Origin of the sequence: Wenyingzhuangia sp. 2_MG-2023 (assembly GCF_030548295.1) — a bacterium.
In the GTDB taxonomy this organism is placed as follows: Bacteria; Bacteroidota; Bacteroidia; order Flavobacteriales; family Flavobacteriaceae; genus Wenyingzhuangia.
The window spans coordinates 1-115,343 of sequence record NZ_JAUOSB010000006.1; the positions used below are offsets into that span (position 1 = coordinate 1).

The 115,343-nt window shown below is 33.1% G+C and carries 105 protein-coding genes and 1 riboswitch (1 of these 106 running past the window's edge); of the genes, 48 read left to right on the plus strand and 57 right to left on the minus strand.

Annotated features, from left to right (window positions below; all coding sequences use genetic code 11):
• Positions 1 to 895: 895 nt before the first annotated feature.
• The 8 genes from Q4548_RS08490 (at position 896) to Q4548_RS08525 (ending at position 9,205) form a co-directional block, all read left to right on the plus strand.
• Positions 896 to 1,711 (plus strand): prephenate dehydratase, encoded by an 816-nt coding sequence (locus Q4548_RS08490; protein WP_303453713.1) that lies wholly within the window; start codon positions 896 to 898, stop codon positions 1,709 to 1,711.
• Between the two features lie 2 nt (positions 1,712 to 1,713).
• The gene (locus Q4548_RS08495; protein ID WP_303454109.1) at positions 1,714 to 2,862 is read left to right on the plus strand and encodes a pyridoxal phosphate-dependent aminotransferase; all 1,149 of its coding nucleotides are present in this window, start codon (positions 1,714 to 1,716) and stop codon (positions 2,860 to 2,862) included.
• 38 nt (positions 2,863 to 2,900) lie between these two features.
• The gene (locus Q4548_RS08500) at positions 2,901 to 3,749 is read left to right on the plus strand and encodes a prephenate dehydrogenase (RefSeq protein WP_303453715.1); all 849 of its coding nucleotides are present in this window, start codon (positions 2,901 to 2,903) and stop codon (positions 3,747 to 3,749) included.
• A gap of 18 nt (positions 3,750 to 3,767) precedes the next feature.
• Complete coding sequence (locus tag Q4548_RS08505) at positions 3,768 to 4,850, plus strand: bifunctional 3-deoxy-7-phosphoheptulonate synthase/chorismate mutase type II (protein ID WP_303453717.1); 1,083 nt, start codon at positions 3,768 to 3,770, stop codon at positions 4,848 to 4,850.
• A gap of 137 nt (positions 4,851 to 4,987) precedes the next feature.
• The gene (locus Q4548_RS08510; protein ID WP_303453719.1) at positions 4,988 to 6,130 is read left to right on the plus strand and encodes an adenylyltransferase/cytidyltransferase family protein; all 1,143 of its coding nucleotides are present in this window, start codon (positions 4,988 to 4,990) and stop codon (positions 6,128 to 6,130) included.
• 149 nt (positions 6,131 to 6,279) lie between these two features.
• On the plus strand, positions 6,280 to 7,221 hold the full coding sequence (gene rsgA, locus Q4548_RS08515; RefSeq protein ID WP_303453722.1) for a ribosome small subunit-dependent GTPase A: 942 nt from the start codon (positions 6,280 to 6,282) through the stop codon (positions 7,219 to 7,221).
• A complete protein-coding gene (gene dtd, locus Q4548_RS08520) occupies positions 7,218 to 7,670 on the plus strand; it encodes a D-aminoacyl-tRNA deacylase (protein WP_303453724.1) in 453 nt (150 codons plus the stop codon). Before rsgA ends, dtd begins: the two co-directional genes overlap by 4 nt.
• 2 nt (positions 7,671 to 7,672) lie before the next feature.
• Entirely contained in the window at positions 7,673 to 9,205 is a 1,533-nt protein-coding gene (locus Q4548_RS08525; protein WP_303453727.1) for a hypothetical protein, read from the plus strand.
• Here Q4548_RS08525 and Q4548_RS08530 read toward each other — a convergent pair.
• A complete protein-coding gene (locus Q4548_RS08530; RefSeq protein WP_303453729.1) occupies positions 9,202 to 11,271 on the minus strand; it encodes a putative porin in 2,070 nt (689 codons plus the stop codon). The two genes, Q4548_RS08525 and Q4548_RS08530, sit on opposite strands and share 4 nt — an antisense overlap.
• A 77-nt stretch (positions 11,272 to 11,348) precedes the next feature.
• Between Q4548_RS08530 and Q4548_RS08535 the strand changes: the two genes are divergently transcribed.
• From Q4548_RS08535 to Q4548_RS08545, 3 genes are all read left to right on the plus strand, one after another.
• Positions 11,349 to 11,951: a ribonuclease HII gene (locus tag Q4548_RS08535; RefSeq protein ID WP_303453731.1), complete on the plus strand. Its 603-nt coding sequence runs from the start codon at positions 11,349 to 11,351 to the stop codon at positions 11,949 to 11,951.
• Between the two features lie 53 nt (positions 11,952 to 12,004).
• Positions 12,005 to 12,718, plus strand: a complete 714-nt coding sequence (locus Q4548_RS08540) for an ABC transporter permease (protein WP_303453734.1) — start codon at positions 12,005 to 12,007, stop codon at positions 12,716 to 12,718.
• 188 nt (positions 12,719 to 12,906) lie between these two features.
• Positions 12,907 to 13,584, plus strand: a complete 678-nt coding sequence (locus Q4548_RS08545) for an ATP-binding cassette domain-containing protein (protein WP_303453736.1) — start codon at positions 12,907 to 12,909, stop codon at positions 13,582 to 13,584.
• On the opposite strand, the gene lipB is transcribed toward Q4548_RS08545, so the two are convergent.
• Together lipB and Q4548_RS08555 are read right to left on the minus strand one after the other, a co-directional pair.
• Positions 13,581 to 14,288 carry a lipoyl(octanoyl) transferase LipB gene (gene lipB / locus Q4548_RS08550; protein WP_303453739.1) on the minus strand — a complete coding sequence of 236 codons (708 nt, stop codon included), beginning with the start codon at positions 14,286 to 14,288 and terminating at the stop codon, positions 13,581 to 13,583. The genes Q4548_RS08545 and lipB overlap by 4 nt on opposite strands.
• Entirely contained in the window at positions 14,269 to 15,003 is a 735-nt protein-coding gene (locus Q4548_RS08555; protein WP_303453742.1) for a hypothetical protein, read from the minus strand. The genes lipB and Q4548_RS08555 overlap by 20 nt, the downstream gene beginning before the upstream one ends.
• 67 nt (positions 15,004 to 15,070) lie before the next feature.
• On the opposite strand from Q4548_RS08555, the gene gldA reads away from it, so the two are divergent.
• Entirely contained in the window at positions 15,071 to 15,964 is an 894-nt protein-coding gene (gldA, locus tag Q4548_RS08560) for a gliding motility-associated ABC transporter ATP-binding subunit GldA (RefSeq protein ID WP_303453744.1), read from the plus strand.
• On the opposite strand, the gene Q4548_RS08565 is transcribed toward gldA, so the two are convergent.
• Positions 15,965 to 16,321: a DUF4870 domain-containing protein gene (locus Q4548_RS08565; RefSeq protein WP_303453746.1), complete on the minus strand. Its 357-nt coding sequence runs from the start codon at positions 16,319 to 16,321 to the stop codon at positions 15,965 to 15,967.
• Between the two features lie 51 nt (positions 16,322 to 16,372).
• Between Q4548_RS08565 and Q4548_RS08570 the strand changes: the two genes are divergently transcribed.
• A complete protein-coding gene (locus tag Q4548_RS08570; protein ID WP_303453748.1) occupies positions 16,373 to 16,828 on the plus strand; it encodes a DUF4442 domain-containing protein in 456 nt (151 codons plus the stop codon).
• Here Q4548_RS08570 and Q4548_RS08575 read toward each other — a convergent pair.
• The 3 genes from Q4548_RS08575 to Q4548_RS08585 form a co-directional block, all read right to left on the minus strand.
• Entirely contained in the window at positions 16,821 to 17,507 is a 687-nt protein-coding gene (locus Q4548_RS08575) for a DUF4369 domain-containing protein (protein WP_303453750.1), read from the minus strand. The genes Q4548_RS08570 and Q4548_RS08575 overlap by 8 nt on opposite strands.
• A 75-nt stretch (positions 17,508 to 17,582) precedes the next feature.
• The gene (locus tag Q4548_RS08580) at positions 17,583 to 19,280 is read right to left on the minus strand and encodes a solute:sodium symporter family transporter (RefSeq protein ID WP_303453752.1); all 1,698 of its coding nucleotides are present in this window, start codon (positions 19,278 to 19,280) and stop codon (positions 17,583 to 17,585) included.
• 153 nt (positions 19,281 to 19,433) lie between these two features.
• The gene (locus Q4548_RS08585; protein ID WP_303453754.1) at positions 19,434 to 20,243 is read right to left on the minus strand and encodes an HAD family hydrolase; all 810 of its coding nucleotides are present in this window, start codon (positions 20,241 to 20,243) and stop codon (positions 19,434 to 19,436) included.
• A 243-nt stretch (positions 20,244 to 20,486) separates the two neighbouring features.
• Between Q4548_RS08585 and Q4548_RS08590 the strand changes: the two genes are divergently transcribed.
• The gene (locus tag Q4548_RS08590; RefSeq protein WP_303453757.1) at positions 20,487 to 22,103 is read left to right on the plus strand and encodes an aspartate:alanine exchanger family transporter; all 1,617 of its coding nucleotides are present in this window, start codon (positions 20,487 to 20,489) and stop codon (positions 22,101 to 22,103) included.
• 74 nt (positions 22,104 to 22,177) lie between these two features.
• Here Q4548_RS08590 and htpG read toward each other — a convergent pair whose 3' ends face one another.
• From htpG to Q4548_RS08625, 7 genes are all read right to left on the minus strand, one after another.
• Complete coding sequence (htpG, locus tag Q4548_RS08595) at positions 22,178 to 24,088, minus strand: molecular chaperone HtpG (RefSeq protein WP_303453760.1); 1,911 nt, start codon at positions 24,086 to 24,088, stop codon at positions 22,178 to 22,180.
• 157 nt (positions 24,089 to 24,245) lie between these two features.
• Positions 24,246 to 24,728: a dihydrofolate reductase gene (locus Q4548_RS08600; protein ID WP_303453763.1), complete on the minus strand. Its 483-nt coding sequence runs from the start codon at positions 24,726 to 24,728 to the stop codon at positions 24,246 to 24,248.
• Between the two features lie 72 nt (positions 24,729 to 24,800).
• Complete coding sequence (locus tag Q4548_RS08605) at positions 24,801 to 25,829, minus strand: hypothetical protein (protein WP_303453765.1); 1,029 nt, start codon at positions 25,827 to 25,829, stop codon at positions 24,801 to 24,803.
• 86 nt (positions 25,830 to 25,915) lie between these two features.
• Entirely contained in the window at positions 25,916 to 26,740 is an 825-nt protein-coding gene (locus Q4548_RS08610; RefSeq protein WP_303453767.1) for a thymidylate synthase, read from the minus strand.
• A 93-nt stretch (positions 26,741 to 26,833) separates the two neighbouring features.
• The gene (locus tag Q4548_RS08615; protein ID WP_303453769.1) at positions 26,834 to 27,463 is read right to left on the minus strand and encodes a bifunctional nuclease family protein; all 630 of its coding nucleotides are present in this window, start codon (positions 27,461 to 27,463) and stop codon (positions 26,834 to 26,836) included.
• Positions 27,464 to 27,480: 17 nt separating this feature from the next.
• The gene (locus tag Q4548_RS08620) at positions 27,481 to 28,443 is read right to left on the minus strand and encodes an electron transfer flavoprotein subunit alpha/FixB family protein (protein WP_303453771.1); all 963 of its coding nucleotides are present in this window, start codon (positions 28,441 to 28,443) and stop codon (positions 27,481 to 27,483) included.
• Positions 28,444 to 28,490: 47 nt separating this feature from the next.
• The gene (locus Q4548_RS08625) at positions 28,491 to 29,237 is read right to left on the minus strand and encodes an electron transfer flavoprotein subunit beta/FixA family protein (RefSeq protein ID WP_303453772.1); all 747 of its coding nucleotides are present in this window, start codon (positions 29,235 to 29,237) and stop codon (positions 28,491 to 28,493) included.
• A 143-nt stretch (positions 29,238 to 29,380) separates the two neighbouring features.
• Here Q4548_RS08625 and Q4548_RS08630 point away from each other — a divergent pair, with 143 nt between their 5' ends.
• The 3 genes from Q4548_RS08630 to Q4548_RS08640 all read left to right on the plus strand — a co-directional run bounded on the left by Q4548_RS08630 (position 29,381) and on the right by Q4548_RS08640 (position 33,894).
• Positions 29,381 to 30,361 carry a pyruvate dehydrogenase complex E1 component subunit beta gene (locus tag Q4548_RS08630; RefSeq protein ID WP_303453774.1) on the plus strand — a complete coding sequence of 327 codons (981 nt, stop codon included), beginning with the start codon at positions 29,381 to 29,383 and terminating at the stop codon, positions 30,359 to 30,361.
• Between the two features lie 70 nt (positions 30,362 to 30,431).
• Positions 30,432 to 32,942: a DUF5686 family protein gene (locus tag Q4548_RS08635; protein WP_303453778.1), complete on the plus strand. Its 2,511-nt coding sequence runs from the start codon at positions 30,432 to 30,434 to the stop codon at positions 32,940 to 32,942.
• Positions 32,943 to 32,979: 37 nt separating this feature from the next.
• Complete coding sequence (locus Q4548_RS08640) at positions 32,980 to 33,894, plus strand: manganese-dependent inorganic pyrophosphatase (protein WP_303453780.1); 915 nt, start codon at positions 32,980 to 32,982, stop codon at positions 33,892 to 33,894.
• 70 nt (positions 33,895 to 33,964) lie between these two features.
• On the opposite strand, the gene Q4548_RS08645 is transcribed toward Q4548_RS08640, so the two are convergent.
• Positions 33,965 to 35,020 (minus strand): LacI family DNA-binding transcriptional regulator, encoded by a 1,056-nt coding sequence (locus Q4548_RS08645; protein ID WP_303453782.1) that lies wholly within the window; start codon positions 35,018 to 35,020, stop codon positions 33,965 to 33,967.
• Between the two features lie 335 nt (positions 35,021 to 35,355).
• On the opposite strand from Q4548_RS08645, the gene Q4548_RS08650 reads away from it, so the two are divergent.
• From Q4548_RS08650 to nagB, 3 genes are all read left to right on the plus strand, one after another.
• Positions 35,356 to 36,054: a hypothetical protein gene (locus Q4548_RS08650; RefSeq protein WP_303453784.1), complete on the plus strand. Its 699-nt coding sequence runs from the start codon at positions 35,356 to 35,358 to the stop codon at positions 36,052 to 36,054.
• 95 nt (positions 36,055 to 36,149) lie between these two features.
• Positions 36,150 to 37,472, plus strand: coding sequence for a sugar MFS transporter (locus Q4548_RS08655; protein ID WP_303453786.1), 1,323 nt, complete (start codon positions 36,150 to 36,152; stop codon positions 37,470 to 37,472).
• Between the two features lie 26 nt (positions 37,473 to 37,498).
• Positions 37,499 to 39,427: a glucosamine-6-phosphate deaminase gene (gene nagB / locus Q4548_RS08660; RefSeq protein ID WP_303453788.1), complete on the plus strand. Its 1,929-nt coding sequence runs from the start codon at positions 37,499 to 37,501 to the stop codon at positions 39,425 to 39,427.
• Positions 39,428 to 39,637: 210 nt separating this feature from the next.
• Here nagB and Q4548_RS08665 read toward each other — a convergent pair whose 3' ends face one another.
• The 4 genes from Q4548_RS08665 to metK all read right to left on the minus strand — a co-directional run bounded on the left by Q4548_RS08665 (position 39,638) and on the right by metK (position 45,680).
• Complete coding sequence (locus Q4548_RS08665) at positions 39,638 to 40,252, minus strand: deoxynucleoside kinase (RefSeq protein WP_303453789.1); 615 nt, start codon at positions 40,250 to 40,252, stop codon at positions 39,638 to 39,640.
• Between the two features lie 28 nt (positions 40,253 to 40,280).
• On the minus strand, positions 40,281 to 40,994 hold the full coding sequence (locus tag Q4548_RS08670; RefSeq protein WP_303453791.1) for a hypothetical protein: 714 nt from the start codon (positions 40,992 to 40,994) through the stop codon (positions 40,281 to 40,283).
• Between the two features lie 13 nt (positions 40,995 to 41,007).
• Positions 41,008 to 44,328, minus strand: a complete 3,321-nt coding sequence (locus Q4548_RS08675; RefSeq protein WP_303453793.1) for a bifunctional proline dehydrogenase/L-glutamate gamma-semialdehyde dehydrogenase — start codon at positions 44,326 to 44,328, stop codon at positions 41,008 to 41,010.
• Between the two features lie 95 nt (positions 44,329 to 44,423).
• A complete protein-coding gene (gene metK / locus Q4548_RS08680; protein WP_303453795.1) occupies positions 44,424 to 45,680 on the minus strand; it encodes a methionine adenosyltransferase in 1,257 nt (418 codons plus the stop codon).
• A 338-nt stretch (positions 45,681 to 46,018) separates the two neighbouring features.
• On the opposite strand from metK, the gene Q4548_RS08685 reads away from it, so the two are divergent.
• Positions 46,019 to 47,293, plus strand: coding sequence for an O-acetylhomoserine aminocarboxypropyltransferase/cysteine synthase family protein (locus Q4548_RS08685; protein ID WP_303453797.1), 1,275 nt, complete (start codon positions 46,019 to 46,021; stop codon positions 47,291 to 47,293).
• An 82-nt stretch (positions 47,294 to 47,375) separates the two neighbouring features.
• On the opposite strand, the gene Q4548_RS08690 is transcribed toward Q4548_RS08685, so the two are convergent.
• Positions 47,376 to 48,155, minus strand: a complete 780-nt coding sequence (locus tag Q4548_RS08690; protein ID WP_303453799.1) for a DUF6503 family protein — start codon at positions 48,153 to 48,155, stop codon at positions 47,376 to 47,378.
• A gap of 184 nt (positions 48,156 to 48,339) precedes the next feature.
• A riboswitch (SAM riboswitch) is annotated at positions 48,340 to 48,463 on the plus strand.
• 103 nt (positions 48,464 to 48,566) lie between these two features.
• On the opposite strand from Q4548_RS08690, the gene Q4548_RS08695 reads away from it, so the two are divergent.
• The 4 genes from Q4548_RS08695 (at position 48,567) to Q4548_RS08710 (ending at position 54,325) form a co-directional block, all read left to right on the plus strand.
• Entirely contained in the window at positions 48,567 to 49,541 is a 975-nt protein-coding gene (locus Q4548_RS08695) for an alpha/beta fold hydrolase (RefSeq protein WP_303453801.1), read from the plus strand.
• A gap of 217 nt (positions 49,542 to 49,758) precedes the next feature.
• Positions 49,759 to 52,185, plus strand: a complete 2,427-nt coding sequence (gene thrA, locus Q4548_RS08700) for a bifunctional aspartate kinase/homoserine dehydrogenase I (protein WP_303453803.1) — start codon at positions 49,759 to 49,761, stop codon at positions 52,183 to 52,185.
• A 101-nt stretch (positions 52,186 to 52,286) separates the two neighbouring features.
• Entirely contained in the window at positions 52,287 to 53,459 is a 1,173-nt protein-coding gene (locus tag Q4548_RS08705; protein WP_303453804.1) for a PLP-dependent aspartate aminotransferase family protein, read from the plus strand.
• 152 nt (positions 53,460 to 53,611) lie between these two features.
• Positions 53,612 to 54,325: a 3-ketoacyl-ACP reductase gene (locus Q4548_RS08710; protein WP_303453807.1), complete on the plus strand. Its 714-nt coding sequence runs from the start codon at positions 53,612 to 53,614 to the stop codon at positions 54,323 to 54,325.
• 310 nt (positions 54,326 to 54,635) lie between these two features.
• On the opposite strand, the gene Q4548_RS08715 is transcribed toward Q4548_RS08710, so the two are convergent.
• From Q4548_RS08715 to Q4548_RS08815, 21 genes are all read right to left on the minus strand, one after another.
• Positions 54,636 to 54,839 (minus strand): hypothetical protein, encoded by a 204-nt coding sequence (locus tag Q4548_RS08715; RefSeq protein WP_303453809.1) that lies wholly within the window; start codon positions 54,837 to 54,839, stop codon positions 54,636 to 54,638.
• 297 nt (positions 54,840 to 55,136) lie between these two features.
• Entirely contained in the window at positions 55,137 to 56,465 is a 1,329-nt protein-coding gene (locus Q4548_RS08720; RefSeq protein ID WP_303453810.1) for a Gfo/Idh/MocA family protein, read from the minus strand.
• 18 nt (positions 56,466 to 56,483) lie between these two features.
• On the minus strand, positions 56,484 to 57,833 hold the full coding sequence (locus Q4548_RS08725; RefSeq protein WP_303453812.1) for a DUF1080 domain-containing protein: 1,350 nt from the start codon (positions 57,831 to 57,833) through the stop codon (positions 56,484 to 56,486).
• Positions 57,834 to 58,004: 171 nt separating this feature from the next.
• Positions 58,005 to 58,589: a DUF975 family protein gene (locus Q4548_RS08730; protein WP_303453814.1), complete on the minus strand. Its 585-nt coding sequence runs from the start codon at positions 58,587 to 58,589 to the stop codon at positions 58,005 to 58,007.
• A 94-nt stretch (positions 58,590 to 58,683) separates the two neighbouring features.
• On the minus strand, positions 58,684 to 59,664 hold the full coding sequence (locus Q4548_RS08735) for a CorA family divalent cation transporter (RefSeq protein ID WP_303453816.1): 981 nt from the start codon (positions 59,662 to 59,664) through the stop codon (positions 58,684 to 58,686).
• The gene (locus Q4548_RS08740; RefSeq protein WP_303453818.1) at positions 59,661 to 60,494 is read right to left on the minus strand and encodes a mechanosensitive ion channel family protein; all 834 of its coding nucleotides are present in this window, start codon (positions 60,492 to 60,494) and stop codon (positions 59,661 to 59,663) included. Before Q4548_RS08740 ends, Q4548_RS08735 begins: the two co-directional genes overlap by 4 nt.
• A gap of 63 nt (positions 60,495 to 60,557) precedes the next feature.
• A complete protein-coding gene (gene moaA, locus Q4548_RS08745) occupies positions 60,558 to 61,568 on the minus strand; it encodes a GTP 3',8-cyclase MoaA (protein WP_408068631.1) in 1,011 nt (336 codons plus the stop codon).
• 74 nt (positions 61,569 to 61,642) lie between these two features.
• Positions 61,643 to 62,551 (minus strand): bifunctional molybdenum cofactor biosynthesis protein MoaC/MoaB, encoded by a 909-nt coding sequence (moaCB, locus tag Q4548_RS08750; protein ID WP_303453820.1) that lies wholly within the window; start codon positions 62,549 to 62,551, stop codon positions 61,643 to 61,645.
• Between the two features lie 67 nt (positions 62,552 to 62,618).
• A complete protein-coding gene (locus Q4548_RS08755; RefSeq protein WP_303453822.1) occupies positions 62,619 to 63,053 on the minus strand; it encodes a molybdenum cofactor biosynthesis protein MoaE in 435 nt (144 codons plus the stop codon).
• Positions 63,054 to 63,092: 39 nt separating this feature from the next.
• Entirely contained in the window at positions 63,093 to 63,335 is a 243-nt protein-coding gene (locus tag Q4548_RS08760) for a MoaD/ThiS family protein (protein ID WP_303453824.1), read from the minus strand.
• A complete protein-coding gene (locus Q4548_RS08765; RefSeq protein WP_303453826.1) occupies positions 63,329 to 63,922 on the minus strand; it encodes a molybdenum cofactor guanylyltransferase in 594 nt (197 codons plus the stop codon). Before Q4548_RS08765 ends, Q4548_RS08760 begins: the two co-directional genes overlap by 7 nt.
• On the minus strand, positions 63,915 to 65,108 hold the full coding sequence (glp, locus tag Q4548_RS08770) for a gephyrin-like molybdotransferase Glp (protein WP_303453828.1): 1,194 nt from the start codon (positions 65,106 to 65,108) through the stop codon (positions 63,915 to 63,917). Before glp ends, Q4548_RS08765 begins: the two co-directional genes overlap by 8 nt.
• Positions 65,109 to 65,144: 36 nt before the next feature.
• Positions 65,145 to 66,587 carry a rubredoxin gene (locus Q4548_RS08775; protein WP_303453830.1) on the minus strand — a complete coding sequence of 481 codons (1,443 nt, stop codon included), beginning with the start codon at positions 66,585 to 66,587 and terminating at the stop codon, positions 65,145 to 65,147.
• Between the two features lie 4 nt (positions 66,588 to 66,591).
• Positions 66,592 to 70,122 (minus strand): nitrate reductase, encoded by a 3,531-nt coding sequence (locus tag Q4548_RS08780; protein ID WP_303453832.1) that lies wholly within the window; start codon positions 70,120 to 70,122, stop codon positions 66,592 to 66,594.
• A gap of 408 nt (positions 70,123 to 70,530) precedes the next feature.
• A complete protein-coding gene (locus Q4548_RS08785; RefSeq protein WP_303453835.1) occupies positions 70,531 to 71,007 on the minus strand; it encodes a globin family protein in 477 nt (158 codons plus the stop codon).
• A gap of 217 nt (positions 71,008 to 71,224) precedes the next feature.
• Positions 71,225 to 72,475, minus strand: coding sequence for a hypothetical protein (locus Q4548_RS08790; protein WP_303453837.1), 1,251 nt, complete (start codon positions 72,473 to 72,475; stop codon positions 71,225 to 71,227).
• A gap of 77 nt (positions 72,476 to 72,552) precedes the next feature.
• Entirely contained in the window at positions 72,553 to 73,362 is an 810-nt protein-coding gene (locus Q4548_RS08795) for an ABC transporter ATP-binding protein (protein ID WP_303453839.1), read from the minus strand.
• A 14-nt stretch (positions 73,363 to 73,376) separates the two neighbouring features.
• Positions 73,377 to 74,228, minus strand: a complete 852-nt coding sequence (locus Q4548_RS08800; protein ID WP_303453841.1) for an ABC transporter ATP-binding protein — start codon at positions 74,226 to 74,228, stop codon at positions 73,377 to 73,379.
• A gap of 21 nt (positions 74,229 to 74,249) precedes the next feature.
• Positions 74,250 to 75,347: an ABC transporter permease gene (locus tag Q4548_RS08805; RefSeq protein ID WP_303453843.1), complete on the minus strand. Its 1,098-nt coding sequence runs from the start codon at positions 75,345 to 75,347 to the stop codon at positions 74,250 to 74,252.
• Between the two features lie 115 nt (positions 75,348 to 75,462).
• Complete coding sequence (locus tag Q4548_RS08810) at positions 75,463 to 76,836, minus strand: CmpA/NrtA family ABC transporter substrate-binding protein (protein WP_303453846.1); 1,374 nt, start codon at positions 76,834 to 76,836, stop codon at positions 75,463 to 75,465.
• Positions 76,837 to 77,003: 167 nt separating this feature from the next.
• Positions 77,004 to 77,717, minus strand: coding sequence for a Crp/Fnr family transcriptional regulator (locus Q4548_RS08815; protein WP_303453849.1), 714 nt, complete (start codon positions 77,715 to 77,717; stop codon positions 77,004 to 77,006).
• 103 nt (positions 77,718 to 77,820) lie between these two features.
• Here Q4548_RS08815 and nirB point away from each other — a divergent pair, with 103 nt between their 5' ends.
• Entirely contained in the window at positions 77,821 to 80,340 is a 2,520-nt protein-coding gene (gene nirB / locus Q4548_RS08820; RefSeq protein WP_303453851.1) for a nitrite reductase large subunit NirB, read from the plus strand.
• Positions 80,341 to 80,365: 25 nt separating this feature from the next.
• Positions 80,366 to 80,740, plus strand: a complete 375-nt coding sequence (gene nirD / locus Q4548_RS08825) for a nitrite reductase small subunit NirD (RefSeq protein ID WP_303453853.1) — start codon at positions 80,366 to 80,368, stop codon at positions 80,738 to 80,740.
• A 241-nt stretch (positions 80,741 to 80,981) separates the two neighbouring features.
• Here nirD and Q4548_RS08830 read toward each other — a convergent pair whose 3' ends face one another.
• A complete protein-coding gene (locus tag Q4548_RS08830; protein WP_303453855.1) occupies positions 80,982 to 81,140 on the minus strand; it encodes a hypothetical protein in 159 nt (52 codons plus the stop codon).
• Positions 81,141 to 81,363: 223 nt separating this feature from the next.
• Between Q4548_RS08830 and Q4548_RS08835 the strand changes: the two genes are divergently transcribed.
• From Q4548_RS08835 to Q4548_RS08885, 11 genes are all read left to right on the plus strand, one after another.
• Entirely contained in the window at positions 81,364 to 81,777 is a 414-nt protein-coding gene (locus Q4548_RS08835; protein WP_303453858.1) for an Rrf2 family transcriptional regulator, read from the plus strand.
• A 126-nt stretch (positions 81,778 to 81,903) separates the two neighbouring features.
• The gene (locus tag Q4548_RS08840) at positions 81,904 to 82,113 is read left to right on the plus strand and encodes a DUF2007 domain-containing protein (protein WP_303453861.1); all 210 of its coding nucleotides are present in this window, start codon (positions 81,904 to 81,906) and stop codon (positions 82,111 to 82,113) included.
• A 183-nt stretch (positions 82,114 to 82,296) separates the two neighbouring features.
• Positions 82,297 to 82,560, plus strand: a complete 264-nt coding sequence (locus Q4548_RS08845; protein ID WP_303453864.1) for a DUF2061 domain-containing protein — start codon at positions 82,297 to 82,299, stop codon at positions 82,558 to 82,560.
• On the plus strand, positions 82,553 to 83,182 hold the full coding sequence (locus Q4548_RS08850) for a phosphoadenosine phosphosulfate reductase family protein (RefSeq protein ID WP_303453867.1): 630 nt from the start codon (positions 82,553 to 82,555) through the stop codon (positions 83,180 to 83,182). Before Q4548_RS08845 ends, Q4548_RS08850 begins: the two co-directional genes overlap by 8 nt.
• Before the next feature lie 102 nt (positions 83,183 to 83,284).
• The gene (cysD, locus tag Q4548_RS08855; protein WP_303453869.1) at positions 83,285 to 84,184 is read left to right on the plus strand and encodes a sulfate adenylyltransferase subunit CysD; all 900 of its coding nucleotides are present in this window, start codon (positions 83,285 to 83,287) and stop codon (positions 84,182 to 84,184) included.
• Between the two features lie 115 nt (positions 84,185 to 84,299).
• Positions 84,300 to 85,544, plus strand: coding sequence for a sulfate adenylyltransferase subunit 1 (locus tag Q4548_RS08860; RefSeq protein WP_303453871.1), 1,245 nt, complete (start codon positions 84,300 to 84,302; stop codon positions 85,542 to 85,544).
• 150 nt (positions 85,545 to 85,694) lie between these two features.
• Positions 85,695 to 87,797 carry a HEPN domain-containing protein gene (locus Q4548_RS08865; RefSeq protein WP_303453874.1) on the plus strand — a complete coding sequence of 701 codons (2,103 nt, stop codon included), beginning with the start codon at positions 85,695 to 85,697 and terminating at the stop codon, positions 87,795 to 87,797.
• A 71-nt stretch (positions 87,798 to 87,868) separates the two neighbouring features.
• Positions 87,869 to 88,624 carry a uroporphyrinogen-III C-methyltransferase gene (gene cobA, locus Q4548_RS08870; protein WP_303453877.1) on the plus strand — a complete coding sequence of 252 codons (756 nt, stop codon included), beginning with the start codon at positions 87,869 to 87,871 and terminating at the stop codon, positions 88,622 to 88,624.
• Positions 88,624 to 89,220 carry a bifunctional precorrin-2 dehydrogenase/sirohydrochlorin ferrochelatase gene (locus Q4548_RS08875; protein ID WP_303453881.1) on the plus strand — a complete coding sequence of 199 codons (597 nt, stop codon included), beginning with the start codon at positions 88,624 to 88,626 and terminating at the stop codon, positions 89,218 to 89,220. Before cobA ends, Q4548_RS08875 begins: the two co-directional genes overlap by 1 nt.
• A 78-nt stretch (positions 89,221 to 89,298) precedes the next feature.
• Complete coding sequence (locus tag Q4548_RS08880) at positions 89,299 to 90,351, plus strand: NAD(P)/FAD-dependent oxidoreductase (RefSeq protein ID WP_303453883.1); 1,053 nt, start codon at positions 89,299 to 89,301, stop codon at positions 90,349 to 90,351.
• 101 nt (positions 90,352 to 90,452) lie between these two features.
• Positions 90,453 to 91,517: a CNNM domain-containing protein gene (locus Q4548_RS08885; protein ID WP_303453885.1), complete on the plus strand. Its 1,065-nt coding sequence runs from the start codon at positions 90,453 to 90,455 to the stop codon at positions 91,515 to 91,517.
• Between the two features lie 36 nt (positions 91,518 to 91,553).
• Here the strand turns inward: Q4548_RS08885 and Q4548_RS08890 are convergent, their stop codons facing one another.
• Together Q4548_RS08890 and Q4548_RS08895 are read right to left on the minus strand one after the other, a co-directional pair.
• Positions 91,554 to 92,477 carry a DMT family transporter gene (locus Q4548_RS08890; protein WP_303453888.1) on the minus strand — a complete coding sequence of 308 codons (924 nt, stop codon included), beginning with the start codon at positions 92,475 to 92,477 and terminating at the stop codon, positions 91,554 to 91,556.
• A gap of 13 nt (positions 92,478 to 92,490) precedes the next feature.
• Entirely contained in the window at positions 92,491 to 93,801 is a 1,311-nt protein-coding gene (locus tag Q4548_RS08895; RefSeq protein ID WP_303453890.1) for a DEAD/DEAH box helicase, read from the minus strand.
• A gap of 341 nt (positions 93,802 to 94,142) precedes the next feature.
• On the opposite strand from Q4548_RS08895, the gene Q4548_RS08900 reads away from it, so the two are divergent.
• A complete protein-coding gene (locus Q4548_RS08900) occupies positions 94,143 to 95,132 on the plus strand; it encodes an AraC family transcriptional regulator (protein WP_303453892.1) in 990 nt (329 codons plus the stop codon).
• Between the two features lie 14 nt (positions 95,133 to 95,146).
• Here Q4548_RS08900 and Q4548_RS08905 read toward each other — a convergent pair whose 3' ends face one another.
• The 5 genes from Q4548_RS08905 to Q4548_RS08925 form a co-directional block, all read right to left on the minus strand.
• The gene (locus Q4548_RS08905) at positions 95,147 to 96,709 is read right to left on the minus strand and encodes an NAD(P)/FAD-dependent oxidoreductase (RefSeq protein WP_303453894.1); all 1,563 of its coding nucleotides are present in this window, start codon (positions 96,707 to 96,709) and stop codon (positions 95,147 to 95,149) included.
• Positions 96,710 to 96,808: 99 nt separating this feature from the next.
• Positions 96,809 to 97,078, minus strand: a complete 270-nt coding sequence (locus Q4548_RS08910; protein ID WP_303453895.1) for a hypothetical protein — start codon at positions 97,076 to 97,078, stop codon at positions 96,809 to 96,811.
• 211 nt (positions 97,079 to 97,289) lie between these two features.
• Positions 97,290 to 97,544: a GlsB/YeaQ/YmgE family stress response membrane protein gene (locus tag Q4548_RS08915; RefSeq protein ID WP_303453898.1), complete on the minus strand. Its 255-nt coding sequence runs from the start codon at positions 97,542 to 97,544 to the stop codon at positions 97,290 to 97,292.
• A gap of 160 nt (positions 97,545 to 97,704) precedes the next feature.
• On the minus strand, positions 97,705 to 98,865 hold the full coding sequence (locus Q4548_RS08920) for a tetrahydrodipicolinate N-succinyltransferase N-terminal domain-containing protein (protein ID WP_303453900.1): 1,161 nt from the start codon (positions 98,863 to 98,865) through the stop codon (positions 97,705 to 97,707).
• A gap of 78 nt (positions 98,866 to 98,943) precedes the next feature.
• Positions 98,944 to 99,984 (minus strand): substrate-binding domain-containing protein, encoded by a 1,041-nt coding sequence (locus Q4548_RS08925; RefSeq protein ID WP_303453902.1) that lies wholly within the window; start codon positions 99,982 to 99,984, stop codon positions 98,944 to 98,946.
• A 113-nt stretch (positions 99,985 to 100,097) separates the two neighbouring features.
• Here Q4548_RS08925 and Q4548_RS08930 point away from each other — a divergent pair, with 113 nt between their 5' ends.
• Genes Q4548_RS08930 through Q4548_RS08960 form a run of 7 tightly spaced genes read left to right on the plus strand, consistent with a single transcriptional unit; the run spans position 100,098 to position 107,773 of the window.
• The gene (locus Q4548_RS08930; RefSeq protein ID WP_303453904.1) at positions 100,098 to 100,913 is read left to right on the plus strand and encodes an SDR family oxidoreductase; all 816 of its coding nucleotides are present in this window, start codon (positions 100,098 to 100,100) and stop codon (positions 100,911 to 100,913) included.
• A gap of 15 nt (positions 100,914 to 100,928) precedes the next feature.
• The gene (locus Q4548_RS08935) at positions 100,929 to 102,347 is read left to right on the plus strand and encodes a sulfatase (RefSeq protein ID WP_303453906.1); all 1,419 of its coding nucleotides are present in this window, start codon (positions 100,929 to 100,931) and stop codon (positions 102,345 to 102,347) included.
• Between the two features lie 10 nt (positions 102,348 to 102,357).
• On the plus strand, positions 102,358 to 103,536 hold the full coding sequence (uxuA, locus tag Q4548_RS08940; RefSeq protein WP_303453908.1) for a mannonate dehydratase: 1,179 nt from the start codon (positions 102,358 to 102,360) through the stop codon (positions 103,534 to 103,536).
• A gap of 29 nt (positions 103,537 to 103,565) precedes the next feature.
• The gene (gene uxaC, locus Q4548_RS08945; RefSeq protein ID WP_303453910.1) at positions 103,566 to 104,948 is read left to right on the plus strand and encodes a glucuronate isomerase; all 1,383 of its coding nucleotides are present in this window, start codon (positions 103,566 to 103,568) and stop codon (positions 104,946 to 104,948) included.
• Between the two features lie 50 nt (positions 104,949 to 104,998).
• Complete coding sequence (locus tag Q4548_RS08950; RefSeq protein WP_303453912.1) at positions 104,999 to 105,964, plus strand: TRAP transporter substrate-binding protein; 966 nt, start codon at positions 104,999 to 105,001, stop codon at positions 105,962 to 105,964.
• Position 105,965: 1 nt separating this feature from the next.
• Positions 105,966 to 106,466: a TRAP transporter small permease gene (locus tag Q4548_RS08955; RefSeq protein WP_303453915.1), complete on the plus strand. Its 501-nt coding sequence runs from the start codon at positions 105,966 to 105,968 to the stop codon at positions 106,464 to 106,466.
• 2 nt (positions 106,467 to 106,468) lie between these two features.
• Positions 106,469 to 107,773 (plus strand): TRAP transporter large permease, encoded by a 1,305-nt coding sequence (locus Q4548_RS08960; protein WP_303453917.1) that lies wholly within the window; start codon positions 106,469 to 106,471, stop codon positions 107,771 to 107,773.
• Between the two features lie 4 nt (positions 107,774 to 107,777).
• Here the strand turns inward: Q4548_RS08960 and Q4548_RS08965 are convergent, their stop codons facing one another.
• Entirely contained in the window at positions 107,778 to 109,016 is a 1,239-nt protein-coding gene (locus tag Q4548_RS08965; protein WP_303453920.1) for a hypothetical protein, read from the minus strand.
• A gap of 150 nt (positions 109,017 to 109,166) precedes the next feature.
• Positions 109,167 to 109,556 (minus strand): DUF2721 domain-containing protein, encoded by a 390-nt coding sequence (locus Q4548_RS08970; protein ID WP_303453922.1) that lies wholly within the window; start codon positions 109,554 to 109,556, stop codon positions 109,167 to 109,169.
• Between the two features lie 143 nt (positions 109,557 to 109,699).
• On the opposite strand from Q4548_RS08970, the gene ychF reads away from it, so the two are divergent.
• Together ychF and Q4548_RS08980 are read left to right on the plus strand one after the other, a co-directional pair.
• Positions 109,700 to 110,791: a redox-regulated ATPase YchF gene (ychF, locus tag Q4548_RS08975; protein WP_303453923.1), complete on the plus strand. Its 1,092-nt coding sequence runs from the start codon at positions 109,700 to 109,702 to the stop codon at positions 110,789 to 110,791.
• Between the two features lie 212 nt (positions 110,792 to 111,003).
• Positions 111,004 to 111,456: a DUF1569 domain-containing protein gene (locus tag Q4548_RS08980; RefSeq protein WP_303453925.1), complete on the plus strand. Its 453-nt coding sequence runs from the start codon at positions 111,004 to 111,006 to the stop codon at positions 111,454 to 111,456.
• A 63-nt stretch (positions 111,457 to 111,519) separates the two neighbouring features.
• Here the strand turns inward: Q4548_RS08980 and Q4548_RS08985 are convergent, their stop codons facing one another.
• The 6 genes from Q4548_RS08985 to Q4548_RS09010 all read right to left on the minus strand — a co-directional run.
• Positions 111,520 to 112,470 carry a tRNA-dihydrouridine synthase gene (locus tag Q4548_RS08985; RefSeq protein ID WP_303453927.1) on the minus strand — a complete coding sequence of 317 codons (951 nt, stop codon included), beginning with the start codon at positions 112,468 to 112,470 and terminating at the stop codon, positions 111,520 to 111,522.
• Between the two features lie 205 nt (positions 112,471 to 112,675).
• The gene (locus Q4548_RS08990; protein ID WP_303453929.1) at positions 112,676 to 113,059 is read right to left on the minus strand and encodes a hypothetical protein; all 384 of its coding nucleotides are present in this window, start codon (positions 113,057 to 113,059) and stop codon (positions 112,676 to 112,678) included.
• Positions 113,060 to 113,335: 276 nt separating this feature from the next.
• Positions 113,336 to 113,686, minus strand: a complete 351-nt coding sequence (locus Q4548_RS08995) for a hypothetical protein (protein WP_303453931.1) — start codon at positions 113,684 to 113,686, stop codon at positions 113,336 to 113,338.
• 420 nt (positions 113,687 to 114,106) lie between these two features.
• Positions 114,107 to 114,442, minus strand: coding sequence for a hypothetical protein (locus Q4548_RS09000; protein ID WP_303453933.1), 336 nt, complete (start codon positions 114,440 to 114,442; stop codon positions 114,107 to 114,109).
• 161 nt (positions 114,443 to 114,603) lie between these two features.
• The gene (locus tag Q4548_RS09005; RefSeq protein WP_303453936.1) at positions 114,604 to 114,957 is read right to left on the minus strand and encodes a hypothetical protein; all 354 of its coding nucleotides are present in this window, start codon (positions 114,955 to 114,957) and stop codon (positions 114,604 to 114,606) included.
• A gap of 359 nt (positions 114,958 to 115,316) precedes the next feature.
• Positions 115,317 to 115,343 carry the 3' end of a hypothetical protein gene (locus Q4548_RS09010; protein ID WP_303453940.1) on the minus strand. Its footprint extends 306 nt past the window's final position, so only the last 27 of its 333 coding nucleotides appear in the window; the start codon falls outside the window, past its right edge — the gene reads right to left on this strand; its stop codon occupies positions 115,317 to 115,319.

Genomic DNA, 115,343 nt, shown 5'->3' on the forward strand with positions numbered 1-115,343 from the left:
AGAAGTTCTATCTCACCCATATCTCTCAAATGAGAACCATTGATTTTTTATAATAAGTTTAAGAATACGATACAAAAAGAATACTACTAACAGGGTCATCGATCGCAGTCGAGATGTTAAAAAAGAAAGGGTCATCGATGGGTGTTGAGAAGTTCTATCTCACCCATATCTCTCAAATGAGAACCATTGATTTTTTATAATAAGTTTAAGAATACGATACAAAAGGAATAGCACTAACAGGGTCATCGATCGCTGTCGAGATGTTAAAAAAGAAAGGGTTATCGATGGGAGTCTAGAAGTTCTATCTCACTCATACTTCTCAAATGAGAAGCCATTGATTTTTTATAATAAGATGAAGAATACAATACAAAGGAATACCTCTAAGGTTCATCGAGCGCAGTCGAGATGTTAAAAAAGAAAGGGTCATCGATGGGAGTCTAGAAGTTCTATCTCAGCCATACTTCACAAATGAGAAACCATTGAGTATTTTATAAGAGGATGAAGAATATGATACAAAGGAACACCTCTAACAGGGTCATCGAGCGCAGTCGAGATGTGTCCACCAGCTCCATAACAAAGACAAAAAACACATAAAAATGTCCGTGTGAGTAAAACTCAAGCAATAAAATAAATTACGTATAGAAAATAGATTGGTCCCAAGAACAATAGCTGTTGTATTCAATCACCAACTTTTTTTAAATAATACTTGCAATTATAGATTTAATTAATACATTTGTCTCAGATATTACAATTTATGAAATTATTCAACACTAACGGATTTTATTATTTTTTCTTCTTTAACAAGAAGGAGAGACTTTTCGTGTGTTAACATTATATATAGCATAACTGAAAGTCTCGATTTTATCGAGGCTTTTTTTTTGCCAAAAAAAGTAGAATGAAAATAGCAATACAAGGAATAAAAGGTTCATACCATCACATCGTAGCTGAGAATTATTTTGGAGCTGAAATTGAATTGGTAGAGTGTATGACTTTTGTAGAAATGCCAGACATTGTCTTGAGAAATGAAGTGGATTATGCTGTAATGGCTATTGAAAATTCTATTGCAGGGGCAATTTTGCCAAACTATGCATTGATTGACGAATCGGATTTGACCATTGTTGGAGAATATTACTTGGGAATCAATCACAATTTAATGGCATTACCAGGACAAAAAATAGAAGACATCAAAAAAGTACATTCTCATCCCATGGCTTTGTTACAGTGTAGAAGTTTTTTTAAGGATTATCCACACATCAAACTAATTGAAGATGTAGATACAGCAGATGTAGCCAAAAGGATACAAGAAAACAAATTGTCTAAAATAGGGGCAATTGCCAGTAGCAAAGCGGCAGAAATTTATGAATTGAATATTGTTGCTGAAGAAATACAGACGATTAAGAAAAATTACACAAGGTTTGTCATCGTTCAAAAAAAGGAAGTGTTAAGAGAAGTAACTGCAACAAAAGCTTCTTTAAAATTTGTGTTGAAACACGAAAGTGGTTCTTTGGGAGAAGTATTGATGTTGTTGGCAAACCATAAGGTGAATTTGTCAAAAATTCAATCGTTACCCATCATTGATTGTCCTTGGGAATATGCTTTTTTTGCAGATTTGGTTTTTGAAGATTACCAGGAGTATAAAAATGCAATCAGTGACATTAGATCAAAAGTGTCGAGTTTAAAAATTTTAGGAGAATATAAAGACAATAAGTAATGATTGTTTCTACAGCAAATAGGTTAGGAGATGTAAAAGAATATTATTTCTCTAAAAAATTAAGAGAAGTAGCAAGTCTTAGAGCCGCAGGTAAGCAGATTATCAGTCTGGGAATTGGAAGTCCAGATTTAACACCAGACAAAAGTGTATTGTTGGCTTTGAACAATGCTTCCAAAGAAGTGACAGCTCACGGATACCAATCGTACCAAGGGTTGCCAGCTTTGAGACAAGCGATGTCTTCTTTTTATGAAAATAATTTTAAGGTGGCTTTAGATCCTGAAAAAGAGGTATTGCCATTGATGGGGTCTAAAGAGGGAATCATGCACGTTTCGATGGCTTTTTTAAATCCTGGAGATCAAGTATTAGTACCAAACCCGGGATACCCAACGTATACATCAGTAACAAAGTTGGTGGGAGCAGAGCCTGTTTTTTACGATTTGGTAGCAGAAAATAAATGGTTGCCAGATTTTGAAGCTTTGGAAAAATTAGATTTGTCTAAAGTGAAAATCATGTGGATCAATTATCCACACATGCCAACGGGAGCAACAGCCAAAAATAAAGTATATGATAAGTTGATTGCTTTTGCCAAAAAACACAAAATATTATTGGTTAATGACAATCCGTACAGTTTTGTATTGAACGACAATCCTGAGAGTATTTTAAAGTACGAAGGTGCAAAAGAAGTTGCTTTGGAACTAAATTCGTTGAGTAAGAGTTTCAATATGGCGGGTTGGAGAGTTGGAATGTTTGTAGGAGCTAGTACGTATTTAGCGCAAATATTAAAGGTAAAAAGCAACATGGATTCTGGAATGTTTTACGGAATTCAAAAAGGAGCGATTGAAGCGTTACACTTGTCAAAAGATTGGTTCAAAAGTATCAATGAACACTACCACAGACGTAGGGAAATAGTATATCAAATTTTAGACGAGTTGAACTGTGTGTACGACACTTCTCATGTGGGAATGTTTGTTTGGGCAAAATTACCAGAGGGAATCACATCCGAGCAAATGACAGACAAAATGCTGTACGAAAAAGATGTATTCATCACACCAGGTACCGTTTTTGGAAGCAATGGTGAGGGATATGTAAGATTGTCTTTGTGTGTGTCAGAAGAAAATTTAAAAGAAGTCTTAGCTAGGGTAAAAGCATAGATCAAGTAGGGATAGAGTATAGATAGAGTAGTAAAAATATGTTGGTAACAGTTATAGGTTTAGGGTTGATAGGAGGTTCTTTAGCGTTGGAATTGAAAAAACGACTAGGGTATACTGTTCAAGGAATTGATGCAAATTCTGTAAATGCTCAAAAGGCATTAGAGTTAGGGATTGTAGAGAGCGTTGTGAGTCTTGAAGATATTACTACGAGTGATGTGGTTGTCTTAGCCGTGCCAGTAAATTATTTACCCAGTTTGACACTTCAAGTGTTAGACCTCATAAAAAAGGATGCTGTTGTCTTTGATATGGGTTCTACGAAAGAGAAATTGTGTAAAACTGTTGAAAATCATGAAAAAAGGAGTAATTTTGTGGCCGTTCATCCTATTGCAGGTACAGAATATTCAGGTCCAGAAGCCGCAATATACAATCTGTTTGATGGTAAAGTAAATATTATTTGCGATAAAGAGTTAAGTAGTAGTGCTGCAGTAACTAAGGTTTTAGAAGTATTTGAGACTTTAAATATGAGAACTACTTTTATGAATAGTATAGCACATGACAAGCATATTGCATACGTTTCACATTTGTCACATATCAGTTCTTTTATGTTAGGGAAAACGGTGTTAGAGAAAGAGAAAAACGAAAAGAATATTTTTGATATGGCAGGTTCTGGTTTTGAATCTACGGTTCGTTTGGCAAAAAGTTCACCAAATATGTGGAGCCCTATATTTATTGAAAATAAAGAGAATATATTAGATTCTTTAAATGAATACATTGATAATTTGATAACATTTAAGAATTTGATTATAGAGGAAAATAGTGAAGGTTTGCAGAAAACGATGAAAGAAACAAACCATATTAAAGAAGTATTAAACGGAATTCAAAAATAAAAGTAGATAATTACTAAGATGGAAAACAAAAAAGAATTAAGAGCGTGGTTGGATGACATGAAATTAGATCATCCTCTAGTAATTGCAGGACCTTGTAGTGCTGAAACAGAAGAGCAAGTATTAAAAATTGCTCACGAATTGAAAAATACAGACGCTACTGTATTTAGAGCAGGTGTATGGAAACCAAGAACTAGACCAGGTGGTTTTGAAGGTGTTGGTGCTGTTGCATTACCATGGTTGAAAAAAGTAAAAGAGCAAACAGGATTGTTAACTGCTGTTGAAGTTGCTAATGTTGCACATGTAAAATTAGCCTTAGAAGCAGATGTTGATATTTTATGGTTAGGAGCTCGTACTACAGTAAACCCTTTTGCAGTACAAGAAGTTGCTGATGCATTAGAAGGTACTGATAAAATTGTTTTGATTAAAAACCCAATCAACCCAGATTTAGCTTTATGGTTAGGTGGTGTTGAGCGTTTGTACAAAGCAAATATCAAAAACTTAGGAGTAATTCACAGAGGTTTTTCTTCTTACAAAAAAACAAAATATAGAAACGTGCCTCAATGGCAATTGCCAATTGAATTGAAACGTAAATTCCCAGATTTACCAATTATCAACGATCCATCTCACATTTGTGGAAACAGAACTGGAATTCAAGAAATTTCTCAAATTGCTTTAGATTTGAACTTTGAAGGATTGATGATTGAAACTCACATTACTCCAGATGAAGCTTGGTCAGATGCTGCACAGCAAATTACACCTGCTCGTTTGGTGGAAATAATGAATGATTTAAAAGTTCGTAAACCAAAAGCAGAAGGAGAAGCTTTGGATCAATTGAAAGAATTACGTTCTGAAATTGATGTAATTGACAATCACCTTATCCAAACTTTGGCAGAAAGAATGTCTGTAGCAGAACAAATTGGAAAAGTTAAAAAAGCTCAAAATGTTTCTGTATTACAAGATGCTCGTTGGGGAGAGATTTTAGATAACATGGCTAAAATTGGAGAAGAAGCAGGATTGAGTGAAGATTTTATCAAAACTGTTTATAAGGCAATTCACCAAGAATCTATCAATAAACAAGAAGAAATAGTTACTTCTAAGTAATATTTAGATAGCATTATTAAAGCGTCAAAAAAAGCGGAAACATTCTTTGTTTTCGCTTTTTTATATTTTGTAATAAAATGTTTTGTAAATAATTATAACATAGTATATTTGATTATACTAACTAAAAAAAAATTGTAATGAAAGTCTTTGTTTCCGGTTGTTTTGATATGTTACATAGTGGTCATGTTGCCTTTTTTAAGGAAGCCGCTACTTATGGTGATGTGTATGTAGGTATAGGTTCTGATAATACAGTAATGGAGTTAAAAGCAAGACACACCATTAATTCAGAACAAGAAAGATTGTACATGGTCAAATCAATAAAACATGTTACAGATGCTTTTGTGAATAGAGGTGGTGGGATTTTAGATTTTGAAGAAGATCTGAGAGAATTAATGCCAGAAAAGTGCCTTGTAAATGAGGACGGACATTCTTATGCAAAAGAAAAGTTGTGTAAAGAATTGGGAATCGAATATATAGTGCTTGAGAGAATACCAGAAGCAGGTTTGCCTGAAAGATCTACGACTCAAATTAGAGGTGGAGTTGGTAGTCAATTACCATATCGTGTGGATTTAGCAGGTACTTGGATTGATCAACCAGATGTGTCTAAAATAGCACCAGGTTGGGCTATTACTGTTTCTGTTGAGCCAATTATTGAATATAATGAACGTAGCGGTATGTCTACTTCTACTAGAAATGCAGCTAAAGTCATTTGGCCGTATAATTTGCCTTTAGAAAAACCAGAAAAATTAGCTGAGATTTTGTTCAGATATGAGAATAGACCTGGAAATACTATTATTTCTGGAGCTCAAGATGCCATAGGTATTTGTGTTCCTGGTTTGACAAGACATTACTACAATGGAGATTACTGGCCAGAAAAAATCGAGAAAAAATACGATGAAGAACTTTTACAATGGATAGAAGATCATGTGTCTATGATGACATTATGGCCTCGTCCTGCAGGAACTGATTTATTATCTAATACAAATGTTACTAAAGAAACTGTTTCTAAATTGACAGCAGCTGCTGAGAAGTGTTGGGATGGGATTATTAACAAAGATTTAGAAAAATTTAGTGCTGCTTTCTTAGAGTCTTTCCAAGCACAAATTGCCATGTATCCAAATATGGTAACTCCAGAAATCCAAGATGTAATAGATCAAGTTAAAGATGATGCTTTAGCTTGGAAATTGTCCGGAGCAGGTGGTGGAGGGTATTTGATTTTAGTATCTGACAAACCTATCAAAAACACCATGAAAATTAAGGTTCGTAGATGGAATTTGTAAATTAAATAGTCAGTTTTAAATGATCAAGAATTGATATTAGCTTTAAAAAAGACTAAAATTGTTGTTAAAGAATAAAAAATGGGAATAGATTTAAATCTATTCCCATTTTTTGTTTGCGACTATCTATTGAAAACAACTATTTTTGCTATATGAATGGAATTGTAACAAAGTCTACAGGAAGTTGGTATTCGGTGAGAACCGAAGAGGGAGTGATTTATCAGTGTAGGATTCCTGGGAAGTTTCGAATGAAAGGGATTAAGAGTACAAATCCTATCGCAGTAGGAGATGAAGTGATTTTTGAACTAGAACCTAAAAAGGAAACTGGAGTGGTTAAAGAGATCAAAGACAGAAAAAATGTCATTGTTCGTAAATCAGTAAATCTTTCTAAGCAAACACACATCATTGCCTCAAATATTGACATCGCTTTTTTGGTGGTAACACTTCACAACCCAGAAACTACTACTACTTTTATCGATCGTTTTTTAGCAACAGCTGAGGCCTATAGTATCAAAGCTATTTTGTTATTTAATAAAATTGATACACATGATACTGAGATGGACGAGTACAGAGAAGCATTTCAGTACATATACACCAGTATTGGTTATGAATGTATAGATGTATCTGCTATAGAAAAAATTAATTTAGATGTTGTGAAAAACATCATGAAAGATAAAGTGAGTTTGTTTGCGGGTCATTCAGGTGTTGGCAAATCTACTTTGGTGAATGCTATTGAGCCAACATTGAATTTAAAAACCAAAGAAATTTCAGAGCAACATCAACAAGGGCAACATACAACTACTTTTGCAGAAATGTATCCATTGTCTTTTGGTGGTTATATTATCGATACTCCAGGGATTAGAGGTTTTGGAGTTGTGGACTTCGGAAAATATGAGGTTACAGATTATTTTCCAGAGTTATTTGCTTTAAAAGGATTGTGCAAATTTAACAATTGTACCCATGTAGAAGAACCAAAATGTGCTGTGAAAAAAGCTTTAGAAGAAGGGTTAGTGTCTGAAACTAGATACGAAAGCTATTTGCAATTGCTAAAAGAAGAAGAAGAACATTATAGGCAAGACATTTTTAAATCATGAGAGTAGTTGTTCAAAGAGTTTCAGAAGGAGCTGTTACTATTGACAAAGAAACAGTAGCTAGTATAGCTAGTGGATTGGTGGTTCTAGTTGGAATTGTACCAGAAGATACTCAAGAAGATGTGGAATGGTTGTGTCATAAAATTGTAAAATTACGAATTTTTGGTGATGAAAATAACCAGATGAACTTATCTGTTAAAGAAGTAGATGGAGATATTATTGTAGTCAGTCAATTTACACTTCACGCATTGACAAAAAAAGGAAATAGGCCTAGTTATATAAAAGCAGCAAAGCCTGAAATAGCAGTTCCTATATATGAAAGTTTTAAAAAACGTTTGTCAGAATTGTTAGAAAAAGAAGTGCAAAGCGGTCAGTTTGGTGCTGACATGAAAGTTGCATTGGTCAATGATGGTCCGGTAACCTTATTAATAGATTCTCATCAAAAAGAATAAATATGAAACAGTTTTTTTGGATTACAATTTTAAGTATTCAATTGGGTTTTTCTCAAAATTATTTAGTAGAAAAATTACCTTCTAGAGTTCGTTTGTCTGGGGAATCTATCCATATGGATGGTGAACCTGATATGGGTTTTTTAGGAATTGGATACGAAGTATTTGGTTTGGCTCAAAAATTTCCAAACTGGTATTTTGGAGTGAATACCTATTCAGCATTAACAGGAATGAGGTCTGGTTTTTTTGTGTTCGGAGTCTCTACAGGAATTCACAAACCGTTGTATAAAAACAAATTGTTTTACGATGCAGGATTGTTTTTAGGAGGAGGAGGAGGAAGTGCTGCTCCGGATGGAGGAGGTTTTATGGTAAGACCTCATTTGGATTTAGAAGCAAAAATTTCTAAGATAATGGCTATAAGATTAGGAATTACTGGAGTTGATTTTTCTGACGGAGGTGCCATTACAAGTTTGCATGCCAACCTAGGCTTGACAATGGATGTTGATACCTATTTTTCTAGAAACACAAATTTTATAAATGATAAAATTGTTCAAAAACCAAGTGGTTTTTACAAGTTAAACGCATCTATGTTGTCAACCACTTTGTTCAACTTTAGCAAAGGACCATTAAAAACTACTGGGGCTAATTCAGCTGACTTTCCAGCTATTTCTTTAATTGGTTTTGAGTTGAATCGCTTTTTAACAGAACATTTGTATGCTACTGTAGAATTAGGAGGAGCTTACAAAGGTGGAGTTGATGGATTTATGATGTATTTGTCAGGATTGGGATACGAGCTTCCTTTTTTGAAAAATCATTTTGTTTTAGACTTTAGAGCATTGATTGGTGGTGCTGGTGGTGGTGCTGTTGAGTTTGGTGGTGGTTTGGCTACTCAGTTTGAGGTTGGTTTAGGTGTTCATATTAAAGATTATTTGTTAAAAGTAAATTTAGGAAAAACTTATGCTCCTAATGGAGAGTTTGAATCCAATCAAGTAGATATTTCCTTAGGAAGATCTTTTAAATTGTATAAAAACCAAAGCGATTTAAGAGAGGGTGTCGTTGCTGAAGAAGATGTCACTTTGGAAGAATTCAACTTTTCTACCTATAATAGAGCTTATGTTTCGGGATCTAAAAGAGACAAGTCAGGAAGGTTGTATGACAAGGTTTTTAATTTGATAGGTTTTGAAGTGGAAAAGAAATTCAACCAAAATTTAGGTTTGGTTGCAGCAACAGTATGGGCTTACCAAGGAAATTATGGAGCGTATGCAGAAGGATGGTTGGGAATGCAATATTATATTCCGTTACACAAAACATGGAGTCTTAGCACCAAAGGGATGATTGGAGCAGGTGGAGGTGGAGATATTAATCTGGGTAATGGTTTGGCTTTTCAATACGGTTTAGGTATTGAAAAGAAAGTCAACAAACGTTGTGGTATATTTTTAAATGTAGGTCAAGTTAGACCTGTTCAAAATGGAAATTTCACACCCGTATTGGTAGATCTTGGATTGAAATTAAACATCAATCAATTGGTGAAAAATTAATTCCAAAAATTCCAAACAATTCCTAGTCTAATAGATAGATCTTTTGCAGGTTGGTTGCTTGTTGCAAAGTAATTTCTACCTGTGATAGCAGCAGTTACATTTTCTACTTTAAAATAAATACGCGTACGTCTTACTTCTCCGTTTACAAAAACATCAAACGTAGGGTAATCTCCTATTTGAGTATTGTTTTGTATGTAAAATTCGTTCAAAGCAGGATTGTAGTCGTTTGCGTAATATTTGCTAAAGTATTTAAATGTGAGTCCTATTTGAGCCAATAAAGGGTCTCCTTTAAAGAAATAACTTTGATAGTATAACGTATTTCTGGTCACAAATTCAGGCACTCTAAAAGCTTCTTCTCCTTGAGTTGTTTTCTGGTAAAGAATACTGTTGTTGAATGCAAATTTCCCGAATTTTAGTTCACTGCTTAATTTTAGTTTTAAATAATCAATGGTTTGTGAGTATTGACTCGCCACACTATTGCTATTAAAATAAGCGTAATTTTTTATTTGATGTAAAAACAAATCAGCTCCTAACCATTTGGTTTTAATACTTCCGTAAAGTGTTCTGTATATTTCGTTGTCAAAATTCTGTTCCCAGTTTAAATTGCTAAAATTGGATTGATAAAAAGTAGTGTTGTTGTTGGGTGCTATAGATTTTAATTGAAAACCTGCTTTGGCAGAAACGTTGTTTTTTAGTTGAAAACCAGCATTTATATGCAAATTGCTTCCTAAATCTCCACCACTGATAATTTGTTGTGCGTAGGCATTTAAAAACACTCCTTTAAAGCGACTGTTCCAAGAACCTCCAAAAGAAGTATAATTGATGTTTTTCTCTTTAGATATTGCTTCAGTTTCATTTACAACTTTTGATGTTTCATAGACTTGAGCAATTGAGTTGAAAGCAGTAAAAATTTTAAAATTTCCTAAAATATATGGTGAGTTAAATTTTAGATAAATCTGATTTTCTGTAGTGTTGTATTCTGTTTTGTCTTTGGTGTCATCACTTTCTCTAGTTCCAAAAATACTAGAGTTATCATCAAAATATTCTGTGTCAGATGAGGTAAATTGATATTTCAATTTTTCGGTGCTGATAAAGTGACCTAGTTTTAAATTGGTCATGTTCAGATTCAAACTGTCTTTGGAGTTTAAAATTCGAAGTTCGTGTTCGTAATAAAAACGAGTAGATTTTAAATAACTTTCAGAATCACTTAAGTTGACATCCACTCTACCTCTGGCACTAAAATCTGGATTGTCATTTTTAAATTCGGTAACAGAGCTTTCTGTAAGTCCTCCATTTTCTAAATTGTCAATTTTTTGAGAAATGATATGAGTTCTAAATTGATATCTTTTGGCTGTATTGTAGTAAGTGTAGGTTGTTCGGAAGTTTATATGACTGGCTCTAGCTCTTTGGTAGTCTCCTACAGATCTTAGTCCTTTGTATGCAATGGAGAAATTTTGATGTTTTCCAAAGTTCGTTGTGAAAATACTATTCAACAACTGACCATCAAACCCAGACCTGTAAAACAGAATGGTTGTTGGCGTAGGAACATGGTAATATTCCATGTCTTCTAAGGCATAATAGTTATAAAGTTTGGCATTAACTCCTAAAGTTGGAGTCAGCTTGTTGTTGATGAAATCGTAGGCTAGTTTGTTATAACCTTGTCCTTGATTGGCAAATTCTAGCCATTCAAAATCGTCTTTTTGAGTATAATTGTGTCTAAAATAATTGTCAATGTTTAAGGTTGTGTCTATCTGAATAGTATCATATGCTTGTGTAATGATTTTATAATCCACATACCTACCTCCATACATATTCCGAACACTGTCTAATGGAATTAGAGTTTTCTTTTTAGAGTTTTTAGGAATAATTGTGTCTTTTTGTATTACAATCCCTTTATTTACTAAAAACAAGTTGTCTATCTCAGTGTTTTTTTCTGGAGAACTAGGAACTTTTTTTGTTGATTCTTTTAAAATTAGACTGTCTTGTTGTATTGAGGCAGCGTCCACTTGCGAAAACAAACTGTTGATCGACATAAAAAATATCCAAAGAAATAAAGGTTTTTTCATATTTTAAAATTGCTTAGCAAAGGTAATTTTTTTAAACAAATAAGAATGATTAATATTGGTTACTCGAAACAATAAATATGCCTTTATTACATAATTTTTCAGGAAAATTGCTTGAAGCAGGTACAGATGAAGCCGGAAGAGGTTGTTTGGCAGGACCTGTTGTAGCTGCAGCTGTTATTTTACCTAAGGATTTTAAAAATCCTTTGTTAAATGATTCTAAGAAGTTAACGGAAAAACAACGTAAACTATTGTTACCTATCATAGAAAGAGAGGCAATAAGTTTTGGGGTGTCATTTGTTTATCAGCAAGAAATTGATGAAATCAACATTTTACAAGCTTCCATCACAGCCATGCATAGAGCCATCGACGATTTAGAGACAATACCTGAATTTATTATTGTGGATGGAAACAAATTTAGGCCTTATCAAGAAATTCAAAGCGAAACAATTGTCAAAGGAGATGGGAAATATTTGTCTATTGCAGCTGCATCTGTATTGGCAAAAACCTATCGTGATTTGTACATGGAGAAAATCCATCTTGAATTTCCTCAATACAATTGGAAAAAAAACAAAGGTTATCCAACCAAAGAACACAGACAGGCCATTAGAGAAATAGGGAGTTGCAATCACCATAGGCATACTTTTAAATTGTTGCCAGATGAGCAATTGAACTTGTTTTAGATTTACTGTTTTGTTTGGTATGAAGATTGACTATACTGATTAAATTTATTTTTGTGAAAGAGTATTTGAAACTTCAATTTAAATTGATAAACAGAAAGTTTAAAGATGCAGGCCTAGAACCATGGATGGCTTATGCTTTGCTACTCCTTATTTTTATAGGAGCTTCTAATTTTTTGTTCTCCAAATTGCCTTATCCTAATTGGTCTTATTTAGTTATCGGTGGTTTATTTGTGTTAAAACTATCAGAAAAACATAGAAATGATTTTTTAAAACAAGTATTTAAGGATTATAGAAGCATAAGAGTTGTAGAAAATATTGGTTTGTCCATTCCTTTTGTTTCTTTTTTAGTTTATAAGACCTACTTTTTTACAGCCTTGTTTTTCTGCTTGTTATGTGTTTTATTCGCTTTTTATAAAGTTGAAAAAAAACATAGTTTCACTCTTGTTGCTCCTTTCACAAAAAGATTATATGAGTTTCAGGTTGGGGTTAGAAGATGGTTTTATCTCTATCCTATTTTGTATTATTTAACTTATATTTCTACAACTGTAGCAAATCCCAATTTAGCTATGGGTGCTCTATTAGCATTGTTTGGAGTAAGTATTATGTATTATTTAAAACCTGAAAATGAATATTTTGTTTGGAATTATAATTTAAGTCCTAAAGCTTTCTTAAGATATAAAATAATAACAGCCATTACTTATACCACCATTTTATGTCTGCCAATGTTTTTCATTTTTATATTCTTCAGAACTTTTTCTGTTTGCTAATTTTTATGTGATTGGATGTCTTTACCTAGCTACAGCAATTTTAATGAAATACAGTGGTTCTTTTTCTTTAGAAATATCAATTCCTCAGTTTATTATATACGCTTTGATGTTTTGGTTTCCGCCGTTTATTCTATTTGTAGCTCCTTATTTTTATATCAAATCCCTAAAACAACTAAAAACAATATTGCATGTTGAAAATTGAAAAGCTAAGTAAGTCTTATGGTAAAAAACAAGTATTGAATTCCGTTAACTTGAATTTAGAAACAGGAAAAGTTTATGGAATTGTTGGTCAAAACGGAGCGGGTAAAACAACTTTGTTTAGATGTATTTCGGGATTAGAAAATTATGAAGGAGAGATAAAGTCAGAGTTACATCCCCTAAAAGATCATTTAGGACTATTGTTTACAGACCCTTATTTCTTTTCTAAAATTACAGGAAAAGAATACATTCAGTTGTTGTTACAAGGAAGAAAAGTAAAATGTAATGATATAGAGCAAAATAATATTTTTGACTTGCCATTGAACCAATATGCAGAGAGTTACTCTACAGGAATGAAAAAGAAACTAGCTTTAACAGCCATTTTATTACAAGAAAATGATTTTTTTATTTTAGATGAACCTTTTAATGGAGTTGATATTCAGAGTAATTTTATGATTGTTGAAGTGATTAAAAAAATTAAAAATTCAGGGAAAACGATATTGATGTCCTCGCATATTTTCTCAACATTAAAAGAAGTATGTGATGAAATTCATGTTTTGGAAAAGGGAACGTTTGTTAAATCTTATGAAAAAAATGAGTTTTCGTTATTGGAAAAAGAAATGAATAGTTTTGTGTTTGGAAACAAATTAGATTCGTTAAAGTTTTAAATCAATTCCCACTCAAAAAGTGTTGTCAAGTGTTTTAACAATTTAGTTTGAACTTCTTCAAAATCTAATTTTTTACCCAATTCAGCTTCCATAGAAGTCACGGCTTTGCCTTTAATTCCACAAGGAATGATATTGTCAAAATAACCTAAATCTACATTTACGTTCAATGCAAAACCATGCATGGTAACCCAGCGACTGCTACGAACGCCCAAAGCACATATTTTACGAGCAAATGGAGTTCCAACATCCAACCAAACACCAGTTTCTCCTTTACTTCTCTCAGATTTAATTCCGTAATCTTCCAAAGTTAAAATAACAGCTTCTTCTAAAAAACGAAGGTACTTGTGAATGTCTGTAAAAAAATTATCCAAATCTAAAATAGGATAGCCTACAATCTGACCTGGACCGTGATACGTAATATCTCCACCTCTGTTACTTTTGTAAAAGGTAGCTCCTTTTTCAGTCAGTTGTTTTTCACTTAACAATAAGTTAGACAAGTCTCCACTTTTACCCAATGTGTAAACGTGCGGGTGTTCTACAAACAACAAATGGTTCTGTGTAGGGGTTTGGGTATCATTTTTACGATTGTCCATTTTTGTCTGAATAATCGCCTGAAACAATTGATCTTGATAATCCCAAGTTTCTTTGTAATGCTTGGTTCCTATATTTTGATAAAGGACCTTTTTATTTAAATGTGACTTCAAATTCTAATAAATATGGGTTTGAAACAAGAGTGTCCATTGGATATTTAATTTCCAATGTTTTTTTGTCTTCGGATATAAATGCGTTTGTAAGAGTACTATTTTTGATTTTATTTTCAAAATGATATACAAGTCGGTAATTAGATTGAATGTAAATCATTTTCCCTTGTTCTATGGATTTTTGATAGAGGGACTCATCTTCTTTAGACAATTTTTTTTCAATCACAAATCTCCTGATTTTTTTCTTATTCAACTCATATCCTATTTGATATTTTATGGGTGTTTTAGGTTTTGAACTGTTTTTGTATAAAGAACCTGCTGTTTGAAACAAGTTTTGTAGATCTTGCACCTGATTGATATTTTCAAAACTATTGTTTAGTGAGAAAAGACTATTGTTTTCCGAAGGGTCTACATATATCTTTAGGGTGAAGTTTTTTAGTGCATTGATGATTTTTTGGTCATCAGGATCTAACTTTTTGATACTGTCTTTTGCTTTGTTGATGATGTCTTTGAAATAGATAAGCGTATCTACTTTTTTTTCAACAGCATTGCTAGTGTTTTTATGGTCTCCAATATTCCCCATTGCAGCTAACATTTTACCACTATCTACCTCAAAAAGAAGGGTTCCTTTTCCATTTTTTTTAAGATATAATTCTTCTTTAAATTCACATCCTGTAAGGAAAAAAGAAAAGCTAAGTACTAGTAAAATTTTCCTCATCAAAGTATCTTTTTTGTAGGATTAAAAGTAGTAAAAGAATGTTTAAATTAGCCTAAAATTTTCTTGGATGTCTATCAAAGTAGTGAATGTTTCAAAGACGTATAAAAATCAAACAGCAGTAAATGCATTGAGTTTTGAAATTAACAAAGGTGAGATTGTAGGTTTTTTAGGCCCGAATGGTGCTGGAAAATCTACAACCATGAAAATGTTAATGGGTTACATTTGCCCTACAGAAGGAGAGTTGTTCATCTGTGGAACAAAAGTATTGTCAGATAAAAATACAACGAATAAGAATATTGGTTATTTGCCAGAACACAATCCGTTGTACAAAGAAATGTTTGTAAAAGAATACTTAGGTTTTGTAGCTCAAATACATGGTGTAGACAAACATCAGGTAGAACTAGTTATAAAACAGACAGGTTTGACACCAGAAGCTTCTAAAAAAATACATCAACTGTCAAAGGGATATCAACAGAGAGTTGGTTTGGCAGCTGCCTTAATCCACAATCCAGAAGTGTTGATTTTAGACGAGCCCACCACAGGATTGGATCCAAATCAATTGATTGAAATACGAGAACTAATCAAAGAAATTGGAAAGAAAAAAACAGTCTTATTTTCTACACATATTATGCAAGAGGTAGAAGCAGTTTGCGATAGGGTAATTATTATCAATAACGGAGATTTAAAAGTAGATGCAAAGTTGTCTGAGTTGAAAGCTGGTCAGCTACAAACAATTCAGGTTACATTTGATTTTAAGATAGAAGAACAGTTTGTCAGCAGGATAAAAGAGTTGAAGTCCTACAACAATTATCACGATAATGATTGGGAATTTGTGTTTGATACAGAAGAAGACAAACGTTCAGATATTTTTGATTTTGCACAAGAACAAGGCTTGAAAATCTTACAAATGAACACCAAAAACAAAACTTTAGAAGCTTTGTTTAAGGAAGTAACTCAATAACTATTTGATAATTTCCAAGCTAAATGGATATCGATACAATTGTCCGTTGTAAGCTGCAAGTGTTGCAATTACAATAAAGTAAATGTATAAAAAGCCAAAGATTATAGCTAGCGGAATTACAACAATTGCTCCAAGACCAATGGTTAGAAAAACAAATAATGCGGCTACTGCACCTAAAATTAAAATAGAGAGTTGAAAATTTAAAGCAGCTTTGCCATGTTCTCGTATAAAATAACTTTCATCTTTTTTTAACAACCATATAATAAGAGGGATAATGATTGGAAAAGTTCCGTTTAAAAATCCTGAGAGATGTAAAATCATGGCTAGAATTTTTTCTGTTTTGGTGTCTATGTACATGGTTAAAGTATTGAATTTTTATGTATCTTATTGAGTGCAAATAAAATTACAATGAAACTTACTGCTAAACAACTAAATAGATTTTTAATCGTAAAACTTCCTTCTGCTTATTTATGTGGAGTTAGGGTTGATTTGTTAGATCAAGATACATGCAAAACAGTGGTCAAATACAAATGGATGAATCAGAATCCTTTCAAATCTATTTATTTTGCTGTTTTGGCAATGGCTGCAGAACTTTCTACAGGGGCGTTAGTGCTGAAAAAAACATCTGAAACGGATGTGAAATTTTCAACATTAGTAATAGGGATGAATGCAAATTTTTATAAAAAAGCTGTGGGAAGAATAACTTTTACTTGTGAAAATGAAAGATTAGATGAATATGTAGGTACTGCCATTCAGACCCAAGAAGGAACTGCCTTTAGCATGTCTACAACAGGTGTAGATGAATTGGGAGATGCTGTAGCTGTGTTTGAATTTCAATGGAGTATCAAAATCAAAACTACTTAGTTTCAAGTGTGCTTTTTAACAAGATTCCATACTTGCTTTTTTTCATACTTTCACTTAATTCATTGTAGATTTTTTGTTTCAATTGAGGTGCTGCCTGATCCATTTTCGCATAAGCTATGTAAGGACCAATTTCATTGTCTTTGTTAATAATTGCGTAATTTGCAGAGAATAAATACATTCTTTTCAAGTTTCTAAGACGTTTGTTTTCTATCTCTTCTACAGCAGCAAAATCATTGTGTTTTTGAGATTCAAACTTATTTTTAATCAAATCAAGATTTTCATCTTGGAATCTTTTGATGTAATCTTGATAATTTTCTAACAATTCTTGAAGTTTAGATCCTGAAATTTTAGCATTGGCATAAAATGCATCTATATTGGTTTGAATATTTATGATACCATGTTCTCCAAAAAAATAAAGTTGTTTGGTTCTAGATTTGTTAACAGAAAGTATAAACATTTCTGGTTCTTTAATGTTTTTAGCAAACTGAAAAGTTTCTGTACCGTTATCTAGATGAATAGAATCAACTACAATTAATTTAAGACTGTCTATTTTTTCTAAATAAATAGTTCCTTTTTTCAATCCTGTTATTTTTCCATTCACAATAAAGTTTTTATCGGAGTTGGAATTAGAACAGTTAAAAAGAGTAATGACTAGAATTAAAGAAATAAATTGTTTCATGTTGTTTTTGTAAAAAATAAACCCACTACAAAAGTAGTGGGTTTGCAAATATATATATATTATTTAATGATATTTTTAATTAAAGTAAATATATGTTGCTACTACAATAATAGTAATGATAGCTCCTACTGGTTTTAAGTATTTCCAAGGAGTAATGTCCACTTGTTCTGTATACTGTTGAACAAAATCTTCTTCTCTTGGCTTTAACTTACCAATAATCAACATTACAATAATATTCAACACGAATAAAATAGCAACAACGTGTAAGAAGTGAGGGTAAGTTCCTCCATCAGCAATTACCATTGGTTTTAAAACAAATTGACTAATCATATACAAAATAACTCCAGACAATAATCCAATTTTAGCAGCAATAGCAGGTACACGTTTTGTTAAGTAACCTACTACAATAATTGTGAAAATAGGAATAGAGTAACATCCGTTTACTTCTTGTAAATATGCAAACAAACCTCCTTTAGCATAAATTAAGAAAGGAGCGATACATGCACCACCAATAGCTAAGAACACACCAAAAGTTTGTCCCATTTTGACAACCTTAGCTTCAGAAGCTTCTTTGTTTATGTGAGCTTTGTATATATCCAATCCAAAAATAGTTACTGATGAATTTAAAGCTCCGTTAAAAGAACTTAAGATTGCTCCAAACAATACAGCAGCAAAGAAACCAACCATTCCAGCAGGTAATACTTGTTTTACCAATAATGGATAAGCTTGATCTTTTAAAGTTCCGTCTCCAGAAGAAAAGAATTCAAAAGATTCAGGGTGTTGAGACATGTGAAAAGCAATGATTCCTGGTAAAACCAACATCAAAGGTCCTAATATTTTTAAGAAAGCAGCATATAACAATCCTTTTTGCCCTTCTACTAAGTTTTTAGCACCTAAAGCTCTTTGGATAATTGCTTGGTTGGTTCCCCAATAGAACAATTGCACCAACATTAATCCAGTAAAAATAGTAGCAAAAGGAACTGAAGCATTGGCATCACCAATGGCATTAAATTTATCAGCATGTTCAGTAAATAAAGTGCTCAAGCCATCCAAAGCGGAGTCACCACCGTTAGCCTCACTAATAGCATACAAACCAAAAAGAGGAATAGCCAAACCACCAATTAACAAACCAATTGCGTTGATAGAATCTGAAACAGCTACCGCTTTTAGACCTCCAAATACAGCATAAATAATACCGATAAAAGCAATTGTAAATACTGTTGGCCATAAAGCCATAAAGTCGTATTCTCTTTGCAATTCTAACAGTTCTTGCGGAGCTAATGTACTAGCAATGTCAGCGGGGATGGTTAATCCTAATGCAGCAGGAACATCAAACATTGTGTTTACTGCCAATGCACCAGAATACAGTACAATAGGTAGTAAAATAACAACATATCCAGATAAGAACAAACCAGAAACTAAAGTTTTGGTCATTTTATCAAACCTGTTTTCTAAGAATTGAGGAACAGTTGTAATTCCTCCTTTTAAATATCTAGGTAAAAAGAACATGGCTGTAATTACCATTGCAATGGCGGCTAAAGTTTCCCAAGCCATTACTACTACACCTTCTTCAAATGCAGCACCATTTAAACCAACAATTTGTTCTGTAGATAGGTTTGTTAATAATAGAGACCCTGCAATAACAGGTCCTGTTAAACTTCTACCTCCTAAAAAGTATCCGTCAGAAGAGTTTACATTTTTTCTAGTTGCTAGCCAAGCGATCAAAGCTACCAAGAGAGTAAAGCCAAGAAATGAAGCTATTGATAAAATCATATATACAAGTGTTTAATTAAGTTAAATTTTAATGAGCGACAAAATAGTAATTTTAGGACTACTTTGTTACGATAAATTTAGTTTTTTACGATTACGATTAAATTATTGACCAATGGAAACTTTTAGATTACTTACAAGTACAAAGTACTGAGGTTACATAAATTTTAAAATAGCTTTTGCAACTCCATCTTTTTTGTTTGTGTCGGATACTGCATCAGCAATAAGCAAAACTTCTTGTTTTGCATTTGCTACTGCAACTCCTATTTTTACTGCTTCTAACATTTCAATATCATTGTAGTTGTCTCCAAAAGCAATACAGTTTTCCAGTGTTAAATGAGGATACTTACATGCTAATAATTCATTGATTCCTGTAAGTTTTGAAATTTCTTTATTGGCTATTTCAATATAAGTATCTTTAGAGCGGTATAAGTGTAATTTATCCCCGTGTAGTTTCCCTAATTCTGCATATACATAATCCATGTGCTCTTTTTCTCCCATGCACATTACTTTGTGAGCTCCTTTTTTTTCTTCAATCCATAAATTAATGACATCTTTTGTAGGTTTTACAATAGGTGTAACTTTGGTATTATTTTCTTCTCTTTTTGCCCAAAAATCCATATCGGGTACATACCAGTCATTGTTATTGTACAGACTAATGTGAAATTTTCCAGCTGTGTTAAGTTCTGCAATGTCTTCTAGAATGGTTGGAGCAATAGAAATATCATCTACAATTTTTCCATCTACCAAAATCAACCCACCATTGTAGCAAATAATAGGCAATCCTTCTATGTTTAGGTCTTTTTGCAAATGTGTCATTGCACCAGGCATTCTAGATGAAATTAAGATAAAAGGGATTTTTTGATCTGTAATCCTTGCTACTTGTTCTTTTAACATTTCAGAGACTTCACGTTCTGAGTTTAGTAAAGTTCCATCTATGTCAGTAAAAGCTATTTTGATATCCATATTTTATGCAAATTGAGTTAAAACAAAAATAAAGGATGAAGGTATATAATTACAATTAATTGATGAATTATTTACGATTATCTTGTAACATATTTCTTGTTTGCTAGCAATTAAATAACGAATTTTCTTCTTTTTAATAAGAATCATATAAATGCGTATAGAGGATTAAATAGTCTTAAATACTGCAGTTTTTAAGACATAGAAATTTAACTTTGTAGTATGATTTGATAAAAAATGAAAACTATGGAAATACTATTAGATCTTTTAGTTAAAGATTATTTTGTGCTCTTTTTAGTGATTGGTTTAGGAATCGCTATAGGGAAAATTCAAGTAAAGGGAATTTGTTTTGATTTGTCGGCAGTTATATTTGTTGCCATTTTTTTTGGTTACCTATACAACCTGTACGGAGTCAAATTCAATTTACCCCCAATTATACAGAGTGTTGGTTTGGTACTGTTTATATACACAATAGGTATGCAGGCAGGACCATCATTTTTTAATGCGTTTAAAGAACAAGGGGTTAAGCTGATTGTACTTGCTGGGATTACAGTTGTTTCAGGCGGACTTACTGCGGTTGCTATTTCCTATATGTACGGAGTAGACATGTCTATGATGAGTGGTTTGTTAACAGGAGCATTGACTTCTACCCCTGGGTTGGCGGCAGCTATTGAAGCTTCTAAATCTCCTTTGGCATCTATTGGTTATGGTATTGCATATCCTTTTGGAGTATTGGGTGTTATTTTGTTTGTAAAATTGAGTCCCACCATTTTTAAGGTAGATATTAAAAAAGAAGAGGATGATTTTAAGATAAAATCTACTTCATCTACTCCAAAAGTTATTCATAGAAATTTGGTTATCTCTAATGAAAATGTACAGGGTAAATCTATCAAAGATTTGAATATTAGGTTTATGACAAAAGCAAATATTTCTCGTATTATGAAACCAAATCAAGAGTCTATTTCTCCAACTCCTAATACCGTTTTAGAATTGGGAGATGTAGTGAAGGCTGTAGGTACAGAAAATGCAATAAAACGTATACAATTGTTGTTGGGGAATTTTACTGATCAACAAATTCCGAGAAGTGATTCATATGAGGTCAAATGGTATATTGTTAGTGACAAACATTTGGTGAACAAAACACTAGATGAGATTGATTTGTTTGGCAATTATACAGCTACAATCACAAGAATAAGAAGGTCTAGTATAGATTTGGCTCCACATCCAACAACTAGATTAAGATACGGTGATAAAGTTCTAATTTCGTGTCGTAAAGGAAATATAGTAGTCTTAGAAGATTTGTTTGGGAACAGTATAAAACAAGTGAATGATACTAGTTTTCTACCTGTTGCTTTTGGTATTGCAATAGGAATTTTAATTGGTTTTATATCAATACCTTTCGGGAGCTTTAATTTTAAGTTAGGGTTGACAGGTGGTGTTTTGTTGGCTTCATTGTTTTTAAGTTGGAAAGGGAAATTAGCAGGGATTATTTGGAATTTTTCAGGGCCTGCAAATCAAGTGCTAAGGCAATTTGGACTATTATTGTTTTTAACTCCGGTTGGAATTAATGCAGGACAAAGTTTGGTATCTGCTATCAATACTCATGGGCCTATTTTGTTTCTTTATGGGGCTATTATTACGTTAGTTCCTATGATAGCCACAGTAGTAGTGGGAAGGTTTGTGTTGAAGTTGAATTTTTTATCAATTTTGGGAGCTTTAACCGGAGGAATGACTTCTACTCCTGGTTTGAGTGCATCAGATTCTATGACAGAATGTGATGCTCCACAGATTGCTTACGCAGCAGTTTATCCTTTTGCATTAGTATTAATCATTGTAGTTGCCGAAATAATGGGGATGTTATAAAACTAAAATTTTTTTATATATAAAAAAAGGGTGTCTAAAAATTTAGACACCCTTTTGTATTTGGTAAGTTTGATTTATTTAATCAATTCATAACTACGTTTGATGAAATTGGTCAAATCTTCACCGTGTAATAAGTTTTGTGATAATTTTGCCAAATCAAAAGCTTGAGAAATTAAGGCTTTCTGTTTGTCTTCAGGAGCATTTAAAATTTCAGAAACCAATTGGTTATTGGTATTTACTACTAAGTTGTACATTTCTGGCATGTTTTCCATTCCAAACATTCCACCACCACCTGTAGCACTCATTTCTTTCATTCTACGCATAAATTCTGGAACCGTAATAATAAAAGGAGATGAAGAAGAGTCCATCGCTTCTAATTGAACGGTGTAGTTTTCTTTTGGTACAGCACCTTCAATAATTGGCTTTAATTTGTCTTTTTCTTCGTCTGATAATTTAGAAATTACGTTGTCGTCTTTCTTAATTAAATTATCAACATGATCTGCATCTACACGTACAAACGTTACGTTTTCGTTGGTTTGCTCTAGTTTTTGAATTAAGTGAGAAACAATAGGAGAATCTAACAACAATACTTTGTATCCTTTGTCATTTGCAGATTGAATAAAGCTGTGTTGTGCTTGTTTGTTAGCAGCATACAATACAACTAATTTACCATCTTTGTCAGTCTGAGCATCTTTTAATTGCTCTTTAATTTCGTCAATAGTTAAGTAACCACCGTCTGTAGTTGGGTACAATGCAAATTTGTTGGCTTTGTCAAAGAACTTCTCATCAGACAACATTCCGTACTCAATAATTACCTTGATATCATCCCAGTAACCTTCAAAAGCTTCTCTGTCTTTTTTGTAGATAGAACTTAATTTATCTGCAATTTTTTTAGTGATGTAACCAGAAATCTTTTTAACAGCACCATCTGCTTGTAAGTAAGAACGAGATACGTTTAATGGAATGTCTGGAGAATCAATTACCCCTTTCAACATCTGTAAGAAATCTGGAACAATTCCTTCTACATTGTCTGTTACAAAAACTTGGTTTTGATACAATTGGATTTTATCCTTTTGCATGTCCATGTTTTTAGACAACTTAGGGAAATATAAAATACCTGTTAAGTTAAAAGGATAGTCAACATTTAAGTGAATGTTAAACAAAGGCTCTTCAAACTGAGCTGGGTATAACTCACGGTAAAATTTTTTGTAATCATCACCTTCTAAATCCGATGGCTTTTTAGTCCAAGCCGGAGCAGTGTTGTTAATGATATTGTCTACATCAATTTGTTGATGAGGCTCTTTTTCCTCAGTACCATCTTCTTTTTTGATGACTTTTGGCTCAAAGTCAGGATCGTTTATTTTTTTAGTTCCAAATTTAATTGGTACTTGGTTAAAACGATTGTATTTGGTTAACAATTCAGAAATTTTAGATTCTTCTAAAAAGTCGGTTGAATCATCTGCAATGTGTAAAATAATTTCGGTTCCTCTTTCTGCCTTTTCTACTTGTTCTAATTCGTAGTTTGGAGAACCATCACAAGACCATTTCACAGCTGGAGCATCTTTGTAAGATTTGGTAATCAATTCTACTTTGCTAGCTACCATAAAAGCAGAATAAAATCCTAATCCAAAGTGACCAATAATTCCTGAATCTTCTACTTTGTCTTTGTATTTTTCAATAAATTCTTCGGCACCAGAAAAAGCAATTTGGTTGATGTATTTTTCAACCTCATCTTCTGTCATTCCCAAACCTTGATCAATAATATGAAGTTTCTTTCCTTCTTTATCAATCTTTACTTCTAATTTTGCATCACCTAATTCTACACCTTCTGCTTCTCCAATAGTAATTAAGTGTTGTAACTTTAACGTTGCATCAGTTCCATTAGAAATTAACTCACGTAAAAAGATTTCGTGGTCAGAGTATAAAAACTTTTTAATTAATGGAAAGATATTCTCTACCGATACATTAATGTTTCCTTTAGCCATAATAATATGTTTTGGTTATTTGTTTAAATATTGTGATTAACTATTAAACAAATAGAGTACCAAACCAAATGTGGTGACAAGATGACAGAGGTAATGGAAGTTAGAGTTTAGAAAAGTTGAAATTTAAGACATTTTAACTTTTCTATTAAGTGTGTGTTTATCTTCTTTTGTATTTTACAAAACTAAAATCGTATTCGTTTTCTTTGTCAGCAGAAAAGCTTTCTCTTTTAATTTCTTTCCAAATAGTTTTGTCAATTTCAGGAAAAAAAGTGTCTGCGTTAAAAGTTCTATGAATTTCGCACAAGTCCAAAACATCTACCAATTCAATGGCTTCTTTGTAAATTTGTGCACCTCCAATTACATAAGCATTGTCATCAGTTTTGGAAATTTCTAAAGCTTTTTCTAAAGAATCTGTAATGATGCATCCATCTGCTTTGTAGTTGTTGTTGCGAGAAATAATAATAGTAGTTCTATTTGGTAAAGGTTTACCAATAGATTCGTATGTGTTACGTCCCATGATAATATGGTGACCTGTAGTAACTTTTTTAAACCTTTTTAAATCGGCAGGTAAGTGCCAAATTAAATCATTGTCTTTTCCTAGTTCGTTGTTTTCTCCTACAGCAGCAATTATTGTTGTCATTCTTAAATTTTAATCGGACGCAATATACTACGTTTTTTAAGAAATTTAACGAATAAATAAGTTGAGTATTGTTTAGAAACCAACTTTACGAATTTGTTTGTCTTTTTTGACTTTGTCCAAAAGAATGATATAGTCTTTCATTAGTTCTTTGATAGGTTTTCCTGTGTGTTTTTTGAACCTATAAAATTGATTGAATCCACCATTGTTGCGAATCAAGTTTACAATACTGGTTGGGAAATTGTATCCATAGTAAAAATTTTCACCATTCAGTTTGGCAGGAACATCAGCTTTAGGCAAGTCTAAAATAGTTTGATAATAAGATTCTAAAAGTTGTTTGTTTTCAGATTCAATTTTTGCTGCAATCACTTTTCCTTCTTTGTCAACTATGAATTTTGGATAAATTCTATGAAAGTCATCAATATCTTGAGCAGTAACCAGACTAAGGTCTACATTGTTGTATAGGTATTCAGAAATGAATAAATAATTACATGCGTTTAAGTTGTAATAATTAAACTCTTCTTCACATTTTTTATACATAGGAGGTGCGTAACCAATAGCTGTTACATTACATTTTACAATAGGCCTTTTGTTTTGTTGTTGAATTACAATTAATGTGTATTTGCACAAAGGATTAAAGTCTACAATTGTTACGTTGTTGAAATCAAGTTTTGCAAATGTCTTTTTTAATTTTTTGTCTAATTTTTCATCAGAAGCATTGGTCATTACATTGATTGGTTCTTTATTACGATTTAATGTAAATTCAATGTAAATGTTTTTTTTAGGATCTAAAAATTCAATATTCTCTAATTTTTTTGGCGTAATGTATTTTTTAAAATGGGCTGTAATGTTGTTGCTTAAACTTGTAAAGTTTTCGTTGGTTTTTAAGATCAAAGATTCGTATTTGTAATACTTGGCAATACTATCATTGGTGAATACAGGTGCTGATAACACTGCTTTTGAAATGCTGTCATTTATATAATCTGAAGTCTCAGTTTCTTCTGTAGTAGTTGTTTCTTGAGTAGAAGCAACCATCTCTTGTTTTCCTTTACAGGAAGCAATAAGCAGAACTAGAATAATTATTTTGAAACTACTTTTTATCACGGTGCTGTATTTGTAAAAAGAATCTATAATGATAAATTTATTAGAAAAGCAATGCTTTTATGGTTGTTGTTGGTTGATGATTATTTCTAAACAGAAACTTGTCCTTTGATAAGAGGATGAGGTTCATAGTTTGTCAAAGTAAAATCTTCGAATTTGAAGTCAAAAATACTTTTTATTTCTGGATTCAATACCATTTTTGGTAAAGGTTTTGGGTTTCTACTTAGTTGTAAATCAATTTGTTCAAAATGATTGTTGTAAATATGTGCATCTCCAAAAGTATGTACAAAATCACCAGGTTTTAAGTTGGTAACTTGGGCAATCATTAACACCAATAAAGCATAAGAAGCAATGTTAAAAGGAACTCCTAAAAAAGCATCTGCACTACGCTGGTATAATTGGCAAGATAATTTTCCATCGGCAACATAAAACTGAAAAAAAGCATGACAAGGAGGCAAAGCTGCTTTGTTGTTGGCTACATTTTCTGAAAATGAGACAGAAGTGTCTGGCAAAACGCAAGGATTCCACGCAGAAATCAGCATGCGTCTGCTATTAGGGTTGGTTTTTATGGTTTCAATAACTTCTTGAATTTGATCAATTCCTTCGTCGTTATAATTTCTCCATTGTTGCCCATAAACAGGACCTAAATTTCCATTTTCATCGGCCCATGCATCCCATATTTTTACTCCATTCTCTTTTAGATAATTGATGTTGGTGTCACCTTTTAGGAACCAGAGTAATTCATGAATGATAGATTTTAAATGTAATTTTTTGGTAGTAACCATTGGAAAACCTTCGGACAAATCAAATCTCATCTGATAACCAAAAACACTCTTGGTACCCGTTCCTGTACGGTCTCCTTTTTGAATTCCGTTCTCTTTTATGTGTTTGATAAAATCTAAATATTGCTTCATATTCTAAGGGTAAATAGCTTTTGTAAAAATAGAAAAAAAGTCAAGATTTAGGGTCTCGACTTTTTTCTATTTTTATAAAGAGTTGTTGGAAGATTATCTTTTGTTGAGTTCATCTCTAATGTGAGCTGCGGTTTCGTAATCTTCTTTTTCAATAGCACTCGTTAATTTTTGCTCTAATTCTACAGTAGAGTATTTCTGATACTTATTTGTTACATTCTCAGAAGAGTTAGAGGACTCAAACAATTCTGAAAGCTCACTTTCTTTTTCTTCAATATCATCGTCATCTTCTAGGTCGTCTATAAAATCTTCTTGCTTTAAAATGATTCCTGCTTTTTCTAAGATATTTTGATATGTATAAATGGGAGCATTGAAACGAATTGCAAGTGCAATGGCATCAGAAGTTCGGGCATCAAATACTTTTTCTTCACCTTCTTTTTCGCAAACCATGCTAGAGTAAAAAACACCGTCAATCAACTTGTGAATAATCACTTGTTTGATATTTACACTATAAGATTCTGCAAATGTTTTGAATAAATCATGAGTTAGCGGTCTTGGAGGAATGATTTCACTTTCTAAGGCTATCGCAATGGATTGTGCTTCAAAAGCTCCAATGACTATAGGAAGTGTTCTGTCCCCGTCAATTTCATTCAGAACCAATGCGTAAGCTCCTGTTTGTGTTTGGCTATAGGAAATGCCACGAATGTCTAATTGTACTAAACTCATTCTTTCAATTTTCGGGTTTAAGCATTCTCAGCTTTAAATGCCTTTAATTTTTCTATCAATTCAGGAACTACTTCAAAAGCATCTCCTACAATACCATAATCTGCTGCCTTAAAAAAAGGTGCTTCTGGATCTGTATTGATGACCACTTTGGTTTTAGAAGCATTTACACCCGCTAGGTGTTGTATAGCTCCAGAAATAGCAACAGCAATGTACAAGTTAGCAGCAACTGGTTTTCCTGTTTGCCCAACATGTTCTGCATGAGGTCTCCATCCCATATCAGATACAGGTTTAGAACAAGCTGTAGCTGCACCTAAAACATCTGCTAAGTCTTCAATCATTTTAAAGTTGCTAGCTTCTTTCAATCCTCTACCTCCAGATACCACGATGTCTGCATCTGCAATGGCAATTTTTCCTGAGTTTTTTTCAATGGATTCCGAAACTATAGTTGAAGAACTACCTGTAGGGATAAATTCTTCTATTGTTGCTTCTGTATTGTTTTCAACAAGGCCAAAAGAATTCTTAGCCAATCCTATTATTTTTGTTTCAGAAGTAATTTCGGTGTTTCCAAAAGCTTTACCAGAAAAAGTTTTTCTTTTTACGGTAAAAGGTTGCGTGCTGCTAGGAGTACTTACAACGTTAGATGCATATCCTGCTTTTAACTGTGCTGCAACTAGCGGTGCTACATAATTTCCGTTAGAATTGTTACTGATGATAATCACAGTGCTGTTGTTGGCTTGTGCAACTTCAACAATACTATGAGTATAAAATTTAGCGTTGAAAGATTTTAAATCTTTATTTTTAATAGCAACTATTTTGTTAGCACCATACGTTTTCAACTCTTCTGGTTGATTTGCGTTTACGGTTACGGCAACCAATTCACTATCAATTTGATCAGCAACTGCTTTGGCATAAGATACCGCTTCTAAAGCTGCTTTTTTATAAATTCCATCACTTGCGTCGGCGAATACTAATACTGACATAGAAATACGTTTTTAATAGCTCTTAAATTTATAAAGAGCATAAGTTTTTAAATTACTTTCGCTTCGTTGTGTAATAAGTTGATCAACTCATCTACATTATTAGCGTCAATCATTTTACAAGCTCCTTTTTCAGCAGGTTTTTCAAAACTGTTGATGTTGGTTGTTGCTATGGCATCTGTTGCAGAAACTACATTTAATGGTTTTTTACGAGCCATCATAATTCCTCTCATGTTAGGAATTTTTAAATCCTTTTCTTCAACCAGTCCTTTCTGACCCGCAACCACTAAAGGTAATGTTGCTTTCAGTTGTTCTGTTCCTCCGTCAATTTCTCTGTACAATGTAGCGTTATTTGCTTCAACTTCTATACCTACGCAAGCATTAATGTAGTCAATATCTAAAAAAGAAGCTAGTAAACCCGGTACCATTCCTCCGTTATAATCAATAGATTCTTTTCCGGTAAGGATCAAATCATAAGCTCCATTTTTACAGATTTCAGCCAATTGTTGAGCTACGAAAAAGCCATCTTTTGGAGTTGCATCTATTCTTATTGCTTCATCGGCACCAATAGCCAAAGCTTTTCTTAGGGTAGGTTCTGTTGTGGCATCTCCCACATTTACGACAGTTACTTTTGCACCTTGTTTTTCTTGAAACCAAATAGCTCTTGTCAAAGCAAACTCATCATACGGATTGATGACGAATTGCACCCCGTTGGTGTCAAATTCCGTCGAATCGTTGTTGAAATTGATTTTAGAAGTGGTGTCAGGTACGTGACTTATACAAACTAATATTTTCATATTGAGAAGTTTATCTGTTTCTGTGTGTTTATAAAATAAGTAGAAGCTAAAGTAAATTAAATTTTGTGAATATTTTATTTTAATATTGGAAAAAATGGAGGGGTTTTTGTTATTTTTGTGAAGGTTTAGTTAAAATAAAACACATGAAAACGATACAATTTAGAGAAGCAATTTGCGAAGCAATGAGCGAAGAAATGCGTTTGGATGAAAGCATTTATTTAATTGGAGAAGAAGTTGCTGAATACAATGGTGCTTACAAAGCTTCAAAAGGAATGTTAGATGAATTCGGTGAAAAACGTATCATTGATGCTCCAATTGCGGAATTAGGTTTTGGAGGAATTGCTGTAGGATCTACCATGACAGGAAACAGACCAATTGTAGAGTACATGACATTTAACTTTGCGTTAGTTGGAATTGATCAAATTATCAACAATGCAGCTAAGATCAGACAAATGTCAGGAGGACAATTTCCTTGTCCAATTGTATTTAGAGGGCCTACTGCTTCTGCAGGACAATTAGGGGCTACACACTCACAAGCTTTTGAAAACTGGTTTGCAAACACTCCAGGTTTAAAAGTTGTAGTACCATCTAATCCTTATGATGCAAAAGGATTGTTAAAAGCAGCAATTAGAGATAACGATCCTGTTATTTTTATGGAATCTGAGCAAATGTATGGTGATAAAGGTGAAGTACCAGAAGGTGAATACATCATTCCATTAGGAGTTGCAGATATCAAAAGAAAAGGTACAGATGTAACTGTTGTTTCTTTTGGGAAAATCATCAAAGAAGCTTATAAAGCTGCAGATGCTTTGGAAAAAGAAGGAATTTCAGTTGAAGTTATAGATTTACGTACAGTTCGTCCAATGGATACTGATGCTATTTTGGAGTCTGTTAAGAAAACAAATCGTTTGGTAATTTTAGAAGAAGCATGGCCATTTGGTTCTGTAGCTACTGAAATTGCATATAGAGTACAAGAGCAAGCATTTGATTACTTAGATGCTCCAATACAAAGAATCAATACTGCAGATACACCAGCAGCATATTCCCCAGTTTTAATGGAAGAATGGTTGCCAAATGCACAAGATGTAATTGATGCTGTTAAGGCAACATTATACGTGAAGTAATCTGCTAAAGAACATAAAGTTTTATAAATTCCTTTCTTACTTTTGAGAAGGGAATTTTTTTATACTAACTATGCTTAAACACTATCTATTTATAATTAATCTGTTACTCTCATTTGTTGTTTTAGGACAAACAAAAGTAAAGGGAATTGTAGTAGATGTAGAGGGAGAACCTTTACCATTTGCTAGTGTTGTTTTTGAACAATCTACAGAAGGTACTATCACTGATGAAAACGGAGATTTTTACTTATATTCTCCAAAAACATACAGAAAAATACAGGTCAGTTTTGTAGGATTTGATAAGGTAACTTTGCCTATTGAGAAACAAGATCAAACATTTAAAGTTGTACTAAAAGAAAGTGCAAACCAATTACAGACTGTTGTAATTTATAAAGGTCGTGTAGAAAAAAAAGGAAACCCAGCCATTGCGTTGCTAAAAAAAGTATGGGCAAAAAAACGGAGTAACGGACTTCGGATGTTTGATTCTTACGAATATCAGAAGTATGAAAAAATACAGTTTGATCTGAATAATATAGATTCCACTTTTACAGAACAAAAGGTTTTTAAAGGATTGGAATTTGTTTTTAATGAAATAGATACTTCTAGAGTTACAGGAAAAAATTTCTTACCAGTATACATAAACGAATCGATATATAATGTGTACGGAAAAAACAAAGACAAAAGTGAACTTGTTCGACAAGATTTAGAAGCAAATAAGAATTCAGGAATTGGTGCGGGTGCAGGGGTCACAACTTACATTAAAGATCTCTATGTAGATTATGATGTTTATGACGATTACATTCGCTTATTTGGAAAAAGTTTTGCTAGTCCTGTAGGGAAAGCAGGAGTAAATACTTATAATTATGTGTTAGCAGATAGTGCCAATGTTGGAGGAAAATGGTGTTACAATATAGTGTATTATCCAATCCGTAAAAATGAATTGACCTTTAAAGGAGATATGTGGATTGCAGATACCACATTTGCTGTTAAAGATATCAACATGCAAGTGTCTAAAAGTGCCAATCTTAACTGGGTAAAAGAGGTGTATTTAGAGCAGAAATTTAGTGTGTTGAATGATTCTACCATTTTGCCAGAACGAGACTATATGTTGGCTGACTTTAGTTTGCGTAAGAAAAAATCTTCTATGGGCGTTTTTGGAAAAAGAACTACTTTCTACGACAATTATACTTTTAATAAAACCAAAAAAGAAGAATTCTACAAAACCAAAACAGATGTTTTTGCCGATAGTATTTACAATGCCGAGGATGCGTATTGGAACGCTCATCGATTGGAGAAATTGGACAAAAATGAAAAAGGAATTTATAGCATGTTAGACACGCTAAAAACCGTTCCTAAATTCAAAAGAATTTACAATTTAGGAGTAATTTTAGCAACGGGTTATGTAGAAATGAACAACTTTGATTATGGTCCTGTATTTTCTACATTTGATTTTAATGATGTTGAAGGAGTACGAGTACGAGTAGGAGGTAGAACTTATTTTGGAATAAATGATATTTGGAGATTACAAGGGTATACCGCCTATGGTTTTAAAGACCATAGAGTAAAATATGGAGTTTCTTACAAATATATGTTTGACAAACAAAAAAGGTTGATTTTTGGAATAGGAAGAAGAGATGATGTAGAGCAGACAGCAGCAGGTTTAACTGTTAGTAATGATGTGTTGGGAAGAAGTTTTGCTACTTCAGGATTGTTCTCTAGTGGCTCTTCAAATCTATTGACAGATATTCAACTAACCAATATGTATGTTAGCGCAGAACCAGTTGATAATATCAATTTTCAATTGAGTTTTGTCCATCGAAACTTAAAATCTGCATCTCAAGCTTTTAGCATGGCTTATTTAGATGATTTGGGTAATATACAATCAGACACCAAACAAATAGAAGTAGGAGTATCAATAAAATACACTCCCAAAAGAAAATTGTTCGGAAACGGGGTAGAGCGTAAAGAAGTAAATGATAATTTTCCTGTTGTTTATTTTAGTTATGGTCATGGTGTGGGCGATTTCTTAGAAAGTGATTTCAACTATCATAAATTTCAATTGTATTACAAACAGCCATTTTATTTAGGTCTGTTAGGGAGAACAACATCTGTTATAGAGGTTGGTAAAACATTTGGAGATGTGTCTATAGGCTTGTTAAATGTAGTTCCTGGTAACCAATCTTTTTTCAATATTCAGAATACTTTTGGATTGTTAAATTATTATGAGTTTATTACAGATTCTTATGCATCTATGCACTTTGAACACAATTTTAATGGACGTTTGTTTGGAAAAATACCTTTTTTAAGAAAATTGAATTTACGAGAAGTTATTGGGGTAAAAGGAGTATACGGAACCATTTCTCAATCTAATATAGATACCAATTTACCAGCGTTTGAGTCTTTAGCCTTTGATGATTACAGAGGAGAAACCATTGCACCTAGTAATGTTTATTATGAGTACAATGCGGGAATAGATAATATTTTTAAAGTTTTTAGGTTAGACCTTTTTTGGAGAGGAAATTATTTAGACCACCAAGGAGCAAATAACTTTGGGGTTAAAGGTTCTTTTGGGTTTAGCTTTTAATTTATTAAGTTAAAAAGTAATATATAATTAAGAAAATATGGCGTTAAAAATTTTTGGACACAGATCTCCGGATACGGATGCAACAGCATCAGCGATTGTATGGGCTTGGTATTTAAGTCAGCAAGGAATAGAGTCAACACCTTACGTGTTAGGAACTCCTAATACAGAAGCTTTGTATGTATTAAAGCATTGGGGTTTTGATGTTCCTGAAGTGTTGGTTAGTGTGTCTGCTGAAGATGAAGTAGTAATTGTGGATACAAACAATCCAGAAGAATTGTTTGAGAATATCAACGAAACCGGAATTGTTCAAATTATTGATCATCATAAGTTGGTAGGCGGTTTAGAAACAGCAGGTCCTATAGATATTACCATCAAACCATTGGCTTCTACAGCATCTGTTATGTATTTGATGATGGGGGTAGATGAGGTTTCTGATTTGCCAAATGAAATTGCAGGACTAATGCTGTCTTGTATTATTTCAGACACCTTGGAATTCCGTAGTCCTACAACAACAGAAGATGATAAAGCAATGGCTCAGCATTTAGCTCACAAATTGGAAATAGATATCAATGAATATGCTACCAAAATGTTTGAGGCTAAATCTGATATTTCTGCTTTTTCTGATGAAGAATTGATCAAAATGGATAGTAAAAAATACGAAGCTAGCGGAAATAAATACCGTGTTTCTGTATTAGAAACTACAGCTCCAAACATTGTTTTAGATAGAAAAGATTCTATTTTATCTAAGATAGAAGATGTGAAAATAAAAGAAGGATTAGATGCAGTTTTGTTATTTGTAGTAGATATTCTAAAAGAAGAAGCTACTTTGTTTGTCTCTAATGATATGGTTAAACAAGTGGCAGAGTCTAAGTTCAATGCAACTGTTACTTCTGATTTGGTTGTGTTGCCAGGAATTGTTTCTAGAAAAAAACAAATTATACCTGTGTTGTAACTAGATTTATTAAAGAATTGAAAAATCTCAACTTAAATTTAAGTTGAGATTTTTTGTTTTATACAACGGTTTATGAATAACTAATTTCTTTTTGAGTATAAGAACTTAAGTTTTCTGAATTTATAATGTTGATAGGTAACAAATTGTTTTTAGGTGTGGTTTTACTAAACATAAAGTGTTCTATAAGATTTGTCAATCCTAAATAGATTTGATGTTTTGCATTTTGATGAATTAAAAATTGAATCGTATTGTTCTTTAAGTGAGTTATGTTCTTATCTAACAAATCATAACCAATCAATTTTAGGTTTTTTATATGGTGTTTTTCAAGTAACTCTGCAACCATATATGTTTTTGAATTTGTTACAAATAACCCTTTTATGTCTGGATTGTTCTTTAAAAAAGATAGAAATTCTGATTCTAAATTTTCTGTTGAAAAAGTTAAAGTTGTCGAGCTTATTTTTGTTTGAGTACTTTTGATATAGGCTCTAAATCCTTTTTCTTTTTCATGAAAATAGGTTGCATTTTTATAATTGGCACCTATATATAGAACAGCTATTTTTCCCTCTCCTAAAATCAAATCAAATAATTTAGCTGCAATTCTTCCACTCTTGATAAGATCTTGTCCTACAAAATTAAATATTTTATCATTTGTAATGTTGTTGTTAAAGATGCTCACCACAATATTCTGATTGGCAAATAGATTGATTATAGTATCGGATTCCTTTTGAAAAGACGGTACCATTAACACACCATCTGGCTTTAGATCTAGTACTTCGTTACTTTTTTGTAAAAAAGAATCTACATCTTTGGAGTGATATAATAATGTTTTGATAACAATATCAAAAGAAGCGTATTCTTGTTTTACTGACTTGATTCCTTCTTTACAAGAGAGCCAATATTGATCAAGATTGTAGTCAGGAATTAACACACATAAAGTATATATCTTGTTGTTTTTTAGGTTTCTAGCAATTAAGTTAGGTTTGTAGTCAATCTCAGCAAGTATTCTACTTACATCAGCAAAAGCTTTTTCTGAAACTTTACCTCTTTTGTGAATAACACGATCAACTGTTCCTTTAGAAACCCCAGCAAGTTCTGCAATATCCTTTATGGTATATTTTTTTTTCATTCTGTAAATATAGCAAAAAAACATTTTTTTAACATTTACTTGTTCTCGATAACAATTTTAATTAGTGTTCGAGCACATTATATTGTGTGCTCGACAACACTGAGGTATGTGTTCGAGCACATTTTTTGTGTTTTTTCTTTTTTATATCATTTTCATTCTATATTTTAGCCATATGAAAAATACACTTTGTTTTTTAGTGCATTGATTTGCAGATTTTTATTGTGTTTTTTGAGTTGAGTGTTCGTTTTTTACATACTATTATTTGTTTTATTTAAAACGAAAAAATGTAGTGGAGAGATGAAAAACGTAAAATATAAAAATAGAACTATAGCCCCATGGTACTAGATAAGACATCACATGTTGTAAAAATATTTAAAAAGTACAAACGTAAACCTGAGCAAGAACCCCAAGATGGTTTGTCAAACGTAACAAGTGCTTTTGATGTTTCGAAACCAACGAATGTTATTCCAAATTTTTATGATGTATCTAAATATTACGATGAATTTACTAAAGTGATAGATACGGCCAAGGAAAAAAAAATTGTCAAAGCAAAAGCCTGCATTGCTAAAATAGCGGAGTTAAAAGATGAAATGCACGTTCTTCAAGACATGAAAGAGAAAGGAGATTTACCCTTGAATTTTATTTACACAGATAAATTACTGTCGGGTATTGTTTATAATGATTTTGGAAATGCTGTGAGGACTATTTGTAATACTGCGGCAGAAGATGAAAAAGATTTGTCTAAGGTTGAGTTTGATATGAAAGCATACAAAACATATAAAGAAAATTTTCTGAAGCAGTTGAGAGGTTATTTAACATCACTAGAAATTAAATATTTGCCTTTGTCTGCCAAAACAATCATGTTTATAACTGGATTAAGGTTCTTAACAGATTATTTAAATAATGATGTTTGTTACAAGGTAGCTTATAGAGAACATAATTTGATAAGAGCTAAAAATCAATTCAAATTGATTGATTCTTTTTCTAGTCAGATACATGAGAATTTTCTAATAGAAAATAAATGTTTTGTATAGCAACTGAAAAATGAGATTTATTTAAACCTGTTCTGTTGGTAAGCCTAAGAACATTTTATAAAATTATTATATAAACCCAAAACACTAAAAAAAATATGTCATCAACAGAAAGTAAACAAAAAAATAACCTTGTGCCTATTGCAATTATAGCAGGGTTGTTTTCCATTTTTGGTTTTGTGACTTGGATTAATGGAGCATTGATCCCTTTTATGAAAACAATCAATGAATTGTCAGAATCGGAATCTTATTTGGTTGCCACAGCATCTTATATTTCATTTGTAGTAATGGCTTTGCCTTCGTCTTACGTATTGGGTAAAATAGGTTATAAAAAAGGAATTTCTTTGGGTTTGTTTATTATGGCTATTGGAGCTTTGGTTTTTATACCAGCAGCTGAGGCAAGAACTTACTGGGTCTTTTTATTGGCTATTTTTTTACAAGGAGCAGGAATGACATTGTTGCAAACAGCTGCAAATCCATATATTACCATTTTAGGGCCTATTGAAAGTGCTGCAAAACGTATTGCTATTATGGGAATATGTAACAAAGTTGCAGGAGCTGTAGGATCTATTGTTTTTGGAGCTTTATTGTTGTCTGGAATTGATGATGTAAATGAAAAATTAGCATCTGTATCCGCATCAGAAAAAGAAACTTTATTATCTACCATGGCGGGTAGCGTAGTAGTACCTTATATAGTAATGGCTGTGGTGTTGGTAATTTTTGCTGTTTTAATTAGAAAGGCACCTTTACCAAATGTAGAAGCACCATCAGAAGAAGAAAATAGTTCAGAAAAAACAACCAAAACAAGTATTTTTCAGTTTCCACATTTATGGTTAGGAGTCTTGGCATTGTTTGTATATGTAGGGGCAGAGGTAATAGCAGGAGATACCATTATTGCTTATGGAATTTCTCTAGGGTTTTCCGCAGCCAAAGCAAAATTCTTTACCACATTAACTCTGCTTTTTATGGTATTAACATATGGATTAGGAGCTGTCTTAATTCCAAAATACATCAGTCAGAATACGGCTTTAAAAACAAGTGCAGGTTTAGGAATTGTTTTTAGTTTGTTAATCTTAAATACAACAGGTTTTACTTCAGTTCTGTTTGTAGCTGCTTTAGGAATATCAAATGCATTGGTATGGCCAGCTATATGGCCTTTAACACTTAAGGGCTTAGGTAAGTTTACCAAAACAGCATCGGCATTATTAGTTATGGCCATTTCGGGAGGAGCTATTATTCCACCATTGTACGGAAGAATGGTAGACGCAAATAAACTGACCTTGATAAATGAAGGAATGAATCAAGTAGAGGCCACAGCCAAAGCTGCAACAAGTAGTTATTGGATTCTGATTCCTTGTTATGTAGTTATATTGTTTTTTGCCCTGTGGGGTCACAAATGTAAAAATTGGTTAAAAAAATAGATTTGAAAATTAAAAAAAATAGTAAAATGATAAAAAGTAGTATAGATAAAGCAACTGATTTTGAACGTAGGTTTGAAAATATCAATACAAATATTTTTGAAAACGCAAAAAAAGGTTCTATAGCTGTTGCACAAAGAATAGCTGATTTAATTAAGGAGAAACAAGCTAAAGGAGAAACATGTGTTTTAGGATTAGCAACGGGCTCTTCACCAAAAGGGGTGTATGCAGAGTTGGTTAAAATGCATCAGGACGATGGGTTGAGCTTTAAGAATGTGGTTAGTTTTAATTTAGATGAATATTATCCTATGGATGAGAACGCTGTTAACAGTTACAGACGTTTTATGAAAGAGGCATTATTTAATCATATAGATATTGATGTAAACAATTGTCACATACCTGATGGTTCTTTAGATAAAGATAAATTACAAGAATATTGTACTGCATACGAAGCTGAAATTGAAAAATTAGGTGGAATTGATTTGCAATTGTTGGGTATTGGTGTAAATGGTCATATTGGTTTTAATGAATCAGGATCTTTACAGAACTCAAAAACTAGATTGGTGGCTTTAGATCATTCTACTCGTACAGCAGCAAGTAAAGATTTTGGAGGATTGAGCAACACACCCAAAACTGCTATTACCTTAGGTATTAAAAAAATAATGGAAGCAAAAGAAGTGATTCTTTTAGCTTGGGGTGAAGGAAAATCAGATATTATTAGCAAGGCTGTTGAAGGGATGGAAACAACTCAAGTTCCAGCTTCATATTTACAAGAACATAATAATGTCAGTTTTGTAGTTGATAGAGAGGCTTCTTCTAAATTGACTCGGGTTAAAACTCCATGGTTGGTAGAAAAAGTAGAGTGGAACGAGCAATTGACTAAGAAAGCTATTGTTGGTTTGGCTTTAGAATTGGAGAAACCGATTTTAATGTTAACAGATGCTGATTACATAGAAAATGGAATGAGCGATTTGTTAGCTGAGTATGGAAACTCATACGATATCAATATTAAAATATTCAACAATTTACAGAATACAATTACAGGATGGCCAGGAGGAAAACCGAATGCAGATGATAGCAGAAGGCCAGAAAGAGCAGAGCCTGCAAGAAAAAGAGTGTTGATTTTTAGCCCTCACCCAGATGATGATATCATTAGTATGGGAGGTACTTTTAAGAGGTTGGTAGAACAAGGACATGATGTGCATGTGGCTTACCAAACATCTGGAAATATTGCAGTAGCTGATGATGAGGCTTTGCGTTTTGCAAATTTTGTAACAGATTATAACGATCAATTTGGAATTGAAAACAAAGAAGCAGATGCTATTTATAGAAAAGCAAAATTGTTTCTAAAAGATAAAAAGAATAGCGAAGTGGATATTCCTGAGGTTAGATATATCAAAGGAATTATTAGAAAAGGAGAGGCTCGTGCTACAAGTCACTTTGTAGGATTGGAAAATCACCAAATTCATTTTATGAATTTACCTTTTTACGAAACAGGAACCATTCAAAAAAATCCAATTGGAGAAGCGGATATTCAGCTAACCATGAACTTGATAGAAGAAATAAAACCTCATCAGGTCTATGCAGCAGGTGATTTGGCAGATCCACACGGAACGCATAAAGTTTGTTTGGATGCTATTTTTGAATCGATGAAAAGATTAAAATCAAAAGATTTTATGGATGATTGTTGGTTGTGGTTGTACAGAGGAGCTTGGCAAGAGTGGGGAGTGGATGAAATTGAAATGGCAGTACCAATGAGTCCTAATCAGGTATTAGAAAAGAGATATGGAATTTTTAAACATCAATCTCAAAAAGATGGAGTGGTTTTTCAAGGAACAGATAGTAGAGAATTCTGGCAAAGAGCTGAAGATAGAAATAGTGAAACAGCCAAGTTGTATCAAAAATTAGGTTTGGCTACTTATGCGGCTATGGAAGCTTTTGTTAGATGGAAATACTAATCAAAAAATATGTTTTTTAATTTTATGTAGAATTGAGTTTTATTAGTTTTTCTTACATGGGCTGCTAGATAATTTGGTGGCCCATTAAGATTTTACAATGTCTTGTTTCTTTTTTAGAAAACAAATAGTATTTAACTTTTTACCCCTAAACTAAAAAATCCATCTATCATTTATTTAATAGATGGATTTTTATCTCTTATAAAGACTTTTTTAAAATAAACCGTGAATTTGTGCATCAATTTTATCAATCACTTTTCCCAAATCTTCAGGGTTGCTCACGTAATCTAGGTCGTCAACTTCTATGATAAGTTTTTTTCCGTTGTCGTAGTTGGTAATCCATGCTTCGTAACGCTCGTTCAACCTACTTAAATAATCAATGTTAATGGTACTTTCGTACTCTCTACCTCGTTTGTGAATTTGTCCTACCAAAGTTTTGATATCGGCTCTTAAATAAATTAACAAATCGGGAGGGGTAACTAAGTTTTCCATCAACTCAAACAATTTGTTATAATTGGTAAAGTCTCTGTTGGTTAAGAGTCCCATGGCATGTAAGTTGGGAGCAAATATTTTAGCATCTTCGTAAATGGTTCTATCCTGAATGATATTTTTACCACTTTGTTGAATCTTTAAAATTTGTTCAAAACGACTGTTTAAAAAATAAACTTGTAGGTTGAAAGACCAACGTTCCATTTCATTGTAAAAATCATCTAGATATGGGTTGTCTTCTACACTTTCAAAATGAGCATCCCACTTGTAGTGTTTTGCCAAAAGCTTGGTTAAGGTGGTTTTTCCTGCTCCAATATTACCCGCAATAGCTATGTGCATAAGTGCTGTATTTAGAGCGTAAAAATAGTCAATTTTTAGGAATAGAAAGGCGATAGATTTGTTTCCCGTTAAAATAATAACATTGTTTATTAACAACTTCAAAAGAGTGTATAGATTGTGGTATTTTAAGAATTGGATTTTCTTGTTTCCAAAGTTGTGAGTCTTGAATATGATAAGCAGAAGACAGTGAAATAGGCAACAATGTATTTACTGTGTTTTTTCGATGTGTATTTCTAGCCAAATAATTGTAAGTGCTTAAAATTCCATTTTGATCTAAAATCCAAGCTTGATTTAAATTTCCTTTGAGTTGTTGTACATCTTTTACTGTAGGTAGTGAGCTAACTTCCATTTTTTGGGTTCTGTAATTATAAATAGTCAAAGATGTATTTGTATTGTTATACAGCCAAATTTTATCTTTTCCAGCATTGGCAATACAATTGGTGCCAAATGGAGTTTTAAAACTGTAAATAGAATTAAGTCGGTTGTCTAAAACAATAACTCTGTTAAATAGTTTGTAAAAAACTAAGATTTGTAATGGATTGCTAATATCAACGCCATCGGGAATTCCGTATTCTATATTTTGATATTGATTTTCTAAGTTGCTTTTGTGTAAAACACCATTTTGTATGTAATAATAATTTTCAAAAAAATCGACACCAATAAAATTGTCGGCATTTTTGACCAATGTTGTTTGACAAAAGCAACTTAAATAACCAAATAAGAACAATACCCATAGTTTCATGTTCAAATATAACTTAATAAAATTTAGGTTTTTCTGTAGCATTGTATTCCACCCCCATTAAATTTCCGTATCGATGGTAATTGTGTGAGTAACTTTGCTCTATCAAGTAATTTAGCAACTCAATACGTCCACTATTTCTAGGTTCTTGATTGTATACCGGAATTGCGTGTTGGTGACATCTAATTAAAAAGTGATCAGACAAAACTCCCAAAGCTCTCACACAGGTAAAATCTTTTGGATGGTGTTTTAAAGCATTTCCACAAGTATCTTTTATCAATGGAATGTTTAAAAACTCAGCAATGTACTCTACTTTGTCAATGTGTTTCTGTGGCGTATGTACATCGTATAACAAAAGAATTTCTTTGTACGTGTTGTAGCTACAAATATTATATTGTCCACGTAAGTTTACGTAATCTATTTTTTTGCTAAATAAAAGATCGTACCATTTTTGATAATCTTCTTTCCAATCTGTAGTTTTAGATTTGATATTGGTAAATTGAAGTACATAATTAATTCCTCCAGCTTTCATTCCAAAACCAAAACAAGAAGCTTTAATTCCTCCAAACGGTTGTCTTTGTACAATAGCTCCTGTAGTAGATCGGTTTACATATTTATTTCCTGCTTCAATATGTTCGTTCCAATATTCAATTTCATTCTCATCCAAAGATTCTAAACCAGCCGTTAATCCATAAGCAACATTGTTGGCTATTTCTACAGCATTTTCTAAATTATCTGCTTTTAAAACAGATACAATAGGGCCAAACAATTCGTTCTGATAGGAGTAATCTTCTGTGGTAACATCCCAAATAATTCCAGGAGACAGCATGTGGTTTCCGTTCAACCTAGGTTTTACCAGCCATTGATTGTCAGGAGTATTTTGAATAACATGTTTTAGCTTTTCGGAAATAGGCACAGCAAGTGGGCCAATTTCTGTAGAAAAGTCCCAAGGATTTCCAAACAATTTACTAAGAGTGGCATCTTTTAATAATGCTTTGAATTCTTTGTCATTGTAAACATCTTCAGTTAAAATTAATAAAGAAGTAGCAGAACATTTTTGACCTGCATTTCCAAAAGCTGACTGTACAATGTTAACAGCCGCTTGTTCTTTGTCTGCCAAACTAGTTACAATTGTGTTGTTTTTTCCACCTGTTTCAGCGTACAAGTTCAATTGTGGATTTCTTTCTAGTAAAAAATGAGCCGTTTCAGTTCCTCCAGTTAGAATTACGGCATCAAAAACATTTCCAGTACTTAAAAAATCATCTAGAATACTTTCTTCACAGGGTAAAAAGTACAATGCGCTTTTCGGAATACCTGCTTCCCATAGACACTTACATGTCAAATAAGCACAGGCAGATGCATTGGTAGAAGGTTTTAAAATCACTTTTTTACCAGCAGCTAACGATGCCAATACTCCACCAATGGGAATGGCAATAGGGAAATTCCATGGAGATAAAATCAAATTTATTCCTGTATCTATAGAGGTAAATTCTTTTGCAATTTCCAGACTGCTCTCTGCGTAAAAGTTTGCAAAATCAATAGCTTCAGAAACTTCTACATCAACTTCTTTTATGTTTTTTCCTAATTCAGCTACTGCAACTCCAATCAAATCAGCCCTGTTTTTTTCAATTTCAATAGCTGCTTTTTTTAGGAGATGTGCTCTTTTTTCTGTATCAAACTCTTGCCATTCGCTAACAGTGTCAATAGCTTTTTGATAATCTTCCTTGATAGACATTTCATAACTCCATGGTGGTGTTCCAGACCAGTTGTTGATTTTTATAGTGTATCTCTCATTGTCATCCAAATCACCCACGACAGGAATGGTAGTTCCTATAATATTTTCAGGATTTTCCCAGTTAGATTTTATTTGTTGAGCCCAAGTAATATTCTGAGGTAAATTCCAATCCGTATTGGGTACGTTATGAAAACCTTTCATAAGTTCAGGAATCTCAGTGTTTCTATCTTGAATTCTATTAGGAGTTGTTTTTAATGTTTCCATCAAATTGATAGATCTTAAAAATTCTTCTTTCAAATGATCCCATTTCTGAGAGCCAAAAGTCAAATCATAACCTTCTTTTAAAAAGTTTCCTTTTTGAGTTCCTTCGTCCAATCTTCTTACCAAATAAGCAATAGCGGCATTGTATTGATTTTCTTTTACGGTAGGTGTGTAAAGCAATAAGCGTACTTTTTCAGCAAGTAAATTGTCTACCAATTGATTAGCCATTCCCTCTAACATTTCAAAATCTACACAGTCCTCTAGTTGATTCTCTTTGACCAAATGGAGTGCGAAAGAAATATCAAAAATATTGTGTGATGCAACACCTACATTTACTACTCTTGCTGATTGTGGTGTTAACATTTCTGAGAGTATTTTTTTGTAATTGGCATCCGTTTCCTTTTTAGAACCGTAGGTTGCCAACGACCAATCTTCTATCGATGCCTCGGTCATTTCCATTTCCATGTTAGCACCCTTTACCAGTCGTACTTTTACAGCAGAACCACCATTGTTTATACGTTGGCTAGCCCAGGTAAAAAGTTTACGGTAATAATGAATCATTTCGGGAATGTAGGCTTGTAGTACAATACCCGCTCTAATGTTTTTGTATTCTGGTAAGGACAATGTTTTTACAAAAACATCGTAGGTGATTTCCAAATCTTTGTATTCTTCCATATCCAGATTTACAAATTTCTGCACCCCTGTTTCTTTTTCAATTTTTAATATTTCATCGTAAAACATACACAATCTGTGCGATAGTTTTTCAACGGTATCTTCATGAGCTAAGGATGAAATTTGAGAAAAAATTGTAGATATTTTGATGGAAATATAATTCACATCTTTGCGATTTAACAAAGCTAAGTAACCTAGAATTCTTTTTTGAGCTTCGTCTTCACCAATCAAAGCTTCTCCAATAAGGTTGATGTTTAGTGTGATATTTTGTTCTTTTCTTTTTTGAGTATGTTTTTTAAATTTTTGACTGTTGATGAAAAAGACCACATCACTAGAGGTTGCTTGTATTTTTTTTAGCATGATGGCAACACTAAAAGAAGGAGCTAACTTTCCTGCAACGGTAAATGTTTGCAACAAGAAATTTTCTAAAGGAGTAAATAAAGCTTGGTAATTCTTGTGTGTTTTGAGTAAGTGGATAACATGGTCTGCTACTTTTTTATAATTTTTAGAACGAAAGGCAACGTCCATCATCTGTATTAAAAAATGTTTAGACTCTGGAACTTCAATAATGGTTTTCAATCTGTCCGAAAATGGATTGTTTTCAATGTTTTTTGATTTTTTTTGTAGTTTTTCTGCTAATCTTAGGGTGTTTTGTATCTGTTTCTCCATTTTTTTAAGTTAGCTAAATAAGCTTGGAAAACCAAAAAGCCTTAACAATAATTATTGTTAAGGCTTTTTTTAAAAGTATTTTTAAACGAACTTTTTTACAAGTTAAAAGCAGTTTTTACTTTGTCTACATAATCTAATTTTTCCCAAGTAAAAGTTTCTACTTCTAGTTCTTTAATTCCTTCGTAAGGAGATTCAAAACGAACAGTTTTAACTTCAGGAGTACGACCCATGTGTCCGTAAGCAGCAGTTTCCGTATAAATAGGGTTGCGTAACTTTAACCTTGATTCAATAGCAAAAGGTCTCATGTCAAAAATAGAAGTTACTATTTCTGCAATTTGTCCATCTGTGAAATCTACCTTACTAGTTCCGTAAGTATTTACAAAAATACCCATAGGTTCTACCACACCAATAGCGTAAGAAACTTGCACTAAAATTTCAGTTGCAACACCTGCGGCTACTAAGTTTTTAGCAATATGACGAGTTGCATAAGCTGCGGAACGGTCTACTTTACTAGGGTCTTTTCCGGAGAAAGCACCACCACCGTGAGCACCTTTACCTCCGTAGGTGTCTACAATAATTTTACGACCTGTTAAACCAGCATCTCCATGAGGTCCACCAATCACAAACTTCCCTGTTGGGTTGATGTGAAACTTGATGTCATCTCCAAACAGTGCTTGAACTTCTTTACTAAAAGTTGCTTTTACACGTGGGATTAATATATTGATAATATCAGCCTTAATTTTAGCTAACATACTTTCATCATCGGGTCCAAAATCGTCATGTTGCGTTGAAACTACAATCGCTTCAATTCGTTCTGGTTTGTTATCGTCAGAATATTGTAAAGTTACTTGTGCTTTTGCGTCAGGGCGTAAGTAAGTAATGTCCTTCATTTCTCTACGCAAAGCAGCCAATTCTTTTAACAAACGATGTGAGATTTCCAATGCCAAAGGCATAAAGTTTTCTGTTTCGTTGGTTGCATAACCAAACATCATTCCTTGGTCACCTGCACCTTGTTCTTCTTTACTAGCTCTGTCAACACCTTGATTGATGTCTTGAGATTGTTCGTGAATAGCAGATAATATTCCACAAGAATTACCATCAAATTGATAAGCTCCTTTGGTATATCCAATTTTGTTGATGGTATCACGAGCAATTTGCTGTACATCTAAATAAGCTTTAGATTTTACTTCTCCTGCCAATACTACTTGTCCTGTAGTTACCAATGTTTCACAAGCTACCTTAGAATCAGGATCGTAAGCTAAAAAGTGATCGATCAATGCATCAGAAATTTGATCTGCAATTTTATCTGGATGTCCTTCTGAAACAGACTCCGATGTAAATAAATATGACATATCTATTTTTTTGTTTTTGATTAAAAATTCAGTACGCTGAATGCCATAGTCGGCTAAAGAAGTAGAAGTTTACTGCTTTAGCACTTTATTTTATACAACTAAGAACTATACTTTTAGAAACAATAAAATGTTTATTGTATAATATAAGTTCTTCATTGTAAAAGAGGTGGCAATCAGTTCAAATCTTTCCCCTTAAGTGGGGGCAAAATTATAAAAAAGAAATGAAATAAAGCGTTTAATTTAAAACTATTCTTATTTAAGTACTTGTAGCTAGCAATCTCTTTCTAGGTTTTATATATTTGTCGGTTAGTGACTAGAAACCATTAAAAATTAAAATAATGAGCAATCAAAAATTTGAAACAGCTGCGTTGCATGCTGGACACGATGTGGCTAATACACAAGGAACTAGAGCAGTACCTATTTACCAAACTTCATCGTACGTGTTTAACAATACCGATCATGCAGCCAATTTATTTGGTTTGAAAGAATTAGGGTTTATTTATACACGATTGAACAATCCAACCAACCAAGTTTTACAAGAGCGTTTGGCGGCTGTAGAAGGTGGGGTTGGAGCAGTGGTTTTTGCATCAGGAACATCAGCAATTGCAACAGGATTGATGACTTTGTTGAAAGCTGGAGATCATATTGTGGCTTCTAGTAGTTTGTACGGAGGAACATTTACATTGCTAAATGTTACATTGCCAAGGTTAGGAATAACAACTACTTTTGTAGATGCCACCAATCCAGAAGAATTTAAAGCTGCAGTACAAGAAAATACACGTGCTTTTTTTGTAGAATCTTTAGGGAATCCAAAATTAGATGTATTGGACTTAGAAGCTATTGCTGAACAAGCAAAAGCAGCGGAAGTTCCTTTTATTGTTGACAATACAGTAGCTTCTCCAGCATTGTTAAACCCAATCAAACATGGGGCAAATTTAGTAATTCACTCTTTGACAAAATATATTGGAGGACAAGGGACTTCTTTAGGAGGAGCCATTGTTGATGCTGGTACTTTTAACTGGGCAAATGGAAAATTCCCTGAATTTACAGAGCCTTCTGCAGGTTACCATGGCTTGGTATATCACGATGCTTTGGGTGCAGCAGCGTTTACTTTTAAGTTGATTTTGGAAGGATTGCGTGATTTTGGAGGAGCCTTAAGTCCTTACAATGCTTTTCAAATTATTCAAGGATTGGAAACTTTACCTGTAAGAATCAAACAACACAGTGCAAATGCATTAGAATTGGCTGAATGGTTAGAGAGTAGAGATGAGGTAGCTTGGGTTAATTATCCAGGATTAAAGAGTAGTAAGTATTACGAAATGGCTCAAAAATACTTGCCTAATGGACAGAGTGGTTTGGTAACGTTTGGTTTGAAAGGTGGTTTTGATGCTGCTAAGAAATTTACAGATGCTACAGAAATTTTTTCTTTGTTAGCAAATATTGGAGATACAAAATCTTTGATCATTCACCCTGCAAGTACAACACATCAACAGTTGAGTGAAGCAGATCAAGCGGGTGCAGGTGTTACACAAGACTTGATTCGTTTGTCTGTAGGGTTGGAAAATGTAGAAGATTTAAAAGCAGATATCGTAAATGCATTGAGCAAATTGTAATAGATCCGTTTTCTAAAAAAATCAAAGCCATCATTAATTTAAATGATGGCTTTTTTTAGGATTCAAAATTACTCTTTCAGTTTTAAGGATGTGATAATTTAGTGATGTTGTCAATTTCAATTTTAGAAACTTCTTCTAATTGTCCTTTTTCAAACAACTCTGGTAATACATCCATAGAAGTGTTTTTGGGAGCTTTGTAATTGATGTAATTTTGAAATAAAATACCCTCAACATTTCTAGGATTGTAAGCACTTCTAAAACGAATGCCTCCTCCGTTTACTTCGTATTTATAAGCTAAAAAATCCATGGTTTTGGTAGTTTGGTTTATCCAATAGTAAAAAACATCTTGATGATCTTCTCCACCTCCTTCTTCATTAAATGTAACTTGTATGGCATCGTAGGTTTGATTGTGAATAGTAACAGCTCCTTTGTATAGTTTGTTAACGGCCATATCATTCAATTTATAAGGTAATAAAGCAAAGTAAATGACAGAGTTTAAGGCAGATCCCTTCTTAGCACTTTCATCAGTATTTATAGTTACTAGTTCTTGATTTTTCTGACGAGAAAATTCACCATTTTCTAAAATATCTAAAGTTTGTTGATTTTCAGAAGTACTTTTTACCGTGTACTTGTACTCATCATTGTTGTTGGTAAAAGAATATTCTTTGCCTCTAAAATTAAATCGATAAGAAGCTTTTTTGTACAAATCTCCTCCATGTTTCTGAATAGCTTCTGTTATTATTTGAGTTGCTTTGTTAGCTGTTTTTTGATTTGTAATAAGGGCTGCTTTTTCTTTTTTAGGTTGACATGAACTTCCTAAGAAAAAAAGAAAGCCAAGAGAAAGTTGTATTGCTAATTTCATTTTGTTTGTTTTTTCTTTTGTCTTCAAAAATCATACAAAATAACAGAAAGCTAGTTTTTTATTATTTGGATGTTTATACAATAAAGAATTGTGTGAGAAATCAAAAAAAGAATCGGTTGTAAATTAAGTTGGTTATGTATAATATAATTTATAGCTTTGCCACCAGCTCATTATGTATTGAAGTATGTTATCATGAAAGGTAGAGGGAATAGACCCTGTGAAGCCTTAGCAACCCTTTTTTAGTAAATACTCAAATTTCTAAAAAAGAAGGTGCTACGTTCTACCAACAATTGTTGGATAGATAACTCAGAAAAATTCCCAATAATTCACGATAACACATTTTACACACGGCCAAAAATCGCTCTTAAGTTTTAGAGTAGATAGGCATTGAGTTATAAATTTTTGAAGTCATTGAATAAAAGTTTACAACATAAAACCCTCAAAGATTACACTACCTTGGTAGGTGTGCATTATTCTAGTCTGGAACTTTCATATGAAATTTTTGGACAGCCATTGCATACAGCACCTATTGTATTGGTAAATCATGCTTTGACAGGAAATTCCGATGTGGCAGGAGAACACACAGGTTGGTGGAAAGGAATTGTATCTAAAGGAAACTTGGTAGATACAGATAGATACACCGTAATTTCAATCAATATTCCAGGAAATGGATATGATAACAAACCAGAAAATTTAATTGACGATGTCAAAAGTTTTACGGCAAGAGATGTTGCTCAGTTATTTGGAATGTTGTTAGAAGAATTAGAAGTTCACAAATTGCACGCAATTTTAGCAGGTTCTCTAGGTGGAGGAATTGCTTGGGAAATGGCAGTTTTGTTTCCAAATTTGATGGAATATGTAATTCCCATTGCTTCTGATTGGAAAGCTACAGATTGGATTTTAGCACACAACAAAGTACAAGAGCAAATTTTAACCAATTCAAAAAAACCAGTGCACGATGCTCGAATGATGGCCATGTTGTTTTATCGGACAGCGGCATCATTTAAGGAAAAATTCAACAGAACACAAAATGATGCTTTGGGAATATCCAATGTAGAAAGTTGGTTGTTGCACCACGGTTACAAATTAGAACAGAGATTTGAATTGAAAGCCTACAAAATGGTCAATCATTTGTTAAGTACTTTAGATATTACTGAAGGGCGGGGTACATTTGAAGAAACTGCAATAAAAATTAAGGCAAAAGTAATTCAGATTGGTATAGATTCTGATTTCTTTTTTGTGCCAGAAGAAAATAGAGAAACACATGAGATTTTACAAAAAGTAGGTGTAGATTCCGTTTACAAAGAGATTGTTTCTATCCATGGTCACGATGGATTTTTGGTAGAAGATAATCAGTTAAGAGAGTTGTTAAAAGAAGTTTTTTAGATCAGAGTGTATAATTAGAATTGAGTTTTTAATTGAGGTACGAAGATTAAAAGTACAGAGAACAGATTTTTAAATGTTGGTTTTAAAGTAACTGTTAAATAAAGTAGATGTTCGATTGGAGTCGAAAACAGAGTTAGAGTTTGTTTGACCTGTAACTAAACTGTTTAAGAGTGCAGACTAAACAAATCAACAAAAAATAAATAAACATCAAAATAAGATGAAAGTATTAAAGTTTGGAGGGAAATCATTGGCTAATGGAGATGGAATTCAAAGTGTAATTTCCATTCTTTTGAATAAAATTAACAAGAAAGAAGAGTTAGTTGTAGTGGTTTCTGCAAGAGGAAATGCTACAGATATGCTGTTTGACTTGTTGGAGAAAGCTAAAAAAGGAGATGCCTATAAAGATGATTTTGAGTCTTTTAAAACGTATCAAGTAACCCCTTATCCTACGATAGACTTTTCTAAAGAATTTGGGTTTTTGGAAAAGATTTTTGAAGGAGTTAATTTGTTGGGAGATTACAGTCCTAAAATTAAAGATTTGGTTACTTCGTACGGGGAGTTGATGGCAGGTAAATTGATTTGTACATTATTGCAAGAACAAAAAGTGAATGCTCTTTATGTAGATTCTAGAGACTTGTTTAAAACGGATAAAGTATACGGAGAGGCAACTTTGTTAGAAGAAATTACTGAAGAAAATACTAAAAAATATTTTAAAACAATAGATTTGGCAGCTACTGTTCCTGTTGTAACAGGGTTTGTAGGAGCTACGTTGGATGGTGAAACAACATCTACAGGGAACAATGGTAGTAACTATTCTGCTTCTATGATTGCAGGGTATTTGAATGCTGAGGAACTGGAAAATTATACCATAGTTAGTGGAATTTATACAGCCAATCCTAATTTGGTTTCTAATGCACAGAAAATTGATCATTTGTCGTTCAAAGAAGCTAATGAATTGGCAAATTTGGGAGACAATGTATTGGATGCAAAGGCAATTATTCCTTTGGTTCAGAAGAACATTGCTTTGCGAATTAAAAACACATTTGAACCAGAAAGTCCAGGAACATTGATCAATGCAGAACCAACTTCTAAGAATGGAATAAAAGCTATTTCTGTACAAGAAGACATGGCTTTGGTAAGTTTAGAAGGTAGAGGTTTGTTAGGAAAAGTGGGAATTGATGCTCGTTTGTTTGGTGCGTTGAGTAAGGAAAACGTAAGTGTGGGAATCATATCTCAAGGTTCTTCTGAACGTGGAATTAGTTTTGTGGTTAATGGTAAAGATGCACACAAAGCCAAAGACGCTTTAGGGAATGAGTTCAATTTGGATTTTTTGAGTAATGACATCAATAAAATTACAATTACTAGAGGAGTAGCAGTGGTGTCTATTTTGGGGAATTCGTTGAGTTCTTTCAATACATCATACACTGCATTGGTAAATAACAACATCAGTCCGTTGTTGATAAACAATACTGTGACAGGAAATAATGTTTGTTTGGTGATAGAAAATAAAGAGTTGAGAAAAGCAGTAAATGTAATGCATGGTGAGATTTTTGGAATTGCCAAAAAGATAAATGTAGCTGTGTTTGGTGTTGGTTTGGTTGGTGGAACATTGATCAAGCAAGTCTTAGAAAGTAAAGAAAATATTCTAAAACGCAGAGGTATTGATTTGAATGTATTTGCTGTAGCAAATTCTAAAAAAGTCTATTTCAATGCAGAGGGAATCACAACTACTTGGAAACAAGATTTGAAAGAGGAAGGAATTTCATACAAAGGAATTTCTGAAATTGTTAAGTATGCACAAGCCAATCATTTGGGTAATTTAATTGCCGTAGATAACTCTGCCAGTTCTAAAATGACAGAAAACTACATTCCATTGATAGAGAATGGTTTCAATCTAGTATCGTCTAACAAAATAGGAAATACCAAATCTTTAGCTTATTACAAAGAATTACGTGTTGCCTTGTTACAAAATAGAAAACAATATTTGTATGAAACGAATGTAGGTGCTGGTTTGCCGTTGATTGATACTATTAAGTTGATGCATGCTTCGGGTGAAAATATTACGAGAATCAAAGGTGTTTTTTCTGGTACGTTGAGTTATTTATTCAATAATTTTTCAGCTAAGGATGTGAAATTTAGCGAGGTATTAAAAGAAGCTTCTGATCAAGGATTTACAGAACCAGACCCTAGAGAAGATTTGAATGGAAATGATGTTGGACGTAAATTGTTGATTTTGGCTCGTGAGTTAGACTTGCAAAATGAATTTAGCGATGTGGAGATTCACAATTTGATTCCAGAACATTTAAGAGATGGAGACACGGCATCATTCTTGTCAAAATTGAATGAGTTAGATCCAATCTATCAAGAAATAAAAGACAATCAAAAACCAAATCACGTATTGCGATATATTGGAGATTTACATGGAGATTTAGCTTCGGATAAAGGAGTTTTAGAGGTGAAATTAGTTTCTGTACCAAACGATTCCGCCTTAGGACAAGTAAAAGGAGCCGATTCAATTTTTGAGATTTATACAGAGTCTTACGGAGATCAACCCGTAGTAATTCAAGGAGCAGGAGCAGGAGCACAAGTAACTGCCAGAGGTGTGTTTGGAGATATTATGAGATTGACAGAATTAGAATTGTAAATTTAAGTAGTACAAAGTACTGAGTATTCAGTATTAAGTTAAATAGAGAAAGAATAAAACTATGTACACAGTACTCTGTACTTTGTACTAAAGCGAATAAAATGAGCGATAAAAAAAACTTCGAAACCTTAGCGATAAGAACACAATCAGAAAGAACACAGTTTTCTGAACATTCAGTTCCTTTGTATTTAACATCGGGATTTGTTTTTGAAGATTCGGAAGAAATGAGAGCTTCTTTTGCAGAAGAAAAACAACGTGATTTGTACAGCAGATACAGCAATCCAAATACCAACGAGTTTATTGAGAAAGTTTGTTTGATGGAAGGAGCAGAAGATGGTTTTGCTTTTTCAAGCGGAATGGCAGCTATCTTTTCAACATTTGGGGCTTTGCTAAGTGCTGGTGATCATGTGGTTTCTTGTAGTTCTGTATTTGGTGCAACACACGGATTGTTTACCAAATATTTTCCGAAATGGAACATCAATTGTTCTTATTTTGATGTAAAAGATGTTGCCTCTATAGAAAGTTTGATTCAACCAACAACCAAATTTATTTATGCAGAAACTCCTACAAATCCTGGTGTAGATGTGTTGGATTTGGAAGTGTTGAGTAAGATTGCTAAAAAACATGGGATTTTACTGATTATAGACAACTGTTTTGCAACTCCTTATTTGCAACAACCTATCAAATTTGGTGCAGATTTGGTCATTCACTCAGCAACCAAATTAATGGATGGTCAAGGCCGTGTGATGGGAGGAGTTACTGTGGGGAAAAAAGAATTGATTCGTGAAATTTATTTATTTTCTCGTTTGACAGGACCGTGCATGAGTCCTTTCAATGCATGGATATTGTCTAAATCTTTAGAAACATTGTCAGTAAGAGCAGACAGACATTGTGACAATGCACTTAAGTTGGCAACGTTTTTAGAAAGTCATCCCAAAGTAAAATGGGTAAAATATCCTTTCTTAAAATCGCACCCACAATATGAGATCGCCAAAAAACAAATGAAGTTAGGAGGATCCATTGTAGCGTTTGAAGTAGAAGGTGGTGTAGCAGGCGGTAAAAAGTTTTTTGATAACATTAAAATGTGTTCATTGTCAGCCAATTTAGGAGATACAAGAACCATTGTGACACATCCTGCAAGTACAACTCATGCTAAGGTAGAAGCTGAGGTAAAACTGGCCGTAGGTATTACTGATGGAATGGTTCGATGTTCTTTAGGGTTGGAACATATAGACGATATTATTGCTGATATTCAACAAGCTTTAGAAGCCTAGTTTTATAAAATATAGTCAATTAAAAAAGAGTTCTTAATAAGAACTCTTTTTTTGTAGAATAAGATTTAAAATGGCACAATTCCTGTTATTATACTTTTTGTCTCTTACAAATAAAGATTATTTTAGATTTAAAAACCAAAAAAATAAATAGGATGAGTTTAAAAGGAAAAAATGCATTAATTACAGGAGCTGGAAAAGGAATTGGAAGGTCGATAGCTTTGGCTTTGGCAGCCGAAGGAGTAAATATAGCTTTGTTAGCACGTACAGCAGAAGATTTGTTGTCTGTGGCAAAAGAAGTTGAGGCTTTGGGAGTAAAAGCAATTACAGTGGTGGCTGATATAGCTTCTTTAGAGTCTGTAAACAAAGCTTCTGGAGTGGTATTCACCAAGTTTAATACCATTGATATATTGATCAACAATGCAGGAGTTGGTAAGTTTGGTAAATTTATGGAGCTAGAGGTAAAAGATTGGGAACAAGTAATTCAAGTAAACTTAATGGGTACTTATTACGTAACCAGAGCTTTCTTGCCTCAAATGATTGAAAGAAATACAGGAGATATTGTAAATATTTCTTCTACTGCAGGTTTAAAAGGAGCTGCTATTACAAGTGCTTATAGTGCTTCTAAATTTGCTGTTATGGGATTGACAGAGTCTTTGATGCAAGAAGTAAGAAAACACAATATTAGAGTTACAGCTCTTGCACCAAGTACTGCTGCTACAGATATGGCCATTGATTTGAATCTGACTGATGGAAATCCAGAAAAAGTAATGCAGCCGGAAGATATTGCAGAGCTAATTGTTTCTCAGTTAAAATTAAATAGACGTGTGTTTGTGAAAGATGCTGGAATTTGGTCTACAAATCCTTAGAAAAGGTAAAATAAATTAAATGATAAAGTGAATCGAAAGGTTCACTTTATTTTTTTGCGGTTACTTTTGGTTTGCATCTAGAGTATTCCTGAAATTCCGAAGCAATAACAGGATGGTTTTTGTTTTGATTCAATTTTAGATATCTAGTTTCGGTTCCTTGAAGTATGATTTTTACTTCTTCATTTGCTTGTTTAAACTCATAAGTTGCAAATAAAACATTGAAGAATCTTCCTAGAACTTCTTCAGAACCTCATTTTGAATCCGATAATAATACAATTACTGTTTTACTCATTTTTGTTGATTTTAAAATTCAATTAGCGTTGATATGATCTTGTAATGTGATCAATACAGTTAAAAAATAACTTTCATCGTTGTGAATTTTGGCAATCACGTTAATCGCTGTTTTGTTGGTATTAACAATTTGACAATCATTTCCCAATACTGCAAATGCATGTATAAAAGAAGCTATAGTATTTTCCAATTTATTTTCGAAAAGTTTTATAGCTCTATCCATAGAAAAAGCTCTATGAAGACAAGATTTTTTGCCGTTTTCATACAGTGTTTTTAGGTTTGGTTGTGTTGTTACAATTCTGTTTTTGGCAGTTAGTGATGGGGTATTTAATAAGCCTATGATTTTTTATTTTATCTGTTTTTCTTTTGGAAATCTATGGTAAAGTATTGTTTTTACAAACAAAAGCTCTCCAATTAGGAGAGCTTTTGTATAAACTGATTTGTAATCAGGAATTAGTTTCAAAGGGGTAATGAAATTAATTTATGAATTAAGGTTGTTTTTACTTAGTTATTAGGTGTTTTATAGTTTTGGTTCCCAACCTTTTTCGTAATCACGTTTCCATTGTTTCATGGCTTTTTTGTCTTTTCTTATTCTTCCTGTTTTGGTATCAATATGTAAGGTTCTACCTAAGTCTTGAGCTATATTTCCTAAGTGACAAGTCATGGTAGTGATACTAGCATCTGCAATAGGAGAGTTTTGTTGTTCTCCTAAACGGATTGCATTAAAGAAGTTAGCAATATGTTTTACATCTAAACTACCTCCACCAGCTGTTCCTAAGGTTACGTTTTTCCCCTTTTCAGAAATGTGTTTTATTTGTTTACCACTTAAATCATATAAGGTATACCCACCACGACTTAAAGCAATTGAACCTTTATTTCCGTAAATAGTAGCACCACGTCCTGGTTGGTTTGGCATTATTTTTCCACGACTGTGTCCTGTCCAAGTAATAAATTTATCATCATCATAGGTAAAAGTAGCTTGTTGATTGTCTGCAAATTCCCAATCATCTTTATAAGTATATTTACCTCCAAAAGAAGTTACTGTTTTAGGAATGTCTACTCCTAAAGCCCATCTGCATATATCAATTTCGTGGGTACCGTTGTTGTGAATTTCTCCTGTACCCCATGTTTTAAACCAGTGCCAATTGTATGGGTGAATATTATCTCTATAAGCTTCTCTAGGAGCGGGTCCTTGCCATAGGTCCCAGTCTAATGTTTTAGGAATTGCTATTTTTTTACCAACACCAATAGAACCTCTATTGTTGTTGTAATAGGCTTCTCCTTTAAATACATCACCAATAATACCTTCTTTAATTTCTTTTACAGCTATTTTACTAGTAATGGCAGAACGCTGCTGATTTCCCATTTGAACAACTTTTCCATATTTTTTTTGAGCAGCAACCAACAATTCATTTTCGTGTAAATTATGACTACATGGTTTTTCTACATATACATGTTTACCTGCTTGTAAAGCCATAATTGCCATAGGTGCATGCCAGTGTTCTGGAGTGGCAATAAATACAGCATCTACACTTTTATCGTCTAATACTTTTCTAAAATCTTTTTCTACTTGAGGAACGTATCCTAAAGTTTCTTGACAGAATATATTGTTTTTAGCAATAATCAAATCATCTACATCACAGGTATAGGCAACTTTAGCTTCTGCATATTTACTAATAGCAGTTGTTAAAGATCTAGCTCTACTTCTTACTCCAATAACTGCTACATTTAATCTTTCGTTTGATCCTACTATATTTGAGTATCCTAAGTTTGGTAATAAGGATGCTCCTAAAATTAGTCCTGCACTACCTGTAGCTGTTTTTTTTATGAAATCTCTTCTAGTATCCATTTTTAATAAAGTTTGATGTTAGTGTTTTTTGATTTTAATATTTCTGAAGGAAACTAGATCTCCGTGATCTTGTAATAAAATTCTTCCTTTATTTAACAAACCAAAACCTTTCCATTTGTTGTATTTACTTTCTGAAACTAATTTTTTAAAATCGTCACTTCCTCTTTCGTATTCTAAAACTTTTACACCATTTAACCAGTGCTCTACGTGGTTGTTTACCGATTTGATGTAAGCAGTATTCCATTCTCCAATTTTCTTGATAGGTTTGTTTGTGTCTGCTTGAATTAAATCATACAAAGAAGAAACAGTTCTGCTTCCTTCATGATTTCCTTTTTTTGCATCAGGATGTAAAGCATCGTCTAAAATTTGGTATTCCAACCCAATAGAAGACCCCGGTCCTTTGTTAATGTTTGTATCTACATAATATTTAATTCCACTATTAGCACCTGGAGTTAATTTAAAATCTACCATTAATTCAAAATCACCAAAAGATTCTTTGGTCACAATATCTCCACCAGCAGCAGATTCAGCTCCACCAGAAGATAAAACAGATAAAATTCCGTTCTTAATTTTCCAACCTTGTTTAGGGAATTCATCTGATTTTGCACCTTTCCAACCATTTTTGGTTTTACCGTCCCATAGTAATTCCCAACCTTGTGCTTTTTCGCTAGCGGTAATTTTGTTACGAGGAACGATTACTGTAACAGGAGTTTTTTGTGCGTATTTTCTTACATTTTCATCAATAATTCTAATGTTTTTCCATCTAATTTGCCTTCCTGCTTTTCCTCTATGGATTTGCAATCCTATAAAACCAGAAGCTGTTTCATTATCTACTAAATGAGCAGCAGGAACTCCATTGATCCAAGTTTTAATAGTATCACCAATAGCTTCTATTCTATATTTATTCCAATCTCCGTGTTTGAATGCTTTTTTAGCAGAAACATTGTCTTCTAAATCATTTAACCAACCTCTTTTACCTTCTTCAAAAATTCCACCACTCCAAGCTCTTTCAGAAGGGTCTATTTCTACTTGATATCCATGCACTCTTCCGTTGTTGTATTCAGGAAAACTATTACTTCTTATTTGTATTCCTGCGTTTGTTTCAGGGTCTACTAAATATTCCAATTCTAAAATAAAATCACCGTAGTGTTTGTTAGTGGTTAAAAATGTGTTGTGTTCGTTTTTAATAGTTGTACCCGTAATTACTCCATCCTTTAATTCATAGATGGATTTTCCGCCTTTTACAGTCCAACCTTCTAAAGTGTTGTTTTGGATTAAATTTTTCCAAGGAATACTTTCTTTTTTTGCTTGACAAGAAGTTGTGACTATCGAAAGAAATGACAAAAGGGTGATGAAAAAGTGATTCATAGATTTATTTTTTATGTTAATGTTATTTTTTTGTCGTTTTTATTGTGAATATTGTTTTTCGTGTGCGAACACAATATTAACTATTTTTTTGTTTAATAAATATTTTTAGACAAAAAAATCCCATCAAAATGATGGGATTTTATAATTGTTGAAAAGAAAATTCTAATTTTTCTAGATACTTTCTCCTATTTCTTGCAATGGATCAATTTTTAAATCGTCGTAAAATTTAGCATAAGTAACATACATATAAGGAATCAACCATAAGAAACCAATTCCTAAGGTTAGAAGACAAAGAATTGCCCAACCTAAAAATCTAAGGTTCAGTTTAAAAAATTTCCACTTGTGTCCATCCATCATCTCTTCACTTTGTTTCAAAGCTTCGCTGTAGTTTAGCTCAGGATCATCAGCAAGTATAAAAAAGACCATAGAGAAAGACAATCCCTTTATGATTCCAGGAACTATTAGTAATAACGACCATAAAAAAACGTAAACAAATACAAGAAGGTAAGCTAGTAATGCATTTACAAAATAGTTGAATCCTTTAAAAATTTGCTCAATTTTAAATTCTTTTCCTCTTGATATGTTAAGGGCAAAAAGACAAATTCCTAAATAAAAAGGGCCTGCAATAATTAGCGATGCATAAGATGCAATAGAAATAATAATGGTGTAAATTAAAAATCCACCGATGGCAATTCCCCATTTTCCGTTTAGGGATTCTCTGGCCATTTGCATTAGTTTGGTGTTTTCGGTTGTCATAGTCTTGTTTTGAAAGGATTATATGTTAGCACATGTTGAAAAAAAACTCTAATTTAAAGAATTTGATTGAAATATATGTTTGAATATGAGTTTCTTAAAACCATTTTTTCTTTTTAAATAAATAAATGGAAACCAAAGTAATCAGAAGCATCACACCTAGCAGTACAAAATATCCGTATTCGGTTTCTAATTCAGGAATGTTTTTAAAATTCATTCCATAAATTCCTGCTAAAAAGGTAAGAGGAATAAAAATAACAGAAAATATGGTCAATGTTTTCATTACTTCGTTCAACCTGTGACCTTGAATGCTAAAAATCAAATTGATTTTACTTTCCATTTCTTGCAAGTCAAAATCAATAGTGTTTAGTAGGTTGTTTACCTGTGTGCTTAGTTCGCTATAGAATTTTTTGTTGATTTTATGATGTTCTATTTTTTCAATTTTAGCTATGATATCTCTTAAACTGATCGCTGCTTTTTTAAACGTGATGATGGTGTTTTTTTCTTTTTCTACATTCTGAGTAAACTCAGGTGTGGGTCTTACATCACTTTTTTGCATAAGCGTAGTCATTGATGAAGACAAACTATTGTAGGTTTCTTCGTAATTGTCAATAATGGATTCTAACAATAAAAACAGCAAATAATCATTTTTTTTAGATCTAACAATCCCTTTATTATCTCTGATGCGTTCTCTAATCCATTCAAAATAGTCCCCTTTTTGTTCTTGAATACTCCACAAATGATTGGGAGCTAAAATGAAAAACATTTGTTCTGTATTAAAATTATCGGTTTCTGTTTTTAATACTTTAATGGCAACAAATATCACATTGTCTAGTTCTAAAACTTTGTTAGGGTGGTTTTCATCACTAATCAATTTGAGTAGAAAATCATCTAAATAGGTGTGATGTATAATTTGTTTGAATTCCTTGGTGTAGTTGGTTCCGTAGGTGTTTAACCAATGTATGGATTTGTCCTCACTAACAAAACTGATGTCTTCTATATTCTGAATAGGTTCACATTCATGAGTCTCTTTGGAGTATTTTATTAAACTAGTATTGTCTAAAAATGTGTTTTTCATAATTCATTTCTTTTGATATGAACATCCAGTTGATTGAATGGAAATGTAATGTTATTTGTTTTAAATGTTTGGGCAATATCAATTCTAATTTCACTTTTAATTTTTTCTGCAGAAAAAATATTTTGAGTGTAAAAAATTAGTGTGAAATCTAATGATGAACCCCCAAAGTCAGAAAAACGAACATCTGTTTGTTCCTTTTTTACAACTTCAAGATGACGATTGGCACATTTTTTTAAAATATCAATAACCAAAGCGACATCACTTTCATAAGCCACACCTACTTTTAGAGTAAATAGAGTGTTTATTTCTTGATGACTCCAATTGATAACTTTATTGGTGGTAATTAATGAGTTGGGAATGATGACAGATATGTCGTACCTATTAATTGTCTTGGATGTTCTCAAACCAATTTCTTGAATTTTTACAATATCTCCATCAATTTCTAAAATATCTCCCACTTTGGTGGTTCCTTCAAATAGTAAAATCAATCCAGAAATAAAATCGTTGAATGTTTGTTGTAGCCCCAAACCAATACCCACCAAAAGAGCAGCAGAACCCGCTAAAATTAATTTAACATCTATATTCAAACTTTCCAAAATAAGAACAATGGCTAAAATCCAAAAAAAGTAAGCACTAATCTGAATCATAGCGTAGGTATTGCTGTGATTGTTGTTAAGCGTGCTTCTTTTTTTGATGAATTTGGCAAGTCCCCACAAAAGCAATTTTGTAGAAATGAAAATGAGTAGTACCAAGAAAATGTTGAAAATTCTTATTTTATTTTCTCCAAGAGTAATAATTTCAATATCAAAAAAATTATTGAAGTTGTTCATTTTGTACTTTTTATATAAAATTAAGAAAAGCAACGGTTCAGAATAAAAAAAGTAAAGAATATACTAACCCCCAATTGCAATCATGCTTCGGTTGTTGAGTCTCAATTCCTCAGAAGTAAATTTTAGCTGAGTATCCATGCCTCCACGAGTTTTCTTTTTGGATAGAACAGCAATTTTAATGGGTTTTTCTATATCTCCACCAGCTCTCAAAGTTTCTAATAAGTTGGTTTCACCATCAGAAAAAAGACAATTTTTTAAATTACCGTTGGCAGTCAATCTAATACGATTGCAGGTGTCACAAAAAGGATTGGTTACCGTGCTAATAATAGCAAAACTTCCTACATAACCGTTGATTCTGTAGTTTTTAGAAGTATCGTTTTGTTCGTCTTCTATTTTGATGACATTCTCTTTTTTAAAATGTGCTTCAGCAGTGTTGACAATACTCTCGTAAGAAACCAGTTGCTCTAAATTCCATTTGTTTCCATCAAAAGGCATAAACTCTATAAAACGAACGTTGATCTTTGTGTTTTTAGTCAATTCGATAAAATCATTAATTTCATTTTCATTGAATCCTTTCATCAACACACAGTTTAGTTTTACTTTGAAAAAATCATCTTTGGTAAACAATTGAATGTTCTGAACAACTTTGTCAAAATCTTTTCTACGTGTAATCTGGTTGAACTTATCAGTATTTAAAGAGTCTATACTTATGTTTATTTTACGAATATTACATTCTTTAAAAACATCAAGATAACGATCTATCAAAATTCCGTTGGTTGTAATAGACAATTCCACTGGTAAACTGGCCAATTTTCTAAGCACAATTTCTACATCTTTTCTAACCAAAGGTTCTCCGCCTGTAATACGGATTTTTGTTACACCCAATTCTACAAACTTTTTAGCAATTTGGTAGACTTCATCATAGGTCATAATATGACTTTTAGGAGAAAGCGGAATTCCCTGTGCAGGCATGCAATAGGTACATCTTAAATTGCATCTTTCTGTAATTGAAATTCGCAAATAGGTGTGTTCCCTTTCAAATGAATCTATCAATATGTTGTCGGTTTTTTTGATATGCTGTAGTTTTATGTGTTGCTTTTCTGCTTACTTTGATTCCGTTCAGTATCATCACTCGGAAATTTAATTGATTAATGTCTTTCTCCTTTGATGACTCCATAAATATGAAGAATGGCAGGAAAGATAGCTTCCATAGATTCTTCTGCTCCTTTGGTAGATCCTGGTAGAGCTAAAATTAAGGTATTGTTTAAGACTCCTGCAACACTTCTAGACAACATTGCATACGGAGTTCTTTCTTGTCCGTAGCTACGAATGGCTTCTTCTATTCCAGGAATTCTTCTTTCTAATAACGGAATTAAAGCTTCGGGGGTTACATCTCTTGCAGACAATCCTGTTCCTCCTGTGTAAACAATCAAATCAAAATCTTTTAAACTGTTGCTCAGTGCTTTTTCTTGTATAATGTCTTTTTCATCAGGAATAATGGTGTATTCACCAATGCTTACTTGGCACTCTTTTAATTTTTTAATAATGGCTTTTCCTGCTTTGTCTTCTTTGGTTCCTGCAGAAATGGTGTCCGAACAAACAATCACAGAAGCTTTAAGTCCTTTTCCTGTTTTTTTATGAAAGGTAGATTTACCACCTCTTTTTTCTAACAATTTAATACAACCTATCTCTACTTGTTTGTCAATAGGTTTTAGCATGTCATACATGTTTATTGCTACAACACTTGCTCCGTGCATAGCTTCTACTTCAACCCCTGTTTTGTAAATCGTTTTTACGGTCATTAAAACAGTAATTTCCAGTCCATTTATTTGATACTCTACTCCAGTAAATTCAATAGGTAACGGATGACAATCTGGTAATAAATAAGGAGTTTGTTTGATTCCCAACAGCCCAGCAGCACGACTCATTTCAAACACATCTCCTTTAGGAACGGTTCTGTTGTTAATAGCGTCAATAGTTTCTTGCTTGCTAACAAGCACAATTGCTTGGGCTGTTGCGGTTCTTAGGGTGTTGCTTTTATGTGTGATGTCAACCATGTTCGAAGCTTTTGGCGTTTTGTGTTTTTGTGTAATGAGTTAATAATTAGGGGCTAAAGTCTAATGTCTAGGAGTTTACTTTCCATTGATGTGTTTCGTCTTCAAAGATTTCTTTCCCGAAAATTGGACTTTCAGCTTTGATGGTCTCAACCAAGTATTCCAATGCTTTCATAGCTTCTTTTCTTCTAGGTGAAGAGACAAAAACAAACAAGCAAATTTCTCCTGCTTTTACAGTTCCTAAACTGTGATAAATGTGCATACAGGTAAGTTCAAATTTAACAAAAGTAGTTTCTCTAATTTCGTCAAATTTTAAATTGGCCATTTCTTCGTAAGCTGTATAATCAATAGCAGCTACGGTTTTACCTTTTATTTCATCAGCTCTCACTTGACCTAAAAAAATATCATGAGCTCCAATAGTTGTTTTTGTTTGGTGTTTGGTAATAGAATTTGCAATAAAATCAGGAGTAATGGCTCCTTTTATAAAAACATTTTTTTTCTTCATTTTCCTCCTGTTTTATATACGATTGATGGGCAAAGATAATCAACCTCCTGCAAATGGAGGTAAAAATGCCAATTCATCTCTATCGTTGATTTTTGTAGATTTCTCTTGTATTTGTTGGTTTAATGCAATGTTGTAGGTAATGTTTGCTAAACTAGGATATTTGTTCTGTAAAATTTTTTCTAGATCTTTTATTGTTGGATCAAGAGCTTCAATAGCAACTACTTCGGAGTTGGTTAGCGTGTTTTCTACTACCATTCCAAAATATTTTACGGTTACTAACATATATTGTATTGTTTTAGGTCTACAGGTGTATTGATGTTTACAAGCTTTGGTTTTATTTCATCACTTGCTATTAGGGTTTTACAATTTAATTGCTCTAGTACAAAACGCAATTGATGAATTTTATTTTGGACAGCTAGTTCAAATATATTTATGCATTTTTTATGGTACATAGCAATGAGTGGTGTTGTTTTAGTATTAACAATGTATTGTACTACATCGTAACAGTTATTACGTTCTTTTAGCAAGGGTTTAAAAACTTCTAAATCTACTTTTGGAGCATCACAACTTACTATAATGTTGTAATCTGTTTTGCTAGCTTTTAGTCCCGAGTATACACCAGCAACGGGACCAAAATTAGACACGCAGTCAGGAATTCTTTTCACTCCAAATCTATCGTAATTTTCATTGTTACTAATGATGATAATTTCATCAACAATAGGAGATAGGCTGTTGATGATGTGTTGGGTAAAGGTGATTTGGTTAAGCGTAATAAAACCCTTATCCGTTCCCATACGAGCGCTTTTTCCTCCTGCTAGAATGATCCCAGTAATGTTTTTTTCCATGGTGTCAATCTTAAATTTAATCAATTAGAAAAGTTTTGACCACTTCTCCTTTTTTATAGGTTCTTACTCCCTCATTTAAATAAATTAGGGCATTTGCTTTGGCAAAAGTATTGAGCATGGCAGAGCTTTGACTTCCTAAAATCTGAACTCCTGTACCGTTTGTATTTGCTTTTAAAAATTCTCCTCTAATCCCTTTCTTATCGTAATCGTTTTCTAGTATATGGTCAATTGTGTTTTTTTGATATGCTGGATTTCCAATAAATTTTTGCAATGCAGACTCAATATAAATGTAATAACACGTTAATGCAGATGCAGGATTTCCGGGCAAAGCAAAAATGATTGTCTTGTTGTTTTTTCCCAAAAACATCGGTTTTCCAGGCTTCTGCTTTATTTTGTAGAAAATCTGTTCTGTGTTTAATTCTAACAATGCTTTTCCAACAAAATCATAATCTCCAACAGAAATTCCACCAGAAATAAGCACAAAATCATTTTCTTGAATAGCTGTGTTTAAACTTTCTTTTGTAGCTGTGTAGTCATCTTTTACTTTGGTGATGCTAATATTGGTAAATCCTTTTTTAAGCAAAGCACTTTGAAGCATTATAGCGTTACTTTCATAAATTTGACCAGATTCTAAGGAGGTTCCAGGAGTAGCCAATTCGTTTCCTGTAACTACAATTGTAATTTTTGGTTTGTTGTATACTTCTACTTCTGTAATTCCTAAAGTTGCTAAAAAACCAATAGCTGCTGGATTTAGTTTTTCTCCTTTTTGTAATGCAATTTGGTTTTGTTGAATTTGCTCCCCCATCAAACGAATGTTTTTGTTTTTGCTAAGGATGTCGTCTATTGTCAACACATTTTCTTTGACAGAAGTGTTTTCTTGCATGATGACTGCATTGGCATTGGGTGGAGTAGGAGCACCGGTAAAAATTCTTACGGCTTCTCCAATATTCAATATTCGTTGCTTGTTGTCTCCCGCTTTGATTTCATCTACCAAAACAAAATCATTTTGATGTGTCTCATCAAACAAAACAGCATAACCATCCATAGCCGATTGATGAAATGGAGGCATGTTGATAGGAGCATGAATGTCCTTGGCTAAAAATAAATCCAAAGCCGCTAATAGTGGTGTTTTTTTTACACATCCAAAAGGAGTGGTATGTTGTACCAATTCCATTGCTTCTTCAATGCTAACCATAAAATTTTTATCCATGCTATTTTGTTCTGAAAGGAGAATAAAATTAAGGATTTATTTTTGGAGAACTGCTTGTTGAAATGTGTTTTTTGGTGCTCCACATAAATTACAAGTATAATCGCTAGGCAAATCCTCAAAAGCAACTCCAGGTTCTATGTTTGCTTCGGCATCTCCAATTTCTTCATCATATACAGTCATGCAATCTTTACATTGGTGAACTTTGTTTTCAGAAATTCCTGTGTCTTTGTTTTCTTTTGGTTTTTCAATGTTTTCTGAGTTGGAATCTAGTTGTAAAAAGTACAATTGACTCAACTTCATCAATAATCCTGGCAATTCAATTTCTTCTACATTTTGAGCGTATGGAATGTATTCTCTAGTATTTGGATTGAAGTTTTTACAGTACAATACATTGTATGAGTTGATGGTTTCAAACTCATTGGCCATTTTTGGAGATGGATTTTTTTCGATAATCATAGAAGTAAAATACTGTGGATGTTCGCTTCTATCATGGTATCCAAACGTCAAGCCATACGTGCTAATATCATTTTGATCAAAAGATTTTACAATGAATCGTTTTAGTTTCAAAGCTTCAGGATCGTTAACTGGTAAATGCCAGTTCAATTCTAATGAAGAATGACGAACATTGATTCCTCGTTGCCCTAAAAATTTTTCCATCATAAATTTGTACTCCTTTTCTATTCCTTTTACAATGAAAGATTTCCATGGAGTGATACAAATTCTACTGATTCTGTAATCCATACAAAAATCACAAAACTCGTCTAAAAAATTGATGTCATATTTATTATTTCTCCAATACAATCCTAACCAATATTGACTGATTCCCATTTTGTTCATTCCTTCATAATAAGGAAATGGTTTGTGTGGAATGTTTAACGGTTCAGTAATTACTTTGTTGTTAGAATCTACCAATTCATTAATTCGGTTGTACAAATCTTGAACATTATCATAATTTTGGTATTCATTCTCTATAGCTTCAGCTATTTTGGAAATGTTCCAAGTAAATACCAAAACAGGGTAATTGATGTCTTTGTTCCAACCAGGAAGATTTAAATTTAAATACCAATAATCTTCATTTTTAGAAGCAATAAAATTCAAGTGTCCGTTGTAAATAGGAATCAAATTCTGTTGAGGGTCAACCAAGTTGATTTTAAGGGTAGGATTGTACTTGAATTCCTCATGAAGGTATAAATAAGTTGTACCACTTAACCACGATGTTTGAGAGAAAACATCGGTACAAACATAGGAAGAAACAATGTTTTGAAACTTAAGGTTTTGTTCAATATCTTGTTTGAATTCTGGAAAATAGGTTTTTAATAAGTGTTCTTGGTTTTCTTTTACGGGTAATAAAATATCTTGTCTAGAACCAAAGCTAATACTTTCTAGATTGAGGGCTTTGGCTAGTTGAATTACTTGTTTTAACTCATTAGGAGTCGTCACTCCACCTTTGATAAATATTCTTTTTAATGTCTCTACCATTTTACTATGCGTTAACAGGTGTTAATGATTCTTTCAAAATGTCTCTTACTTCGGGTTTGCAACTTCCACAACCCAAACCAGCTCCCGTGGTTTTGCACAATTCGGCAAAATCTGTACAACCTCCAGCAATGGCTTGTTTTAAATTTCCGTCTCCAACTTGACTGCAAGAACAAACTAATTTCCCTATTACAGGTTCTCCTCCACCACTACCACGTAGCAATTCGTCTCGTTTGTCAGACAATTCCACACGGTCTTCTATTAGGGTCTTAAATTCTGCAAATTCTTTTTTATCTCCCATCAATACAGCTCCTACCAAAATATCGTCTTTTACCACACATTTTTTATAGTAGCGTTTGCGTTCGTCTGTCAATACAATTTGTTCGTAAGATTTGTCTCCTTTCGGAATTTCAATGTTACCTATACTACACAAATCTAAGTTTTCAAACTTTAAAATATTCATCAATACAGAACCTTCGTAAATGCTACCTAAATCTCCAAGAATGTATTTAGCAGCGATGTCTGCTTGTTGTTCTGCAGCAGATGTAATACCAAACAACCAACCGCCGAATTGAGCAATTTCTCCCAAAGCAAAAATACTTGGATCTGTAGATTGTAGATGTTGGTTTACCTCAACACCTCTACCACAATTTAGTTTGATGGCTCTTGCTAGTTCAATATTAGGAATGGTTCCAATAGCGTATACAATCGCATTGGTTTTGATGACTTTTCCAGTTTTTAATCGAACTTCTAACTCGGTTTCTTTTGCGGTTTCAAAAACAGTATCTACTTCATTATTGTAATGTACTTGAATACCTCTTTCCGCAACATCTTGTCCTAATAATCTACTAGATATCAAATCCAATTGACGTTCCATCAATCGGTTGGCACGTTGAATAATGCTCGATTTTACATCTATTTTAGACAAAGAAGCTGCGAGTTCTAAACCTAACAAACCACCACCAACAATAGTTACGTGTTGTTCGTTGTCTGGTAATCCTGTCTTTTTAAGATGGCTTTTAAGGTCATCTGCATCTTTTTTAGTACGCATGGTAAAAGCTCCAGGCATGTCTAATTTGTAGTTTTTAGGTACAAAAGCTCTACTACCTGTTGCCATGATTAATAGATCGTAAGAATGTGTTTTTCCGTTACTGTCTACAATTGTTTTTTCTTCTCTGTTGATGTGTTCAATACTACAATTAGCATGTAAGGTTACGTTTAGTTTGTCTAATTCACCTTCTTTTATTTTTTGCAATTGGTCCCAAGTCATCTCCTCGTTGATGTATTCTGGCAACATCACACGATTGTAAAAAGGGTAAGGCTCTAAAGAGAAAACATCAATTTCGTCTTCAAAATTATGTTCTCTATAGGTTTGTATAAATCTATAAGAAGCAGATCCAGCTCCAATCAAACAGATTTTTTGTTTTTCTTTTTTGAATTTGGTAACTTCTGCTACGGCATGTTTAAAATCCGGTTCGCTAGAAATTGGGTCTATCAATTCATTGGTAAGATTGTTGGCACGACCAAAATCACTACCCGAAACCCTACCAAAGTGCATTGGCATAAATACAGATCCTTTTTTGATATCTTTATTAATTACTGCTTTTACACGAGTAGTTCCTCTTCCGTTTTTTACAACCACAATAGTTCCTTCTTCCACACCTCTAGCTTTGGCATCGTCTTCATGCATTTCCACATAAGGTCCATCAATATGTGTTAACAAGCGTTTTACTTTTCCCGTTTTTGTTCTTGTGTGCCATTGGTCACGAATACGACCAGTGTTTAATATCAAAGGGAGTTCTTCTGTAGGCTGTTCTGATTGATTGTAAATATTTTGAGCAGCATTAAAATTCGCTTTTCCGCTTGGGGTGTAGAATTTTTTGTCAGTAAACAACCTAGGGGTTCCTAAACTATCTTTGGTAGGAACAGGCCACTGAATGGTTCCGTTGTCTTTTAGTTTTTGATAAGACAAGCCGCTAATGTCAATGTTAGTTCCTTTGGTCATTTGACAGTATTCTTGGTAAACTTCTTCAGTGTTTTTGTAATCAAATCCTTTGTATTGCATGGCTTGTGCAAATTTCCATAAGATTTCGGCATCGGGTAAAGCTTCCCCAGGAGGATCGATACCTTTTTCTAAATAAGAAATTCTTCGTTCAGAATTAGACATGGTTCCTTCTTTTTCCAACCAGCCAGCAGCAGGTAATAACAAGTCTGCAAACTTGGTGGTTTCAGAATTGTGTGAAATGTCTTGAACAACTACAAATTTTGCTTTTTTTAGTGCTCTTTCTATTTTGTTAGAGTTTGGCAAACTTACCACAGGATTGGTACAAATAATCCAAATAGCTTTTAAATCTCCTTTGTCTAGAGCATCAAACATTTTGGTGGCAGTATATCCTGGTTTTGGGTTGATGGGATTGCTATTCCAAAAATCGGAAACTTCTTTTCTGTGCACAGCATCGTCTAAGTTTTTGTGAACAGCTAATAAATTAGCCATTCCTCCAACTTCACGTCCTCCCATAGCATTGGGCTGTCCTGTTAATGAGAAAGGTCCAGATCCGGGTTTTCCTATTTGTCCCGTTACTAAAGAAATGTTTAATAAGGATACGTTTTTGTCAACACCAATAATACTTTGGTTTAGCCCCATGGTCCACATGCTAATGAAACCTTTAGCGTCTCCAATATATTTTGCTGCAAGTTTGATGTCGTCTAAAGAAACATCACAAATTTTAGCTGCATCTTCTAGAGATGTTTCAAAAACTTGTTTTTTTACGTCTTCAAAATTGTTGGTGTAGTTTTCTATAAAATTATAATCTGCTTTTCCTGTTTCTAACAATTCACGAACAATAGCATTATTCAAAACAACATCCGTTCCTTGCTGAATTTGTAAATGCAAATCGGCAATAGCGGCAGTTTGTGTTTTTCTAGGATCTACAACAATAAATTTAGTGTCTGGATTCGCTTCTTTATGATTTTCTAATCTTCTGTATAAAATAGGGTGACACCAAGCAGGATTGGCTCCTGTAATTAAAAATGTATCTGCCAATTCAATATCTGCATAAGCAATAGGTACAGAATCTTCACCCAATGCTTTTTTGTATCCTACAACAGCAGAACTCATACACAATCTAGAGTTGGTGTCTACATTGTTAGTTCCTATAAAACCTTTGGTTAGTTTGTTGACCAAATAATATTCTTCTGTCAAACATTGCCCTGATACGTAAAAACCTACGCTGTCTGGCCCGTGTTTTTTGATGATAGATTTAAATACCGCTGCAGCTCTGTCAAAAGCAGTATCCCAAGAAACTCTTTTTAAAGGATGGTTTTTACTCCATTTCATTTCTGGGTATAATATCCTATCTGTAGTATCTTGTGCTACATAATGTAAATTCATCCCTTTAGAGCAAAGCATACCCATGTTTACAGGATTCTCAGTATCTCCTTTTACTTTTAAGATTCCGTTAACGTCTTTATCGACAATGATTCCGCAACCGACTCCACAGTAAGAACAGGTTGATTTGTATGATGTATTTATAGACATGAGATTTGTTTTAAAATAGAATGCTTACGCAAATATATAAAAAATTACGTATGCATTACGTATATGTACGTAGTTTTGTTTGTCCGTTTCTTTCAGCTGATGATAAAATAGGTTGTTTTTTTGGAATAAAAAAGCTCAAATGAAATGAATCATTTGAGCTACAAAATTGAATTATAAAAACGAAAAATGGAATTTTATTTTAGGGCATTCGCACTCCAATCATGTGATTGTAATTGAGCATGATGCTTGTGGTTTCTGTATCAAGAAACTAAATATTTTGCATACTTTATAAGTGGTTTTTCTCTAAAAAAAATCTTCTAGTAGATGATGATAAGAGAAAGAAATAAAGATGTTTTTTTTAAGTTTAATTTGATGTTTTCCATGTTGAATTTTTTAAATAAATATTTTTCAATAAGCTGCTTCTATCATTACAGATGCTATCAGTCCATAGGTGTCTTCCCATGCTTGTTTTGTTTCAGTAGTAAAATCATCCCCTAAGCTGATGGCTAATGTTCTTAAGAGTGCAGAGCCAAAAGTATCGTAATGTGACTTTTCTATGTTGTAGTTTATGTGACGTTTCCCTAAATCTTGTAATACAGGAATTAAAACTTCTGGATTAGAAAGGCCAGTAATTGTTGTTGCTAACATTTTGGTTAGTTTATTTCCTAGCTCTTTCATTTTGGTTTTATTGGAAGTAGGGAATAAAGGTTTTAGGCTTGGGTCTAATTCAAATAATTCGGAATAAAATATTTTTGCTGCAGTTGCTGCAATAGGTTTGATGGCTTCATAAGAAGTTTGTACCAATGCAACTGTTTCTGCAGGAAGTAATTGAATGCTTTCTGCAACAGTTTTCTTTTTACTAAAGAGGCTTGATAAAAAACTCATGATATGTGTGACTTTGGAACTTGTACTATTCTACCTACGAAAATTACGTATATTTTCATTTTTGTGTTATGGGTTAAATCATTACCTAAAATGTTTTATCGTAGTTTGTGGTGTTTTTTGTATTAAAGGGGATGAGGTGTTGTAACGAAAAAAGCCCAAGTAAAATACTTGAGCTTTTAACACTGAATAATTAAGGTTTAAGGATTCCCTTAATTTGCTATAAAAACTTTGGAGCAATGATCAACATAACCCATGCCCAGTTTTGAGTATCTTTTGCGTTCAAGGCTGTTTTGTTTGCTTCAAAATATTGAGAATATCCTGCAACAACTTTATATCCTTTGAATCCTTTTGCGATTGTAAAATCCAATTCAGAACCTAAATCTTTGTCTTCCAAACCGTCAAATTCGGTATGTTCTTTAAAGTAGTGGCCGGTAAGTGTTAAGCCAAAACCTGCTAATTTGGTAGCAACAGAAGCTTGTAGGTCTTTTAAACCACCATTGTTTGCGTTGTTACCAACATAGAATCTATCCATAAATCCATTGAAGGCATGGTTGGTTCCGTACAAAGGAAAGAATGCTGCTGACTCGCTAGTCTTTCCAGAAATCACTTCGTATCCAAGACCGTAGGTTGTTTTTTCAGTAGCGTTGTATTTTGCTAAAATACTCGCTAAAAATGCAGATTTAACATCAGCTCCCCCCGCTCTGTTACCATCTTGAATGTATCCATTTGCGCTCAATGTCAATGCGTCTAATTTTAAATCTGCATGAATTCCTGCTGTTAATAAATCGTAGTTTGGAGCATCTGTTCCGTCTGTAGAAACTTCAAATGTGTTGTTTAAAACCAATGCACTAATATTTAAGTTTCCGTAGGTTTTATTAGCTCTTGCAAAAGCAATGTTTTTGTAAGAAAATAATTTAGCGCTTGTGTAAAAAGCATCAGTTCCTGTTGAGTTGTGTCCAAAACCTAAATCTAAAGAATATCCTTCTTTTTTGTATTTAAAAACTCCTACATCATGAGTTCTTGCCTGTTGTGCCCATCCAAGACCACCTAAAATTCTTTGATCGTCATAAGATAAAGGTTGACGACCTATTTTTAAACTTGAGTATTTTCCTAATTTGATGTCTGCCCAAGCTTCTTGTACTCTAAAATTTCCGTTGCTGGTTTCATCAATCTGAGTACGATCTCCCAATACAAATACTTCTTGAAAACTAGTAAATAAAGTATAACTATCTGTTGTGTAAGTAGCTTTTAAGGCGGCTCTTACATCTGTTCTTATGTATCCTGTGCTACCTTCTAGACCAGCGTTGTTTGTTCCTACGGTTCCAATTCCTGATTTGTAGTTAAATCCGTCTCTCCATTCTGTACGCGGTCTAAATTCTCCAGATAAAGAAAATTTTGGAGCTTCTTGTGCGTTTGCGATTGTTGCAAAAGCAAAAGTTGCGGCTAGTAATGATTTTGTAAGTTTCATAATGATAGTATTTATATTTAATTTAGTAGAATAATAATAGTTGTCTTTAGGATGTCTTTATATGATGCTTGTCATAATTAGTGCTCTAAGAAATCAATCAAATGTTTTCGGTATGTGTAATAGTCATCGTGTTCTAAGATGGCTTTACGAGTTCTAGGTCTTTCAAAATCTATAGACAAAACGTCTCCAATTTTTGCTCTAGGTCCACTGGTCATCATAACCACTCTGTCTGCAAGAAAAATGGCTTCATCTACATCGTGAGTAATCATTACTGCGGTAATTTTTTCTTTGTTCCAAACGTCAATCAATACATCTTGTAATTGACCGCGAGTCAAAGAATCCAACATTCCAAATGGTTCGTCTAATAATAAAACTTTAGGTTTTATGGCAAAAGCTCTTGCAATACCTACACGTTGTTGTTCTCCTTGAGAAATTTCGGAAGCTCTTTTGTTAAAAGTGCTGTCCATTCCTACTTTGTGTAAGTAGTATTTACAGATGTCTTCTTTTTGTTTTTTTGTAGCATGAGGGTATACTTTTCGTACACCAAGCATTACGTTTTCCATAGTGGTTAGCCATGGCATTAGGCTTGGAGATTGAAAAATAACACCTCTGTCGGGTCCTGGTCCTTTAATGCTGCTTCCTAATACAGATATTTTTCCTCCAGAAATTTCATTCAAACCTGCAATCATAGAGAGCATCGTGGTTTTTCCACAACCAGAATGTCCAATAATGGTGATAAATTCTTCTTTTCGGATTTGAAGATTTAAGTTTTCTAAAACTATGTAGTCACCTTTTGGAGTAGGGTATACTTTTTTCAAATCAATTAAGTCGAGCATTACTTCGTTAGAAGGAAAACGTTCTATGGTGGAGTTGTTCGTTGTGTTCATAATTGTTTGTTTTTTTATTTAGAATCCCATCTAAAATCCTTAGGTTGGATGTCTGGAAGTTCGTATTCTGTAGTGCTTTCTGCTGCTTGTTTTTCACCCAAATCCATCAAATACTCAATGATTTGATTACGAGTTTTTTTGTAGTCAGCATTGTCGTTTAATTCTGTTTTGTTTCTAGGTCTTGAGATGTTTACTTTAAATTCAGGGCCTAAGCTAGCTTTTGGACCTGGTTTTAAAGGGATAATTCTGTCTGCCATGTATAAAGCTTCGTCTACATCGTTGGTAATTAATAAAGCTGTTCTTTTGTTAAGTTCCCATATTTTAAGAATTTCGTCTTGTAGGTTTCCACGAGTCAATGCATCTAAAGCTCCTAAAGGTTCATCCATAATAATCATTTCTGGATTCATTCCTAACGCTCTTGCAACAGACACACGTTGTCTCATACCTCCAGAAAGTTCTTTGGGTCTTTTGTTGGTGGCATGTGTCAAGCCAACCATTTCTATTTGTTCTTTTACTCTAACGTCTTTTTCTTGTTTAGAGCTTTTTGGAAAGGCTTCTTGAATGGCCATGTCTATGTTTTGATACACGGTTAGCCATGGGAGCAAAGAGTAGTTTTGAAAAATAACACCACGTTCGTGACTAGTTCCTTCTACTGGTTTTCCTTTAAAAAGTACTTCTCCTTCGGTTGGTTTTAGCAAGCCGTTGATCAAGTTTACCAGGGTTGTTTTTCCACTTCCTGAAAATCCTACGATGGCTACAAACTCTCCTTCTTCAATAGTTAAATTGATGTCTTCAAGAATTTCACCTTTGTATTCCTTTGTAGGATTGTAGGTTTTGTATATGTTTTTAAGTTCTAAAATTGCCATAATTCTTCAGTGTTTTGGTTGTTAGATTGTTTCTTTTTCAAAAGAAATCAAGTTTTGAATAAACAACATAATTCTGTCTAAAGCGAAACCAATCATACCGATGACGAACATGGCGACAATGATTTTTGAGTTAGAATCCATTGCTCCGTTCTGAAACTCTTCCCAAACAAAAGAACCTAAACCTGGTGATTGTGCTAACAATTCAATAGCAATCAATACCATCCAGGCTACGGATAAAGTAATACGTAAACCTGTAAATATTAATGGTAAGGAAGCGGGTAAAATCACTTTGAATATTTTTTGCATCGGTCTTAATCTCAATACCATGGCTACATTTAAATAATCTGTGTTAACAGAGGCAACACCCATGGCTGTATTTACCAAGGTTGCCCACATGGAACATAATCCTACAGATATAAACGAGATGATAAAAGAACTATCGCTGTCTGAATTTTTGGTCAATGTTTTTACAATCATAAAAACTAATAATAACCATACTACGGGTGATACGGGTTTGAATATTTGAATGATCCAGTTGATAGAACCTCTTAAGGTTTTGCTTAGCCCGATGATGATCCCAATTGGGACTGCGATGAATAATGCTAAGAAAAATCCTGCGAATACAGTTTTTAAACTTGTTTTTATTTGGTCTACAAAAGAAGGTCTTCCTGTGTATGTGATTGCTTTTTTACCTTGAGCAACACGTTTTTTATTCATTTCAAAAGTCTTTTCTTTAAAGGCTTTTTTGTCTGCTGCAATTACTCGGTGATCTTTTAAGAGTGTTTGGTATGCTGCGTATACTTGAGCGGGTGATGGGAGTGTGTTGGGTTGGCAATTTGGTTCGCCAGATTCCATACATTCCTTAATTTTTTGAGCTTCGGCCTCTCCTTGACTTTTTAAGGTTGCCTCTATTTTGTAATTTGCTTCTGTGTTGTAAAGAGCAGTAGATCCTAATTGCCACAATCCAACAAAAATGAAGATGGATGCTATTGGGGCTATTATTTTTCTAAAGATTTCTTTTGTGTTTTTTTTAGGGTCTTCTTTACATATCAAACGTATCAGTGGTTCTAAAAAACCTAAGCCGATAAATTTAACTCCTCTTATGATTGAATCTTTCATGATATTTCTTGTGTTTTCCTTAATGCGCTTAAAAATTCAGTGGTATTTTAAAAACACGGAGCACTTTGGTTGTGCTCCGTACTTTATAGAGTATTCTTAATCTGTCTGAAGAGGATTAGTCTTTGTTTCCAATTTTAAAAGAATTGATGTAACCGATTGGATCCTTACCATCGTATTTGTTTCCATCAATAAAGTCGGTAGTGGCAGGCTTGTATCCATCGGTAGTTGGAATGTCAGTAGCAGGAATTTTACCTTCTGAAACTAATAAATCAGCAGCTTTTTTCCAGATATCAGGTCTGTAAATTTCTTTTGCTTTGGTGTCGTACCAATCTGCTGGTTTTGTTTCAGGAATTTGTCCCCATCTTCTCATTTGAGTTAAAAACCAAACAGCATCAGAATAGAAAGGGTAGGTTGCGTTGTAACGATAGAATACGTTAAAGTCTGGCATGTCACGTTTGTCTCCTCTTTCAAATTCAAAAGTACCAGTCATTGAGTTTGCTAATACAGTTTCATCAGCTCCAACGTATTGAGGCATTGATAATATTTTTACAGCTTCTGTTCTGTTTCCGGGAGCATCTAACCATTGTCCTGCTCTAATCAAAGCTTTGGTTACAGCTACTGCAGTATTTGGATATTCTTCCACAAACTTCTTTGTCATTACGAATACTTTTTCAGGATTGTTTTTCCAGATGTCATAATTAGTAGTAACGGGTACTCCAATTCCTTTGGCAACTGCTTGCTGGTTCCAAGGTTCACCTACACAGTATCCGTAAATAGTTCCTGCTTCTAATGTAGCTGGCATTTGTGGTGGAGGGGTTACTGACAATAAAACATCTGCATCAATTTGTCCTTGAATGTTGTCTGAAGAGTACATTCCTGGTTTGATTCCTGCTGCTGCTAACCAATATCTAATTTCGTAGTTGTGGGTAGATACTGGAAATACCATTCCCATTTTAAATGGTTTTCCTTCGTTCTTGTATTGTGTAATTACTGGTTTTAATGCGTTTGCGCTAATTGGGTGAATTGGTTTGCCATTTTCGTCTTTTTTAACATGCGGTTTCATTCCTTCCCAAACTTTATTGGAAACAGTAATTCCATTTCCGTTTAAATCCATAGAAAAAGGAGTTACCAAGGCTGCTTGACGTCCAAATCCTGCTCCAGCAGCAATCGGTTGACCAGCCAACATGTGAGATCCGTCTAATTGTCCATCAATCACACGGTCTAAAATATTTTTCCAATTAGATTGTGCTTCAACAGAGACAAACAATCCTTCTTCTTCAAAAAAGCCTTTTTCTTTTGCGATGGCTAAAGGAGCCATGTCTGTAAGTTTGATAAAACCAAAAGTTAATTGTGGTTTTTCAATTTCTAAAGTTGCTGTTACGGGTGTTGCAACCTCTTCAGTTTTTGTTTCTTTTTTCTTTCCTCCACAAGAAGCTAGCAAAATAGCTGCAGTAAAAAGCGTAGAAATCTTTAAAAATGTGATTTTCATATTAAGTGTCCTTTTAGTTAATTACGTATTCGTACTTAGTTTTACAAAGATATATACGTAGTTAATTTAAGTAGTTGTTGTTTTTACAGCTTAATATGTGTTTTTAGGAATAAAAAAAACTGCTGATTAGCAGTTTTATATTGTTTGAATTTGTATGTGTTGATTTTTTAGCTATCTAAAAAGAAGTTGTGTTCTGATATTTCTTTCTTTAACTTGTTGATGTCTAGTATCTTGATTAATTTTGACTTGGTGTAGATTAGGCTTTCTTTCTTTAATGCTGATAGAATACGTATTACTTGCTCATCAGTGGTTCCTGCGTAATCTGCTAGCTCTTTTCTGGATAATTCTAGTCCTATGGTTCCTTCTTCTTTATCTCCAAATTTTCTGTATATATATAAGAGCATGTCAATAACTTTTTCCCTAACAGTCATTTGTGACATGGTTTTTACTTTGGTTTCACTCCTGTTCAATTCTTCGGCATAAAAGTGCATAAAATCAAATGTTACTTTAGGTTCTGCCAAAAGGATCTCTTTTAGTAAGGAGGTTGAGAAGTTACATAGTATAGTGTCTTCTAGTGCAGTAGCACCAATCTTATAGGTTTCTCCCATACCAAAACCACGGTGTCCTATAACTTCGCCTTCTTTGGAAAGACGTAAAATTTGTTCTTTACCATTATAACCTGTTTTGATGACTTTTACCTTTCCACTATAAATAAAGTACAGACCGTTTACGGGTGCACCTTCCATTATAAATTGCCTAGTCTTCTTACACTGTATCGTATGCTTCTGATCCGTTATGTTGGGATTTACATTGTTGATATGAACAAGGTTTTTTTTAATCAAACAGTTGTCGTTGGTGCAATTTGTACAGTTGTAACTCATTTTTCTACGTATTTATGAAGCAAATCTACGAATCAATTTGTTAATCTAAGTATTACTACGTATATTTGCTGTGTAGTACAAAGTAAAACAAACTTCTTTAAATATGAAAACAATTTTAGTAATAGGTAACGGAATGGTGGGTTATAAGTTTTGTGAGAAGCTTATGGCTAAAACAGAAAAGGGAGCTTATAAGGTAGTTGTCTTTGGTGAAGAGCCAAGACCTGCGTATGATAGGGTCCATTTAAGTGAGTATTTTGCAGATCAAGATGCAGAGCGATTGAGTATGGCTCCAAGGTCTTGGTATGAAGCAAATGATATTGAGTTGATAACCAATGAACGTGTTACAGATATTCACAGAGACAACAAAACAATCACGACAATTAGTGATAAAGAGTATGTTTATGATTATTTGATATTGGCTACAGGGTCATCTGCTTTTGTGCCTCCAATTCCAGGAGTTGAGAAAAAAGGTGTTTTTGTGTATAGAACTATTGAAGATTTAGATGCTACCATGGCTTATGTAGCCAAAATAAAAGCAGAAGGATCTCCTAAAAAAGCAGCAATCTTAGGTGGTGGTTTGCTTGGTTTAGAAGCGGGAAAAGCGCTTTTAGATATGGGATTAGAAACTTCTGTAGTTGAGTTTGCTCCTAGATTGATGCCAAGACAGTTGGATGGGGATGCAAGTAAAGTATTGCAAAGAAAATTAGAAGACTTAGGAATTGATATTTTATTAAATAAAGGAACTCAGAACATAGAAGGTGATGAAGCAATCACGGGAATGAAGTTTTCTGAAGATGAAACCTTGCCCGTAGATATGTTATTGGTTTCTGCTGGAATTCGTCCAAGAGATGAGTTGGCAAAAACATGTGGTTTAGAGGTTGGTACTCGTGGTGGTATTGTAGTTACAAACGATATGAAAACTTCAGATGCTTGTATTTTTGCAATAGGAGAGTGTGCTTTGTTGAATCATATGATTTATGGTTTGGTAGCTCCTGGTTATGATATGGCTGGAGTTGCAGTAGATCAAATTTTAGGAAATACAGAAGCAGCTATGCCAACTTCTATTGATATGTCTACAAAGTTAAAACTAAGTGGAATTGATGTAGCTAGTTTTGGTGATGCTTTAAATGAAAATAAAGAAAGTGAATCTATTGTTTATGAAAATAAATTTCAAGGGATTTACAAAAAAATAAATGTTTCTAAGGATGGTAAAAAATTATTAGGAGGTATTTTAGTAGGAGATGCTTCTGATTATAATATGTTACATCAAATCTTTTTAAACGGAATGAAAATTCCTGAAAATCCAGAAGATTTAATTTTGGGTTCTAGAGGAGGTGAAGATGCTTCGTTTGGTTCTGTGTTAGATTTGCCAGATGCTGCAGTTGTTTGTTCTTGTGAAGCAGTAACCAAAGGAGATATTTGTTGTAAGGTTGAAGAGGGTTTCACAACCTTAAAAGGTGTTGCTGCAGAAACTAAAGCTACTACGGGTTGTGGTGGGTGTAAGCCTATGGTGAATGATTTGATTACAGAAACCCTAAAAGCACAGGGAATTACAGTTAAAGAAACGGTTTGTGAGCATTTTGAGTATTCTCGTCAAGAATTGTATGATATTGTAAAGCTGAAAGGGATTAAAACCTATGCTGAATTATTATCTACACATGGAAAAGGGAAATTAGGTTGTGAAACTTGTAAGCCTGTTGCGGCATCTTTGTTCGCAAGTATTTACAATGATACAGCAAATGTGCACAATGTAATTCAAGACTCTAATGATAAATTTTTAGCAAACATTCAACGTAACGGTACTTATTCTGTAGTGCCAAGAGTTGCAGGTGGAGAAATTACTCCAGATCAATTGATTCAGATCGGAGAGATTGCTAAGAAATATGATTTGTACACAAAAATAACAGGAGGTCAACGTATTGACTTATTTGGAGCTCAATTACACGAGTTGCCATTGATTTGGAAGGAATTGATCGATTATGGCTTTGAAAGTGGTCATGCGTACGGAAAATCATTGCGTACAGTAAAATCTTGTGTGGGTTCTACGTGGTGTCGTTACGGTATGGATGAATCGGTTAGTTTTGCCATTGAAATGGAAAATAGATACAAAGGGATTCGTTCTCCGCACAAATTCAAAGGAGGGGTTTCAGGATGTATTCGTGAGTGTGCTGAAGCAAGATGTAAAGATTTTGGAATTATTGCTGTAGATGGAGGTTGGAACTTATATGTTGCAGGTAACGGTGGTGCAAATCCAAGGCATGCAGAGTTGTTGGCAGAAAAGATTGACAATGAGACTGTGTTGAAGTATACAGATAGATTTTTGATGTATTATATAAAAACTGCTGGACCGTTAATTAGAACAGCAGCTTGGTTAGATAAGATAGAAGGAGGTATAGCGCATGTAAAAGATGTGGTGATTAATGATTCTTTAGGGATTTGTGAAGGCTTAGAGAGAGATATGGCAGGATTGATTAACTCGTACAGATGTGAGTGGAAAGAAGCTATTGAAAACATTGATGAAAATAACAATCGTTTTGCACATTTTGTAAACTCAGAAGCGGAAGATAGCAATATTGAATTTGTGTCTTTAAGAGATCAAAAAATGCCAAAACTGTGGTCTTAATTACAAATGCTTAAAAATTAAAAAGATGAATTCAATTTTAGAAAATTATAAAACAATCTCAGAATCTGAAGTTACAACATGGTTCAAAGCAGCACCAGTATCTAAATTTCCTGAAAACGGAGGTGCTTGTGTAAAGATTGACGATAAACAAATAGCAGTATTTAATTTTACTGTAGAAGGAAAGTGGTATGCTTCTCAAAATGTGTGTCCACATAAAATGGAAATGGTGCTCTCTAGAGGTATGATTGGTGAGGATTGTGGAACACCAAAAATTGCATGTCCATTACATAAAAAAACGTTCTCTTTAGAAACGGGAGAGAATTTAAACGGAGAAGACTATACTATTGCTGTGTATCCAGTAAAAATAGAAGATGGTTTCGTTTATATCGGTATTAATTAGTAAAATGTTTTATTAATTAAGTTTGTTTTATACTCAACTTGGCCCAATGATTTTTTCGTTGGGCTTTTGTTTGTTGTTGAAATAATTTTTAGTAGATAGAGTTGATTATGAATGTGAAAATAACAAAAGAGGAGGTTCTGGTTTTAATATTTATACGATTCTTTTCGGAAATCGATTCTGTAATTTGTTACTCTCTTAAAATCTAAAAAACCATTCCGTAGTTGCGAAATGGTTGTGTTTGTTATGCGGCTGCATTTGAAATTTTTTGTTGTAATAATGTAAACTGTTCAGGAATTAAATTCCTTTTTGCTTCGTTGTAAGTGGCTACGTACAAATAAGGATTGTTTTTTTTTGCTTTTAGGATCAAATCATAGTATTGGCAATAGGTAAGGTTTTTCATGGACTTGCGTTTTTGAGTTAGAGATTCTAAAAATATTTCATACTCAAATTTAGTGAATAAGGAGTTTGGACAAGCTGTGTTTGTACAGGTTTTCTAAAGTTTTTGCATGGTTAATTACAAGTTTTTGAGTGAGTTAAATGATTTTTTTAAAGTAATGTATTTGATAGATTTTCATTTGAAATCTTTCCCCTACTATAAAAGTAGGATTTGTATATTTGTACTTATGTTATCAAAGAAAACAAAATACGGAATCAAAGCCTTGACTTATTTGGCTCTGCAGAATAAAAATACCCCAGTGCAGATTTCTGAAATTGCAGAAAATGAAAATATATCTGTAAAATTTTTAGAACGTATACTTTTAGAACTTAGAAAAGCAGGAGTTTTAGATTCTAAAAAAGGTAAAGGAGGTGGTTATTTTTTGGCACGTTTGCCTAAAGATATTCCTATGACGGATGTTATTCGTACGTTAGAAGGGCCTATTGCTATGGTACCTTGTGTTTCTTTAAATTTTTACAAAAAGTGTGACGATTGTCCAGATGAAACTGTTTGTGCTGTAAATAAGTTGATGATTCAAGTAAGAGATAGCTCGTTGGCAGTATTTAGAAATAATTCCCTAGCGGATTTGATTGCTTTCTAATGGGGGAAAGCTTCAGTTTTTATAAATTTATCTAGGTGTTTATAAAAGTAAATTATTAGGAATTCTACAATCATTTTTGTAACTTATAGAGCCTATATTAGTACTAATTCTTAATTGGATATTCTTATGTCGTACGTAAAAGTTTTTTCAGGAAGTATTGTTGAGGTGCAGCATATCAAACAGTCCTTGCAAGCTAAAGGAATAGAGCCTCTTGTAAGAGATACTACAAGTTCGGCTGCTTTGGCTGGTTTTGGAGCTTTAATGCCTAATTTTCAAGAACTTTTTGTGCATTCAGATGAAGAAGCAACTGTTGTTGAAATTTTAAAAACCATATAGTCTTTTTGTTGTTTTGACATAAAACAGGTTTTATAAAATCAATTCTTTTTTCATTACCCTACTAAATTTGTAGATTTTTATGTTTTTTATTGTGAGCATGTAATTAAAACTATATCTTTGCGACCTACTTGCTGTAATTCCCTACTTGTTTGGTAGGATATTTAGCGATAACGATAGAATAGAATGATAACAGAGAAAATTTTTAGCGGTAAAAGTGATGTTAGCTTTACGAAATCAGTTTCTTCGGAAAAACCAATTCGTAGTGTGGTAAAAGCCGTAAGTTGGAGAGTGATTGGGACTGTAGATACTTTATTAGTGTCTTGGTATGCAACAGGAAATCTATCTATGGCATCATCAATAGCATCTATCGATTTTGTAACAAAAATGATATTGTACTTTTTTCACGAACGAGCTTGGAACTCAATAAAATGGGGTAAAAATGACTAAGAAATATACAGAACAAGAAATTGCTGAAATCAATGAGTTGTTAGCAGGTAAAACACCAGCAGAAATTGTAGCGTGGGCTATTATTAAAGCTGATAAACCGGTAATCACCACCAATTTTAGACCCTACGAAGGTGCTATTTTACACGCAGTAGCTAATGTGAAGCCAACTATTGATGTAATTTGGTGTGATACAGGATACAATACTCGTAACACTTACAAACATGCAGAGGAGTTGATTAAATTGTTAGATTTAAATATCGATTTGTATGTACCAAAACAAACTTCTTCTCACAGAGATGCTGTGATGGGAATTCCTCAAATTGATGACCCAATGCATAAAGTGTTTACAGAGCAAGTAAAGTTAGAGCCTTTTAAAAGAGCAATGGCTGCACATCAACCAGATGTTTGGTTTACAAACTTAAGAAAAGGACAGACTGCGTTTAGAAACTCAATTGATGTGGTTTCTCAAGGTGAAGATGGAATCTTAAAAGTAAGTCCATTTTACAATTATTCTGACGAACAATTAGATGCATATTTAGAAGAAAATAGCATTCCAAACGAACACAAATATTTTGATCCTACAAAAGTGTTGGGAAATAGAGAGTGTGGGTTGCATAATTAACCAGTCATAACTTTAAGTAATTAGAGATACTTAAAAGGAATGCAGAACAAAATGATATAACGTAGGAAATATCGGATATTTGCTACAATACCAAATAAAGAAATGAACGAATTAAGAGTAAATACATTAGAAAGTGAAGCAATCTACATTTTAAGAGAGGTAGCAGCACAATTTGAAAAACCAGTATTGTTATTCTCTGGAGGTAAAGATTCCATTACATTGGTAAGATTGGCTCAAAAAGCTTTTTGGCCAGCTAAAATTCCTTTCCCATTTTTACACGTAGATACAGGTCATAACTTTCCAGAAACGATTGAGTTTAGAGATCGTTTAACAAAAGAGTTAGGGGTTGAGTTGATTGTACGTAATGTACAAGACAATATTGATGCGGGTAAAGTGGTAGAAGAAACAGGAAAATATGCATCTCGTAACATGTTGCAAACAGAAACCTTGTTAGATGCTATTGAAGAATTTGGTTTTGATGCATGTATTGGTGGTGCTCGTAGAGACGAAGAAAAAGCAAGAGCTAAAGAACGTATTTTTTCTGTTCGTTCTGATTTTGGTGAGTGGGATGAAAAAAACCAACGTCCAGAATTGTTCGACTTGTTAAACGGTAAAATAGAATTAGGTCAAAATGTACGTTGTTTCCCTATTTCTAACTGGACAGAATTAGATGTTTGGTCATATATAGAAAGAGAAAGTATTGAAATTCCTTCTATTTATTTTGCACACAAACGTAAAGTGTTCTTAAGAGACGGAATGATTTGGTCTGCAGAAGATGATGTGGTTTTCCGTGCAGAAGATGAAGAAGTAAAAGAAATGATGGTTCGTTTTAGAACGGTAGGAGATATGAGCTGTACAGCAGCAGTATTATCTGATGCAGTTTCTATTTCTAAAGTAGTAGAAGAAATTAGAGATTCTTCAATTTCAGAACGTGGTGCTCGTATAGATGATAAAAGATCAGAAGCGGCCATGGAAAAACGTAAGCAACAAGGGTACTTTTAACAGATCCAAGTATCAGGTAACAGGTATCAAGACTTGTTACACTGAATAAATAAAAAATAAATGATTCAATAGTAGTCTAGATACCAACTACTAGATACCAGATACTAAAAAAAACATGGAAGTTTTAAAAATAGCAACAGCAGGAAGTGTAGATGATGGAAAAAGTACGTTAATTGGACGTATTTTATACGATACACGTTCTTTAACTGACGATAAATTAGAAGCAATTGAGCGTACAAGTAAGCAAAAAGGATTTGATTATTTAGATTTTTCTTTAGCTACAGATGGTTTGGTTGCAGAAAGAGAACAAGGAATAACTATTGATGTGGCTCATATTTACTTTTCAACAGCTAAGAAAAGTTACATCATTGCAGATACTCCAGGACACGTAGAATACACGCGTAACATGGTTACAGGTGCTTCTACATCACAAGCAGCAATCATTTTGGTAGATGCTCGTAAAGGGGTAATTGAACAAACATACCGTCATTTTTTTATCAATAATTTGTTAGAAGTAAAAGACATTATTGTAGCGGTAAACAAAATGGATTTGGTTGATTTTGCGCAAGATAAGTTTGAAGCGATTAAAACTGAAATTGAATCTTTGGCTAAAAAATCAGGATCTAAACAAAACATTACGTTCATCCCTGTGTCTGCATTGTTAGGAGATAACGTGGTAGATAAATCAGAAAATACACCTTGGTATACAGGAACTACTTTGTTAGAACATTTTGAAGCTTTAGAAGCGCAAGATATTTATCAAGAATCTGTAGCTCGTTTGCCAGTTCAAACGGTGATTCGTCCTAAAATGGATGAGTTTCACGATTTTAGAGGATATGCAGGAAAATTATACGGTGGTAGTTTAGCAGTAGGTGATGAGGTTACGGTTTTGCCATCTAAAACAGCATCTAAAGTAAAAGAAATTTACTTTTTTGATAAGTCTTATTCGGTTGCAGAAAGAGGTACTTCTATCAATGTAACGTTAGAAAATGATATCAATATTTCTCGTGGAGACATTATTGTAAAATCATCAGAATTGCCACAAGAAACCAAAGCTTTAAATGCTAAAGTTTGTTGGATGGATGCTACTAATTTAGTGGTGGGTAAAAAATACTTCATTCAACAAGGTGCAAATGTTATTGCTGCAAAAGTAACGGCTATTGATGCTGTGATTGCTACTGATTTTTCAGGAGAAAATTCTTCAGCTACAGAGTTAAAGATTAACGAAATAGGAAAAGTATCCTTTAAGTTAGCAAAGACTTTGTTTTACGATACGTATGCAGTTAACAAAACAACAGGATCTTTTATTTTAATAGATCCTCAAACAAACAATACCTCAGGAGCTGGATTTATTCAGTAATAAGTATTAAGTATTAAGTACTGAGTAGTTAGTACATAGTATAATTGAATTTTAAGTTTGAAATAATTATAAAATACAGTTTTAAGTTTTAAGCAAAGTCTTTGTACTTTTTACTTACTACTTTGGACTACAAAAACAAAGTTTTTGACCATGCAAAGTTTTAGATCAGAAATAGAAAATCCAATAGTTCAAAAAGATATTATTGAACTAGGAGATAAAATACAACAGTTTTACGATGGTAAAATTGATGAAGAAAAATTTAGAAGTTTACGTTTAGCACGTGGTGTTTACGGACAACGTCAGTTTGGTGTTCAAATGATTCGTATCAAATTGCCATATGGTAAAGTAACTTCTGATCAATTATTGCGTATTTGTGATGTTTCTGAAGAATATTCTAGAGGACGTTTGCACATTACCACTCGTCAAGACATTCAAATTCACTACGTAAGTTTGGATAGAACTCCAGAGTTATGGGCAGAGTTGGAAAAAAGTGACGTGACCATTCGTGAGGCTTGTGGTAACGCTGTTCGTAACGTAACGGCATCACCAGATGCGGGAATCAATCCAGAGGAGCCTTTTGATGTTTCTCCTTACGCACATGCAGTATTCAAATTTTTCTTACGTAACCCAATTTGTCAAGAATTAGGACGTAAGTTCAAAGTTTCTTTCTCATCTGCAGATGATGATTCAGCTTTGTCTTACATGCACGATATCGGTTTTATTGCTAAAATCAAAGTGATAGAGGGTAAACCTGTTTTCGGATTCAAAGTAATGTTAGCAGGTGGATTGGGTTCTCAACCTCGTTTGGCAGATGTAGCTCATGAATTTTTAGCATCAGATAAAATTATTCCTTACATGGAATCTATTTTACGTGTTTTTGATAGATATGGTGAACGTTCTAAAAGAGCAAAAGCTCGTTTAAAATTCTTAGTAAAAGACTTAGGATTTGAAGTTTTTAATGAGTTGGTTGCCAAAGAACAATTGGCATTGTCTAATCAAACAGTAGTTATTAATACAGAAGGTTTTGATAACAATCCAGATGTATCAGCAATTGTAGCACCAGAAGTAACCATTGAGGATGTGGATGCTTACGAAGCTTGGAAGGCTAGTAATGTATTTGCCCAAAAGCAAGATGGTTTGTTTGCTATTGGAATTAAAGTAAATATTGGAGACTTTTACTTGCCAGAAGCTAGAGCTTTGGCAGCATTGATTAAAGAATACGCAGCAGATGAATTACGTTTTACGTTGCGTCAAAATATATTAGTTCGTCATGTACGTGAGGACTTATTACCTTTCTTTTACACTAAATTAAAAGAATTAGGATTTACAGATTTAGGGTACGAGTCTATTGCAGACATCACAGCATGTCCGGGTACGGATACTTGTAACTTAGGAATAGCATCTTCTACAGGAGCTGCAGAAAAATTAGGAGAAGTTTTGAAAGCGGAATATCCAGAATTTGCAGTAGATTCTGATTTGGTGATTAAAATTTCTGGATGTATGAATGCTTGTGGACAACACAACTTGTGTAATATTGGTTTCCAAGGAATGTCTATCAAGTCAGGAAAATACGTTGCTCCTGCTTTGCAAATTTTGTTAGGTGGAGGAACCTTAGGGAATGGAGAGGGAAGAATTGCAGACAAAGTAATTAAAATTCCATCTAAAAGAGGACCAGAAGCATTGAGATTGATTTTAAACGATTACATCGAGAATTCTGGAGGTGTTGATTTTATTGAGTATTATGATGAAAAAGGTGGGCAAAAGTATTTCTATGATTTCTTAAAGCCATTGTCTGATGCTACAAATTTAGAAGATTCTGATTTTATCGATTGGGGTTCTGAAGAAAAATACGAAACAGCTGTTGGAGTAGGAGAATGTGCTGGAGTTGTTATTGATTTAGTGGCTACTTTATTGTACGATTCTAAAGATAAATTAACCAATGCTCAAGAAGCTTTGTCAGCAGGTAAATTAAGTGATGCTATCTATTTTGCATATAGCTCGATAGTACATACAGCTAAAGCAATCTTAACAGCAGAAGGAACAAAAACAAATACCCACAATAAAATTATTTCTGATTTTAATGAGATTTTTGTCAAAGGAGGTAAAATTGATTTAGGAATTGATTTTGAATCATTTGTATATCAAATCAACCAAAATGCACAATCTACAGAATTTGCAACATCATACATAGCAGATGCAGATAAGTTCTACAATTTAGTAGAAGCTTATAGAGCAGCAGAATTGGCTGAGTAATTTTGAAATAATTAAGAAGTTAAGATTGAAGATTTGATTAATTTTGAATCTTCAATTTTAAAACACAACGAATGAACGGAAAATTAACATTAGTAGGAGCGGGTCCTGGAGATCCTGAATTAATTACACTAAAAGGTGTAAGAGCTTTAAATGAAGCTGATGTTGTTTTGTATGATGCTTTGGCAAACGAAGAATTGTTAAAACACGCTCCTAATGCAGAAAAAATCTTTGTTGGAAAACGAAGAGGAATGCATAAGTTCATTCAAGAAAAAATACAAGAACTTATTGTAGCACATGCATTGCAAGGAAAACATGTAGTTCGTTTGAAAGGTGGAGATCCTTTTATTTTTGGTCGTGGAGCCGAAGAGTTGAAATATGTTTTAGAAAAAGGAATTGATTTTGACATCGTTTCTGGAGTAACATCAGCCATTGCAGCACCTGCTAGTTACGGAATTTCACTAACCCAAAGGGGAGTGAATGAGAGTTTTAGAGTGATAACAGGAACTACTTCGGATGTTGAATTAAGTGAAGATGTTGCAGCAGCAGCAGGTTCTAACGTAACCATTGTTGTTTTAATGGGGATGAGCAAGTTGGAAAAAATTGTGAATGCCTTTTTAGCACATGGAAAAACAGAAATACCTGTGGCTATTATAGAAAATGGAACTAAGGATGTTGAGCGTTTGGCTGTTGGTAAAATCAATACAATTTTAAACATCATCAATGAAAAAGGTTTGACCAATCCATCTATGATTGTCATTGGTGAAACGGTGAAAGAGAGCGAAGTGTTGTATAACTATTTGTTGAACAAAAAAGGACAAGCATTGTAATGGAAAAGAATCAATTGTATCCCGTTTTTTTAAAAGTAACAGCCTTAAATACACTGATTGTAGGAGGAGGAAATGTGGCTTTAGAAAAGTTGTCTTTTTTGCTGAAATCTAGTCCAGATGCTAAGGTAACCATGATTTCTCCTTTTTATAGAGAAGAAACCATTGCCAAAGCAAAGGAAGGAAAGGTTAGAATGGTTGTAGGAAATTACGATAGTAGTTTGTTGGAAGGTAAACACATTGTAATTGCAACTACGGATATTCCCACTGTAAATTTACAGGTTTATAACGACTGTAAAGAGCGTGCTATTTTGGTGAATTTGGCAGACAATCCTCCATATTGCGATTTTTATATGGGTGGAATTGTAACCAAAGGAAATGTGAAAATTGGAATTTCTACCAATGGAAAATCTCCAACAATGGCAAAACGTTTGCGTCAGTTTTTTGAATCTGTATTGCCAGATAATATAGATGATTTGGCAGAGTATCTAAACAAATACAGAGACACTATCAAAGGAAATTTTGAAGAGAAAGTAGAGAAGATGAACGAATTTACCAAAGGTTTGGTAGGAGACGTAAAAGACAAGATAAAAGAGTAAAAAGTAGTGGCTAATTGAATAATTATTCAGATTTTTGCAGCTGTTATTTAAAATGATAATAAATAAAAAAGTAAGATAATGATTAAAACAGATATCTTAATCATCGGAGCAGGACCTGTAGGTATGTTTGCGGTATTCGAAGCAGGTTTATTAAAATTACGTTGTCACTTAATTGATGCATTAGCTCAGCCAGGTGGACAATGTTCAGAAATATATCCTAAGAAACCAATATATGATATTCCGGCTTATCCAGAAGTTTTAGCAGGTGATTTGATAGATAATTTAGCGGAACAAATCAAACCTTTTGAGCCTGGTTATACGTTAGGAGAAAGAGCTCAGACGATTGAAAAATTAGAAGATGGTACTTTTAAAGTAACTACAAACAAAGGTACAGAGCATTTTGCACCAACAGTATTTATTGCTGGTGGTTTGGGATCTTTTGAGCCTCGTAAACCACCTATTAAGGAATTGGTTGATTTTGAAGATAAAGGAGTAGAATATATTATTCGTGATCCAGAATTATATCGTGATAAGCGTGTGGTAATTTCAGGAGGTGGAGATTCGGCTTTAGACTGGTCTATTTTCTTGTCTGATGTAGCTAGCGAGGTTTCTTTAGTACACAGAAGAAACGAATTCCGTGGAGCTTTAGATTCAGTAGAAAAAGTTGCTGAATTGTCGAAATCAGGAAAAATCAACTTGATTACAGATGCTGAGGTAAAAGGAATTAATGGTGATGGAAAAGTGGAGTCAGTATTGATCAAACACAAAACAGATGGTGATATCATCAAAGAATGTGATCATTTTATTCCATTATTCGGATTGTCTCCAAAATTGGGGCCTATTGCAGATTGGGGATTAGAGATTGAGAAAAACGCGATTGTTGTAAACAATGCATTAGATTATTCTACAAACATACCTGGTATTTTTGCTATTGGAGATGTAAACACTTATCCTGGTAAATTAAAATTGATCCTTTGTGGTTTCCACGAAGCTACGATTGCAGTACAATTTGCGTATAACATTATCAACCCAGGTAAACGTTATGTAATGAAATATACAACTGTAAATGGAGTTGAAGGATTTGATGGAGAAAAGAAAGAAGCTAAAAAAGCAGTTGTAAAAAGTATGTAATTATATGAAAATGTTTCATTAGCAAACAAAATTTATATTTAAAACCTCAAGTATTTTCTTGAGGTTTTTTATTTTCTATTATTTTTACAAAAACACTAAGAATGACTCTATTAATAGTTTATGCAGTTTTATCCATATTTTTCTCTTTTTTATGCTCTATCCTAGAAGCAGTTTTGTTAAGCATTACTCCAACGTTTATCAATATACAAAAGAATGAAGGCAAAGGTTATGCTAAGGATTTAGAGATCTTAAAAAAAGATGTTGACAAACCTTTGATTGCAATTTTAACCATCAACACCATTGCTCATACCGTAGGAGCTATTATGGTAGGGGCAGAGGCTAAAAAAACTTTTAGTGATGATGGTAATGGAGTGTTTATTGTATCTGCAATTATGACGCTTTTAATTCTAGTAGCTTCAGAAATTATTCCCAAAACCATAGGAGCAACTTATTGGAAATCTTTAGCAGGTTTTACAACCAAGGCTTTACATATTTTAATTTTTATTTGTAAATACACAGGGTTGATTTGGACTCTTCAATTGTTTACCAGGTTATTTGGTAAAGGTGGTCATGGAGAAAGTGTATTGAGTAGAGAAGATTTTTCGGCCATGGCAGAAATTGCTCATAAAGAAGGTGTTTTTCAAGAGAATGAAAGTATTGTGATAAAAAACTTACTGAATTTTGAAGAGATTTTGACCCAAAATGTGATGACTCCAAGAACAATGTTAAAAACAGCAGATGCTTCTCAGACCATACAATCTTTCTTTAATGAAAATAAAGAATTACGATTTTCAAGAATTCCCATATATACAGATAATTCTGATAATATTACAGGGTTCTTCTTAAAAACGGAATTGCTAAGGGCTATTATTGATGGTAAAGGTCATGAAAAATTAGTCACTTTACAAAGACAGATTATCATTACTGATAGAAATTTATCATTACCACTTCTTTTTGATAAATTGATTGAACAAAGAGAGCACATTGCTTTAGTGGTAGATGAATATGGTTCAGTAAGTGGATTGGTAACCCAAGAAGATGTTATTGAAACGTTGTTAGGTTTAGAAATTATGGATGAAAATGATAGAATTGCTGACTTACAAGGTTTGGCAAGAAAAAATTGGGAAGAAAGAGCTAAGAAATTAGGTATTATTACTAAAGAGTAATTATGTGACTAGGATATAAAAAACTTCTCTTTTTTATTATTTGTTACTACTTAATATTTTAAATTTTCCGTTGATGACAAATACGGCAAGAATTCCCAACGCACCACCAACAATGGTATTCCATAAAATGGTTTCTCCAATAAAAATCCACGAAGCTAAAACAGCGGTACTAGGAACAATAAAGATATAAGTGCTGGCTTTTTCTGCACCTATTCTAGCAGTTACATACAAAAAACAAGTAGTTGCTAAGGCTGAATTGATGACTCCAAAATATAAAATATTTAACCAGAATTTAGAATCTGCAGTTCTAAATAATTCGATAAGTTCATTATAATTCACAAAAAACAGCAAGATAAAAGCAGTAAAAATATGAGTCCACAAACTAAAACCAATTGCATTTCCAAACTTGTTAGCATGCGAACTTATTTTGCTCATAACTGCCCAAACAAAAGCCGCTAATAAAAAGTAAACGTTTCCAGGCTCTAATATAACACTTGTGTTGTTCCAGACTTTTAAAAGTACCATTCCTGCAATAAATCCCAAGGCCAAACCAATGTATTCTTGTTTTTTAGGAAGCAATTTGCTTATAAACAAACCAATAATATACGCAATAATAGGGTTGATGGTTGTTACTAAGACTCCACCAGCTCCAGGAAACCCCTCGTGTACACCTTTGAAAAAGAACAAAGTGTATAGTAAAATAAAAACGGAAGCTCCAACTACATGAAACCATCCCTTTTTAGAAACAGATCTTTTTATGTTGGCAAAATAAGTAAGAGGCAATAAAGTTAAAGGAACTAGCACAAATCTTAAAAAAGACAAGTTTAGAGCACTGGTATAAGTCCCTAATATTTTGGCACTACTCCAGCTAATTCCCCAAGTACACATACTTATGATCATAGCTGCTAACAACCATTTCTCATTTTTTGTTTTTGGTTGGTTGGTGGTTTGTTTCGTCATGTTGATGTGAGAGTTATATTTCAGTAATTCGGACTTTTTTCTTTTTCAATCTTTCGTTATTGACTAGGTCTAGTAAAGAATGTGTGTTTTTTACTTTGACAGAAACAAAAGCACAGTCGTGTTTTAGCTCAATCACTCCAACTTGGTTTCCTGATAAGTTTCCTTTTTTAATCAACAAACCAGCAATGTCTCCTTTAGATATTTTGTCTTGTCTTCCTCCAGAAATAAACAAAGTTTTCCACGGTGATGGTTCTGGTAAAGAATCTTGTTGTAAATGGGTTACATCATCAATATTGATGAAATCGGGTAAGTTTTCTTTTTTCCATTGAATCACATAAGCGGTTCCTTCTTTATGCATTCTTGCGGTTCTACCATTTCTATGAGTAAATTCCTCTACTTTTAAAGGCAGTTGGTAGTGAATTAAAAAATCAATTTCGGGAATGTCCAAACCACGAGCAGCCAAATCGGTTGCAATTAAAATGTTGTAAGTTCCATTACGAAATTTTATCAAAGCACGTTCTCTATCTTTTTGTTCCAAACCTCCATAAAAACAACCGTGTGGAATTTCATGATCGTTTAAATAATCACTTACTCTAGCAATACTGTCTTTAAAGTTGCAAAAAATGATTCCTGATTTGTTTCCAATATGGCAAAGTGTATCTATTAAAGTTTTCAGTTTGTCTTTGTCTGGAGACAATACTTTCTGGATGATCAATTGGGATTTTTTCTCACTTAAAAAATTGATTTCAACAGGATTTTGAATTCCAACAAATTTTGGAATCTCAATCTCTTGAGTTGCTGAGGTCAAAATTTTTTGTTTTAATTGTGGTAGCAAACGAACAATCTCACTCATTTCTTCTTCAAAACCGACTTCTAGAGATTTGTCAAACTCATCTAAAATTAATGTAGCAATGTCAAACGTTTCAAAACTTCCTTTACGTAAGTGATCAGCAATTCGTCCTGGAGTTCCAATTAGTACCGTTGGTGTGTGGGCTAGTTCTATTTTGTCTTTAGACATAGGTCTACCACCATATACACAATTGGCTTTGTAACCAGTTCCCATTTCTCTAAAAACCTGCTCTATTTGTATGGCCAATTCTCTAGAAGGGGTAATGATTAAGGTTTGTACTTCTTTGCTATCAATGTTCAATTTAGCCAACATAGGCAATAAAAAGGCCAAGGTTTTCCCTGTTCCAGTAGGAGATAACAAAACAACATCTTTGTTAGTTGCAATGGCTTCTTGAGCCGATTTTTGCATAGGATTTAGCTGTGTAATTCCTAATTTAGAAAGAATACTAGCTTGATTTTTATAGTTTGTAGACATTGTTGTAGCGTGTAATTGTTTTGTGTGTAAATTTAACGTAAACAAAGAACAAAATAGATTGTGTTTTGGGGAAATGTAAAGTTTTTTAATAGAGGTAAGTAGCTATTAAAATTTAGAAATAACAAAATCTAATCTTTTTTGCTTGGGATCAACTTAAATATAATTACTTAACAATTTTCAAAAATAGGAGCTATATGCAAACCTAGTTTTGTTAAATTCAAAATTGGTATAACTACAATTACTTATATAGTGATTAAAATAAAAACATCTATTATCCGACAGTAAATTACTTAAACACGACATTTTTATTGTTTTGAAATTAATCTTATTTATATTTGGGTATGGAAAATGGATTTATCAGTAAGAATATATTAAAAAATTGGGTCAAATTAGCAGAAGCACGAGGTATAGAGACTTCGTCAATTATTCAGCACTTGAATATTTCTGATAAAGACCCAGTAATTAAGTTTGAGCAGTTTGCTTTGTTTGTGGAATGGATATTGGAAAAAAAAGGAGGTTACCAGTTTGGTTTTGTGTTGGGAGAACAATCAAATATGACTGCTTTGGATATTGTTAGCCAATTAATTCAATCCAATAGAACTATTGAAGATGCTTTAGAACAAGATTCTAAGATTTTTAATTTGATGAGCAATGTATTGAGGTTAGATTTTAAAATGATCGAAAATCAAGCTTTGTTAATTTTTAACATGGAAGAATCAACCTGCGAGAAATATCCTGAAGTTTGTGAGCAATTACTCATTACTTCTATGATTTTTTCATACTTAAAAATAGCGTATTTAACTTTTAAGCAACAGCGTCCGTTAAAAGTAGAACTGAGCTTTAAGCCTAGTAATTATGAACAGATAGCTGATTTTTTTAATTGTGATATTGAATTTAATAGCAAACAAAACGCTATTATTTTTGATAAAGAAATGATGGAAAAAAAGATTGTTTTTTCTGATTTTGAACTGATATTACATCTTCAGAAATTTGTATGCGAGAGATTAAAGAAACAAGAAAGGGAACTTTCTTCTTTTTCTGATAGTATTAAACTTATTATTTATAATCTATTAAACCCTAATTTTCCAGGTATAAAAATGGTTGCCCGTCAGTTAAATATATCGGAAAGACATATCCAGCGAAAATTAAAAAAAGAAGGAACTACATACTCTAATTTAGCTATAGAGATTAAAAAATCAATGTCCCAAGTTTTTTTAAAAAAGAACCTTAGTACTAGAGAAGTTTCTTTTTTGTTAGGATATTCAGAACCGAGCACATTTGTAAGTGCTTTTAAGTTGTGGTATAATATCTCCCCTCAGAATTTTAAATAAAATATATATAAATATTAACCTTTTAAATTTTGAATAGCAGCTTCGGCACAACGTTCACCATCCATAGCTGCAGATATAATTCCACCTGCATAACCACCACCTTCACCACAAGGAAACAAACCTTTAATTTCGGGATGTTCTAAATTGTCTTTTCTGGGGATGTTTACAGGAGAAGAGGTTCTGGATTCTACCCCAATCACATTGGCTTCGTTAGTGTTGTATCCGTGCATTTTAGCACCAATTTGTGCAAAACCTTTACGTAATCTACCTCCAATAGCTTTGGGTAATAAAGAATGCAAAGGAGCGGATTTTAATCCTGGTTGGTAAGAAGTTGGGTTTAATTCTGGAGATAATTTTCCATCAATAAAATCAGTTAATCTTTGGGCTGGGGCTGTTTGTGTTCTTCCACCAGATGTAAAAGCCAATCGTTCTAAATCTTTTTGATATTGTAATCCTTTTAAAGCTCCGTATTGCTCGTATTTTTGTAAATCTTTTTGTGCATTTATTTCTACCACAATTCCAGAATTGGCAAATATATTGTTTCGTTTAGAAGGAGACATTCCGTTTACAACTACTTCCCCATTGGCTGTGGCGGCAGGAACAATAAACCCACCAGGGCACATACAAAAAGAATACACACCACGTTCACGTACTTGCTCTACCCAACCGTAAGCAGCAGCAGGTAATAATTCATGTCGTTTTCCATCGCAATGGTATTGAATCCCATCAATAATATGTTGTGGATGCTCTACACGAACGCCCATAGCAAAAGACTTGGCTTGTAAGGCAATTTCTTTTTTATCTAACAATTCATAAATATCACGAGCAGAATGACCTGTTGCTAAAATCAATGCTTTGGCACTAAGTTCTCTTCCATCTTGTAATTGAATGGCTTGTAGTTTGTTGTTTTTGGTAATAATATCAACCACTCTAGATTCAAAATGAACTTCTCCGCCATAATGGATGATGTTTTCGCGAATCTTAGCAATGATTTTGGGTAATTTGTTAGTTCCAATATGTGGATGTGCATCCACTAAAATTTGTTCGGTAGCACCGTGATACACCAAGTTTTCAAAAATTCTACGTACATCGCCACGTTTCAAACTTCGGGTGTATAATTTTCCGTCAGAATACGTTCCGGCACCCCCTTCTCCAAAACAGTAATTAGAGTCTTCGTTTACATTGTGAAATTGGTTTATTTGACGTAAATCTCTACGTCTGTCTTGTACATTTTTACCACGCTCTAAAACTACAGGCTTGTAACCTAACTCAATACAACGTAAAGCTGCATACATTCCAGCAGGACCAAAACCAACAATGTGAATTTCGGGTTTGTTAGAAACGTCTTGATAATTGAATTGATATTCCGATTGCTCAGGAGCAGGTTCTTTTATGTAGACAGCTACTTTGTAATTAAAGAAAATTTGAGGTTTACGAGCATCTATAGATTTGCGTAACACTTTTACAGAAGTGATGTCTTTTCTAGAAATACTTAACCATTCCGCAGCTTTCATTTCTAAAATGTTTGCTTTGGTTTCTTCTTGTAATTTTATACGAAGTTGAATTTCTTTTACCATACTGCAAAAATAGTTTATTTGCTATATGTATGGTGTTTTTGGATTAAGAATAAATTCTTAAAGTAAATAGAGGGGAGGGTAGGCGAGCGTTGAGAAAGTTTACTCTTCTTCAGTTTGTTCTTTTTTAGGAATTAAACTAAATATAAAAAGCAGTATAATAGCTCCAGTTACATCTAATATAAAGTCTCCTAAATAACCATTGATGAAAGGGATTTTAAATATTTTAACAATTAGGCCGGTAAATATACCTCCTATTAGTCCTAAAAAGAAATAAACAACGGGACCAAGTTCTAGCTTTATGCTTCTAAACAGTAAGCTAGCTATCCAACCCGCTAAGATGGCTGAAATAATAGCGATGATAAAGTTCATAATAAAAATATTGATTAATGTTTTGTTATAGAGCAATTTACGAATAAATTTACTGCTTTGATTGCTTTTTAAAATCTTTTATAAATCACAACAAATATCAATATAATTATTGAAGAAAATCAAAAAAAACAGAGATATAATATAATAATCTCTGTTTTTGGGTGATAAAGTATGCATTAAATAGATGCACTACATTTTTTTAATGGATTGGTTAGCCTTTTTTACGGCCGCTAATAATGTTTAAAACCAATAACAATATCAAAGCACCAGCAAGTGAATAAACAAAATCACCTAGGTATCCCCTTATATAATTTATTGCGAAATATTTAAAAACATATTGACCTATAATTCCACCAATAAAACCAATCACTAAGTAACCTAGGAAACCGAATCTATTTCCTCTTAGTATAAGGCTAGCAGCCCATCCTGAGGCAACAGCAATAGCAAGGCTAATTAATAAGCTCATAATAGTTGTTTTAAAATTTGATTAAAAATAAGAAAATTAAAGCGTAAGATTTAATAGTTGTGTTGAAATGTTTGGTTTGCTTTTTTAGTCTGTTTCTAAAAACAAAAAACACATCTAATTTTTTAAAACTAGATGTGTTTTTAAACAACTGTATTTTGTCTTATGCGTGCAATGCTGCATTTAGCTCAATAGTTTTTGGGTTAGGACGGCAAGTTAAGTGTCCGTTGGTAGAATCTAATAAGAATAACAATTTGTCTTTTCCGTTCAACTCAGCACCTTTTACAATGTTTTGTCCTTCTTCCACAACATTTCCATTAATGTCTGTAGGTTGTTTGTCTGCGTTGTACAACCAAACTTTAGCAGCAGCAGTTACATAAACCCCAGCAGCAATGGTACATCCAAACCCTAAAGAGATTCCTGTTCCAGAGTTGGCTCCTAACAGACATTTGTCTCCAATAGAGATTACATTTTTATTACCACCAGACAAAGTTCCCATAATAGAAACTCCACCTCCTAAATCAGAATCGTGACCTACCAAAACACCAGCAGAAACTCTACCTTCTATCATGGCATTTCCTTTAGTACCTGCATTAAAGTTAACGTATCCGGCAGGCATAACTGTAGTCCCTACAGCACAGTGCGCTCCTAAACGAACTTGTGATCCACTAGCAATACGTACTCCGTTTGGTACGTGATAATTGACCATATAAGGAAACTTATCTACGTGAGAAACAATGATATTCTCTCCTTTAAAGGTTGCTTTTATTCTTTCAGCAGACAAATCTTCTGGTAAAATAGGACCATGATTTGTCCAGGCAATGTTGTTTAATTTACCAAAAGCACCGTCTAAAGACAATCCGTGAGGCAATACGTGTAACTGAGACAAACATTGTAATTTAAAATATCCTTCTACTGCATCTGCAACAGGTTGATCTTTGTCAAATAAGAAATAAGCCACTACATCAATTTCTTGATAAGTAGTTGTAGGAGTTGCTATGTTTTCTAACAATTGTTGAATCAAAACAATGTTTGGGTGTTTTTCAATTTCTCCATGAAAAGCAGCAAAGTTGTCAAACGCTTTTTGTAATTGTACTTTAGATACGGTAACAAATCCGTTTTCACCACCTTTAAACCCCGTTACATCTTGTAACAAAGCCGCAGTTCCGAAAGCAGTATTCCAATTGATTGCAGGAAAGTTTACGTCTAAAACTTTATCTTCTTTAGAACGGCGGATACCTAATCCAAATGCCAATGGTTTACTGTATCCTTCTGTAGCTTCTACTTTAGCTACGTATGCTTTAAAATCTTCTACTGTATTCATGTTGTGTGTTTTCAAAAAATAGTTGGGCAAATATAAGAGATTCAAGTTAGCTATAAAAACTGTTGAGTAAACTGTTGCTTATAAAAAATCTACATTCTCTTTTAACACGATTTCTATAGGTAAGTAGTGATTTTTTTTGGGTTGTTTTTTGTCAATAAGATAATTGAAAAGTAATTTAACGCCATCATAACCTTGCTCCATAGGTCTTTGACTAATTAAAAAATCTACGGTTTCATTTTTTAAAAATGCTACATTTTCTAGAGTATTGTCAAATCCTCCTAATTCAATATCCTTGCGATTTAGTTCAATAATACTTTTGGCTATAAAACTTATTTTACTAGAAGGAACAAAGATTCCTTTGGTATTGGGATTCTGGTCTAAGTAGTTTTTTAGTTCCTTGTTTAGTATTTGTAAATTGTCTAGAGTATTGATGGCAATCTTTTTTACAGAAATTGATTTTTCAGAATTTTTAAAAAAATCTTTAAAACCTTTTAGCCGTTGGTTGATAGAGGTATAGTTAACAACATTTTTACGGATTTCAACAATTAAAACTTCTGAATTCTCTGGCAAGACCCAATTGAATAATTTACCTGCAACAAAACCTCCTTGAAAAGATTTTTGACCAATAAAAGATAAATTATTTAAACCTTCTGTTTCAGTATTGATAAACACATAAGGAATGTTTTTGTCTTCTAATAAATGGATGTGTTCTTGGGTTTCTTTGTTTAAAATAGGAGCAATCAAAGCTGCACTAGGATTGGTATTTGCCATTTTTTTAAAAGCCTTGCAATAAGAATCTGGGTCAAATTGATTGAATTCAAAACTTTCAATTCTAAACCCCAGATTTTTAATTTCGTTCAAAGCTTTTTGTGCTCCTAGCTTCGGTGCTTCCCAGAAATCAAATTCGTTTTTAGACGTAGGAAGGAGCGTTGCTATGGTGTATGTTTTTTTAGAAGCCAATATACTGGCTACAGTATTTACGGTATAGTTGCTTTCCTCTATTATTTTTAAAACTCTTTCTTTAGTTTTCTTAGAAACTCCAGGTCTGTTGTGAAGTACTCTATCCACAGTACCTGGTGATACTTTTGCTATGATAGCAATGTCTTTAATACTCTTCAATACAATCCTGTTTTAGTTCTAGTTTTCAAAAATAAGTTAATTTTTAACAAAAAATTTAAAGATAAATAAATATTTGCTTAATTTCGTGTGCGTACACAAAATTGAAATACAAAATGACAGAATTATTTAATGTTCAAAATCAAGTAGTTATTGTTACAGGTGGAGCGGGAGTTTTAGGTGGAAGCATTGCAGAATATTTGTTGAAAGAAGGAGCTAAAGTGGTTATAATAAGCAGAAGTGAACACACGGTTGCGGATAAATTAGAGGAACTTAAAAAAATAAGTGATAACGTTTTAGGGTTTGCTTGTGATGTTTTAAGTGAATCTTCATTGATATTCGTTAAAGATGAAATTATAGAAAAATGGGGAAAGATTGATGCATTGATCAATGCAGCGGGTGGTAATATGCCTGGAGCAACTATTGGTCCTGATAAAAATTTCTTTGATTTAAAAATGGAAGATTTTAGAAAAGTGTCTGAGTTGAATTTAGATGGCTCTGTATTGCCGTCTATGGTTTTTGGAAAAGAAATTGTTGCTAATGGAAAAGGAAGTATCATCAATGTTTCTTCTATGGCCGCAGCACAAGCAATTACAAGGGTAGTTGGATATTCTGCATCTAAAGCAGCTATTGATAGTTTTACCAAATGGTTAGCTACAGAATTTGCTTTAAAGTTTGGAGGTAAAATTAGAGTAAATGCTATTGCACCGGGGTTTTTTATAGGAAAACAAAACTTACGATTGTTAACTAATGAAGATGGCTCTTACACAGATAGAGGAAATACCATTATTAGTAATACTCCTATGAAACGTTTTGGAGAATCTGAAGAGTTAAATGGAACCGTACATTGGTTATTAAGTGATGCTGCAAGTTTTGTAACCGGAATTGTAGTGCCAATTGATGGTGGATTTAGTGCATTTAGTGGTGTATAAATATCTTACGTAGAAATGAAAAATTATCACATAACAATATGCCTGCTTATTGGTTTATTCTTTACCACAAGCAAAGCGCAAAATAAAAAAAACATATTATTTATATGTATTGATGATTTACGTCCAGAATTAAAATCATTTGGAGCAGATTATATTATTTCTCCAAATATTGATGCGTTAGCTAAAAAAGGAAGACCTTTTTACAATCACTATGTAAATGCACCCAGTTGTGGCCCATCAAGATATACTATGTTAATGGGTACTTATGGACCTGCTCAAAATGATGCTATTTTTAAAAGAGCAAAAGATATTAAGCAGAACAAAGCAGTAAATCTAAGTATGCCAGAATGGTTTAAAAATAATGGATATACAACGGTTTCCTTAGGCAAAGTTTCTCATCATCCAGGTGGGTTAGGAGGAGTAGATTGGAACGATCCTAACACGATAGAGATGCCCAATGCTTGGGATAAAAGCTTAATTCCTGTAAAAGAATGGCAACATCCTAGAGGAGTAATGCATGGATTGTCTAATGGTGAAGTTAGAGGAAAGGTGGCTAAATCAATGGATGTGTTTCAATCTACTGTTGGAGAAGATACTATTTATCCAGATGGGCATATTACCAATAAAGCTATTGAACAGTTAGAAAATTTTAGTAAAACTAAAAAACCTTTCTTTTTTGCAGTTGGGTTGATTAAGCCACATTTACCATTTGGAGCTCCCAAAAAATATTACGACCGTTATAAGAACATAAACATTCCTGATGCTGCATTTTCTCAAAAACCAAACTGGCCATCTACTTGGCATGGATCAGGAGAGTTTATGAAATATAATAGATGGGGAAAAGATCCTAGAGCAGATAAAGGTTTTGCTAACGAAGTTAAAAAACATTACGCAGCTTGTGTTACTTATGCCGATGCACAAGTAGGAAGGATTTTAGCCAAGTTAAAAGAAACAGGTTTAGATAAGAATACTGTAATTGTTCTATGGGGAGACCATGGTTGGAGTTTGGGAGAACATGCTATTTGGGGAAAACATAGTTTATTTGAAGAGGCTTTGCATTCACCATTAATTATTGTAGACCACTGTGTGAAAGATAAAGGAAAAGGGACAAATGCTGTTGTAGAAACAGTAGATATATTTCCTACACTTTGTGACCTAACAAATTTATCAATTCCTGATTTTACAATTGGAGTTTCACTAAAACCTTTGTTAAAAAATGTGAAAACAAAAGGTCATAATGCATATGCTTATAAAAGAGGCAAAAAAACGATAAGAACAGATAGATATAGATTGGTTGTAAGCAATAAAGGTTCTGCAGAACTGTTCGATCATCAAGAAGACCCTTATGAAACCAAAAATATTGCAAGTAAACATCCAGATGTTGTAAAAGAGCTGAAGGAATTACTAAAACAAAAAGATTTACAAAGAAATTAAGTACAAAATAATGGAGCAAACATGGAGATGGTATGGACCTAAGGATCCGGTACAATTATCAGATATCAAACAAGCAGGAGCAACAGGAATTGTTTCGGCTTTACATCATATTCCAAACGGTCAAGTGTGGACTGTAGAAGAAATCTTAAAAAGAAAAGAAATTATTGAAACTACTGGTCTTACTTGGTCTGTAGTAGAAAGTATTCCTGTACACGAAAACATAAAAACACGTTCTGGAGATTTTAAAATTTATATTGAAAATTACAAGCAAAGCATTCAGAATTTAGCAAGTTGTGGTATTCACATTGTGTGTTATAATTTTATGCCTGTGTTAGATTGGACTCGTACCGATTTGGATTTTGAAGTTGCTGATGGTTCCAAAGCTTTACGTTTTGATGTGATTGCTTTTGCTGCTTTTGAACTGTTTTTATTAAAAAGACCAAGAGCAGAAAAAGACTATACAATACAGCAACAAAATAAAGCCAAAGCATATGTTGATAAATTAACAGATGAACAAAAACAGAAGTTAATTAACAATATTATTGCTGGTTTACCAGGAGCTGAAGAAGGTTACACTTTAAGTCAGTTTCAAACCATATTAAACACATACGATGAGATTGATGCGCAGAAATTGAGAGAGAATTTGGTTGCTTTCTTAAAAGAAATTATTCCTATTGCATCGCAAAATGAAGTAATGATGTGTATTCATCCAGACGATCCTCCTTATGCCATTTTAGGTTTACCTAGGGTAGTAAGTACCGAAGATGATTATGCCTATTTATTTGAACAAGTACCTAATATAGCTAACGGAATTACTTTTTGTACAGGTTCTTTAGGTGTAAGAGATGATAATAATTTAACTCAGATTTTTAAACGTTTTGCAGATAGAGTTCACTTTTTACATTTAAGAAGTACACAAAGAGATACAGAAGGAAATTTTTACGAAGCCAATCATTTAGAAGGTGATGTAGATATGTTTGGTGTAATTGCTGCTGTCGTACATGAAGAAAAAAGAAGAGGAGCAGAAGGTAGAAAAGATGCCGTTATTCCTGTACGTCCAGATCACGGACATCAAATGTTAGATGATTTGGGTAAAAAAACAAATCCAGGATATTCAGGAATTGGTAGATTAAGAGGTTTGGCAGAGTTGAGAGGTTTGGAATATGGAATTAAAAGAAGTCTAGTCTGATGGAAGCGATGAAGAAAGATAGCAATTTTATGAACGATGACTTTTTGTTACACACAGAAGTAGCAAAGAACTTGTATCATAATTATGCTAAAAAAATGCCAATTATTGATTATCACAATCATTTATCTCCAGAGAAAATTGCTAAGAATGAGTGTTTTAAAGATATTACAGAAGTCTGGTTGTCCGGGGATCATTACAAATGGAGAGCAATGCGTGCCAATGGTATTGATGAAGAATTTATCACCGGAAAAGCAACTACATCCTATCAAAAATTTGAAAAGTGGGCAGAAACAGTTCCTTACACAGTAAGAAATCCTTTGTTTCATTGGACACATATGGAGTTGAAAAAGTATTTTGGTATTACAGACATTTTACAACCAAGCACTTGTAAAGAAATTTATGATAAAGCTTCTCTAAAATTGCAAAAAACCACTCCAGAACAACTGCTGTTAGAGGCTAATGTAGAGGTGATTTGTACTACAGACGATCCTATTGACGATTTAAAATGGCACAAACAAATTGCAGAAGGAGATTTTAAAATTAAAGTATTACCAACATTCCGTCCAGATGCTGTTTTTGCTATTGATAGAGATGAGTTTGTAGGGTATATTCAGAAGCTAGGAAACGCATCTGCTATAGAAATTACAGATTTGCAGAGTTTGATTGCGGCTTTACAACAACGAGTAGATTTTTTTGAAAGCTTGGGTTGTCGTTTGTCAGACTTTGGAGTAGCAGGACCTTTGGTTTTTGATGATTTTTCAGAACGAGTAGCAAACGAAGCTTTTACGCAAAGATTAGCTGGGAATCCAATTTCAGAAGATCAAAAAATACAGTATAGTTCTTATGTTTTATACAAGCTAGCAAGCATGTACCACGCAAAAGATTGGACACAGCAATATCATTTAGGATCGGTTAGAAACAACAATGATCGTTTGATGCGTAACTTAGGAGCAGACGTTGGGTGTGATTCTGTTTCAGACGATGTTTATGCACATCAAATGGCAAAATTATTCAATAAGTTGGATAGTGATGAAAAATTAGCCAAAACCATAACTTATAATTTAAATCCTGCCGAAAACGAGGTTTTCGCGACCATGATGGGTAATTATAGCGGAAACATTCCAGGTAAAATGCAATGGGGTTCTGCATGGTGGTTTTTAGATCAGAAAGATGGAATGGAAAAGCAACTACAGACACTCTCAAATATTGGATTGTTGAGTCGTTTTGTAGGAATGTTAACTGACAGTCGTAGTTTTATGTCTTTTCCAAGACATGAATATTTTAGACGAATATTGTGCAACGAAATTGGTAGAGATGTTGAAAATGGAGAAATTCCAAACGATATAAATTTCTTAGGAAAAATGGTTGAAAATATTTGCTATTACAATGCATTTAACTATTTCAAATTTTAAAATATTATTTTATTCATCTTCAAACCTTCATTGATAACTAAAATAAAATTATGAGAATATTTTTTTACTTGATATTTATTTTTTTACTAGTTGCTTGTTCTGATTTAACAGGAACTAAAACATTGACACTCGCACATACTTTACCAATATCACATCCCGTTCATAAGGGAATTGTAGTGTTTCAAAAAGAGTTGGCTAAAATATCTGAAGGAAATTTGAATGTTAAAATTTTTCCTGATGGACAACTGGGAGGAGAGCGAGAGACTTTGGAACTGCTTCAAATAGGAAGTATTTCTATGACCAAGGTTAGCGCTGCGACCATGGCCAATTTTGTGCCTGAATACGGAGCGGTGAGTATTCCTTATGTTTTTAAAGATTTGGAACATTGTCACCGTGTATTAGAAGGTGCTGTAGGTGAAATTCTTTTAGAAAAAGGAACAGAAAGGTGGTTAAGAGGATTGTGTTTTTACGATGCGGGAAGTCGTAGTTTTTACACGGCTAAAAAACCTATCAAAACAGCCGAAGATGTAAAAGGATTGAAGATTAGAGTGATGAACGACCCAACAGCTATTAAAATGGTAAGTGCATTAGGTGGTTCTGCAACTCCAATGGCTTATGGAGAATTGTATACAGCTTTGCAGCAAGGAGTTGTTGATGGAGCAGAAAATAACATTCCTTCTTTTGTAACCTCTCGTCATTTTGAAGTTTGTAAATATTACAGTTTAGATCAACATACTTATATCCCCGATGTGTTGATTATAGGAACCAAAACCTTGAGTAGATTGTCGGAGCAAGAAAAAGCATGGGTGTTTAGTGCTGCAAAAAAATCTGTAGAAGCACAGAAAAAATTTTGGCAAGAGTCGGTATCAGAAGGTCTTCAAATTTTAAAAGAAGCTGGAGTTGAAATTTATGAACCTAATAAAGATGAGTTTAGAGAAAAAACAAAATCGTTAATGGGAGGGTTTAAAGAGGAGTCTTTTGTGAAGTTGGTAAAGGCAATTAAAAACACAAAATAGTATGGAGCAATTATTTAAAGGAGTAAAAAGGATATTAGAATATATGCTTGTAACCATATTTGTGATATTGGTTGTAGATGTTGTTTGGCAAGTAATTGCACGTTATGCAAAGATAAGTTCAGGTTTTACAGAAGAATTGTCTAGGTTTTTATTAATCTGGTTGGCTGTTATTGCTACAGCATATTCAAGAAGTTATAAAGGGCAGATGGCTATCGATTTTATTTATGAAAAATGCAATGACAAAGTAAAGCACATCCTAAGTGTTTTTATAGAATTATGCATTGTAAGTTTTGCGTTGGTTATTATGGTGATAGGAGGAATCAACCTGGTGTATATTACTTCAAAATTAGAACAATATTCGCCTTCATTACATGCTCCAATGGGGTTTGTATACAGCATTGTCCCTGTGTGTGGAATCCTTATTTTATTTTTTAGTTTTTATCACATTATGAATTACATAAGAGATCGAAAAGAAGCAATCTCTGCAACTAAATTAGTTTAATTATGAGTGTAGCAATTATTGGAGTGATAACTCTTTTTGTGATTTTATTTGCTTTGTTGTTGTTAAAAGTACCTGTTTCCTATAGTGTAGGAATAGCAACTATTATTACTTTGTTAATTAGTTTGCCAGTTTTACCTGCTATTACAACTATTACTCAGCAAATGACTACGGGTATTGATAGTTTTGCTTTGTTAGCCATTCCGTTTTTTATACTAGCGGGTGATATAATGAATAGTGGAGGAATTGCTAATAGATTGATCAATTTTTCCAAATCTTTGGTAGGTAGTTTTCCTGGAGGTTTGTTGTATGTAAATATTATTTCGGCAATGTTTTTTGGAGCCGTTTCTGGTTCTGCTGCAGCTTCTGCATCGGCAATTGGAGGAGTTTTAGCCAAAAGAATGGAAAAAGAAAATTATCCAAAACCTTTTAGTGCAGCCTTAAATATTACTTCATCTACCGTTGGTTTAATCATTCCACCAAGTAATGTTTTAATTGTTTTTGCTTTGGCCAGTGCCGGAGCAGCATCAGTAGAAGCCTTGTTTTTAGCAGGATATTTACCAGGAATTTTATTAGGATTTTCTTTTATAGTGTTAGCAGCTATTGTTGCTGTTCGTAAAAAATTTCCCAAAGAAGAACGCGTGTCTTTTAAACAATTATGGAATGATTTTAGAAAAGCAATTTTAAGTATATTAATGATTATTGTGGTTGTTGGTGGAATTGTGTTTGGAGTATTTACAGCTACAGAAGGGGCTGTAATTGCAGTAATTTATGCTTTGGTATTGAGTCTTTTCTACAAAGAAATTCAAGTAAAAGATTTAGGGAAAATCATTATTAAAAGTTCTAAAACGGTAGCTGTTGTTATGTTTTTAATTAGTACTTCTATGGCTTTGTCTTGGTTGTTCGCTTATAATGAAATTCCTCAGTTGATATCAGAATTTATGTTGACGAATTTTGACAGCCCTATAATGATGTTGTTGGCAATAAATTTAACATTATTGATTGTTGGTACTTTTATGGACATGACTCCAGCGGTTTTAATTTTTACACCTATTTTCTTACCTATTGTTACAGAAATTGGTTTAGACCCTGTGCATTTTGGAATTGTTATGGTGTTGAATTTGTGTATAGGATTGTGTACACCACCTGTGGGAACCTTATTGTTTATTGGTAGCGGAGTAGCAGGAGTAGAAGTCAGTAAGGTTGTAAAACCTTTGTTACCTTTTTTAGGAGTAATGATTTTGGTGTTGTTGTTAGTTACTTTTATTCCACAAATTAGTATGTTTTTACCAGGGTTGTTTGAGAAGTAGATATTTAATTTTCTGAATCTATTATAGATTGGAGTATTTTGTTCGCTAAGAGATAAGATGAAATATATTCTGCCTTATCTTCGATGTTATTTTTCATATGTTCAATCTCGTTTTTAAATCCTTTATTATCTGGTGAGAAAAAGAGCACAGAATTAAATTTAGAATTTAGTTTATGAGAATCAATATTTGGATTGTACACTTCTCTTAATGATGTCTTGCAATTGTTTAAATTCTCTCTTAATTTGTTTTCAACGGCAGTTGGAGTGTCGGATAAAATTACATTTGGTGCTTTATTGTCAATTTGAGGTTCAGCACCGTTTTCTATTGTGAATTTAAGCAGAAATGAATCTATTCCTGCTTTAGTGTCTTTTATCCAAAACTCTAGATTGCTAGTAAAATCTTCTATCGCATTTTTATACCTATCATGCTCTTCTCTTTTTTGATAAATTGTTAAAAGTATTTCTTGACTATACCAATGGTTTTGTAAAATAGATTCGAATTTAGAGGATAGCAAATTTATATAATCTTCAAAAGAGAGGTTTTGTAAACGGTGTTCTAGTTTTACCTCAATTTCTTTTTTTAAGTTCTTTAAGTTTTTTTCAATTTGACAAAGTATTATGTCTAGATAATCATTCATAAATTGATTATGACGGTTGATAATATCTATCATACTTATAGATTTCATTTCTAAGTTATAATTGTTTTTTTTAGCATACGTATGGTATTCTATAAACCCAGGTTTTGGATTGTAGGAAAATACAGCAGTAGATTTTAGATTGTTTTTCCAGCTTCCTAATGGATGTCCAACTAACTCATTTCTTATTTCTCTGTTAATCGCAAAATTTTCATCGTTATTAAGATTGTTTGAGAGCTCTCCATAGTTAAAAATTGATAAGAGCTCTCTCATTAAATCTTGTTGAATATAAATACTTTGGAGAAAACTAATGTTTTCTGAAATCATTTTGGTATTTCTGTCAGAACCGTGAAGAATATCATTGGGAGTATCGCCGACAAGAGAAGGGACTGATTGTATTATTTTTATTTTCGATGATTTTTTATAATCATAAATAAAAATAATATCAAGGGTGTCTTTTATGTAGCCAATAAGACTATTAGTGTAGTTTCTCTTTCCATATTCGGTATATTTCAAATATTTTTTGTCTCTACATATTTGATAAGAGCTAACATAGTTTTGCCAAAAAGAGAATACTAAGTCTAATTTTTTATTTATTTCTGTTTTCATAATTTAGATTTTTCCTGTTGATATCTAAATTAGATACTAAGTTCTTAGCCTAAGCACATTATTAAAAATAGTTATTGACATAGTTTACAACTAAAATAGGTTGATAACATAGTAGATTATGGAACAAAGAAAGTAATAATCAATAAAATCTTATACCTCCATATCTTTCAATTGCACTTGCAAAGCATTGGTAGAAACTTGAATTTCTATAAACAACAGAATCAAAGAAATCATCATACAAGAAAGACTCACAATGAAAACAATATCTGCAACGGTAGAAAGTTGTAAAAAAAGAAGCAACATGGTTAAAACACTTCCCATAAAGCTTAAGATGGCCGAAGCTTGAGTGGCTCTAATCAAAGTCAATCTTTTGCTTAAAATTTTAATTTGTACACCAATTGTTTTTTCATGAGAATTTTGATATTCTTTGTGCAATTGTCTAATCAAAGCAGCAATAGCTAAATAACGAGCATTGTAAGCTAACATGGTTAAAGAAATAGCAGGAAACAACAATGCGGGAATGCTCATGGTCAAATTCATGGTACAAGTTTTAAATTTCAATATAAAAATACAAAGAATCTTGTGGATAATAGCTAGTTTGGTTGTTTGCTTTTTCTAGATAAGATTCCTTTCAATCTTTAAATTATAGATTGTATCTTTGGCACTTCTAAAATTAGAATTTCATGAAAGCAGGTATTGTAGGATTACCAAACGTTGGAAAATCAACGTTATTCAATTGTTTGTCTAATGCAAAAGCACAAAGTGCAAACTTTCCCTTTTGTACTATAGAGCCTAATATTGGGGTGGTAAATGTACCAGATCCTAGATTAGAAAAGTTAGAAGAATTGGTAAATCCAGAGAGAGTAGTGCCTGCAACTGTAGAGATTGTAGACATTGCTGGTTTGGTAAAAGGAGCGAGTAAAGGTGAAGGATTGGGAAATCAATTTTTGGCAAACATTCGTGAAACAGATGCTATTTTGCACGTGTTACGTTGTTTTAACGATGACAATATTATTCACGTTGATGGTTCTATAGATCCAATTAGAGACAAAGAAACTATTGATATTGAATTGCAATTAAAAGACTTAGAAACGGTTGAAAAACGTTTGGAAAGAGTAAAGAAATTAGCCAAAACAGGAAACAAAGAAGCACAAGCTGAGTTTGATGTTTTAGACCGAATTAAAGTGGCTTTGGAGCAAGCAAAATCTATTCGTTCTTTAGAGTTTTTAGAAAAGGAATTGGAATTTGTAAAACCTTTGCAATTCATAACCATTAAGCCAGTAATGTACGTTTGTAATGTAGATGAAGCTGCTGCTGTTGATGGAAATGAATATGTAGAATTGGTAAAAGAAGCCGTGAAAGATGAAAATGCTGAAGTATTGTTTTTGGCAGTGGGAACGGAAGCAGATATCAATGAATTGGAAAGTTACGAAGAGCGTAAAGAATTTTTATCTGATGTTGGTTTAGAAGAGCCAGGAGCGGCCAAATTGATTCGTTATGCATACAGATTGTTAAATTTACAAACCTATTTTACGGCAGGTGTAAAAGAGGTGAGAGCATGGACAATTAATATTGGAGATACGGCACCACAAGCTGCTGGAGTCATTCATACCGATTTTGAAAAAGGATTTATTCGTGCAGAGGTAATTAAATATGATGATTACTTGATCTTTGGAAACGAAGCGAAAGTAAAAGAAGCAGGAAGATTGTCTGTAGAAGGAAAAGAATACATTGTACAAGATGGAGACATGATGAATTTTAGATTCAACGTGTAATTAATTTGTTACAAAAAATAAAAAAGAGAAAGAGAGCCATTTGGCTCTCTTTTTTTATGTAATAAACATTACTTTCCTTAAACAAAAATTAATATTTAAATTTATAAAATTCTGATTATAAAGGATATATTTAGTCTTGGGGTTTGTTCAAGTAAATCAATCCCTTATTTTTTTGATTAAAACAACAATAGTCACCAAATCCTTAATTTACAATGAAAAATATGTTTAATGCCATCGATACGGCTGAAATGATCAAGCGTATAGAAAGTTTGACACCTGCTGCCCAACCCAATTGGGGAAAAATGAATGTAGATCAAATGTTAGCTCATTGCAACGTTACTTATGAGCTTGTTTTTGAAGATTTACACGCTAAACCTAATGTTTTTAAGAAATTGATTCTTAAATTATTTGTGAAAGATATTGTTGTGGGTGATAAGCCATATAAAAAGAATGGGCAAACAGCACCTGAATTTGTGATTAAAGACAATCGTAAATTTGAAACAGAAAAAAAAAGATTGATTGATTACATCAACAAAACACAGCAATTGGGAGAGAATTTTTTTGAAGGAAAAGAGTCTTTGTCTTTTGGAGTTCTTACAATAAAAGAGTGGAATACCATGTTTGCAAAACATTTAGACCATCATCTGACTCAATTTGGTGTTTAAAAAGAATATTGATGATTTACAAAGCTTAAGAATCAAATCTTAAGCTTTATTAGTTGTATTTGTTTATCGTTTTTGATTTGCAAAAATTTCGTTTACCGCATTTTTATATTTTACCGCATTCCCAGCTTTTTTAATTGCTTTGTATACTTTTGGAGTGTTGTCAAAAGATTGTGAAAAATATTCCCAAAAGCCTAACATCTTCATTTTAATAGGTGTTGGTCCAGACAAAGCTTCATCGTACTGTTGGTAAATAGTATCGTGAAATTCTTTAAAAATTTGCCATTTATTTTCAGGATATTCTGTAGTATCATTTTTAATCATACTTGGTAAAAAAGGGTCGGCAATCAAGCCTCTACCAATCATAAAGTGATTTATTTCAGGAAAACGTTGTTGAATTTTTCTAAAAGCGTTTACGCTGGTAATATCACCATTGTAATACAGTTGATGAGGTGTTTGTTTCAAACAAGCTTCAAAAGCGTCTAAATCCACACCTCCTTTGTACAGTTGCTTTCCTATACGGGCATGAATGGCAATATTTTTTAGCGGATATTTGCCCAAAATAGCAAAAGTTTTTAATATTTCTGTTGGTTCATCATAACCCATGCGCATTTTCATAGAAATAGTCATGTCGCTTTCAGTATGAGCTTTGTGTAAAACTTCGTCAATTTTTTGTGGCTGACAAATCATACCGGATCCCATTCCTTGTTTGGTAACCATAGGGTATGGACAACCCAAATTCCAATTCAATTCTGTATAACCTAAAGATTTTACATAGTTCAAGGCGAATAAAAACTCATCAGGATTATTGGTCATAACTTGTGGAATTAGCTCTGGAACCGAATTGTTTTCAGGATTTAAATCTCGTTGGTAATTGTTTTTAATAATCAACTTACCATTCATTTTAATGTAAGGAGCATAAAAAGTGTCTATTCCCCCAAAATAATGATGGAATGCATTACGAAAACGAAAATCTGTAAATCCTTGTAATGGAGATGAAAGTAGCTTGATAGACATTCAAAAAAATTTATGCAAAAGTAGTGAAAAACAAAAGGAGTTGAAGAAATCAATTTTTTGTTTTAAAGCAAATTTAGAATGTCAATTATGTAAGTTTTGTTTTTAGTAAATTTTATTAAAGTAATAAGAGGTATAAAAAAAGAACAAGTGCTCAATGTTAACTTGAGCACCTGTTATTTTGGGGTTGGGGTATACAAAATTTTTATTAAGACAAAACGCTTCTTTCTATGGCGGTTCGGTTGTTTAAATTTAAGTGCCTTTCAATAAAATCAACAGCCATTTTAATGACACTTTTACGTGCGACTACTTTTAGTTTTACTTCTTCGGGCTTTTCTACTTCTGGTCTAGGAGTTCTAGGAGGCGGGTTTTTAATTCTGGATAAGGTTCTAATGTTGCTTTGAAGAATAAGGTTTGCGGTTTTAAAATTTGTTTCATCAACTAAAATCTGAATTTTTTCATCAGTTTTGTCTATGACAACACCAATTGGAGCTATTCTTTGTATAGCGTTCTTAATTTGATATGCATCTAATTGAGATTTGCATACATATAAAGTTTTTTGTGGGTTAGGGGTAGTCGGGATAGCAATCATCTTTTTTCTTTTTAGTAGTTAGGGATTCAATAGCATATATTCGGATAGTTTTTTAGGCTTTTAAGAACTCTCTACTAAAGATAACTTGATTTTGAATCATGAAAAGTGATGATAAGCAATCTAGTAGTTGTTTCTAATCAATTTATGGTAGTGTATGGAAAATAATCAATAAATATTTAAAAATAACGATAGTGTATCTGTATTGTAATCTTACTTATTGTTTAATCTTAGTTGTTGATTAAACTCGAAAACTATTTTTTGGGTTGAGTTACGTTGTTATGATAATACGCTTCTTTCTAAAGCTCCTTTGTTTACCAATCCGTCTAAAAATTCTACAGCTATTGTTATAAAACCTCTTTTAGCAGTTTTTTTAGGAACTTCTAAAGCTTCAACTTTAGCATAAGTATTCATGCTTTTTAGTGTTCTGAGAGAAGTATATAAAATTAGGTTTGCTGTTTTAAAATTAGAATTGTCAACCAATATTTTGTATTGATTGTTGTTTTTTTCAATTTCAACACCAATAGAAGCAACTCTTTGTATTGCGTTCTTTATGTGATACGCATCTAAATTGGTATCGCAAATGTGTAATGTTCTTTTTGTGTTTTGGGTAGTTGGGGTAGCAATCATTTTTTTCTTTTTTAATAGTTATTTATGGGGTGTAAATAGTATTTTTTTAAGTTGTGTTATCAACCTACTGTAAAGATAGATTTTAATAGTCTTGTTCAAAGTGATGACGAGCAATGCAAATGTTGTTTATAATCAATAATAAGCTAGGGGCTTAGCGAAATATGAGGGTTTTTATGATAAAATTAGAATTAAAAAATCACAATAGGTTTTTGAACTAATTAGACTTAATGTTTAGTTTACATATACTTTGCAATTACAATTTTATATATTATTTCTGTAGTGTGTTATTTGCTGTTTAATGTTTGTGTACAATATTTGAAATATGATTTTTTAGTCAATACACTCTATAAAAAAAATCGCTCGAATAATTCGAGCGATTTTGTATTTTGGGTGGGGTAGGTATTTTAATAAATAATTTTACTAAGAAGCAACGCCTCTGGATAAAGTGTTTTTTTGACTTCCAAGATATCCGAACAGTGCTGATATAATATTTCTATTAGGCAGTGTTTTTTGAGAGGATTGAGAATTGTCTGATTTGTTGTACTGGCTGTTTCTTTTTAAGTTTTGAATATTATTTAAAAGAATAATATTCGCTGCTTTAAAATTACAATCATCTACAGAAAGATGAAATTTTCTATCAGATCTGTTTATCATAACAGCTATAGGAGCTAGTCGTTGTATTGCATTCTTTATGTAATATGCTTCTAAGTTTGTACTACAGGTATGTAGTTTTTTTTGAGGTCTTTGGGGTTTCATAGCAATTGGGGGTGATCAGTCGGTTAAGTCATTCAGTATGATTTCAATTTTTTACAGTTGAGAAGTTTTTTATGGGTGTAAAATAAATTATATTAAAATATATACAACAAAGTATCCTTAACTAATTAAGCACGCTTTGTTATTACAAATAATTCTATTATTTATGACAATATGCTTCTTTCTAAAGTGTGTTTGTGAAGTAAGTTGTCAACCAAATCAAAAGCTATTGAAAGAGCATTTTTTGATGTTTTTTTCTTTACAGGAACTTTATAAGTTTCAACTTTAGCATTCTTTGTAATAGCTTTTAGAGTTCTAATAGCAGTTTGAAGAATGATATGTGCCGTTTTGTAGTTACAATCATCAACCAATATTTTAATTTGGTTGTTTGTTTTTTCGATGACAACTCCTATTGGTGCAACACGCTGTATCGCATTTTTAATATGATAAGCTTCTAAGTTAGAGTTGCAAATGTGAAGTGTTTTTTGGGGTCTTGGGGTTGTTGGGGTAGCAATCATTTTTTTTCTTTTTTAATAGTTATTTATGGGGTGTAAATAGACATTTTCTTTTGAAAAATTTTAAACTAAATAATTTGTTTTATTAGCCTACTCTAAAGGTAGATTTTAAAGATTCTTTGAAAAGTGATTGCGAGCAATTCATTTGTTGTTTTTAATCAACTATATATTCATTGGTCAGATAATACGGGAGTTTATGAGGTAATAATCATTTGTTTTTTAAGAAAATAAATGATTATTAAGATTTTTACTGGCCATTATGTTTGTAAATGTTAGTTTTTAAGTAAGTATTTGTATAAAAAAAGTGCTCAAATTACTGAGCACTTAGTCTATGTTTTTTCGAAAAATGATTTTTTCTTTATTTAAGAAGCTATTTTTCTAGAAAAAGA

What these genes read in the sequence shown, in the direction of transcription:
- Q4548_RS08490 (WP_303453713.1), top strand. Translation starts at nt 896, where the DNA reads ATGAAAATAGCAATACAAGGAATAAAAGGTTCATACCATCACATCGTA.
- Q4548_RS08500 (WP_303453715.1), top strand. Translation starts at nt 2,901, where the DNA reads ATGTTGGTAACAGTTATAGGTTTAGGGTTGATAGGAGGTTCTTTAGCG.
- Q4548_RS08505 (WP_303453717.1), top strand. Translation starts at nt 3,768, where the DNA reads ATGGAAAACAAAAAAGAATTAAGAGCGTGGTTGGATGACATGAAATTA.
- Q4548_RS08510 (WP_303453719.1), top strand. Translation starts at nt 4,988, where the DNA reads ATGAAAGTCTTTGTTTCCGGTTGTTTTGATATGTTACATAGTGGTCAT.
- rsgA (WP_303453722.1), top strand. Translation starts at nt 6,280, where the DNA reads ATGAATGGAATTGTAACAAAGTCTACAGGAAGTTGGTATTCGGTGAGA.
- dtd (WP_303453724.1), top strand. Translation starts at nt 7,218, where the DNA reads ATGAGAGTAGTTGTTCAAAGAGTTTCAGAAGGAGCTGTTACTATTGAC.
- Q4548_RS08525 (WP_303453727.1), top strand. Translation starts at nt 7,673, where the DNA reads ATGAAACAGTTTTTTTGGATTACAATTTTAAGTATTCAATTGGGTTTT.
- Q4548_RS08530 (WP_303453729.1), bottom strand. Translation starts at nt 11,271, where the DNA reads ATGAAAAAACCTTTATTTCTTTGGATATTTTTTATGTCGATCAACAGT.
- Q4548_RS08535 (WP_303453731.1), top strand. Translation starts at nt 11,349, where the DNA reads ATGCCTTTATTACATAATTTTTCAGGAAAATTGCTTGAAGCAGGTACA.
- Q4548_RS08545 (WP_303453736.1), top strand. Translation starts at nt 12,907, where the DNA reads ATGTTGAAAATTGAAAAGCTAAGTAAGTCTTATGGTAAAAAACAAGTA.
- Q4548_RS08555 (WP_303453742.1), bottom strand. Translation starts at nt 15,003, where the DNA reads ATGAGGAAAATTTTACTAGTACTTAGCTTTTCTTTTTTCCTTACAGGA.
- gldA (WP_303453744.1), top strand. Translation starts at nt 15,071, where the DNA reads ATGTCTATCAAAGTAGTGAATGTTTCAAAGACGTATAAAAATCAAACA.
- Q4548_RS08565 (WP_303453746.1), bottom strand. Translation starts at nt 16,321, where the DNA reads ATGTACATAGACACCAAAACAGAAAAAATTCTAGCCATGATTTTACAT.
- Q4548_RS08570 (WP_303453748.1), top strand. Translation starts at nt 16,373, where the DNA reads ATGAAACTTACTGCTAAACAACTAAATAGATTTTTAATCGTAAAACTT.
- Q4548_RS08575 (WP_303453750.1), bottom strand. Translation starts at nt 17,507, where the DNA reads ATGAAACAATTTATTTCTTTAATTCTAGTCATTACTCTTTTTAACTGT.
- Q4548_RS08580 (WP_303453752.1), bottom strand. Translation starts at nt 19,280, where the DNA reads ATGATTTTATCAATAGCTTCATTTCTTGGCTTTACTCTCTTGGTAGCT.
- Q4548_RS08585 (WP_303453754.1), bottom strand. Translation starts at nt 20,243, where the DNA reads ATGGATATCAAAATAGCTTTTACTGACATAGATGGAACTTTACTAAAC.
- Q4548_RS08590 (WP_303453757.1), top strand. Translation starts at nt 20,487, where the DNA reads ATGGAAATACTATTAGATCTTTTAGTTAAAGATTATTTTGTGCTCTTT.
- htpG (WP_303453760.1), bottom strand. Translation starts at nt 24,088, where the DNA reads ATGGCTAAAGGAAACATTAATGTATCGGTAGAGAATATCTTTCCATTA.
- Q4548_RS08600 (WP_303453763.1), bottom strand. Translation starts at nt 24,728, where the DNA reads ATGACAACAATAATTGCTGCTGTAGGAGAAAACAACGAACTAGGAAAA.
- Q4548_RS08610 (WP_303453767.1), bottom strand. Translation starts at nt 26,740, where the DNA reads ATGAAGCAATATTTAGATTTTATCAAACACATAAAAGAGAACGGAATT.
- Q4548_RS08615 (WP_303453769.1), bottom strand. Translation starts at nt 27,463, where the DNA reads ATGAGTTTAGTACAATTAGACATTCGTGGCATTTCCTATAGCCAAACA.
- Q4548_RS08620 (WP_303453771.1), bottom strand. Translation starts at nt 28,443, where the DNA reads ATGTCAGTATTAGTATTCGCCGACGCAAGTGATGGAATTTATAAAAAA.
- Q4548_RS08625 (WP_303453772.1), bottom strand. Translation starts at nt 29,237, where the DNA reads ATGAAAATATTAGTTTGTATAAGTCACGTACCTGACACCACTTCTAAA.
- Q4548_RS08630 (WP_303453774.1), top strand. Translation starts at nt 29,381, where the DNA reads ATGAAAACGATACAATTTAGAGAAGCAATTTGCGAAGCAATGAGCGAA.
- Q4548_RS08635 (WP_303453778.1), top strand. Translation starts at nt 30,432, where the DNA reads ATGCTTAAACACTATCTATTTATAATTAATCTGTTACTCTCATTTGTT.
- Q4548_RS08640 (WP_303453780.1), top strand. Translation starts at nt 32,980, where the DNA reads ATGGCGTTAAAAATTTTTGGACACAGATCTCCGGATACGGATGCAACA.
- Q4548_RS08645 (WP_303453782.1), bottom strand. Translation starts at nt 35,020, where the DNA reads ATGAAAAAAAAATATACCATAAAGGATATTGCAGAACTTGCTGGGGTT.
- Q4548_RS08650 (WP_303453784.1), top strand. Translation starts at nt 35,356, where the DNA reads ATGGTACTAGATAAGACATCACATGTTGTAAAAATATTTAAAAAGTAC.
- Q4548_RS08655 (WP_303453786.1), top strand. Translation starts at nt 36,150, where the DNA reads ATGTCATCAACAGAAAGTAAACAAAAAAATAACCTTGTGCCTATTGCA.
- nagB (WP_303453788.1), top strand. Translation starts at nt 37,499, where the DNA reads ATGATAAAAAGTAGTATAGATAAAGCAACTGATTTTGAACGTAGGTTT.
- Q4548_RS08665 (WP_303453789.1), bottom strand. Translation starts at nt 40,252, where the DNA reads ATGCACATAGCTATTGCGGGTAATATTGGAGCAGGAAAAACCACCTTA.
- Q4548_RS08670 (WP_303453791.1), bottom strand. Translation starts at nt 40,994, where the DNA reads ATGAAACTATGGGTATTGTTCTTATTTGGTTATTTAAGTTGCTTTTGT.
- Q4548_RS08675 (WP_303453793.1), bottom strand. Translation starts at nt 44,328, where the DNA reads ATGGAGAAACAGATACAAAACACCCTAAGATTAGCAGAAAAACTACAA.
- metK (WP_303453795.1), bottom strand. Translation starts at nt 45,680, where the DNA reads ATGTCATATTTATTTACATCGGAGTCTGTTTCAGAAGGACATCCAGAT.
- Q4548_RS08685 (WP_303453797.1), top strand. Translation starts at nt 46,019, where the DNA reads ATGAGCAATCAAAAATTTGAAACAGCTGCGTTGCATGCTGGACACGAT.
- Q4548_RS08690 (WP_303453799.1), bottom strand. Translation starts at nt 48,155, where the DNA reads ATGAAATTAGCAATACAACTTTCTCTTGGCTTTCTTTTTTTCTTAGGA.
- thrA (WP_303453803.1), top strand. Translation starts at nt 49,759, where the DNA reads ATGAAAGTATTAAAGTTTGGAGGGAAATCATTGGCTAATGGAGATGGA.
- Q4548_RS08705 (WP_303453804.1), top strand. Translation starts at nt 52,287, where the DNA reads ATGAGCGATAAAAAAAACTTCGAAACCTTAGCGATAAGAACACAATCA.
- Q4548_RS08710 (WP_303453807.1), top strand. Translation starts at nt 53,612, where the DNA reads ATGAGTTTAAAAGGAAAAAATGCATTAATTACAGGAGCTGGAAAAGGA.
- Q4548_RS08715 (WP_303453809.1), bottom strand. Translation starts at nt 54,839, where the DNA reads ATGGATAGAGCTATAAAACTTTTCGAAAATAAATTGGAAAATACTATA.
- Q4548_RS08720 (WP_303453810.1), bottom strand. Translation starts at nt 56,465, where the DNA reads ATGGATACTAGAAGAGATTTCATAAAAAAAACAGCTACAGGTAGTGCA.
- Q4548_RS08725 (WP_303453812.1), bottom strand. Translation starts at nt 57,833, where the DNA reads ATGAATCACTTTTTCATCACCCTTTTGTCATTTCTTTCGATAGTCACA.
- Q4548_RS08730 (WP_303453814.1), bottom strand. Translation starts at nt 58,589, where the DNA reads ATGACAACCGAAAACACCAAACTAATGCAAATGGCCAGAGAATCCCTA.
- Q4548_RS08735 (WP_303453816.1), bottom strand. Translation starts at nt 59,664, where the DNA reads ATGAAAAACACATTTTTAGACAATACTAGTTTAATAAAATACTCCAAA.
- Q4548_RS08740 (WP_303453818.1), bottom strand. Translation starts at nt 60,494, where the DNA reads ATGAACAACTTCAATAATTTTTTTGATATTGAAATTATTACTCTTGGA.
- moaCB (WP_303453820.1), bottom strand. Translation starts at nt 62,551, where the DNA reads ATGGTTGACATCACACATAAAAGCAACACCCTAAGAACCGCAACAGCC.
- Q4548_RS08755 (WP_303453822.1), bottom strand. Translation starts at nt 63,053, where the DNA reads ATGAAGAAAAAAAATGTTTTTATAAAAGGAGCCATTACTCCTGATTTT.
- Q4548_RS08760 (WP_303453824.1), bottom strand. Translation starts at nt 63,335, where the DNA reads ATGTTAGTAACCGTAAAATATTTTGGAATGGTAGTAGAAAACACGCTA.
- glp (WP_303453828.1), bottom strand. Translation starts at nt 65,108, where the DNA reads ATGGATAAAAATTTTATGGTTAGCATTGAAGAAGCAATGGAATTGGTA.
- Q4548_RS08775 (WP_303453830.1), bottom strand. Translation starts at nt 66,587, where the DNA reads ATGGTAGAGACATTAAAAAGAATATTTATCAAAGGTGGAGTGACGACT.
- Q4548_RS08780 (WP_303453832.1), bottom strand. Translation starts at nt 70,122, where the DNA reads ATGTCTATAAATACATCATACAAATCAACCTGTTCTTACTGTGGAGTC.
- Q4548_RS08785 (WP_303453835.1), bottom strand. Translation starts at nt 71,007, where the DNA reads ATGAGTTTTTTATCAAGCCTCTTTAGTAAAAAGAAAACTGTTGCAGAA.
- Q4548_RS08790 (WP_303453837.1), bottom strand. Translation starts at nt 72,475, where the DNA reads ATGAAACTTACAAAATCATTACTAGCCGCAACTTTTGCTTTTGCAACA.
- Q4548_RS08795 (WP_303453839.1), bottom strand. Translation starts at nt 73,362, where the DNA reads ATGAACACAACGAACAACTCCACCATAGAACGTTTTCCTTCTAACGAA.
- Q4548_RS08800 (WP_303453841.1), bottom strand. Translation starts at nt 74,228, where the DNA reads ATGGCAATTTTAGAACTTAAAAACATATACAAAACCTACAATCCTACA.
- Q4548_RS08805 (WP_303453843.1), bottom strand. Translation starts at nt 75,347, where the DNA reads ATGAAAGATTCAATCATAAGAGGAGTTAAATTTATCGGCTTAGGTTTT.
- Q4548_RS08810 (WP_303453846.1), bottom strand. Translation starts at nt 76,836, where the DNA reads ATGAAAATCACATTTTTAAAGATTTCTACGCTTTTTACTGCAGCTATT.
- Q4548_RS08815 (WP_303453849.1), bottom strand. Translation starts at nt 77,717, where the DNA reads ATGAGTTACAACTGTACAAATTGCACCAACGACAACTGTTTGATTAAA.
- nirB (WP_303453851.1), top strand. Translation starts at nt 77,821, where the DNA reads ATGAAAACAATTTTAGTAATAGGTAACGGAATGGTGGGTTATAAGTTT.
- nirD (WP_303453853.1), top strand. Translation starts at nt 80,366, where the DNA reads ATGAATTCAATTTTAGAAAATTATAAAACAATCTCAGAATCTGAAGTT.
- Q4548_RS08830 (WP_303453855.1), bottom strand. Translation starts at nt 81,140, where the DNA reads ATGAAAAACCTTACCTATTGCCAATACTATGATTTGATCCTAAAAGCA.
- Q4548_RS08835 (WP_303453858.1), top strand. Translation starts at nt 81,364, where the DNA reads ATGTTATCAAAGAAAACAAAATACGGAATCAAAGCCTTGACTTATTTG.
- Q4548_RS08840 (WP_303453861.1), top strand. Translation starts at nt 81,904, where the DNA reads ATGTCGTACGTAAAAGTTTTTTCAGGAAGTATTGTTGAGGTGCAGCAT.
- Q4548_RS08845 (WP_303453864.1), top strand. Translation starts at nt 82,297, where the DNA reads ATGATAACAGAGAAAATTTTTAGCGGTAAAAGTGATGTTAGCTTTACG.
- Q4548_RS08850 (WP_303453867.1), top strand. Translation starts at nt 82,553, where the DNA reads ATGACTAAGAAATATACAGAACAAGAAATTGCTGAAATCAATGAGTTG.
- cysD (WP_303453869.1), top strand. Translation starts at nt 83,285, where the DNA reads ATGAACGAATTAAGAGTAAATACATTAGAAAGTGAAGCAATCTACATT.
- Q4548_RS08860 (WP_303453871.1), top strand. Translation starts at nt 84,300, where the DNA reads ATGGAAGTTTTAAAAATAGCAACAGCAGGAAGTGTAGATGATGGAAAA.
- Q4548_RS08865 (WP_303453874.1), top strand. Translation starts at nt 85,695, where the DNA reads ATGCAAAGTTTTAGATCAGAAATAGAAAATCCAATAGTTCAAAAAGAT.
- cobA (WP_303453877.1), top strand. Translation starts at nt 87,869, where the DNA reads ATGAACGGAAAATTAACATTAGTAGGAGCGGGTCCTGGAGATCCTGAA.
- Q4548_RS08875 (WP_303453881.1), top strand. Translation starts at nt 88,624, where the DNA reads ATGGAAAAGAATCAATTGTATCCCGTTTTTTTAAAAGTAACAGCCTTA.
- Q4548_RS08880 (WP_303453883.1), top strand. Translation starts at nt 89,299, where the DNA reads ATGATTAAAACAGATATCTTAATCATCGGAGCAGGACCTGTAGGTATG.
- Q4548_RS08885 (WP_303453885.1), top strand. Translation starts at nt 90,453, where the DNA reads ATGACTCTATTAATAGTTTATGCAGTTTTATCCATATTTTTCTCTTTT.
- Q4548_RS08890 (WP_303453888.1), bottom strand. Translation starts at nt 92,477, where the DNA reads ATGACGAAACAAACCACCAACCAACCAAAAACAAAAAATGAGAAATGG.
- Q4548_RS08895 (WP_303453890.1), bottom strand. Translation starts at nt 93,801, where the DNA reads ATGTCTACAAACTATAAAAATCAAGCTAGTATTCTTTCTAAATTAGGA.
- Q4548_RS08900 (WP_303453892.1), top strand. Translation starts at nt 94,143, where the DNA reads ATGGAAAATGGATTTATCAGTAAGAATATATTAAAAAATTGGGTCAAA.
- Q4548_RS08905 (WP_303453894.1), bottom strand. Translation starts at nt 96,709, where the DNA reads ATGGTAAAAGAAATTCAACTTCGTATAAAATTACAAGAAGAAACCAAA.
- Q4548_RS08910 (WP_303453895.1), bottom strand. Translation starts at nt 97,078, where the DNA reads ATGAACTTTATCATCGCTATTATTTCAGCCATCTTAGCGGGTTGGATA.
- Q4548_RS08915 (WP_303453898.1), bottom strand. Translation starts at nt 97,544, where the DNA reads ATGAGCTTATTAATTAGCCTTGCTATTGCTGTTGCCTCAGGATGGGCT.
- Q4548_RS08920 (WP_303453900.1), bottom strand. Translation starts at nt 98,865, where the DNA reads ATGAATACAGTAGAAGATTTTAAAGCATACGTAGCTAAAGTAGAAGCT.
- Q4548_RS08930 (WP_303453904.1), top strand. Translation starts at nt 100,098, where the DNA reads ATGACAGAATTATTTAATGTTCAAAATCAAGTAGTTATTGTTACAGGT.
- Q4548_RS08935 (WP_303453906.1), top strand. Translation starts at nt 100,929, where the DNA reads ATGAAAAATTATCACATAACAATATGCCTGCTTATTGGTTTATTCTTT.
- uxuA (WP_303453908.1), top strand. Translation starts at nt 102,358, where the DNA reads ATGGAGCAAACATGGAGATGGTATGGACCTAAGGATCCGGTACAATTA.
- uxaC (WP_303453910.1), top strand. Translation starts at nt 103,566, where the DNA reads ATGAACGATGACTTTTTGTTACACACAGAAGTAGCAAAGAACTTGTAT.
- Q4548_RS08950 (WP_303453912.1), top strand. Translation starts at nt 104,999, where the DNA reads ATGAGAATATTTTTTTACTTGATATTTATTTTTTTACTAGTTGCTTGT.
- Q4548_RS08955 (WP_303453915.1), top strand. Translation starts at nt 105,966, where the DNA reads ATGGAGCAATTATTTAAAGGAGTAAAAAGGATATTAGAATATATGCTT.
- Q4548_RS08960 (WP_303453917.1), top strand. Translation starts at nt 106,469, where the DNA reads ATGAGTGTAGCAATTATTGGAGTGATAACTCTTTTTGTGATTTTATTT.
- Q4548_RS08965 (WP_303453920.1), bottom strand. Translation starts at nt 109,016, where the DNA reads ATGAAAACAGAAATAAATAAAAAATTAGACTTAGTATTCTCTTTTTGG.
- Q4548_RS08970 (WP_303453922.1), bottom strand. Translation starts at nt 109,556, where the DNA reads ATGAATTTGACCATGAGCATTCCCGCATTGTTGTTTCCTGCTATTTCT.
- ychF (WP_303453923.1), top strand. Translation starts at nt 109,700, where the DNA reads ATGAAAGCAGGTATTGTAGGATTACCAAACGTTGGAAAATCAACGTTA.
- Q4548_RS08980 (WP_303453925.1), top strand. Translation starts at nt 111,004, where the DNA reads ATGAAAAATATGTTTAATGCCATCGATACGGCTGAAATGATCAAGCGT.
- Q4548_RS08985 (WP_303453927.1), bottom strand. Translation starts at nt 112,470, where the DNA reads ATGTCTATCAAGCTACTTTCATCTCCATTACAAGGATTTACAGATTTT.
- Q4548_RS08990 (WP_303453929.1), bottom strand. Translation starts at nt 113,059, where the DNA reads ATGATTGCTATCCCGACTACCCCTAACCCACAAAAAACTTTATATGTA.
- Q4548_RS08995 (WP_303453931.1), bottom strand. Translation starts at nt 113,686, where the DNA reads ATGATTGCTACCCCAACTACCCAAAACACAAAAAGAACATTACACATT.
- Q4548_RS09000 (WP_303453933.1), bottom strand. Translation starts at nt 114,442, where the DNA reads ATGAAACCCCAAAGACCTCAAAAAAAACTACATACCTGTAGTACAAAC.
- Q4548_RS09005 (WP_303453936.1), bottom strand. Translation starts at nt 114,957, where the DNA reads ATGATTGCTACCCCAACAACCCCAAGACCCCAAAAAACACTTCACATT.